Annotated in this window: 97 protein-coding genes and 3 tRNA genes (1 of these 100 running past the window's edge); 58 read left to right on the top strand and 42 right to left on the bottom strand. The window is 61.8% G+C overall.

Annotation, left to right across the window (positions count from 1 at the left end; all coding sequences use genetic code 11):
- A protein-coding gene (locus BW995_RS13975; RefSeq protein WP_076401038.1) for an intermembrane phospholipid transport protein YdbH family protein crosses the window boundary here: on the top strand, nucleotides 1–1382 show its 3' portion. Its footprint begins 937 nt before the window's first position; only the last 1382 of its 2319 coding nucleotides appear in the window; its start codon lies beyond the left edge, outside the window; the stop codon is at nucleotides 1380–1382.
- Here BW995_RS13975 and BW995_RS13970 read toward each other — a convergent pair.
- Nucleotides 1351–1746 carry a hypothetical protein gene (locus tag BW995_RS13970; RefSeq protein WP_139332924.1) on the bottom strand — a complete coding sequence of 132 codons (396 nt, stop codon included), beginning with the start codon at nucleotides 1744–1746 and terminating at the stop codon, nucleotides 1351–1353. The two genes, BW995_RS13975 and BW995_RS13970, sit on opposite strands and share 32 nt — an antisense overlap.
- A 328-nt stretch (nucleotides 1747–2074) precedes the next feature.
- Nucleotides 2075–2632 carry a Holliday junction resolvase RuvX gene (gene ruvX / locus BW995_RS13965; RefSeq protein WP_084194853.1) on the bottom strand — a complete coding sequence of 186 codons (558 nt, stop codon included), beginning with the start codon at nucleotides 2630–2632 and terminating at the stop codon, nucleotides 2075–2077.
- 122 nt (nucleotides 2633–2754) lie between these two features.
- On the opposite strand from ruvX, the gene gatC reads away from it, so the two are divergent.
- From gatC to gatB, 3 genes are read left to right on the top strand one after another with little or no spacing between them, the layout of a single operon-like run.
- Nucleotides 2755–3039 carry an Asp-tRNA(Asn)/Glu-tRNA(Gln) amidotransferase subunit GatC gene (gatC, locus tag BW995_RS13960; RefSeq protein WP_076401036.1) on the top strand — a complete coding sequence of 95 codons (285 nt, stop codon included), beginning with the start codon at nucleotides 2755–2757 and terminating at the stop codon, nucleotides 3037–3039.
- A gap of 6 nt (nucleotides 3040–3045) precedes the next feature.
- Nucleotides 3046–4515, top strand: a complete 1470-nt coding sequence (gene gatA / locus BW995_RS13955; protein WP_076401035.1) for an Asp-tRNA(Asn)/Glu-tRNA(Gln) amidotransferase subunit GatA — start codon at nucleotides 3046–3048, stop codon at nucleotides 4513–4515.
- Nucleotides 4516–4527: 12 nt separating this feature from the next.
- Nucleotides 4528–5982: an Asp-tRNA(Asn)/Glu-tRNA(Gln) amidotransferase subunit GatB gene (gatB, locus tag BW995_RS13950; protein WP_076401034.1), complete on the top strand. Its 1455-nt coding sequence runs from the start codon at nucleotides 4528–4530 to the stop codon at nucleotides 5980–5982.
- A gap of 165 nt (nucleotides 5983–6147) precedes the next feature.
- Here the strand turns inward: gatB and BW995_RS13945 are convergent, their stop codons facing one another.
- Nucleotides 6148–6744 carry a phenylacetic acid degradation protein PaaY gene (locus tag BW995_RS13945; RefSeq protein ID WP_076401033.1) on the bottom strand — a complete coding sequence of 199 codons (597 nt, stop codon included), beginning with the start codon at nucleotides 6742–6744 and terminating at the stop codon, nucleotides 6148–6150.
- Nucleotides 6745–7574: 830 nt separating this feature from the next.
- Complete coding sequence (locus BW995_RS13940; protein WP_076401032.1) at nucleotides 7575–9842, bottom strand: MASE3 domain-containing protein; 2268 nt, start codon at nucleotides 9840–9842, stop codon at nucleotides 7575–7577.
- Between the two features lie 197 nt (nucleotides 9843–10039).
- Here BW995_RS13940 and BW995_RS13935 point away from each other — a divergent pair, with 197 nt between their 5' ends.
- From BW995_RS13935 to BW995_RS13870, 14 genes are all read left to right on the top strand, one after another.
- Nucleotides 10040–10369, top strand: coding sequence for a DHCW motif cupin fold protein (locus BW995_RS13935; RefSeq protein ID WP_076401031.1), 330 nt, complete (start codon nucleotides 10040–10042; stop codon nucleotides 10367–10369).
- Nucleotides 10370–10374: 5 nt separating this feature from the next.
- Complete coding sequence (locus BW995_RS13930) at nucleotides 10375–11373, top strand: AEC family transporter (RefSeq protein WP_076401030.1); 999 nt, start codon at nucleotides 10375–10377, stop codon at nucleotides 11371–11373.
- Nucleotides 11374–11509: 136 nt separating this feature from the next.
- Nucleotides 11510–11905, top strand: coding sequence for a RidA family protein (locus BW995_RS13925; protein ID WP_076401029.1), 396 nt, complete (start codon nucleotides 11510–11512; stop codon nucleotides 11903–11905).
- Nucleotides 11906–12006: 101 nt separating this feature from the next.
- The gene (locus tag BW995_RS13920; RefSeq protein WP_076401028.1) at nucleotides 12007–12969 is read left to right on the top strand and encodes an aspartate carbamoyltransferase catalytic subunit; all 963 of its coding nucleotides are present in this window, start codon (nucleotides 12007–12009) and stop codon (nucleotides 12967–12969) included.
- Nucleotides 12969–14318: a dihydroorotase gene (pyrC, locus tag BW995_RS13915; RefSeq protein WP_076401027.1), complete on the top strand. Its 1350-nt coding sequence runs from the start codon at nucleotides 12969–12971 to the stop codon at nucleotides 14316–14318. Before BW995_RS13920 ends, pyrC begins: the two co-directional genes overlap by 1 nt.
- Nucleotides 14311–14967, top strand: a complete 657-nt coding sequence (plsY, locus tag BW995_RS13910) for a glycerol-3-phosphate 1-O-acyltransferase PlsY (protein WP_076401026.1) — start codon at nucleotides 14311–14313, stop codon at nucleotides 14965–14967. Before pyrC ends, plsY begins: the two co-directional genes overlap by 8 nt.
- Nucleotides 14968–15245: 278 nt before the next feature.
- Nucleotides 15246–15467 carry a hypothetical protein gene (locus tag BW995_RS13905; protein WP_076401025.1) on the top strand — a complete coding sequence of 74 codons (222 nt, stop codon included), beginning with the start codon at nucleotides 15246–15248 and terminating at the stop codon, nucleotides 15465–15467.
- Nucleotides 15468–15735: 268 nt separating this feature from the next.
- Nucleotides 15736–16881 (top strand): DNA-processing protein DprA, encoded by a 1146-nt coding sequence (gene dprA, locus BW995_RS13900; RefSeq protein ID WP_245821464.1) that lies wholly within the window; start codon nucleotides 15736–15738, stop codon nucleotides 16879–16881.
- 134 nt (nucleotides 16882–17015) lie between these two features.
- Nucleotides 17016–19787 carry a type I DNA topoisomerase gene (gene topA / locus BW995_RS13895; protein ID WP_076401301.1) on the top strand — a complete coding sequence of 924 codons (2772 nt, stop codon included), beginning with the start codon at nucleotides 17016–17018 and terminating at the stop codon, nucleotides 19785–19787.
- A 17-nt stretch (nucleotides 19788–19804) separates the two neighbouring features.
- A complete protein-coding gene (rnr, locus tag BW995_RS13890) occupies nucleotides 19805–22270 on the top strand; it encodes a ribonuclease R (RefSeq protein ID WP_076401024.1) in 2466 nt (821 codons plus the stop codon).
- A 215-nt stretch (nucleotides 22271–22485) separates the two neighbouring features.
- Complete coding sequence (locus BW995_RS13885) at nucleotides 22486–24069, top strand: asparaginase domain-containing protein (protein ID WP_076401023.1); 1584 nt, start codon at nucleotides 22486–22488, stop codon at nucleotides 24067–24069.
- A 20-nt stretch (nucleotides 24070–24089) separates the two neighbouring features.
- Entirely contained in the window at nucleotides 24090–24893 is an 804-nt protein-coding gene (locus BW995_RS13880) for a hypothetical protein (protein WP_076401022.1), read from the top strand.
- A 200-nt stretch (nucleotides 24894–25093) separates the two neighbouring features.
- Nucleotides 25094–25861 (top strand): NAD kinase, encoded by a 768-nt coding sequence (locus tag BW995_RS13875; RefSeq protein ID WP_076401021.1) that lies wholly within the window; start codon nucleotides 25094–25096, stop codon nucleotides 25859–25861.
- 12 nt (nucleotides 25862–25873) lie between these two features.
- Complete coding sequence (locus tag BW995_RS13870) at nucleotides 25874–26830, top strand: ROK family protein (protein ID WP_076401020.1); 957 nt, start codon at nucleotides 25874–25876, stop codon at nucleotides 26828–26830.
- 123 nt (nucleotides 26831–26953) lie between these two features.
- Here the strand turns inward: BW995_RS13870 and BW995_RS13865 are convergent, their stop codons facing one another.
- From BW995_RS13865 to BW995_RS13845, 5 genes are all read right to left on the bottom strand, one after another.
- Nucleotides 26954–28630 (bottom strand): flagellin, encoded by a 1677-nt coding sequence (locus tag BW995_RS13865; RefSeq protein WP_076401019.1) that lies wholly within the window; start codon nucleotides 28628–28630, stop codon nucleotides 26954–26956.
- A 20-nt stretch (nucleotides 28631–28650) separates the two neighbouring features.
- A complete protein-coding gene (gene flgK, locus BW995_RS13860; RefSeq protein ID WP_076401018.1) occupies nucleotides 28651–30870 on the bottom strand; it encodes a flagellar hook-associated protein FlgK in 2220 nt (739 codons plus the stop codon).
- 131 nt (nucleotides 30871–31001) lie between these two features.
- Nucleotides 31002–31715, bottom strand: a complete 714-nt coding sequence (locus BW995_RS13855; RefSeq protein ID WP_076401017.1) for a hypothetical protein — start codon at nucleotides 31713–31715, stop codon at nucleotides 31002–31004.
- Nucleotides 31708–32076, bottom strand: a complete 369-nt coding sequence (locus BW995_RS13850) for a rod-binding protein (protein ID WP_076401016.1) — start codon at nucleotides 32074–32076, stop codon at nucleotides 31708–31710. Before BW995_RS13850 ends, BW995_RS13855 begins: the two co-directional genes overlap by 8 nt.
- A complete protein-coding gene (locus BW995_RS13845; RefSeq protein ID WP_084194851.1) occupies nucleotides 32076–33230 on the bottom strand; it encodes a flagellar basal body P-ring protein FlgI in 1155 nt (384 codons plus the stop codon). Before BW995_RS13845 ends, BW995_RS13850 begins: the two co-directional genes overlap by 1 nt.
- A 459-nt stretch (nucleotides 33231–33689) precedes the next feature.
- Here BW995_RS13845 and BW995_RS13840 point away from each other — a divergent pair, with 459 nt between their 5' ends.
- Nucleotides 33690–34130 carry a flagellar assembly protein FliX gene (locus tag BW995_RS13840; RefSeq protein ID WP_076401015.1) on the top strand — a complete coding sequence of 147 codons (441 nt, stop codon included), beginning with the start codon at nucleotides 33690–33692 and terminating at the stop codon, nucleotides 34128–34130.
- A 520-nt stretch (nucleotides 34131–34650) separates the two neighbouring features.
- Here BW995_RS13840 and BW995_RS13835 read toward each other — a convergent pair.
- From BW995_RS13835 to BW995_RS13815, 5 genes are all read right to left on the bottom strand, one after another.
- A complete protein-coding gene (locus BW995_RS13835) occupies nucleotides 34651–36057 on the bottom strand; it encodes a D-serine ammonia-lyase (RefSeq protein WP_139332923.1) in 1407 nt (468 codons plus the stop codon).
- 218 nt (nucleotides 36058–36275) lie between these two features.
- Nucleotides 36276–37856, bottom strand: coding sequence for a peptide chain release factor 3 (locus BW995_RS13830; protein WP_076401013.1), 1581 nt, complete (start codon nucleotides 37854–37856; stop codon nucleotides 36276–36278).
- 186 nt (nucleotides 37857–38042) lie between these two features.
- The gene (locus BW995_RS13825; protein ID WP_076401012.1) at nucleotides 38043–40721 is read right to left on the bottom strand and encodes an ATP-binding protein; all 2679 of its coding nucleotides are present in this window, start codon (nucleotides 40719–40721) and stop codon (nucleotides 38043–38045) included.
- 185 nt (nucleotides 40722–40906) lie between these two features.
- On the bottom strand, nucleotides 40907–42511 hold the full coding sequence (locus BW995_RS13820; protein WP_076401011.1) for a DUF3369 domain-containing protein: 1605 nt from the start codon (nucleotides 42509–42511) through the stop codon (nucleotides 40907–40909).
- 55 nt (nucleotides 42512–42566) lie between these two features.
- Nucleotides 42567–45380, bottom strand: coding sequence for a PAS-domain containing protein (locus tag BW995_RS13815; protein WP_139332922.1), 2814 nt, complete (start codon nucleotides 45378–45380; stop codon nucleotides 42567–42569).
- Nucleotides 45381–45863: 483 nt separating this feature from the next.
- On the opposite strand from BW995_RS13815, the gene BW995_RS13810 reads away from it, so the two are divergent.
- From BW995_RS13810 to BW995_RS13800, 3 genes are all read left to right on the top strand, one after another.
- Nucleotides 45864–46466, top strand: a complete 603-nt coding sequence (locus tag BW995_RS13810; protein WP_245821461.1) for a gamma-glutamylcyclotransferase — start codon at nucleotides 45864–45866, stop codon at nucleotides 46464–46466.
- Nucleotides 46436–47086 (top strand): extensin-like domain-containing protein, encoded by a 651-nt coding sequence (locus tag BW995_RS13805; RefSeq protein ID WP_076401009.1) that lies wholly within the window; start codon nucleotides 46436–46438, stop codon nucleotides 47084–47086. Before BW995_RS13810 ends, BW995_RS13805 begins: the two co-directional genes overlap by 31 nt.
- Nucleotides 47087–47172: 86 nt before the next feature.
- On the top strand, nucleotides 47173–48483 hold the full coding sequence (locus BW995_RS13800) for a D-alanyl-D-alanine carboxypeptidase (protein ID WP_076401008.1): 1311 nt from the start codon (nucleotides 47173–47175) through the stop codon (nucleotides 48481–48483).
- Nucleotides 48484–48689: 206 nt separating this feature from the next.
- Here the strand turns inward: BW995_RS13800 and BW995_RS13795 are convergent, their stop codons facing one another.
- The 3 genes from BW995_RS13795 to BW995_RS13785 are packed head-to-tail and all read right to left on the bottom strand — an operon-like array spanning nucleotide 48690 to nucleotide 55283.
- Nucleotides 48690–49820 (bottom strand): response regulator, encoded by a 1131-nt coding sequence (locus BW995_RS13795; protein WP_076401007.1) that lies wholly within the window; start codon nucleotides 49818–49820, stop codon nucleotides 48690–48692.
- Nucleotides 49821–49844: 24 nt separating this feature from the next.
- Entirely contained in the window at nucleotides 49845–53921 is a 4077-nt protein-coding gene (locus BW995_RS13790; RefSeq protein WP_084194850.1) for a response regulator, read from the bottom strand.
- A 9-nt stretch (nucleotides 53922–53930) separates the two neighbouring features.
- Nucleotides 53931–55283, bottom strand: coding sequence for a hypothetical protein (locus BW995_RS13785; RefSeq protein ID WP_139332921.1), 1353 nt, complete (start codon nucleotides 55281–55283; stop codon nucleotides 53931–53933).
- Nucleotides 55284–55603: 320 nt separating this feature from the next.
- Here BW995_RS13785 and BW995_RS13780 point away from each other — a divergent pair.
- From BW995_RS13780 to BW995_RS13770, 3 genes are all read left to right on the top strand, one after another.
- Nucleotides 55604–55679, top strand: a tRNA-Phe gene (locus BW995_RS13780).
- A 366-nt stretch (nucleotides 55680–56045) separates the two neighbouring features.
- Nucleotides 56046–56546 carry a Panacea domain-containing protein gene (locus BW995_RS13775; RefSeq protein ID WP_076401004.1) on the top strand — a complete coding sequence of 167 codons (501 nt, stop codon included), beginning with the start codon at nucleotides 56046–56048 and terminating at the stop codon, nucleotides 56544–56546.
- 11 nt (nucleotides 56547–56557) lie between these two features.
- Nucleotides 56558–57280, top strand: a complete 723-nt coding sequence (locus tag BW995_RS13770; RefSeq protein ID WP_076401003.1) for a hypothetical protein — start codon at nucleotides 56558–56560, stop codon at nucleotides 57278–57280.
- 171 nt (nucleotides 57281–57451) lie between these two features.
- Here BW995_RS13770 and BW995_RS13765 read toward each other — a convergent pair whose 3' ends face one another.
- Genes BW995_RS13765 through BW995_RS13755 form a run of 3 tightly spaced genes read right to left on the bottom strand, consistent with a single transcriptional unit; the run spans nucleotide 57452 to nucleotide 60593 of the window.
- Nucleotides 57452–58570 (bottom strand): ABC transporter substrate-binding protein, encoded by a 1119-nt coding sequence (locus BW995_RS13765; protein ID WP_076401002.1) that lies wholly within the window; start codon nucleotides 58568–58570, stop codon nucleotides 57452–57454.
- Nucleotides 58567–59934: a sensor histidine kinase gene (locus BW995_RS13760; RefSeq protein WP_076401001.1), complete on the bottom strand. Its 1368-nt coding sequence runs from the start codon at nucleotides 59932–59934 to the stop codon at nucleotides 58567–58569. The genes BW995_RS13765 and BW995_RS13760 overlap by 4 nt, the downstream gene beginning before the upstream one ends.
- Nucleotides 59931–60593, bottom strand: coding sequence for a response regulator transcription factor (locus BW995_RS13755; protein ID WP_076401000.1), 663 nt, complete (start codon nucleotides 60591–60593; stop codon nucleotides 59931–59933). Before BW995_RS13755 ends, BW995_RS13760 begins: the two co-directional genes overlap by 4 nt.
- A gap of 132 nt (nucleotides 60594–60725) precedes the next feature.
- Between BW995_RS13755 and BW995_RS13750 the strand changes: the two genes are divergently transcribed.
- The 4 genes from BW995_RS13750 (at nucleotide 60726) to BW995_RS13735 (ending at nucleotide 64796) form a co-directional block, all read left to right on the top strand.
- A complete protein-coding gene (locus BW995_RS13750) occupies nucleotides 60726–61739 on the top strand; it encodes a Bug family tripartite tricarboxylate transporter substrate binding protein (RefSeq protein ID WP_084194849.1) in 1014 nt (337 codons plus the stop codon).
- 82 nt (nucleotides 61740–61821) lie between these two features.
- Nucleotides 61822–62253 (top strand): tripartite tricarboxylate transporter TctB family protein, encoded by a 432-nt coding sequence (locus BW995_RS13745; protein ID WP_076400999.1) that lies wholly within the window; start codon nucleotides 61822–61824, stop codon nucleotides 62251–62253.
- A gap of 12 nt (nucleotides 62254–62265) precedes the next feature.
- Nucleotides 62266–63780 carry a tripartite tricarboxylate transporter permease gene (locus tag BW995_RS13740; protein WP_076400998.1) on the top strand — a complete coding sequence of 505 codons (1515 nt, stop codon included), beginning with the start codon at nucleotides 62266–62268 and terminating at the stop codon, nucleotides 63778–63780.
- Nucleotides 63777–64796, top strand: coding sequence for an AbrB family transcriptional regulator (locus tag BW995_RS13735; protein ID WP_076400997.1), 1020 nt, complete (start codon nucleotides 63777–63779; stop codon nucleotides 64794–64796). Before BW995_RS13740 ends, BW995_RS13735 begins: the two co-directional genes overlap by 4 nt.
- On the opposite strand, the gene BW995_RS13730 is transcribed toward BW995_RS13735, so the two are convergent.
- Nucleotides 64767–65183 (bottom strand): GlcG/HbpS family heme-binding protein, encoded by a 417-nt coding sequence (locus BW995_RS13730; RefSeq protein WP_076400996.1) that lies wholly within the window; start codon nucleotides 65181–65183, stop codon nucleotides 64767–64769. The genes BW995_RS13735 and BW995_RS13730 overlap by 30 nt on opposite strands.
- Before the next feature lie 155 nt (nucleotides 65184–65338).
- On the opposite strand from BW995_RS13730, the gene hpaR (BW995_RS13725) reads away from it, so the two are divergent.
- Nucleotides 65339–65881, top strand: coding sequence for a homoprotocatechuate degradation operon regulator HpaR (gene hpaR, locus BW995_RS13725; RefSeq protein WP_076400995.1), 543 nt, complete (start codon nucleotides 65339–65341; stop codon nucleotides 65879–65881).
- Here hpaR (BW995_RS13725) and hpaR (BW995_RS13720) read toward each other — a convergent pair.
- On the bottom strand, nucleotides 65839–66297 hold the full coding sequence (hpaR, locus tag BW995_RS13720) for a homoprotocatechuate degradation operon regulator HpaR (protein ID WP_076400994.1): 459 nt from the start codon (nucleotides 66295–66297) through the stop codon (nucleotides 65839–65841). The genes hpaR (BW995_RS13725) and hpaR (BW995_RS13720) overlap by 43 nt on opposite strands.
- Nucleotides 66298–66591: 294 nt before the next feature.
- Between hpaR (BW995_RS13720) and BW995_RS13715 the strand changes: the two genes are divergently transcribed.
- The 11 genes from BW995_RS13715 (at nucleotide 66592) to BW995_RS13665 (ending at nucleotide 77051) form a co-directional block, all read left to right on the top strand.
- Nucleotides 66592–67656 (top strand): TRAP transporter substrate-binding protein, encoded by a 1065-nt coding sequence (locus BW995_RS13715; protein WP_084194847.1) that lies wholly within the window; start codon nucleotides 66592–66594, stop codon nucleotides 67654–67656.
- A gap of 153 nt (nucleotides 67657–67809) precedes the next feature.
- A complete protein-coding gene (locus BW995_RS13710; protein ID WP_076400993.1) occupies nucleotides 67810–68355 on the top strand; it encodes a TRAP transporter small permease in 546 nt (181 codons plus the stop codon).
- Nucleotides 68355–69683 (top strand): TRAP transporter large permease, encoded by a 1329-nt coding sequence (locus BW995_RS13705; RefSeq protein ID WP_076400992.1) that lies wholly within the window; start codon nucleotides 68355–68357, stop codon nucleotides 69681–69683. Before BW995_RS13710 ends, BW995_RS13705 begins: the two co-directional genes overlap by 1 nt.
- Before the next feature lie 52 nt (nucleotides 69684–69735).
- Nucleotides 69736–70506 (top strand): fumarylacetoacetate hydrolase family protein, encoded by a 771-nt coding sequence (locus BW995_RS13700; protein WP_076400991.1) that lies wholly within the window; start codon nucleotides 69736–69738, stop codon nucleotides 70504–70506.
- Nucleotides 70507–71268: a fumarylacetoacetate hydrolase family protein gene (locus BW995_RS13695; RefSeq protein ID WP_076400990.1), complete on the top strand. Its 762-nt coding sequence runs from the start codon at nucleotides 70507–70509 to the stop codon at nucleotides 71266–71268.
- Nucleotides 71269–71314: 46 nt separating this feature from the next.
- Nucleotides 71315–72772 carry a 5-carboxymethyl-2-hydroxymuconate semialdehyde dehydrogenase gene (gene hpaE, locus BW995_RS13690; RefSeq protein ID WP_076400989.1) on the top strand — a complete coding sequence of 486 codons (1458 nt, stop codon included), beginning with the start codon at nucleotides 71315–71317 and terminating at the stop codon, nucleotides 72770–72772.
- A gap of 89 nt (nucleotides 72773–72861) precedes the next feature.
- Nucleotides 72862–73722 (top strand): 3,4-dihydroxyphenylacetate 2,3-dioxygenase, encoded by an 861-nt coding sequence (gene hpaD, locus BW995_RS13685; RefSeq protein ID WP_076400988.1) that lies wholly within the window; start codon nucleotides 72862–72864, stop codon nucleotides 73720–73722.
- Between the two features lie 60 nt (nucleotides 73723–73782).
- Nucleotides 73783–74172: a 5-carboxymethyl-2-hydroxymuconate Delta-isomerase gene (locus BW995_RS13680; RefSeq protein ID WP_076400987.1), complete on the top strand. Its 390-nt coding sequence runs from the start codon at nucleotides 73783–73785 to the stop codon at nucleotides 74170–74172.
- Nucleotides 74173–74176: 4 nt separating this feature from the next.
- Entirely contained in the window at nucleotides 74177–74995 is an 819-nt protein-coding gene (hpaH, locus tag BW995_RS13675; protein ID WP_076400986.1) for a 2-oxo-hept-4-ene-1,7-dioate hydratase, read from the top strand.
- Nucleotides 74996–75026: 31 nt separating this feature from the next.
- Complete coding sequence (gene hpaI, locus BW995_RS13670) at nucleotides 75027–75830, top strand: 4-hydroxy-2-oxoheptanedioate aldolase (RefSeq protein ID WP_076400985.1); 804 nt, start codon at nucleotides 75027–75029, stop codon at nucleotides 75828–75830.
- Between the two features lie 3 nt (nucleotides 75831–75833).
- Nucleotides 75834–77051, top strand: a complete 1218-nt coding sequence (locus tag BW995_RS13665) for an MFS transporter (protein ID WP_076400984.1) — start codon at nucleotides 75834–75836, stop codon at nucleotides 77049–77051.
- Nucleotides 77052–77135: 84 nt separating this feature from the next.
- Here BW995_RS13665 and BW995_RS13660 read toward each other — a convergent pair.
- Nucleotides 77136–77210: transfer RNA gene (locus BW995_RS13660), tRNA-Thr, on the bottom strand.
- Nucleotides 77211–77368: 158 nt separating this feature from the next.
- Entirely contained in the window at nucleotides 77369–77623 is a 255-nt protein-coding gene (locus tag BW995_RS13655) for a hypothetical protein (protein ID WP_076400983.1), read from the bottom strand.
- A 486-nt stretch (nucleotides 77624–78109) separates the two neighbouring features.
- Here BW995_RS13655 and BW995_RS13650 point away from each other — a divergent pair, with 486 nt between their 5' ends.
- The gene (locus tag BW995_RS13650; protein ID WP_175617079.1) at nucleotides 78110–79195 is read left to right on the top strand and encodes an AbrB family transcriptional regulator; all 1086 of its coding nucleotides are present in this window, start codon (nucleotides 78110–78112) and stop codon (nucleotides 79193–79195) included.
- Between the two features lie 14 nt (nucleotides 79196–79209).
- Nucleotides 79210–79413: a DUF4169 family protein gene (locus BW995_RS13645; protein WP_076400982.1), complete on the top strand. Its 204-nt coding sequence runs from the start codon at nucleotides 79210–79212 to the stop codon at nucleotides 79411–79413.
- Nucleotides 79414–79633: 220 nt separating this feature from the next.
- Here the strand turns inward: BW995_RS13645 and BW995_RS13640 are convergent, their stop codons facing one another.
- On the bottom strand, nucleotides 79634–80524 hold the full coding sequence (locus BW995_RS13640) for a MurR/RpiR family transcriptional regulator (RefSeq protein ID WP_217696095.1): 891 nt from the start codon (nucleotides 80522–80524) through the stop codon (nucleotides 79634–79636).
- Nucleotides 80525–80668: 144 nt separating this feature from the next.
- Here BW995_RS13640 and BW995_RS13635 point away from each other — a divergent pair, with 144 nt between their 5' ends.
- A complete protein-coding gene (locus BW995_RS13635; RefSeq protein WP_076400980.1) occupies nucleotides 80669–81007 on the top strand; it encodes a tRNA-binding protein in 339 nt (112 codons plus the stop codon).
- Here the strand turns inward: BW995_RS13635 and BW995_RS13630 are convergent.
- The 4 genes from BW995_RS13630 to BW995_RS13615 form a co-directional block, all read right to left on the bottom strand.
- On the bottom strand, nucleotides 80999–81910 hold the full coding sequence (locus BW995_RS13630; RefSeq protein ID WP_217696094.1) for an ABC transporter substrate-binding protein: 912 nt from the start codon (nucleotides 81908–81910) through the stop codon (nucleotides 80999–81001). The two genes, BW995_RS13635 and BW995_RS13630, sit on opposite strands and share 9 nt — an antisense overlap.
- A 68-nt stretch (nucleotides 81911–81978) precedes the next feature.
- The gene (locus BW995_RS13625; protein WP_076400978.1) at nucleotides 81979–82986 is read right to left on the bottom strand and encodes a FecCD family ABC transporter permease; all 1008 of its coding nucleotides are present in this window, start codon (nucleotides 82984–82986) and stop codon (nucleotides 81979–81981) included.
- Nucleotides 82983–83987 (bottom strand): FecCD family ABC transporter permease, encoded by a 1005-nt coding sequence (locus tag BW995_RS13620; RefSeq protein WP_076400977.1) that lies wholly within the window; start codon nucleotides 83985–83987, stop codon nucleotides 82983–82985. The genes BW995_RS13625 and BW995_RS13620 overlap by 4 nt, the downstream gene beginning before the upstream one ends.
- Nucleotides 83984–84784, bottom strand: a complete 801-nt coding sequence (locus tag BW995_RS13615) for an ABC transporter ATP-binding protein (RefSeq protein ID WP_076400976.1) — start codon at nucleotides 84782–84784, stop codon at nucleotides 83984–83986. The genes BW995_RS13620 and BW995_RS13615 overlap by 4 nt, the downstream gene beginning before the upstream one ends.
- A 336-nt stretch (nucleotides 84785–85120) precedes the next feature.
- Between BW995_RS13615 and BW995_RS13610 the strand changes: the two genes are divergently transcribed.
- Nucleotides 85121–87304, top strand: a complete 2184-nt coding sequence (locus BW995_RS13610; protein WP_076400975.1) for a TonB-dependent siderophore receptor — start codon at nucleotides 85121–85123, stop codon at nucleotides 87302–87304.
- A gap of 69 nt (nucleotides 87305–87373) precedes the next feature.
- A tRNA-Met gene (locus BW995_RS13605) sits at nucleotides 87374–87450 on the top strand.
- A 55-nt stretch (nucleotides 87451–87505) separates the two neighbouring features.
- On the opposite strand, the gene BW995_RS13600 is transcribed toward BW995_RS13605, so the two are convergent.
- The 7 genes from BW995_RS13600 to BW995_RS13570 form a co-directional block, all read right to left on the bottom strand.
- On the bottom strand, nucleotides 87506–88261 hold the full coding sequence (locus BW995_RS13600; protein ID WP_076400974.1) for an SAM-dependent methyltransferase: 756 nt from the start codon (nucleotides 88259–88261) through the stop codon (nucleotides 87506–87508).
- Between the two features lie 52 nt (nucleotides 88262–88313).
- On the bottom strand, nucleotides 88314–89246 hold the full coding sequence (locus BW995_RS13595; RefSeq protein WP_076400973.1) for a LysR substrate-binding domain-containing protein: 933 nt from the start codon (nucleotides 89244–89246) through the stop codon (nucleotides 88314–88316).
- A gap of 235 nt (nucleotides 89247–89481) precedes the next feature.
- The gene (locus BW995_RS13590; protein WP_076400972.1) at nucleotides 89482–90342 is read right to left on the bottom strand and encodes an isocitrate lyase/PEP mutase family protein; all 861 of its coding nucleotides are present in this window, start codon (nucleotides 90340–90342) and stop codon (nucleotides 89482–89484) included.
- Nucleotides 90343–90358: 16 nt separating this feature from the next.
- Nucleotides 90359–91552 carry a 2-methylaconitate cis-trans isomerase PrpF gene (gene prpF / locus BW995_RS13585; protein WP_076400971.1) on the bottom strand — a complete coding sequence of 398 codons (1194 nt, stop codon included), beginning with the start codon at nucleotides 91550–91552 and terminating at the stop codon, nucleotides 90359–90361.
- On the bottom strand, nucleotides 91552–94188 hold the full coding sequence (acnD, locus tag BW995_RS13580) for a Fe/S-dependent 2-methylisocitrate dehydratase AcnD (RefSeq protein ID WP_076400970.1): 2637 nt from the start codon (nucleotides 94186–94188) through the stop codon (nucleotides 91552–91554). Before acnD ends, prpF begins: the two co-directional genes overlap by 1 nt.
- A gap of 14 nt (nucleotides 94189–94202) precedes the next feature.
- On the bottom strand, nucleotides 94203–95366 hold the full coding sequence (prpC, locus tag BW995_RS13575; RefSeq protein WP_076401295.1) for a bifunctional 2-methylcitrate synthase/citrate synthase: 1164 nt from the start codon (nucleotides 95364–95366) through the stop codon (nucleotides 94203–94205).
- A gap of 218 nt (nucleotides 95367–95584) precedes the next feature.
- Nucleotides 95585–96997 (bottom strand): short-chain fatty acyl-CoA regulator family protein, encoded by a 1413-nt coding sequence (locus BW995_RS13570; RefSeq protein WP_076400969.1) that lies wholly within the window; start codon nucleotides 96995–96997, stop codon nucleotides 95585–95587.
- Nucleotides 96998–97132: 135 nt separating this feature from the next.
- Here BW995_RS13570 and BW995_RS13565 point away from each other — a divergent pair, with 135 nt between their 5' ends.
- On the top strand, nucleotides 97133–97528 hold the full coding sequence (locus BW995_RS13565) for an acyl-CoA thioesterase (protein WP_076400968.1): 396 nt from the start codon (nucleotides 97133–97135) through the stop codon (nucleotides 97526–97528).
- A 155-nt stretch (nucleotides 97529–97683) separates the two neighbouring features.
- On the opposite strand, the gene dmpG is transcribed toward BW995_RS13565, so the two are convergent.
- The 5 genes from dmpG to BW995_RS13540 form a co-directional block, all read right to left on the bottom strand.
- Nucleotides 97684–98703: a 4-hydroxy-2-oxovalerate aldolase gene (gene dmpG, locus BW995_RS13560; RefSeq protein ID WP_076400967.1), complete on the bottom strand. Its 1020-nt coding sequence runs from the start codon at nucleotides 98701–98703 to the stop codon at nucleotides 97684–97686.
- The gene (locus tag BW995_RS13555) at nucleotides 98700–99629 is read right to left on the bottom strand and encodes an acetaldehyde dehydrogenase (acetylating) (protein ID WP_076400966.1); all 930 of its coding nucleotides are present in this window, start codon (nucleotides 99627–99629) and stop codon (nucleotides 98700–98702) included. Before BW995_RS13555 ends, dmpG begins: the two co-directional genes overlap by 4 nt.
- 1 nt (nucleotide 99630) lies before the next feature.
- Nucleotides 99631–100431 (bottom strand): 2-keto-4-pentenoate hydratase, encoded by an 801-nt coding sequence (locus BW995_RS13550; protein ID WP_175617078.1) that lies wholly within the window; start codon nucleotides 100429–100431, stop codon nucleotides 99631–99633.
- Nucleotides 100428–101333: an alpha/beta fold hydrolase gene (locus BW995_RS13545; protein WP_076400965.1), complete on the bottom strand. Its 906-nt coding sequence runs from the start codon at nucleotides 101331–101333 to the stop codon at nucleotides 100428–100430. Before BW995_RS13545 ends, BW995_RS13550 begins: the two co-directional genes overlap by 4 nt.
- 103 nt (nucleotides 101334–101436) lie before the next feature.
- The gene (locus BW995_RS13540) at nucleotides 101437–102330 is read right to left on the bottom strand and encodes a LysR substrate-binding domain-containing protein (protein WP_076400964.1); all 894 of its coding nucleotides are present in this window, start codon (nucleotides 102328–102330) and stop codon (nucleotides 101437–101439) included.
- Nucleotides 102331–102579: 249 nt separating this feature from the next.
- Between BW995_RS13540 and hcaE the strand changes: the two genes are divergently transcribed.
- From hcaE to BW995_RS13500, 8 genes are all read left to right on the top strand, one after another.
- Nucleotides 102580–103944 (top strand): 3-phenylpropionate/cinnamic acid dioxygenase subunit alpha, encoded by a 1365-nt coding sequence (hcaE, locus tag BW995_RS13535; RefSeq protein WP_076400963.1) that lies wholly within the window; start codon nucleotides 102580–102582, stop codon nucleotides 103942–103944.
- Nucleotides 103937–104503 (top strand): 3-phenylpropionate/cinnamic acid dioxygenase subunit beta, encoded by a 567-nt coding sequence (hcaF, locus tag BW995_RS13530; protein ID WP_217696093.1) that lies wholly within the window; start codon nucleotides 103937–103939, stop codon nucleotides 104501–104503. Before hcaE ends, hcaF begins: the two co-directional genes overlap by 8 nt.
- Before the next feature lie 2 nt (nucleotides 104504–104505).
- Nucleotides 104506–104829, top strand: coding sequence for a 3-phenylpropionate/cinnamic acid dioxygenase ferredoxin subunit (hcaC, locus tag BW995_RS13525; RefSeq protein WP_076400962.1), 324 nt, complete (start codon nucleotides 104506–104508; stop codon nucleotides 104827–104829).
- Entirely contained in the window at nucleotides 104826–105638 is an 813-nt protein-coding gene (gene hcaB / locus BW995_RS13520) for a 3-phenylpropionate-dihydrodiol/cinnamic acid-dihydrodiol dehydrogenase (RefSeq protein ID WP_076400961.1), read from the top strand. The genes hcaC and hcaB overlap by 4 nt, the downstream gene beginning before the upstream one ends.
- 115 nt (nucleotides 105639–105753) lie before the next feature.
- Nucleotides 105754–106716 carry a 3-carboxyethylcatechol 2,3-dioxygenase gene (locus tag BW995_RS13515; protein WP_076400960.1) on the top strand — a complete coding sequence of 321 codons (963 nt, stop codon included), beginning with the start codon at nucleotides 105754–105756 and terminating at the stop codon, nucleotides 106714–106716.
- Nucleotides 106713–107942: a 3-phenylpropionate/cinnamic acid dioxygenase ferredoxin--NAD(+) reductase subunit gene (hcaD, locus tag BW995_RS13510; RefSeq protein ID WP_076400959.1), complete on the top strand. Its 1230-nt coding sequence runs from the start codon at nucleotides 106713–106715 to the stop codon at nucleotides 107940–107942. Before BW995_RS13515 ends, hcaD begins: the two co-directional genes overlap by 4 nt.
- Nucleotides 107943–108036: 94 nt before the next feature.
- Nucleotides 108037–108441 (top strand): DUF485 domain-containing protein, encoded by a 405-nt coding sequence (locus BW995_RS13505; protein ID WP_322099127.1) that lies wholly within the window; start codon nucleotides 108037–108039, stop codon nucleotides 108439–108441.
- Between the two features lie 2 nt (nucleotides 108442–108443).
- Entirely contained in the window at nucleotides 108444–110123 is a 1680-nt protein-coding gene (locus BW995_RS13500; protein ID WP_217696106.1) for a cation acetate symporter, read from the top strand.
- Between the two features lie 321 nt (nucleotides 110124–110444).
- Here BW995_RS13500 and metE read toward each other — a convergent pair whose 3' ends face one another.
- Nucleotides 110445–112733, bottom strand: a complete 2289-nt coding sequence (gene metE, locus BW995_RS13495; protein ID WP_076400957.1) for a 5-methyltetrahydropteroyltriglutamate--homocysteine S-methyltransferase — start codon at nucleotides 112731–112733, stop codon at nucleotides 110445–110447.
- Nucleotides 112734–112841: 108 nt separating this feature from the next.
- On the opposite strand from metE, the gene BW995_RS13490 reads away from it, so the two are divergent.
- From BW995_RS13490 to folE, 3 genes are all read left to right on the top strand, one after another.
- Complete coding sequence (locus BW995_RS13490; RefSeq protein WP_076401291.1) at nucleotides 112842–113753, top strand: LysR family transcriptional regulator; 912 nt, start codon at nucleotides 112842–112844, stop codon at nucleotides 113751–113753.
- A gap of 182 nt (nucleotides 113754–113935) precedes the next feature.
- On the top strand, nucleotides 113936–114592 hold the full coding sequence (locus BW995_RS13485; RefSeq protein ID WP_076400956.1) for a DUF1826 domain-containing protein: 657 nt from the start codon (nucleotides 113936–113938) through the stop codon (nucleotides 114590–114592).
- Between the two features lie 23 nt (nucleotides 114593–114615).
- On the top strand, nucleotides 114616–115176 hold the full coding sequence (folE, locus tag BW995_RS13480) for a GTP cyclohydrolase I (protein WP_175617077.1): 561 nt from the start codon (nucleotides 114616–114618) through the stop codon (nucleotides 115174–115176).
- Nucleotides 115177–115343 lie beyond the last annotated feature (167 nt).

Below are 115343 nucleotides of genomic sequence, written 5' to 3'. Positions count from 1 at the left end.
CAGGCAATCATCTGAAAAGCAGTTATGACGGCATCACCATCGGCGGCAGCCTGTCCCTTGGTGCGGATGCCAGCCTGAGCGAAGTGGCCCTGACCGGATCGTTGCGCGACGGTACACTGTCGGTCGGTGGGCTGGTGGTCGATCAGCTACAAAGCGACCTGACCCGCCAGAATGGTCATCTGGAACTGGCTCTGGGGGCCAGCATCCTGACCCTGCCCGGCGAACCGCCACTATCGGCAGGAAGCGTGGCACAGGGCGTGCCGCAAAAACCGCTGCGCCTGAAGCTGACCGCCCATCAACAGAATGACGATCCGGCCACCGCAGACTCCCCCCTGCCGCCGATGGCCTTTACCATGCAGATCACCACCGCACAGGGACAGGAACTGCTGCATGCCGAAGGCAGCCATGACGTGCTGCTCGGCAAGGGAGACGCCACGGTCCGGTTGCCGCCGCTGACCTTTGCACAGGATGGCCTGCAGCCAGGCCACCTGCATCGCGCCCTGCTGGGAACGCTGACCAGCGTCAGCGGCCAGATCAGTGGGCGAGGGAACGTGCGCTGGGCAGCAGGCCATCTGACCCCGGCGATCACCATCACCCTGAAGGATGTCGGCGTCAGTCGTGGATTTCTGAATATGCGCGGGATCAACGGCTCACTGCGCCTGAACGCCTTCTGGCCGCCACTGACCCCGGACGGGCAACGGATCACCGTGGCCGCCATCGATGCCGGTCTGCCGCTGACCGATGGCGTGATTGATTTTCATCTGGATGGGCGCGGCAACATTGTCACCGAAAAGGCCTCGCTGACGCTGGCACGCGGGGCGCTGGAAACCAGCAACATCACCCTGCCGCTCGAACGGGCAGAAGGGCTGATTCCCTTGCGGGTCCACAACATGAGCCTGCGCACCCTCAGCCGCTATAGCCAGCTTGACGGGCTGGAACTGTCCGGCTCGGTCAGCGGGACGCTGCCCTTGATGCTGAACGACGCCGACATCCTGATTACCGATGGCTTGCTGGAAGCAGATCGCCCCGGCACCCTGCGCTATCGCCCGCCGGATGGCATCGCCGGCCTTGGCACGGACAACATGGGCATGGAACTGTTGCTGACGGCGCTGAATGACTTTCGCTACAAGGCCCTGCGCCTGAGCGTCAATGGCTCGGCGGCGGGAGAACTGGCGCTGGGTCTGCACATCGCCGGAGCCAACCCGACCCTGTACGATGGCTATCCGCTGGAATTCAACCTGTCGATCAGTGGTGGTTTAAGCAACCTGATCGCCAGCACGGTCGAAAACAGTACGGTTCCCGAGCGCCTGCGCAAACGCCTGGAGCAACAGATGGCCCCCGCCACCGCGCCTAAAAAGCCCGCCGCAAAGGCGCCAAGGTAGCCTGTGCCGAAAACACCAGCGCAGCAACCGCCAGACGGTCGAGACAGGCCGCCGCATCGCCAGCTGCCAACCGCAGACGGTCAAGGTGATCGGGATGCGGCAGGGCATGGTCATCCCCGGCCAGCAGCAGCAATCCCCAGACGGTGCCCTCATTGCCGACCACCGCCATCGATGCCACCGGCCGCAAGGCACTGGCCCGTTCGGCGGACGGGAATCCAATCCCGATCCGCCCGCCGAGGTAATCCATTCCCACCGACGAAAACAACAGTGATGCGGCTGGCTGCCCGCAATCCCGCGCCAGCCCGGCACACAGGGCGCTCAATTCAGTCATGGTCTGCTGAACCGGCAATGCTGACGTCACCATGATCGCCTCACTTTCCAAGGCATCGAACGACAATGCCACACCAGAAAACAGGCGATCACCGTACCGAGAGAACCCTGAACGGATGCTGACCACCTTCCAGAGGGATACAATGCAGCCAACAGACCATTAAGAACAATTCGCACAACAGATAATAGAAGAGAAAATTAGTCTATTTTTGGCGGCCAAAAGGATTCTTTTCTGGACGTACACGTTTGCCGCTGTCGATCAGCGTTGTCCGCCTGCGAAATCCCGTTCAGTCTGCATTGCATTTTGCAAAGCCAGTGCGTTGACCCCTGTCAACGCCCCCCCCCAAATGCGTTGACAGGGGTCAACGCACAAAGCCCATCGCGTCCATGAACCCTTGCAGGATATAGGCTGCCGCCGCTTTATCGACGATTTCAGCGCGCTTTTGCCGCGACATGTCCATTTCGCTGATCATCATCCGCTGCACGGCAGCAGTTGACAAACGTTCGTCCCACAGGGCAACCGGCAGCTCTGACAGCCGGTTGCCCAGCCCTTTCAGGTTGGCCATGAACTGGCGGGTGGACTGACAGCGTTTGCCTTCGGTCCCGTCCATCTCCACCGGCAGCCCCAATACCAGAGCACGAATCTCGTATTTTTCGACCACCGCCAGCAGCTCGACCACATCCTTGCTGAACTTGGTCCGGCGGATGGTCTGCAACGGGGTGGCACTCATCCACAGACCATCGGAGACGGCCAGCCCAATGGTCTTGCTGCCGAGGTCAATCCCCAACAGGCGGTCGCCGGTTCTGACCGCCGCCTTGACCGTCGCCGGGGTCCAGTCTGGCGTGTCTTCGCTGTTCTGATGCTCAATTTCGTTCCCACAAGGGGTGGGGTCGCAGGTGGTGGGGTTGCGGTCATCCATGCCCGGTGCTACCTTCCGCACGATTTTCTGTACACAGTGGCTTCCGCCGCCATCGGTGGCGGGAGCATCTTGCCGTTTTCAGCGGCCCTAAGACACTTACTCCCACCAGGAGAGCCTTTTCAATGCTCGACAAGCAGACTGTCAGGAACATCGCGTTCCTCGCCCGCATCGACGTTAAGGAAGACGACCTCGAGCCTTTGGCCAATCAACTGTCCGGCATCATCGGATGGGTCGAGCAACTGGGCGAAGTCAATACCGATGGCGTTGCCCCGATGACCAGCGTGACCAATCAGGTCCTGCGCTGGCGCGCCGACGAACTGACCGATGGCGGCCGTGCCGATCAGGTGGTGCTGAACGCCCCTGACAAGCTCGATGGCTGCTTTGCCGTGCCGAAGATGGTGGAGTAAGCCACGATGACCACACTGACCGACCTGACCCTCGCCCAGGCCCGCGACGGCCTGCGCAACAAGGACTTCACCGCCCGCGAGCTGACCGAGTCCTACATCGCGGCGATGGACAAGCACCGCGACCTGAACGCCTACATCACCGAAACGCCGGAGCTGGCGCTGGCCCAGGCTGCCGAAAGCGACGCCCGTCTGGCAAAGGGTGACGCCGGTGCGATGGAAGGCCTGCCGATCGGCATGAAGGACCTGTTCTGCACCGAAGGCGTGCTGACCACCGCAGGCAGCCACATCCTCGACGGCTTCAAGCCGCCCTACGAAAGCACCGTCTCCGCCCGTCTGAAGCAGGCCGGTGCGGTGTTGCTGGGCAAGACCAACCTCGACGAATTCGCCATGGGCTCGTCGAACGAGACCAGCTATTACGGCGCCAGCAAGAACCCGTGGAAGGCCACCGGCGACGACCGTGATCTGGTCCCCGGCGGCTCGTCGGGTGGGTCGGCGGCGGCTGTTGCCGCCCGCATCGCCATTGCCGCCACCGGCACCGACACCGGCGGCTCGATCCGCCAGCCCGCCGCCTATTGCGGCATCACCGGGATCAAGCCGACCTATGGCCGTTGCTCGCGCTGGGGCATCATCGCCTATGCCAGCTCGCTCGATCAGGCCGGGCCGATGACCCGCGACGTGCGCGACGCCGCCATCATGCTGGGCGCGATGTCGGGCTATGACCCGAAGGACTCCACCTCGGCCAACCTGCCGGTGCCGGACTTCGAAGCGGCCCTGACCGGCAACATCAAGGGCCTGCGCATCGGCCTGCCGAAGGAATACCGCCCCGAAGGCCTCAGCCCGGAAATCGCCGCCCTGTGGGATCGCGGTGCCCAGTGGCTGAAGGACGCCGGGGCCGAAGTGGTCGAGATCAGCCTGCCGCACACCAAATATGCGCTGGCAACCTATTACGTGATTGCTCCGGCGGAATGCTCGTCGAACCTCGCCCGCTATGACGGCGTGCGCTTTGGCCTGCGCGTTGAAGGCAGCAGCCTCGACGAAATGTACATGAAGACCCGCGCCGCCGGTTTCGGGACCGAAGTGCAGCGCCGGATCATGATGGGCACCTATGTGCTGTCCGCTGGCTATTACGACGCCTATTACCTGAAGGCGCAGAAGGTCCGCGCCCTGATCGCGCAGGATTTCCGCCAGGCCTTTGAACAGGTGGACGTGATCCTCGCCCCGACCGCCCCCACCCCGGCGTTCGGGATGGGCGAAAACATGGCCGACCCGATCACCATGTACCTCAACGACGTCTTCACCGTTCCGACCTCGCTGGCTGGCCTGCCGGGCCTGTCGGTGCCGGCCGGTCTGTCGGCCACCGGCCTGCCGCTGGGCCTGCAGCTGATCGGCAAGCCGTTTGACGAAGAAACCGTCCTGCGCGTGGGCGGGGTGATTGAAGACGCGGCTGGCTTCACCGCCAAGCCGACCTTGGCCTAAAGGGGCGCCAGAATGAGCTATATTATCAAAGGGAACACCGGCGACTGGGAAGTGGTGATCGGCCTTGAGGTCCATGCTCAGGTGATCTCGAACTCCAAGCTGTTCTCGGGCGCAGACACCACCTTTGGCGCCGAGCCGAACAGCCAGGTCAGCTTTGTCGACGCCGGTTTCCCCGGCATGCTGCCGGTGATCAACGCCAAGTGCGTCGAGCAGGCTGTGCGCACCGGTCTGGGCCTGAAAGCCAAAATCAACAACCGGTCGGTGTTTGCCCGCAAGAACTACTTCTACGCCGATCTGCCGCAGGGCTACCAGATCAGCCAGTACGAACTGCCGATCGTTGGCGAAGGCACCCTGATCCTCGACATGCCCGACGGCTCCACCCGTGCGGTGGGCATCGAGCGCCTGCATCTGGAACAGGATGCCGGCAAGTCGATGCATGACCAGCACCCGAACAAATCGCTGATCGACCTCAACCGGTCGGGCGTCGCGCTGATGGAAATCGTCTCCAAGCCCGACATGCGCACCCCGGAAGAAGCCGGTGCCTATCTGCGCAAGCTGCGCGCCATCCTGCGCTACCTCGGCAGCTGCGACGGCAACATGGAAGAAGGCTCGATGCGTTGCGACGTCAACGTCTCGGTCCGTCATCCGGGCGAAGAGTTCCGCACCCGCTGCGAAATCAAGAACGTCAACTCGGTGCGCTTTGTGATGCAGGCCATCGAGCACGAAGCCGCCCGCCACGTCGAAGTCTATGAAAGCGGCGGCGACATCCGGCAGGAAACCCGCCTGTTCGACCCGTCGCGCGGCGAAACCCGTTCGATGCGGTCCAAGGAACAGGCGCACGATTACCGTTACTTCCCCGACCCGGACCTGCTGCCGCTGGAATTCGACGATGCCTACGTCGAAGCCATCCGCGCCACCCTGCCCGAGCTGCCGGACGAAAAGAAGGAACGCTTCATCAGCGAATACGGCATCACCGCCTATGATGCCACCGTGCTGGTGATGGATCAGGAAAACTCGGCGTTCTTTGAAACCGTCGCCAAGGGCCGCGATGGCAAAACCGCCGTGGCGTGGGTGACCACCAACCTGTTCGGTTCGCTGAACAAGCGCGGCCTGTCGGTCAGCGACAGCCCGGTCAGCGCCACCCAGTTGGGTCAGCTGATTGATCTGGTGGCCGACAACACCCTGTCGACCCGTCTGGCCAAGGACGTGTTCGAGATCATGATGGACGAGGGCAAAGACCCGTCAGTGATCGTCGAAGAACGCGGCATGAAGCAGGTGACCGATACCAGCGCCATAGAGGCGGCCTGTGATCAGGTGATCGCGGCCAACGCCGAAAAGGCCGACGAAGTGCGCAACGGCAAGGAAAAGCTGGTGGCGTGGTTCGTCGGTCAGGTGATGAAGGCCACCCAGGGCAAGGCCAACCCGGCCATGCTGCAGGAAATCCTGAAGAAAAAGCTGCTGGGGTAATCCTGGATACAGGACACACCTGGCAGCAGAATACGAGAGAGCGGGATGAGAGCGTTTTCACACTGAGCGAAAACGCTCTCCCTTTTTAGGGCCGCATTTTCCGAGCCGTTGACCGGAGACGGTCAACTTGAAAATGCTCTAAACCCGCTCTCTTTTTTTACCCGGTCATTTCTTCAGATACAGCGGCTCGCTGGCGGTTGCAGGCAGGGCCGGACGGTCGGCCTCCATGGCACTCAGCGGCGTGCATTCCACCATTGATGCCAGTGAGCGGCGGGCCAGTTGCTGATAATCAGCCGTTCCCTGTTTCTTCCACGCATATTCATCATCGGTTACGGCCCGGATCACCTTGCCGGGAATTCCGGCCACCAGTGAGCGCGCCGGGACGATCATCCCGGCTTTGACAAAGGCCATCGCCGCCACCAGACTTTCGGCCCCGATATCGGCGCCATCCATCACCACCGCATTCATCCCGACCAGCGTGCCCCGGCGAATGATACAGCCGTGCAGGACGGCCCCATGGCCGATATGGCCTTCTTCTTCGATCAGGGTTTCGGTGCCGGGGAAGCCGTGCATCGAGCAATTATCCTGCACGTTGGCACCGCTTTCGATCCGCAAGCGCCCAAAGTCCCCCCGCAGGGACGCCGCAGGCCCGATGTAGACCTCGGGACCAATCAACACGTCTCCGATCAGGATGGCTGTCGGATGAACATAGGCTGACGGATGCACCACCGGGCGCACGCCATCAATCGAATAACAGGGCATGGGGCGTTTCCTTCCAGATGTTTTTTTCTGTGATCAGGAAACGGTAGAGCAAATCCCGAGCAGGTGGAACACCTGCGACGACGTATTTGCTGAATGAACAGACTCAAATCCCGAGCAGGTGGAACACCTGCGACGACGCATTTGCTGAATGAACAGACTCAAATCCCGAGCAGGTGGAACACCTGCGACGACGCATTTGCTGAATGCACAGACTCAAATCCCGAGCAGGTGGAACACCTGCGACGACGCATTTGCTGAATGAACAGACTCAAATCCCGAGCAGGTGGAACACCTGCGACGACGTATTTGCTGAATGAACAGACTCAAATCCCGAGCAGGTGGAACACCTGCGACGACGTATTTGCTGAATGAACAGACTCAAATCCCGAGCAGGTGGAACACCTGCGACGACGCATTTGCTGAATGAACAGACTCAAATCCCGAGCAGGTGGAACACCTGCGACGACGTATTTGCTGAATGAACAGACTCAAATCCCGAGCAGGTGGAACACCTGCGACGACGTATTTGCTGAATGAACAGACTCAAATCCCGAGCAGGTGGAACACCTGCGACGACGCATTTGCTGAATGCACAGACTCAAATCCCGAGCAGGTGGAACACCTGCGACGACGCATTTGCTGAATGAACAGACTCAAATCCCGAGCAGGTGGAACACCTGCGACGACGTATTTGCTGAATGAACAGACTCAAATCCCGAGCAGGTGGAACACCTGCGACGACGTATTTGCTGAATGAACAGACTCAAATCCCGAGCAGGTGGAACACCTGCGACGACGCATTTGCTGAAACACTCAACTCCCGCATCCAGTCATGCCGACAGGGCCGCAGGCAGGACCAGCCGGATAGCCACCATCTGCCCCCGTCCTTCGCCGATCAGTGTCAGCCCGCCCCCCACACGCTCCACGGCACGCTGGGCCATGGCCAGTGTCATCATGCGGACAGGATTCCCCGCATGCCCCACCACAGGCAGGGGATGGGCCGGACTCAACAGCGTTTCCCGCTGCTCGCGGGTCAGCGTCCCCTGTTCGGCACATAATTCCAACACCACCTGCTCGTCCCGCGTCCAGCCCTGCACGGTGATCTGCTGTGTCTGATCGGGCGAATACGCATTCTGCAGCGCCAGCAGCGATGCCAGCAACACGCCCTCCAGCATCGCCGGAGCCATTTCAACCACCGGCAGCGGTCCTTGCACCTTCAGCCATGGTGTCACCTGATGGCGAGGCTGCAACAGCGGTGAAACCGTTTGCAGGCTCTTTTCCAACGCCACCGCTTGCGACGGCAACACCTCTCCGTCGCTGGCACAGAACGCGGTCAGGCTTTCCAGTGACTGGAATGCCCGTTTGGCATTGGCCTGCGCCTGGATCAGCAATTCGCGGCAGTCGCCCTCCAGAGACGGCAAATGGCGATGGACGATCAACGCCAGGAACTGCGAGGCCGCTCGCAGCGGCTCCTGCACGGTCTCTCTGGCCAACGTCGCCAGATGTTCGGTGACGGTGCTCCCGGTCGAGGGCGCGTCCTCCGTCATCGCTGCACGCTGCTCGTACAGGCAATGGGTGCCAATCGCCCTCAGTGGCCGTCCCACTCCGTCCCGTTCAACAACCCGCCCCTGATCATGGATCCAGACCCAGTGCCCGTCCTTGTGCTGGATGCGGTGAACGTTGTCATAGAACGGGGTTCGCCCTTCCAGATGGGCCTGCAGATCGCTCATCACCGCGGCCCGGTCGTCGGGGTGAATCCGTTTTTCCCATGAGCGGACCGATCCACCCCATTCACCGACAGCGTAGCCGATCATCGTTTCCATTTCGGGAGAAAAACGAACCTCGCCGCTGGTGACCGTCCAGTCCCAGACGCCATAGCCACTGTTCCCGAGAACACAGTCCAGCTGAAAACGGGCTGTTTGCAGGTCGTCTTTCGCCTGCTCTCGCGCAGTGATATCCCGCAGGTACACCAGCATGACACCGTTGGCCTTGCCCGGATCTCCCGAGGTCAGGATACTCATCGACAGCAGGCAGGCCCGGTTGTGACTATCCGTCATCCGGTGCCCGGATAGTGGGGTAAAAGCCTTCAGGGAGCGGAACAGGACAACTTCGGCCTGCCCGGGCAGGGCTGGCACGGCAGAAGATGACGGGACCAGAATTTCCCGCAGGGATTTCCCGATCAGATCGCGCGCGGGACTGTCAAACCATGCCGCTGCCGCATCGTTGACCTGAACGATTGATCCGTCCTGACTGACCAGCAGAACCGGATCGGGAATCCCGTCAAAGGTCATGATCGTCCGGGCAATACTGCCAAAAGGCTGCAACAGCATCGGCCCGATCACGGCTTCGAAAATCAGCCAGAAGGCCAGAACCTTGGTCAAATGGCCGAGGATGTTCAGCGGGCCGGTCAGGGTCAGATAGGCAGTGAAAATGAACTCCGTCATGGTGGTCAGGGCGATGGCGGTCAGCATCAAACCCCACAGGTACGGCGGCAGAAAGGACCGTTGATACCACGTAAGATAACCCGCCAGCAGCAGCCCGCCGACCAGACCATATTCAAAGACAACCTTGAAATGGGTCAGGCCCGAGGCAGGCAGATAGGTCACCGGAAACAGGTCCAGCAGGATGGTCATCCCCAACGCCAGCGCCAGCCAGCCAAACCCGGCAAAGACAGCGGCCACCCGCACCGGAGCCCGATTACGGGCAATTGCCGGGGCGAGGATCATGGCAAGAGTTTCGATCAGCCGCCCGCACAACCACAATTGCGTCGCCCGGTTGGCATCGCTGAAGGCGGCAAAGCCCATGCCGTGATAGGCCAGTGTATGGCCCAGATCGAACAGGGCCGTCCAGAACGCTCCGCAGCCCAAAATCAGCAGGTAATTGTTACAGGTCAGCCGATATGTTCCCACCACCACCGCAAACGTCAGCAGGGAAATCAGGATGGTTGTCAGCTCGACCACCGTATGAAACAAAAGAAAGTGAACAAAGCCAAGAACCGCCAACCCCACCAGTATGGTCAAGGCGAACAGGGAGCGCGCCCAGGTTCCCGAGCCATGGTATCCCGGACGGGACGCAGCGGGAGGTGCAGTGAGGGACATAAAGATACTCTTGATTGTATAAAAATGAATAATTAGCCTTTATTCTACGATTACATTCAAAATCCCTAAAGAGATAATCACGACGAAAAAGTATATGTCCGGCTCCCCTTTTCTGGTGCATCCCCATCGACAGGGATTGCCCGCCCTGCGGCGGAGTGTTGTCCTGAACACAGACAAGCAAAAAAGGCGTCCTCCCCATGCACATGCCCCCTTTCCCGTTCACCATGACCGACTGGAGCCAGGTTCCCGCCACTGTCCACCCCGGCGAACAGGGGCAAGCCCTGTGGCGGACCCTGACCTTTGGCGACATCCGCGTGCGGGTGGTCGAGTACTCGGCGGGCTACAAGGCCGATCACTGGTGCTCCAAAGGCCACGTCCTGTACGTGCTGGAGGGCGAGTTGCACACCGAGCTGGCCGATGGCCGGACGGTGGTGATGACTGCGGGCTGTTCCTATCAGGTCGGAGACAATGCCGAGGCCCATCGCTCCACCACCAGCGGCGGTGCCCGCCTGCTGATTGTTGACTGACGCCGATGCTGACCGTTCTGCTGGCACTGGCTCCGATCTTTCTGCTGATCCTGCTCGGGCATGGCCTGAAACGCTGGCACTTTGTCGAGGACGGATTCTGGTCACAGGCCGACCGGCTGACCTATTACGTCACCTTCCCCGCCCTGCTGGTGTCCAATCTGGCTTCGGCCCGTCTGGGCAGTTTGCCATGGCCGCAGATTGTCGCCTGCATCGGCGGCACCACCCTGCTGCTGGCCGCCCTGATCCTGCTGGGTGGCCCGCTGCTGCGGCCAACGGCGGACCGTGCCGGGCGGGCAACGCTCAGTTCGGTGTTTCAGGGAGCCATCCGCCCGAATACCTACGTCGGTCTGGCCGGGGCGGCCGCCCTGTACGGCAACGATGGCATCACCGTCACCGCCCTGTGCATCGCCATCACCGTGCCGCTGGTCAACGTCCTGTCAGTGACGGCGTTAATGCTGCTGGTCCCCCCCGCAGGCAGCAGCCAGCACCGCATCGCCCGCCTGCGCTCGCTGGCGCTGGGACTGCTGCGCAACCCGCTGATCCTGTCCTGCATCGGCGGCATTGTCCTGAATGTCAGCGGGCTGGGGTTGCCGCCGGTGATCGAGCCGGTTCTGGGCATTCTGGCCAAGGCCTCGCTGCCGATGGGGTTGCTGTCGGTCGGGGCCGGGTTGCTGCTGACCCTGCCTGCCAACGACAGCACCAGCCGCTGGCGGGCGGTCATCGTTCCCTTTGTCGCCGCTTCGGTCGGCAAGCTGGTGCTGTTGCCGGTCCTTGTCACCCTGACCCTTGACCTGCTGCTGCCCTCCTCGCTGTCGCTGTCGGCAGCCACACTGGGGACCATGATCCTGTGGTCGGGCGTCCCCTGTTCGGCCTCGTCCTACATTCTGGCCCGCCAGATGGGCGGCGATGCCCCGATGATGGCCGCCCTGATCACCTGGCAGACCGTGCTGGCAATGATCAGCCTGCCCGCGCTGATCAGCCTGTTGCCGTGGCTGACCGGCTGACAGCAGCCCGGAACAGAAAAACCACCGTCCGACGCTTGCACCGTCCCGCCGGGAGGCATATAACCCGCCAACAGATTTCCCCGCCGCCCGGCGCGGCAGACGCCTGTTGGCGTTGTCCCTGAAAAAGGCACTCAGCATGAGCAAGCGCACCCTGATTTCCTCTGGCTCGCCCAACGAACCGGTGATCGGCTTCAGCCGCGCCGTCCGCGTTGGCAACACCATTGCCGTTGCCGGGACCGGCCCGATGGGGGCCGACGGCAAGCTGGTCGGCCCGGGCGACCTGTACGCCCAGACAAAACAGTGCCTGGAAACCATCAAGGCCGCCATCGAGCAGGCTGGCGGCTCGCTGGCCGACACCGTGCGCACCACCGTCATGCTGACCAGTGCCGACGACTGGCGCGAAGCCGCCCGTGCCCATGGCGAGTTCTTCAGCGAGATCCGCCCGGCCTGCACCTTTGTGGTGGTCACCGGCTTCGTCAACCCTGACTGGCTGGTGGAAATCGAAGCCGACGCGATCATCGCCGACGCCTGAGAGCAGCCAGAGATCAGACCAACAGCAAAGGCATCCGGGTCCACCGGGTGCCTTCCTTCTGATGCCGGACACCCTTCCCCCACGCAAGGACCGCGCCCGTTATGACCGCAGCCGATTACAAGCATCGCCACCTCCTCGGGATCGAGGGGCTGTATCCCCACGAAATCAATTCGCTGCTTGATCTCGCCGACAGCTATGTGGTGCAGGGCAACCAGTCTGCCCCCACCTTTGACGCGATGAACGGGCAGACGCAGGTCAACCTGTTCTTCGAAGCCTCGACCCGCACCCGCGCCAGCTTTGAACTGGCGGGCCTGCGGCTGGGGGCGACGGTGATCAACATGCAGTCAACCGGCTCGTCGGTCAGCAAGGGCGAGACCCTGATTGACACCGCCGTCACCCTGAACGCCATGCGGCTGGACGTGCTGGTGGTCCGCCATCAGGACTCCGGGGCGGTCAAGCTGCTGGCCGACAAGGTGAACTGCGCGGTGGTCAATGCCGGTGACGGTGCCCACGAACACCCGACGCAGGCGTTGCTCGATGCCCTGACCATCCGCCGCCGCAAGGGCCATCTGGACGGCCTCGAAGTCGCCATCTGCGGCGACGTGCTGCATTCGCGCGTGGCGCGGTCGAACATCCACCTGCTGAACACCATGGGGGCGCATGTCCGCTGCATCGCGCCGCGCACCCTGATGCCGTCGCGGATCGAGGAATTGGGGGTCTCCCCCTATTACGACATGCGCAAGGGGCTGAAGGACGTGGACATCGTGATGATGCTGCGCGTGCAGAACGAGCGTATGCAGGGCAGCTATATTCCGTCAGTACGCGAATATTTCGAGTTCTTTGGTCTGGACAAGGAAAAGCTGGCGCTGGCCAAGCCCGACGCCCTGATCATGCATCCCGGCCCGATGAACCGCGGGGTGGAAATCGACTCCGATGTTGCCGACGACGTTGAACGGTCGGTAATCCGCGAACAGGTGGAAATGGGCGTGGCCGTCCGGCAAGCCGTCCTGCACACCCTGTCGCACAACAATCAGGTCTACAAGCAGCAGCAGGAGGCCAAGTGATGTCCGCCCGTTCCACCGCCCCCCAGTCACAGCCGCAAGCGGTCGCTTACGTCAACGTGCAGCTGATCGACCCGGCCTCGGGCCTTGATGTGGTCTGCGATCACACCGGCGGCCTGCTGAGCGATGGCGAAACCATCTCGGCCTATGGTCCGGGCATTTTTGCCAGCGGCGTTCCTGCCGGAGCCGAAGTGATCGACGGCAAGGGCGCGATCCTGTGCCCCGGTCTGGTTGACATGCGGGTGCAGATGCGTGAACCGGGCGAAGCCCACAAGGAAAGCGTCAAGTCCGCGGGCAAGGCCGCCGTTGCCGGGGGCATCACCTCGATGGTCGCCCTGCCGAACACCGATCCGGTGCTGGACGAAGAAGCCGCCATCGAGTTCATCGCCCGCCGCGCCCGCCAGATCGGTCTGACCAAGGTCTATGCCTACGGTGCCGCCACCAAGGGGACACTGGGCAAGGAACTGTCGGAAATGGGCCTGCTCAATCGCGCCGGAGCGGTGGCGTTCACCGACGGCACCAAGGCGATTGCCAACGTGCAGACCATGCGCCGCGCCCTGCAGTACGCTGCCACCTTTGGCTTCCTGATCATCCAGCACCCCGAAGAGCCGGGCCTGAGTGGCGGGGTGATGAACGCCGGTGAGCAGGCCAGCCGTCTGGGCCTGTCGGGCATCCCGCGCGAAGCCGAAATCATCATGCTTGAGCGAGATATTCGCCTGGTCGAAATGACCGGGGGTCGCTATCACGCCGCCCATATCTCAACCTCGGACAGCGTCGAAATCATCCGCCGCGCCAAGGCCAAGGGTCTGGATGTCACCTGCGACACCGCGCCGCCGTACTTTGCCCTCAACGAACTGGCAGTCGGTGACTATCGCACCTTTGCCAAGCTGTCGCCGCCGCTGCGTGCCGAATCCGACCGTCTGGCGATCGTCGAAGGTCTGCAGGATGGCACCATTGATGCCATTGCCTCGGACCACTCGCCGCAGGATACCGATGCCAAGCGCCTGCCATTCGCGCAGGCCGCCTTTGGCGGCACCGGTCTGGAAACCCTGTTGCCGCTGACTCTCGAACTGGTCCATAACGGCCATCTCGACCTGCTCGGCGCCCTGCGCCTGCTGACCTCGGCCCCGGCGGACCTGCTGAATCTGACCGACAACCACGGCCACCGCGCCGGTCGCCTGACCGTGGGCGGAGCCGCTGATCTGGTGCTGATCACCCTCGACCGCCCGTGGAAGTTCGCCGCCCAGCAGTCACTGTCGAAGTCCAAGAACTCGCCGTTCGATGGCCGCCTGTTGCAGGGTCACGCCGTGCGGACAGTGGTTGATGGCCGGACGGTGTATGTCCATGGTTGAGAGCAGCGTCCTGACTGCACTGGGCAGTGGCCCGTTCACCATCGCCCTGCTGGTGGCGGTGATCGGCGGCTATCTGCTGGGGTCGGTTCCGTTCGGGCTGGTGCTGACCAAACCGTTTGGCTATGACCTGCGCAGCATTGGCTCCGGCAACATCGGGGCCACCAACGTTCTGCGCACCGGTCGCAAGGATCTGGCGCTGGCCACCCTGCTGCTGGATTCCGGCAAGGGAGCGATTGCGGCGGCGCTGGCATGGTGGGGCAGTGTCGCCCACACCGGCCAGCCGGACCAGATGCTGGTTCTGGCGGCGGGTTGCGCTGCCGTGCTGGGGCACAACTTCCCCGTCTGGCTGAAGTTCAAGGGCGGCAAGGGCGTTGCCACCACGCTGGGCGTGCTATTGATGACCGCCTGGCCGGTGGGTGTCGGGGCTTGTCTGACCTGGCTGGTGGTGGCGGCGGTGTTCCGCTATTCCTCGCTGGCCGCTCTGGTGGCGCTGTCGCTGGCGCCGGTCTATGGCCTGATCCTGATCGGGCCGATCCATGCCGCCGCCTATCTGGCACTGGCCATTCTGGCGATCCTGCGCCACCACGAAAACATCCGTCGCCTGATGCGGGGCGAGGAAAGCAGGATTGGCAAGAAAAAGAAGAGCTGAAATCGGGCATTTCGGGATATTGGCAACACGGCGGCATGGGGAGACCTGTGCCGCCGTTGTGCTGTCACGACCTGTTGACGCGCTGGCACAATGCCCATAAAACAACCACATCCTCCACTTGATCACTTTACATGCATTATATCCTTTTCCCGCGTGCGGTTTTGCGGTAATCAGAATAACAGGCTCGCGGCCCTGAGCCCGCCCGCGCGGGACGCTCCCCCTCTCAGGTCTGCGACGATATACACCAAGGCTCCATTTGCGAGAGGGAGAGCTCGATCATGGCTTCTGTAATGGTCAAAGTGGCTGGCGAAGGTCTGGTCAACAAGGCACACCGCAATTCCGACGCTGGCCCGACCAGCGGGTCGTCGGTGATCTATGAAGTGGTCAATGTCCCCGGCGGCGTGTCCGAAGAGGTGGTGGTTGACCTGATCAAAAAGACCGTCAAGTCTGTTCCGCACAACGATTCCTACGAAGTCGATTACGCCGCCATCGCGGGCTGATCGTCACAAAGAAAACAGGATCATGGAGCGCCGCTCCAAACCTCGCTGGGGCCTCGGGCCCCAGACCCCGTTGACTTGATAGTGAAAGAGAAAATGGGGGTTCAAGCGGTAGCCCGCTGTTGTTTCCCACCTGTCGTGTACTGTGGGGTCACAGTCAAGGCCCGCACCTCCAGGGAATGCGGGCGTCTGCCATCCACCGGCACGACGCCCGCTGTCCTTTTCGGCCCCTCCGGCCACAGCAGCATTGACCATCCTGACAGGAACCGGCATGGTCAATTCCATCATGACGATCTCCATCCGCCCCCTCAGCGCCGCCGAACGACTGGATTGGCTGCGCCTCATCCGCTGCGAAAACGTCGGCCCGATCACCTTTTTCCGCCTGCTCGACCGGTTCGGCACCGCGGCCAGGGCGCTGGAGGCCCTGCCCGAGCTTGCCCGCAGTGGTGGCCGCAGCAAACCGATCAAACTGTGCAGCCGCGCCGCTGCCGAACAGGAACTGCTGGCCGCGCAAGCGATCGGTGCCCGCCTGCTGTGTGCCTGCGAGCCTGAGTATCCGGCCCTGCTGCGCGAAGTCGATGATGCCCCGCCCTGCCTGTACGTGCTGGGGGATGTCGCCCTGCTGTCCCGTCCGTGCGTGGCGATTGTCGGCACCCGCAATGCCTCGGCGGGCGCCAAGCAGTTCAGCCGCAAGCTGGCGATGGATCTGGGGGCGCACGGCTTTGCCGTTGCCTCGGGGCTGGCGCGGGGAATCGACACCGCCGCCCACGAAGGCAGCCTGAATACCGGCACCATTGCGGTGATGGCGGGCGGGGTGAATGTGGTCTATCCGCCGGAAAACGCCCGCCTGCACGCCGCCATTGCCGCGCAAGGGGCGCTGATTTCCGAACTGCCACCCCATCTGGAACCACAGGCCCGCCATTTTCCCCGCCGCAACCGGCTGATTTCCGGTCTGGCCCGGGCGGTGGTGGTGGCCGAGGCCTCGTTGCGCTCCGGCTCGCTGATCACCGCCCGGCTGGCCGCCGATCAGGGCCGCGACGTGCTGGCCGTGCCCGGCAGCCCGCTCGATGGCCGCAGCGAAGGCCCGAACCAGTTGCTGCGCGACGGTGCCATCCTGTGCCGGGGGATCGATGACGTGCTGGAACAGGTCGCCAATCCGCGCCATCGCCCGCTGCGGGAACCGGCTGGCGGCGATTTTACCGCTGGTCCGGCATCGACTCCTTCCCCTGCGGCACTGGCCGCCGCACGAGAAAAAGTGCTGTCGAACCTGTCTGTGGCACCGGTGACGGTTGACGAAATCATCCGGCAATGCCAATTGTCTGCCTCGATAGTCTCCTTTGTCCTGCTGGAGCTTGACCTGGCGGGGCGGCTGGAACGGTTGCCCGGCCATCGGGTCTCGCTGTTGCCAGAGGCTTGACGAAGACGCCCCCGAGCTGTTTCTTGGGGGAAACGTCTCCTCTGTATGGTTCAAGCATCCTGTGCCGCTCGTGGTTTCGAGTGGTGCCGCCCATGACAGCCAAAGGCATCACAACCAAAGGCATCGCCCAGTCCATGAACGTTCTGATCGTCGAATCCCCGGCCAAGGCCAAAACCATCAACAAGTACCTCGGCAAGGACTTTACCGTCCTGGCGTCGTTTGGTCACATCCGCGACCTGCCGCCCAAGGATGGCTCGGTACGCCCGGATGAAGACTTTGCGATGGATTGGGCGACGGATGCCCGGTCGGAAAAGCATCTGAAGGAAATCGTGCAGGCGGTCAAAAAGGCCGACAAACTGTTCCTCGCAACTGACCCGGATCGCGAGGGAGAGGCCATTTCCTGGCATGTGCTGGAGGAACTGAAGCGGCGCAAGGCGCTGAACACCACCACCATCAAGCGGGTGACGTTCAACGCCATCACCAAGGCCGCCGTCACCGACGCGATCAACAATCCGCGCGATCTCGATCAGGAACTGATTGATGCCTATCTGGCGCGGCGGGCGCTGGACTATCTGGTCGGCTTTACCCTGTCGCCGGTGCTGTGGCGCAAGCTGCCCGGCTCGCGCTCGGCTGGCCGGGTGCAGTCGGTAGCGCTGCGCCTGATCTGTCAACGCGAAGCCGAAATCGAGGCCTTCCGCACGCAGGAATACTGGAGCGTGGCCGCCAACCTGCTGTCACCGCAGGGCAAGCCGTTCACCGCCCGCCTGACCCATCTGGATGGCCAGAAGCTCGACAAGCTGGACCTGCCCGACGCCACCGCCGCCGAGCGCGCCCGTCAGGCCATTGCCAGCGCCGCGCTGGCGGTCAAGTCGATCGAGCGCAAGAACGTCAAGCGCCACCCGGCGGCACCGTTCACCACCTCGACCCTGCAACAGGAAGCCGCCCGCAAGCTGTATTTCTCGGCCACCAAGACCATGACCCTCGCCCAGCGCCTGTACGAAGGCGTCACCGTCGGCGGCGAAACCATCGGTCTGATCACCTATATGCGTACCGACGGCGTGCAGATGGCCCCCGAGGCGATCCACGATACCCGCGTGCTGATCGGTCAGGTGTGGGGCGAGAAGCTGGTTCCGGCCAGCCCGCGCGTTTACAAGACCAAACAGAAAAACGCTCAGGAAGCCCACGAAGCCATCCGCCCGACCAACGTGTTCCTGAAGCCCGCCGACGTGCGCGACGCGCTGGATCACGACCAGTTCCGCCTGTACGAACTGATCTGGAAGCGCACCGTCGCCAGCCAGATGGAAAGCGCCCTGCTCGACCAGATGAGCGTTGACGTTGCCGACCCGACCGGGGCGGTGGTGCTGCGCGCCACCGGCTCGACGGTGGTGTTTGACGGCTTCCTCAAGCTGTACCGCGAAGACCTCGACGACGCGGGCGACGGCGACGACGAAAATGGCCGCATCCTGCCGCCGCTGGCCGAGGGCGATGCCACCGCCATTGCCGCCATCCTGCCGGAACAGCATTTCACCCAGCCGCCGCCGCGCTATTCCGAAGCCAGTCTGGTCAAGCGGATGGAAGAACTGGGCATCGGTCGCCCGTCCACCTACGCCTCGATCATGCAGGTGTTGCAGGACCGCGATTACGTCAAGCTGGACCAGCGCCGCTTTGTGCCCGAGGACCGGGGCCGGATCGTCACCGCCTTCCTCGAAAAGTTCTTTGAGAAATACGTCGGCTACACCTTCACCGCCGATCTGGAAAACCAGCTTGACGACATCTCGGGCGGTCAGCTCGACTACAAGACCGTCCTGCGCAATTTCTGGAAGGACTTCATGAGCTATGTGGAGGGCACCAAAAACCTCCGCATTTCCGAGGTCCTTGACGCCCTTGATGCCGATCTCGCCCCGCACCTGTTCCCGACCCGCGAAGACGGCCACGACCCGCGCAAGTGCCCGACCTGCGGCGAAGGCCGCCTGTCGCTGAAGCTGGGCAAGTTCGGCGCCTTCATCGGCTGTTCCCGCCATCCCGAGTGCCGCTATACCCGCCCGCTGGGCACCGGCGACGGTCAGGATGGCGGCGGCGACGAGGCCAGCGAGCGCGAACTGGGCACCGATCCGGCCAGCGGCCTGCTGGTGACCATGCGCAAGGGTCCCTACGGCGTCTATGTCCAGTTGGGCGAAGCCGAAGGCAAGAAAAAGCCCAAGCGCGCCAGCCTGCCCAAGGGCCAGTCTCCGGCGGAGATGGATCTGGAAAAGGCGCTGTCGCTGTTGTCGCTGCCGCGTGAGGTTGGTATTCACCCGGAAACCGGCGAAATGATCCTCGCCGGGCTTGGCCGCTTCGGGCCGTATCTCAAGCATGGCGACAAGTACGTCAACCTGCGCGAAGACAACGTGCTGGAAATCGGCATCAACCGCGCCGTTGACCTGCTGGCGGCCGCCAAAACGCGCGAAAAGGCTCCGGCGAAGGAAATCGGCCCGCATCCGGCCGACCAGAAACCGATTACCTTGCATGATGGCCGCTATGGCCCCTATGTTGAACACAACAAGGTGCGCGCCACCCTGCCCCGTGGCAGTGACAAGGACGCCCTGACCCTTGAACAGGCCGTCGCCCTGCTGGCGGCCAAGGTGGCCAAGGACGGCGGCCCGGCCAAGGCCAAGGCCGAGCCCAAAAAGGCCGCCCCGAAGAAAACCACCAGCCGCAAAAAGGCGGCAGCCAGCGATGCGGCAACAAACGATGCAGAGAACGATCTGCCTCCGTTTGACCTTGATGATGCTCCGGCGGCGGCCGCGCCCAAAACGGCCAGAAAGACGGTGACCAAAAAGGCTGCTGCCCCCAAGAGCGGCACAGCCAAGGCCGCCCCCAAAACCACTGCCAAAAAAACTGCCGCCAAAAAAACGGCGAGCGAATAACGTAAGGCTCAATTCCCTTGAAGAAACACACCCCGAAAATCATCCCCCTGCCGACCAAGGCTCAGGTTCTGGAATTCATTCTGGAAAGCCCCGGCAAGGTGGGAAAACGGGAAATCTCCCGCGCGTTCAACCTGAATGCCGAGCAGCGCCCGATGCTGCGCCAGATCATGAAGGATCTGGAGCAGGAAGGATCGATCCAGCGCGGGCACAAGCGTAAAGTCCACAAGCCCGGCCTGCTGCCCGAAGTGGCCGTGCTGGAAATCACCGGTGCCGATGCCGAAGGCGAGCTGCTGGCCCGCCCGCTTAACTGGCACCCGGAAGACCCGGAAGCCCGTGACATGCCGCCGCCGCGCATTTACGTGCTGCCGGTGCGTCAGGGCCTGAGTGCGGTTGGCATCGGCGACAAGATCCTCGCCCGCCTGCAGGCGACTGGCGATTACAGCTATGAAGCCCGCGTGCTGAAGGCGCTGGCCTCGGCCCCGGCGCGGGTGCTGGGGATGCTCGATACCGGCGTCAACGGCCTGCTGCTGCGTCCGACCGACAAGCGCGACAAGCAGGACTATCTGGTCGCCCGTGGCGATGCCGGAACCGCCGGTCCGGGCGATCTGGTCGAAGCCGAGCTGCTGCCCGGTCGCCGTTTCGGCCTGCGTCAGGCCAAAGTGACCGAAAACCTCGGTTCGATGGGCAATCCCAAGGCGGTCAGTCTGGTCGCCATCCATTCGCACGGCATCCCCTGCCAGTTCGCACAGGATGCGCTGGAACAGGCCGAGCAGGCCAAGGGCGTCACCGAGCTTGGCACCCGTGCCGACCTGCGCGATATCCCGCTGGTGACCATCGACGGCTCCGACGCCCGCGACTTTGACGATGCGGTGTGGGCAGAACCGTCGGAAGACGGTGGCTGGCATTGTCTGGTGGCCATTGCCGACGTTGCCCATTACGTGCAGACCGGCGACGCCCTTGATCAGACCGCCTATGAGCGTGGCAACTCGGTGTACTTCCCTGACCGGGTGGTGCCGATGCTGCCGGAAAAGCTGTCGAACGGCTGGTGCTCGCTGCGCCCGGACGAAGACCGTCCGTGCATGGCGGTCCATTTCTGGATTGATGCCGAAGGCCGCAAGATCCGCCATCAGTTCGTCCGCGGCCTGATGCGCTCGGTGGCCCGCCTGACCTATGAACAGGTGCAGGCCGCCATCGAAGGCGTGCCCGATCTGGCCGTTGCCCCGCTGATGGACTCGGTGATCGGCCCGCTGTATGGCGCCTACAAGGCCCTGCGCGCCTATCGCGACGAGCGCGGCGCGCTGAACATCGAAATTCCCGAACGCAAGGTGCTGATCGGCGAAAAAGGCGAAGTGCTGGGCATCGTCCCGCGCACCAGCCTCGACTCGCACAAGCTGATCGAAGAATTCATGGTCACCGCCAACGTCTGCGCCGCCGAGACGCTGGAACAGCACCATACTCCCTGCATGTACCGCGTGCACGACGAACCGACGCTGGAACGGGTGGATTCGCTGCGCGAATTCCTCAAGTCCCTCAACCTGACCATCGCCACCGGAGCTTTGCGGGCGCAGAACTTCAACAGCGTTCTCGCCAGGGTGAAGGACACCCCGAACGAGCATCTGGTCAATCAGGTGGTGCTGCGCACCCAGGCACAGGCGCTGTACGGGCCGGAAAACCGGGGCCACTTCGGCCTTGGCCTGCACCGCTATGCCCACTTCACGTCACCGATCCGCCGCTATGCCGACCTGCTGGTCCATCGGGCGCTGATCCGCGCCCTGAAGCTGGGGCCTGAAGGATTGCAGGACGAGCAGGGCAACGAGCTTGAGGCCATCGGCGAGCACATCTCGATGACCGAACGCCGTGCCGCTGCCGCCGAACGCGACGCCATCGAACGCTATACCACCCAGTTCCTCGCCGATCGCGTCGGGGCGACCTTTGCCGGTCGCATCAGCAGCGCCACCCGCTTTGGCCTGTTCGTCGAGCTGGACGAAACCGGCGCCAGCGGTCTGGTGCCGATTTCGACCCTGCCCGATGACTTCTATGTCCACGAGGAAGCCCGCCATGCGCTGGTCGGGCGCAAGGGCCGACGGGAATTTCAGGTCGGCCAGCGGGTGACGGTGATCATGCGTCAGGCCGATCCGGTCACCGGCGGCATGCTGTTTGAACTGGTGCCCAACGGCACCATGCGCCCGGCGGCCCGCCCGCCGAAAAGCAGCCCGTTCGACCGCAGCTATGGCGACGACGACGAGGGGGACGGCATCGAACGGCCCTCCAGCCTTGGCCGCAAGCCGCGTGGCGACCGGGTCGAAGAAGAAGAAGGCCCGCGCAAGCACTTCACCCCCCTGCGGGTGGGTGGGGTCAAGAACAAGGCCTTTAACAAGACCGGCGGCAAAAAGCTGGAACGGGCGGGCAAAAAGCGGGTTGTGCGCTTTGAGCCGGGGACCACGGGTCGCCGGAAAAAGGACGCCGGAACCACCGAATCCTGATCGTGCAGGCTGCCGGAGCACCTGTGTGACAGTCAGGCGGGAAGCGGGGTATCTCCTCGCTTCCCGCTTTTTTCATGGCCGAAAGAACCATTTATACGGGAATCATGTCATGCAGGAAAACTTTTAAAGGCACCCCATATACAACCCGAGAAAACAGACTGATCGTCAAAACACCCTATGCGGTAAAAAAAGCACTCCATCAAACAGGGATGATCATGCAGATTGCAGTTCTCAACACCGGCGGCACCATCAGTTGCGTCGGGACCCCGCTGGCTCCGATGTCAGCCGAACAGTTCAAGACCGCCTGCCAGACCTACCTTGATCCGGTCATTGCCCAAAGCTACCCCGATGTGACCTTGACCTATGTCACCGATCTGAGCTTTCCGGAATCCAGCTCGGGCACCCTCGACAGCACCAATCTGCAACCGACCGACTGGTGCCTGCTGGCCAGTTACCTTCTGGGCATCTACAGCACTTATGATGCCTTCATCGTGCTGCACGGCACCGACACCATGGACTTCACCGGCACCGCCCTGCCGTTCCTGCTGTCGGCCTTTGATGCCAACGGCATTGCCACGGCGGTGATCAGCAAGCCGATCATCCTGACCGGCTCGCAGTTGCCGATGTTCTATCAGGGGCCGGACCAGAACGCGCCGTCGGGGCTGTTGTACAACACCGACGCCTTCCAGAACGTCTGCGGTGCGGTTGCCGCTGCCCAGACCGGCACGCCGGAAGTCTGCGTCTATTTCCACGGCTCGCTGTTCCGTGGTAACCGGGCCGTCAAGACCAACGCCAACCAGTTTGCCGCCTTTTCCTCGCCCAACTATCCGGCGTTGGCGGAATGTGGCATCACCTTTGATCTGGTGCCGGACACCATCCTGCCCGGCCCGGTGATGCCTGCCGTCAGTCTGGACACCCCCGCCGTTGTCGCGCAGGTGCAGGCCCAACTGACCGCCATCACCGCCGCCATCAACAGCATGCCGGTGATGCAGTTCAACGCCGTGCCCGCGTGGTATCAGACATCCCCGGCGCAGGCGATGCTGGCCAAACTGATTACGGCCTGTGTTGGCGAAGGCATCAAGGGGCTGGTGCTGGAATCCTATGGCGAAGGCAATTTCCCCTCCGGCAACCCCAACCAGCCGTCACAGGGCGCCATCTATCAGGCGCTGGACAGCGCCAATGCTGCCGGAGTGGTGATTGTTGACTGCACGCAGGTTCTGCAGGGCACCGTCAACAACAGCGCCTATGCCGCCGGAGCCTGGCTGCCCGCCGTCGGAGCCCTCAGCCCGGCCGACATGACCCCGATGGCCGCCCTTGCCAAGCTGATGATCCTGCTGGCTGCCCAGCAGCATAACGGCTGGTCGCTGGCCACCGTCAAAATCCTGCTGCAAAGCAGCCTGCTGGGCGAAATGACCAGCGTCAACCGCCTGGACAGCCGGGTGAATGATGTTCTGCTGCCGGGGCAGTCGATCAGCGCCCTTGATGGCAGCGCCACCCTGATCAATGACGCGGTTCTGGGGCCGCGCCTGCTGTCGTCTACCGGCACCGTCCTGTGGAGCGCGCTGGGAGCCTCGACCCCGGCGGACCCGTTGCCCGGACGGCTGGTGATGCAGAACGATGGCAATCTGGTGCTGTACAGCCGCAACACTGTGCCGCTGTGGGCTACCAACACCGGCATTTACGGCGGGGCATCGTCGGTGCTGACCCTGTCAGGGTCGATGTCGAACAGCACCCTGACCCTGCAGGTGTACGACTATCAGCACCACAAGGTGACCGCCACCCTCTATTCACAGTCGTGATCCGACAGGAGCATCCCGCCATGACCGCACACGCCTTGCTGAAGTATTCCGGTATTGCGGCTCCGCATGACCTGCGCCACCAGCCACGCATCGCCCGGGCCATCGAGGGCCTGCTGGCAGTCGAAGCCGCTGCGGCTCCCGATGAACAGTGGATTACCCCGACCACGGTCACGGTGGACATCACCACCCCGCCCGATACCGGCACCATCACCCTGTACCAGTACGGGCCAACGGTGGTTGGTTCGGCAGCGGCGGGCTACGCTCCGGCCACCGACTGCGCCGGGGCGTTCATGTCCTACAAGAACCAGATCAACAACAACTGCTACGCCTATGGCTGCAATATCGCCACCAGCACCTTTCCCCAGCCGGGGCGGGCCAGTGGCTATCTGCTGACCAAGGACGACTTTACCGGCACCGTTGAGTCTGTCGGCCAGACCGTCAGTTCCTATGCCGAAAAAGACGGCCTGATTCTGGTCGGCAGCACCATCGCCGACCTGTTGGCCTACAAGGAAAAGGCTGGTGACACCCTGTCCGGTCACTTCGTTGCCCTGATGATTTCGCCGTCTGCCGATCACTGGTACGGTGACTACCACTGGGCCCGCTGCGACAATTCCTCTGGGGCCTGCGATGTCTGGTCGCAGAAAGACGGCGGCGATCAGGTGACCAACTTTGACTTTGCCGGGGTGCCGCTGGTTGATCCGGCCATCGCCAACTGGACAGTCAATCAGGGGCCGCCGGACAGCCTGACGAAAGAGGCGCTGGTGGTCAGCTATGGCTTTTACACCTTCATGTTCGTGCCCCATGGCGCAGTGACCATCGTGTAAGGCTGTCGTCAACGCAGCAGGCTTGCGCCGGGCGGGTGAGCGCCTATACTGGACCAGTGTGCGTTGGATATGACGCAGGCACGCTGCTCTAGCCTTTTGTCCTGTCGCATTGTTTCTGCGAAAACCGGTTCCCACTTTTCGCACAATGCTCTGACTTGTCGCTCACCCGCACCGCTGGTGCCCTGGATCAGGCTCCCCTGATGGACGTTGAGAATATCGCCTTTGTCGCCGCTGAGTCGCCCGTTGCTCAGGAAGCCCTGTTCCGTCTGAAACATCGCTATGGCCATTGCCCGCCCGAGCATGCCGACATGATCGTCGCTCTTGGCGGGGATGGCTTCATGCTGGAAAGCCTGCACCGCTTCATGCACCTGTCCAGGCCGATCTATGGCATGAATCGCGGGACAGTCGGCTTTCTGATGAACCTGTACCTTGAGGAAGACCTGCCCCGCCGCCTGCGGCGGGCGCAGCAGGTCGAGCTGTATCCGTTGCGGATGATTGCCGAAGACATCAACGGCACCAAGACCAACGCGCTGGCGATCAACGAAGTCTCGCTGCTGCGCCAGACCCGTCAGGCCGCCAAGCTGCGCATCCGCATTGACGGCAAGGTGCGTCTGCCCGAGTTGATCTGTGACGGGGCGCTGGTCTGCACGGCGGCAGGCTCCACCGCCTATAACCTGTCGGCCCATGGCCCGATCCTGCCGATGGGGTCGAATGTGATGGCCCTGACCCCGATCTCGGCCTTTCGCCCCCGGCGCTGGCGCGGGGCCATTCTGCCGCACACCGCCTGCGTTGAATACGAAGTGCTTGAGCACGAAAAGCGCCCGGTGTCAGCGGTGGCCGATTACACCGAAGTCCGCCGGGTGGCGAAGGTCGAAGTGCGCGAAGACCGTGATGTGAAGCTGAAGATCCTGTTCGATCCCGAGCATAATCTGGAAGAACGCATCCTGTCCGAACAGTTTTCGGGATAGGGCCGTCCCGCGATGGTTGCTCTGGAACAGGATCGAGCGCCCACCGTCCGCTACGGCGTAGACCTTGGGGGAACCAAGATCGAGGCCATCGCCCTGTCTGCCGATGATGGCCACGAACTGGGCCGTCAACGGATCGACAGCCCACGCGGCGATTACGCCGCCACCGTCCGCTGCCTGCGCGATCTGGTTCATGGCCTGCAAGGGCGCTTTGGTGCCGGGTCGGTCGGGATCGGTATTCCCGGAACACTGTCGCCACAGACCGGGCTGGTGAAAAATGCCAACTCGACATGGCTGATTGGGCATCCCTTTGGCGCGGACCTCGGTGATGCCTTGGGCCAGCCGGTGCGACTGGCCAATGATGCCGACTGTCTGGCCCTGTCCGAAGCCACCGATGGCGCCGCCGCAGGCAGCCCGATTGCCTTTGCGGTGATTTTAGGGACCGGTGTTGGCGGCGGTGTGGTCGCCCATGGTCGCGTGTTGACCGGTCCCAATGCCATCGGCGGCGAGTGGGGCCATAACGCCCTGCCCTGGCCGCAGGATGACGAGCGCCCCGGTCCGGCCTGCTATTGCGGACGGGCGGGATGCGTTGAAACCTTCCTGTCCGGGCCGGGGATGGCCGCCGATCATCAGCGCCACAGTGACAGCGAGGTGACCGCCGCCGCCATCGCCAGTGCGGCTGCCAGTGGCGACCCTGCCTGTCAGGCCACGCTGGCACGCTATGCCCACCGGCTGGCCCGGGGTCTTGCCAGCATTATCAACGTTCTGGACCCCCATACGATTGTGCTGGGCGGCGGGCTGTCGAACATTCCGATGCTGTATCAACAGGTGCCTGCGTTATGGGGGCAGTGGGTGTTCAGCGATCAGGTTCTGACCGAACTGAAGCAGGCGCACCACGGGGATTCCAGTGGGGTGCGCGGTGCGGCATGGCTGTGGGCGCAGGACAGCGAACAGCGGTTGCGGCTGGTTTAAAGCAGCGAGCGCAAAAAGAGCGGGCTGCCGACCAAACCTGCTCGGGGCCTGAGGCCCCGGCGAGGTGTGGAGCAGCGCTCCATGACCCTGTTTTCTGTTTGACGTTATCCCTGCGGTGCAGGTTTACAGGTAGTTCAGCAGGCTGAGTTTGGAAATCTTGGACATCGCGCTGTACGACACTTCCAGCGCCTGAGCGTCATCATTCATGCGGGTCACCGCATCCAGCATGTTGACGTTTTCCATATCGGTGACGCGGTTGTCAAGGAACGCCCGGAACGAGGCCGCTTCGTCGATGGAATTTTGCAGAACCTTTTGATTACTGCCCAGGCGATAGCCGAGCCCGACCAGATCACTCGGCTCCTCGCTCGACGAGGTCGAGTGCTGCAAGGCATCATTGACCAGATCCAGCGCCGTATCGACCCGACGACGCATTTCGGCCGCATCAACCTTGGTCGGGTCGGAACTGTCCATCTTTACGCCCTGCGCCATGATGCCCAACCCGCGGAAAGCCTTTTCAAACGCCGGATCAAGGGCGTTGATGCCAAGGGCAATGGTGCGGGTATCATCCACCCGGTGCGTCAGTTGCAGCGTATCACCCTGATAATAGGACGATGCACTAATGGTCACGTTGTTCTGGGTGGTCCCATAGCCGGTGCTGCTGGGGGCGAACGGCGGCGAGACGAACAGCTTTTTACCGTTAATCAGGTCAGTGGTCAGGTCATAGCCCGCTGTCGTCAGATCGGCATTGGTCGGCCAGTGAATTGTATAGTCTTCGTTCTGTCCAGCACTGTTCTTGACCGAAATACGCGCCCCTTCCGGCGCCGTCAGGCGGATTTCCGCTCCGGCGGTGCTGGGAATCTGGGCTGTCGTGCCACCGGTTCCGGCAGGCGGCGGAACGATGGTCATCGTCTTGCCGTCGCTGGAAATGTCGGTGATGGTATAGATGCCCGACTGGCGGTCAGTCACGGCAGTACCACCGGTGTTTTCCACCGCATTATCGTCATCAAGGAAAAACGTCATCCCGACCGACAGCCCGGAAAAGGCGTTCGGCTGATCCGACACAATGCTGCCCTTGGTGGAATCAGACGGAATGGTCGGATTGATCAGCAGCTTGCCAAAGGAATCGCTGGTCAGCGGGCTACCGGTGATAAAGGTGTCAGCCGCAACCCCGCTGGTGTCTTCGATCGTCCCATAGGATGTGCCACCAACGGTCTGGTTGGTCATATCGACCGTGCGGGCGGAAAAATCGACATCGGCCAGATTGGCGGCCCGCGTTTCCGGGAACACGGTGTTCGTCCCGTCATAGACGTCGGCAAACTCGTCAACATTGCCCCACGGCATTTCGACCGGTGGAACATCGGTCTTGCCGCCGCTGAACAGATAGCGACCATCAACCGAGGTGTTGAGGTAGTACTGCAAGTCCTTCATCGCCGTAAAAGACTGCGCACGGATGGAATCCAGCGCCTTGGTGTCTTCCTGTGACATGTCGTTATAGTCACGAGCAGCGAAATCGAGCAGCAGGGCCTTGTATTCCTGCAACGAAGCTTGCGATGAATTGACTGAATTCTGCATCGTATCAAGGCGGATTTTGGCCACACCATTGTTGGCGCTGTAGCGTTCGATACGGCTGCTCTGGTTCTCAAAGCTGATCAGGCGAAAGCTGTCGGTCGCAATACCGGCGTAATCCTGCGACTTCTTTTCGGTATTCACCTGGGTTTGCGAGTCATTGAGGCGGCTCTGAATATCCAGCATCTGCGAGATCTGGACCTGGCCACTGATATAGGTCGGAACGCGGGACATGGCACACTCTCCAGAATCGGTTACAGGATGCTATCCAGAATGTCGAACATTTGCTTGGTGGTCGAAATGACCTTGGCCGCCGCCCCATAGGACTGCTGGTAAACCATCAGCTGCGACAGTTCTTCATCCAGGTTCACCGCCGAAATAGAGGCATTTTTCTGCTCCAGCGACTGGGCCAGACTGCTTTGGTAGCCCAGCGTGCTTTCAACCGTCGTCGCCCGGCTGGAGGTGCCCGAGATGATCGAGGCCGCATAGTCCGAAAACGTCAGCGAGCCGGTGGTCATCCCGCCAGCGCTGTCATAGCTCTGCACCCCGCTGAACAGCTTGGACATATCGTTGGCATTGGCGTTGTCGCCCGCCGACAGATAGAACTGCCCGGTATCGGTGTTATACTGCGCGATGCCCCGGCTGACTTCGCTGGGGTTGAACTGCAGGCTGGAATTGACCTGCATCCAGCCTGCGGTCCCGGTGGCTGCGGGCTGAAGCCCCAGAGCGGCAAAATAGTTGTCATTGGCCGACTTGCCGGTGATCGACAGTTCGTTGCCGTTGACGTTGCGGATACGCAGGCGATAGCCCGTGCCTTCCTGCACCACCGACGCCCGGATTTCGGCCTTGCCTTGCAGGACGGTGTCGTTGTTGATGCGGTTGGCGATATCCTGCAGCGAGAAACCGTTGGCCAGGGTCAGCGAGTGATTGACCACCGCCCCGCTGTCGTCGGTGGTCATGAAGTTCATCACCGACGAGCCAACCTGAGTGTAATCCGCAGGCAGGATATCGCTCTGCATCATCCAGTTCGGCTGCTGGTTGGTGGTGTAAAAGTCGTTCAGGCCGAGGAAGTTGGCGAACCCGCTGTCACTCTGATAGGCCTGGAACGCACCACCGCTGTTGGTCGGATCAAACGAAATCGGCAGGTCCGAGGTCGCCGAGCCCGGCACGGAACTGGTCTGGTCACGGAACGCCAGCCCATAGCCCGATCCATTCAGCGACACCGTAAAGTGACCATTGGAATCCACCGACGCCGTTGCCCCGGCCAGATTGGCCCCGCTGGAGCTTTGCAGCCACGAGGTCAGATTGGTCGCCAACCGGTCAATGGTCACCGGTCCCCCGGTGGCCGCCCCGCCGTTGACCACATCCCCCATCACACTGCGCAGGGTGGTCGAGGCCTTTTGGCTGCCATCGGAATTAAAGACCACGATGGCGGTGTCCGCCGCCGAATTGTTGATCGAAATCCGCTGGGTGGACGAGTCAATGAAGGTGCGGGTGCCGGTATATTCCGACTGCATGCTGGGGAACGACGTCCCACGGTTATGGACCTGATTGACCTTGTCCATCATCGTCTGCGACAGCTCGTCAACCTGGGATTGCAGGTTGTTCAACTCGCCATCACGCACATCGACCAGCCCCTTGAGTTTGCCCGACCGCAGCTGGCTGGTGATGTCCTGCCCGGCCACGGTGATGCCGGAAAAGCCATCGGTAGCCGAATCCCACGGCTGCACCGAGCTGAGCGGAGTATGGCTGAGGTAATTCGGCTGATTGTCAACCAGCGTCACCCCCGAGGTGGTGAACACCGACACTGCGCCGCTCTCGCGCTCGTAATAGGTGATGTCCATCAACTGCGACAGTGCGTTCAGCTGCATGTCGCGCTTGTCGAGCAGATCGGCCGTCGAGGTGTTGTTGGTCGCCGTTGCCAGACTGATCTTGTCGTTCAGCGAGTCAATGCTGTCGAGGATGGAGTTGACCTGCCCCACCACCGAAGAAACCTGATTGTCGGCATCGGTGCGCAGGGCCTGGATCTGCTGGGTCATCAGGTTCAGCTTGTTGCTGACCTCCTGCCCGGCCCGGACCACTTCGTCGGCCTGATTGCCCTTGTCGGTTTCCAGCCCCAGCAGGTTGAATTGCTCGGACAGGTCGTTGACGACGTGCGACAGCGAATTGTTGTCCGAGGTGGTTCCGAAAATATCCTGGATGCGACTCATGAAGTCGTTGGTCGTCGACAGCTGGGAAAAGACCCCTTTGGCCTGTCGCATGTCATCCAGAATACCCTGCTCGACATGGCGGGTAATCTGCCCGGCCTGCACACCGGCACCCTTGCCCGCCAGGACAACGCTTTCCGGGTTATACGTCTTGCGGGTATAGCCTGCGGTATTGACGTTCGCAATGTTGCTGGAGACGCTGTTCATCGCCTCTTGCGAGGTCAACAGCCCAGTCAGGGCAGTGCTTAGTGCCAGATTCAGCGACATGGTTTTCTTCCTGTCGTCCGGGGAAACCGGGGTCAATCACAAGGTCCGCAGAGTCACCTGCCAGTATGCTCTACGCTGGTATCGCAGGGGTAAACGTTTCTCGTTTACCCCTTTCGTTTGCCATATTTCTTTTACAATTCCCGGTTCACGGCAACGGCCATCTTGCGGGATTCTGCCAGCGTGCCATCCATCGCACCCTGCCCGCCATAGACCACCGCTCCTTTGACCGTTTCTTCCTTCACCGCGTCGACCACCACCCCCATAAAGCGGTTGATGGTGTCGATCTTGGCTCTCAGCATCTGGCCGTTTTCCGCGATCATCGGCTCAAGCACCAGCATTGCTTCACGCATTTCCTGTCGGCGCTCGGCGGGCAATTGCTGCAACAGTACCGGGTTCTTATGGAACGCGATCATCTGTTCCATATAAGCGCGGGTCAGTTGCTGCTTTTTGGCAATGTTGTCGCGCACCGGGCCGATGTCGTGCTGTCGCAGGGCGGCATTTTCGGCTGCCAGCAGGGCCGTCAATTCGCGCACCGTCACCATCAGGTCGCGCGGCTTGTCGGCAGGCGCAGCACTGGCGGCAACGGCACTTTCCGGTGTTGCGGTGACGGCAGCCATCCGCGACGGACGGGCTGCAGCCGGGGTTGCCGCCGCCAAAGGAGCCGCAGACGAGGCAGGCGACGGCGTTCCGGTCGCGCCCCGCATGGGGCGACGGGCAGCCCGTTCGGCTCCGCCCGGCGTCGCCGCAGCGGGCGTTGCCACAGCGGACGTCCCGCGCGGGGTTGTCCCGGCGGCCCGCACCGGACGGTCACGGGTCGGACGTGGGGGCGATGTACGTTCACTCATTTCCCGCCTCCTGCGCTTTGATCATCACCTGCATCACCTGCTCGGCGATGCCAACACCGCCTTTTTTGGTAATTTCCTTGGCATAGGTGTCGACCATCATCGACTTCCACATGTCTTCACCTTCACCACCACCGAACATTTCATCGGTTTTGATGGTATCAAACATTGGTTTCAGCATCTGGTTCAGGAACATGGCCTCGAACCCCTGGGCCGCTTCCTTGATCTGCTCGGGGGTTTTGGCTTTTTTGGCCAGCAGGTTGCCGACGCTTGACGACTGCTGGCCCTGCCCGGCCTGCGTCTGGGCATTCTGCAACACAGACGAGACGTTCAGGCCCTTGTCCAGGGCGGAGGAAGAAGTCATCACATCACCTCGATTTCTGCTTGCAAGGCACCAGCAGCCTTGATTGCCTGCAGGATGGAAATCATGTCACGCGGACCAATCCCCAGAGCGTTCAGGCCATTGACCAGCTCTTGCAGGTTGACGCCACCATCAACGACGGCCAGCTTTTTATCAGCGCCTTCATCAACCTGGATCTGTGTCCGGTCAACGGTGGTGGTGGTGCCGGTCTGCGAGAACGGCGACGGCTGGCTGACCTGCGGCGTTTCGGTCACCTTGATGGTCAGATTCCCCTGCGCGATGGCAACCCGCGACACCCGCACGTTATCCCCGATGACAATCGTCCCGGTGTTTTCGTCAATGACAATCCGCGCCAACTGATCGGGTTCAACACGCAACTGTTCGATGGCGGTCATCAACTGGACCACATCCTTGTCGGACGGCACCGACAGTTGCACGGTCCCCGGATCAAGCGCCCGCGCCGAGGCCATCCCCAGATAGGCGTTCACCGCCGAGGCAATGCGCTGGGCGGTGGTGAAATCCGGATTGCGCAGCGAGATGTTGACGCTGCGCATCGAGGCCAGCGAGAACGGCACCTCGCGTTCGATGATCGCCCCGTTGGGGATGCGGCCAGAGGTCGGCACGCCCTTGGTCACCGAGGCGGCATTGCCCGAGGCCGTATAGCCACCGATCTGCACCTGGCCCTGACTGACGGCATAGACTTCGCCATCGGCACCGACCAGCGGCGTCACCAGCAAGGCCCCGCCCTGCAGGCTTTTTGCATCACCCAGCGCCGAAATGGTCACGTCAATCCGGCTGCCCTGACGACCGAATGGCGGCAGCGCGGCGGTCACCATCACGGCGGCAACGTTTTTCGGTTTCAGGGTGCCATCGCGGGTGTTGATCCCCAGACGTTCCAGCATCGCAATCAGCGATTCCTGGGTGAACGCCATGTTTTCGATCTTGTCACCGGTCCCGTTCAAGCCAACCACCAGCCCGTAACCGACCAACAGGTTGTCGCGGACGCCTTCGAAGGCAGCGATGTCCTTGATGCGCGACGCGGCCTGTGCGGCGGAGCTAAAGGCTGAAACGGCAAGCGCAGCGCTGATCCCGACCGCGCACACCACGGCCAGCAAGCGGCGGCTTGCCTGATGCCATGTGCGGGAGAGGTGGGTCATGGTGTGCCTCATCGTTGCCTCTGTCATGCCATTCCTGCACGTCGGTGCAGGGATATCCGGGGTGGACCACAACGAGTCCAGACCACAGCGTCGGCGATGATAACCGGAAAATCGTCTCGAAACAGTAAACTGCCGCATCAAAAAGCCTGCTTTTTCACAGGCCAGACTTTGGCAGAAAGTTACATGCAATATTTACACCAGGCAGGCTGTCCTGACCAGAAGTTCATAAAACCCTGCATTCCCCGCCCCTTACCCGGCCCGTCCTGTAACAGGGAACAAAGAATCGAGCCTTGCCAGAGGGTTATTCACGGCCACACCCGGCACTTTCCACCCTTTGGCTAGGCAAAAAATGCCGCTGACCCGGGACTCATTTTCCCTTTCACCGCGAGGAAACTCCCCGTAGACTCGGACTCGTTCCGGTCGAACCAGACAAACTCCAGTGATTGTGAATGAACCCCGATGAAGATTTCAGGCAGTGGTCGCTCTTCTGGTCCGTCATCGACGAACCGCACAACGAAATCCGCCGGCCCGTCGGCCAGCGGCTTCGTCGATCATTTGCAAGGTGCTGCCGCCGTTGAGGAAACCGCCAGCGTCCACGGTCTGGAAGCCCCGCAGGCACTCAGTGGCCTGGAAAGCCTGCTGGCCATTCAGGCGGTCGATGCCGATGGCAGCAACCGGGGCCGCCGCCGGATGATTGCCCGTGGCGAAGAGCTGCTCGACCGCCTGGAAGACATCCGTCGGGGCCTGTTGCTGGGCACCATCCCCATCGACCGCCTGTCGAAACTGTCCGAAATGGTCCGCAGCAAGCGGGACAGCGGTGCCGACCCCGAACTGGCCGCCCTGCTCGATGAAATCGAGCTGCGCGCCGAAGTCGAACTGGCCAAGCTGGGGATGCGGTAGCGCAAATCCCGAGCAGGGGCGAAAGCCCCTGCGACGACGCATTTGCTGAATGAACAGACTCAAATCCCGAGCAGGGGCAAAGCCCCTGCGACGACGCATTTGCTGAATGAACAGACTCAAATCCCGAGCAGGGGCGAAAGCCCCTGCGACGACGCATTTGCTGAATGAACAGACTCAAATCCCGAGCAGGGGCGAAAGCCCCTGCGACGACGCATTTGCTGAATGAACAGATTCAAATCCCGAGCAGGGGCAAAGCCCCTGCGACGACGCATTTGCTGAATGAACAGATTCAAATCCCGAGCAGAGGCGAAAGCCCACTCCGAGCGCAGGTACGATAAAAACCAAGAACCATGGAGCGCTGCTCCAAACCTCGCTGGGGCCTTCAGGCCCCAGACCCCATTGACTTGATTTTTAAAGAAAAATGGGAGCTTGGGGGCATCGCCACCAAACGGGTTCGGGCGGTAGCCCGCACTGATCCCACCAACTGTCGTGTCCTGTGATCTGACGCAGGCAGGCTGATCTAACCTTTTGATCTAACGAACGGGTTTGGCTGCTCCCCCTCAAAGCCCCAATACTCCAGCGGGCCGTACGCCTGACCAGCGGCCAGTGTCCGTTCCTGTTCGTCGACTGGAACCATCGAACCACCCGTTGACCACACCAGATGCGTGGCGCGTTGCAAATTCTGATCGGTCAGCCCGTGCGCCTGCCGCCATCCCGTAGCCTGCGGCGCGCTGACCCAGCCAACCCCCGGCACCCCGGCCACCGCAGACGGCTCGACCATCAGCCCTTCAGCCTGCTGCAAGGCCACCACCATTTGCAACAGATGTGCATCGCTGACGGTGAAAATCCCGCTCAGCAACGGCTCCATCACCCCACCGACAAAGCCCGACGCCCGGCCCACCGCCAGACCATCGGCACAGGTTTGACCGCTCAGGCCCAAATCCTGCACCGCCACCTGATGATGCCGCCCGCTGGCCATCCCCAGCAGCATGCACGGAGCCTCGACCGGCTCGGCAAACAGACAATGCACCGCGTCACCGAACTGCTGACGCAGGCCAAAGGCCACACCGCCCGGCCCACCGCCCACCCCGCACGGCAGATAGACAAACAGCGGGTGATCAGCATCAACCACAATCCCGTTTACCGCGAATTGCCCGGCCAACCGCCGCGCAGCCACCGCATAACCTGCGAACAAGTCCAGCGAGTTTTCATCATCCACAAAGTGGCACAGCGGATTGGCCTGCGCCTGCTGCCGCCCCTGCGCAACAGCGGCGCTGTAGTCCTCGGCGTACTCAACCACCTGCACGCCCTTTTCGCGCAGCAGAGCCTTTTTCCACCCCTTTGCATCCGCCGACATGTGGACAGTGGCTGAAAATCCCAGCCGGGCGGCCATGATCCCGATGCTCAGCCCCAGATTTCCAGTCGAGCCAACCGCGATTTCGTGGCGCTGGAATTCGGCCCGGCACTGCGGCGACAGCAGGCGGCGGGTATTTTCCTCCGGCCCGGCCCACAAGCCAGCCCGCAGAGCCACCGTTTCCGCGACCTTCAGCACCTCGTGAATGCCGCCGCGCGCCTTGATCGACCCCGACACCGGCAGGGCATGATCGGCCTTCAGCCACAGGTGCCCCGGCAACGGACGATTCCATCCCCGCTCAAGATGCTGATGCAAAGCAGGCACAGGCAGCAATGGAGACTCAAGAATGCCCCCCTGCCCGGCGGTCAGCGGAAACGCTGCCGCCATCAACGGCGCACAGCGGGCCAGACGAGCCTCGGCGCCATCAATCACGGTTGCGTCGACCGGCAGTGTGGCCTGAGCTTTGCCCAGCGGTTGCCATTGCGGATTGAACCAGCATGTCTCACGACGGGCCGCCGCAGCCGCCAGCGCCGGATGGGTCAGCAGGGCAGGATCAGCAATAACAGGTGTCATGGTGGCCATCCCTTTCATGGTATTCTGCCCTTACAGGCAACGGGGCCGCCCTCTCCTGCCGGAAAGAACAGCCCCGTTTATTACCCCGGCAACAGCGTTTGTTTTGTCGCAGTGATTACGCGCAAAACCGGTTCCCACTTTTGCACTCACTGCCTTTTATAGTGCCGCAGTGATTTTGCGCAAAACCGGTTCCCACTTTTGCGCTCACTGCTCTAGCCTTACCCTTTGGTCTTCAGGAAGCGGACCTTTGGATGATCGTCCACCGCCTTGTCCAGATGCCAGGCATTGCGCGCCAGGAACACCGGCGAGCCATCATGGTCGTCGGCAATGGCTCCGGCGTTGCCGTCCAGAAGCTTCTTCAGCGCCAGCGGATCGTCGCTTTCCAGCCAGCGGGCGGTGTACAGGCTGGTCGGTTCGAACACCACCGGCACGTCGTATTCCGTCCGGATGCGGTCGGCCATCACTTCGAACTGCAGGGCACCGACCACTCCGACGATCCAGTCGGCACCGATCCGCGGCTTGAACACCCGCGCGGCCCCCTCTTCGGCCAGCTGGGTCAAGGCGCGGCCCAGATGCTTGGCTTTCAGCGGGTCAGTCGGGCGCACCTTTTGCAGCAGTTCCGGCGCAAAGGACGGAATGCCGGTGAACACCAGATCTTCGCCTTCGGTCAAGGCGTCACCGATGCGCAGGTTGCCATGGTTCGGCACCCCGATGATGTCACCGGGGAAGGCCTCTTCCGCCACTTCGCGGTCCTGAGCGAGGAACATCACCGGGTTGTGCATGGTCAGTTGCTTGCCCGAGCGGATGTGCTTCAGCTTCATCCCGCGCTTGAAGTGCCCCGAGGCCAGACGCACAAAGGCGATGCGGTCACGGTGCTTGGGGTCCATGTTGGCCTGGATCTTGAACACCACGCCCGAAACGGTTTCTTCGCACGGATCGACCGCCCGCTGGGCAGTTGGCTGCGGACGCGGCGGCGGCGCCTGATCGGCCAACCCCTGCAACAGCTCACGCACACCAAAATTGTTGACCGCCGAACCGAAAAACACCGGGGTCATATGACCGGCCAGATAGCTTTCCGGGTCAAAGGCCGGGCACAGGGCGCGGGCCATTTCGACGCTTTCGCGCAGCTTTTCCACCGCATGGGCGGGCAACTGGGCGTCCAGCATCGGGTCATCAATCCCGCTGCACGGCTCACCCGCGTCAGGCAGGCCACCCTTGGTGCGCGACAACAGCACCAGACTGTCTTTCCACAGGTCATAACACCCGAGGAATTCACGGCCCATGCCAATCGGCCACGAGGCCGGAGTCACGTCCAGTGCCAGCGTCTGTTCGATTTCGTCCATCAGCTCGAACGGATCGCGGGTTTCACGGTCCATCTTGTTGATGAAGGTGATGATCGGCACATCGCGCAGACGACAGACTTCAAACAGCTTGCGGGTCTGCTCTTCGATCCCCTTGGCGGCGTCGATCACCATCACCGCGCTGTCAACGGCAGTCAGCACGCGATAGGTATCTTCGGAAAAGTCTTCGTGGCCCGGCGTGTCGAGCAGGTTGAACGTGCAGCCCGCGTAATCGAAGGTCATCACCGACGATGCCACCGAGATACCACGCTCGCGTTCGACCTTCATCCAGTCCGAGCGCGCGCGACGCTGTTCCCCGCGGGCCTTGACGGCACCGGCAAGCTGAATGGCACCTCCGAACAGCAGCAGCTTTTCGGTCAGAGTCGTTTTACCGGCGTCCGGGTGCGAAATAATCGCAAAAGTGCGCCGCCGCGAGACGGCTTGGGGAAGGGAACTCATGAGCAAGGGTCCCGATGGGAGAAAACAAACAGCAAAAGATCACCACAGACCCGGCCCGCTCTGCCCGCCGACATGTCTGTCCTTGGCCTTAAGGCACGCGCCGAAAGAAGGGCAAACCAGACGATCGTGTCCGTTCCGGATCCAACGCACGATGGTCTAACAGCCAATGGCGGGAACCGCAATCCTTCACATATCGGTCACGCGCATCGCTGCCGGATTTTCCGGGCCACTGGCCGGGCTGCCATCATCGTTGTGAACCGGCAGGGTGAACCAGAAACTGGAGCCGCTTCCCGGCTGGGACTGCACCCCGATCTGGCCGCCGTTGTGCTCGACAATCTTGCGACAAATCGCCAGCCCGACCCCGGTTCCTCCCGATGTGCCGCCGCCATGGAGGCGCTGGAAAATCTTGAAAATCTTTTCGTGATGCTCGGGGTCGATGCCAATGCCGTTGTCATCAACGCTGAAACGCCACATCGCCCCCTGTCGGCGGGCCTCGATGTGGATTTCCGGCGCCACATCGGGCTTGTGATACTTCAGCGCATTGCCCAGCAGATTGACGAACAGGCGGGTCAGTTCACCGGCATCAACCGCCACCTGCGGCAACCAGCCATCGCTGATTTTCGCCCCGGTGCGCTCGATCACCCCCGCCAATTCGGCGCGGGCTTCGTCAACCGCCCGCCGGCTGTCGATCACACCATTTTCGTCCACCACCCGCCCGACGCGGGCATAATCCAGCAAATCGCGGATCAGTTCCTGCATGTGGTGCGCCCCGTCGAGGGCAAAGTCCATGAACTCGCGCGCGTCAGGGGCCATATCGTCACCGTACCGCTTGCGCAGCAGGCCCAGGTAGCTGGACACCATCCGCAACGGCTCTTGCAGGTCATGCGAGGCAACATAGGCAAACTGTTCCAGTTCCTCGTTCGACCGCTGCAAGTCCTCCAGCGTCCGCTTCAGGCGCTGTTGCTGGTGGAAACTATCGGTCACGTTGTCATAAATGATGATCACATCGCCCGGCAGATCGTTGCGGCCATCGTGAGCGGAGGCCGGGCCGGTAATCGGGTAGGCAAAGGCATGCATCCACAGCGGATGCGCCCCCAGACCCGGCAGGGCATAACTGAACGGCGGGATTTCGACCATCTGCCCGGTCAGCGCGGTCCGCAGACAGTCGGCGACACCGTTTTCGATCAACTGCGGATCGTTCAGCAGGGTGCGTCCTCCGCGGATCACCGATGCTGACGATTGCTTCCACAGCCCTTCCCAGGCGTGGTTCACCCGGATGGTCTGGCCTTCGGCATTGATGATCTGGATCGCCAGCGGGCTTTTTTCGAACAGCACCCGGAAATGGGCTTCGGATGCGGTCAGTGCCCGTTCGGCCCGTCGCCGTTCACTGACATCGTGGATCACCGAATACAGCAGGGACCGGGTACCACGCCCATCGCCCAGATCAACCTCGATCGGGCCGGAATAGACTTCGACATCCCGCACCTCCCCCGAAGACAGGCGGTGGCGGAAATTGAATTCGCTGCGCAGTTCCTTTTGGGCCTTGTTCATTTCAGCCCGGACCTCTTCCGGGTTCAAGGCATTGATGTCACAAATGTTCATCATACACAGCTGGTCACGCCGCCAACCGTAAAAGCTCGCCGCCGCCTCGTTGGCGTCAACAATCGCCCCACTGGACGGATCGACCAGAAGTTCCACCGCCCGGTTATAGCGGAACAGGCGGCTGTAGCGGGCTTCGGAATGTTCCAGCGCGGTACTGATATCTGCCACTTCGGCCTCGGCCAGATCGCCACGCGACACCAGCAGCCAGGCAATCCCTCCGACCAGAAAGGCAATGACGATCCCGCCCAGACTGCGGATCATGTTGGCGGCGCGCTGCTCTTGCTGCCCATAGGCTTCGGGCAGGGCCACCGCCCGGATTTCCCACGTCCGCCCGGCAAAAAAGACCTGCGTGCTCTGGTCCGTGCCCGCCGATGTCAGGGGTGGGGCCTGCCAGTTAAAACCGTCATCGTTGCTCCACACCAGATCCCGTACCCGGTCCCTGGCACCGTTGCGGTCCCCAAAGCCCGCGCCCAGATCAAAGACGGCAACCGCCAGATGAGCATCGTCGGTGGTCGCCGCTTGCCGCGCCACCACCGCCATGTCCGACAGGCCGACCAGCACCCCGCGCAAGACTGGTGGCTGGTCTGCTTCCCGCCCCATGTCATCGCGGAAAACAGGGACGAGGTACAGGCTGTTGCGGGACACACCACTTTGCAGGGCCACCGGCAACCGACCCGTCATGCGGGACTGCTGCACCTTGATGGCCTCCTGCAATACCGACAGGTCGGGCAGAATCACTCCGGCAGCCAGCAAATCCGTCCCCAGAACCGATTGCAGCAACGGATCGTCGGCATCGTTGTGGGACAGCGGCGTATGACCGCCCAGCGAGGCCCCCAACACGGCAATCAGGTGATTGCCCCCCTGCGCCAAATTGCCTTGCAGGACAAACGCACCATCATGAAGAGCCCGTTGCTGTAGCACCAACTGAGGAAGCCGCTCGTCAGTCACCTGCTGAAAGAAATAGACACTCCGCAGGCCCCCCTGACTTTCCGCAGTCATCAGGTTCTGATGAAACAGGCGCCATTCCGTCGTGGACAGCATCGGCTGACTGACCACCAGACCTTGCGATGCCATCAGCGTCGCCCGTTGACTGCGCATGGCCCGACGGAAATTGGCCCCCAGCCGGCTGACTTCCTGCTCGACCCGGCTTTCCACCTGCCGGGCAATCTCGTGCTCACCCCGCCACCAGGCCCACAGGGCCAGGCAGCTGATCAGGACGGTCAGCAAAAAGGGGACGAGACGCATCAACCAGCGAGCAGACATCAGAGGAAACCGTGATCAGGACGTTTCAGGCACAAGTCAGCGAATAACGGAACGGCCCCCGAAATCCGGAGACCGTTCCCTGTTGCAGTGCATTTTATGCCCATTACAGGCAGAAAAGAAACCCTACTGCACCACAGGCAAAGGCGATGCCCGCCTTTTGTCCGCGGCCAGAACGGCAACACCTCCTAAACGCAGGTATTCCCGGCTCCAATTTCCCTCATAAAGGCCTCGACCACCAACGGATCGAACTGGCTTCCGGCGCCTTGCCGGATATAGGCGATGGCTTCCTCGAACGGCCATGGGGCCTTGTAAGGCCGGGCACTGATCAGCGCGTCATATACGTCGGCCACCGCCACAATCCGTGCCGACAGCGGAATATCCTCCCCCTTCAGGCCACGAGGATAACCGTTCCCGTCCCAGCGCTCATGGTGACACGAGGCGATTTCCGCCCCCAGAGACAGGTAACTGGCCCCCGAGACCATCCGCGCCGCCCGTTGCAGAATACCACCACCACTGCCAGCATGCTCTTTCATGATGGTGAATTCCTCTGCCGTCAGCCGCCCCGGCTTTTGCAGGATATGATCAGGGATGGACACCTTGCCAACGTCGTGCAGGATCGCGGCCATCCCGACCTGCTCTAAAAACACGTCGGTCAGCTCGCTTTCATAGGCCCCCATCTGCCGCAGGCTGCGCGCCGTCGAACTGGTGATCTGCTCCACCCGCAGGACATGCTCGCCGGTATCGTTGTCCTTGTACTCGGCCAGACCGGCCAGTGCGACCACCGTCGCTTCGTGCGCCCGCTTCAGTTGTTCGTACAGCCAGATATTGTCAAAGCCGACCGAAACCTTGCCGCAGAACACCTCGACCAGCTTTTCATCCAGCGGCCCCAGCGGACGATGAACATGCAGATAGGCCACCACTTCCCGCTGGTTGGGCGTCCGGATGTACAGCGCAATGTGGTCATCACTGTAACGATTCGCCTTGCTGATCAGCACCCCCCGGATGGTGGACAGGATCAGGGGATCAAGGTTTTGCCCGGACGTCTGTTCGGAGCAATGTTCATAGTTGCCCGCTCCGGCCAGAATGAACAGGTCGTCAGACGGGCCTGGCTCTTGCGATACTCCGCCCGACTGGGCACACAGAATGCCACTGACCGACACCCCCAGCAGCGCCGAAAGCTGGGTCAGCACCCCGGAGGAAAAGCTTTGCATCGAGCGGACCTGAAACAGGTTGGCCGACGCATCAATGATCTTTTGCAACCCGGCCCGGCTCATTTCCAGCGCCAGAATGTCATCATAGGACCGCAGGGCGGCGATCATGGAGGTGAACAGTTTTTGTGATGTCAGCTCGGTTTTGGCCTTGTAGTCGTTAATGTCATAATCAACGATCACATCCCGTTCCGGTGCCTGCCCGGGTTGGCCGGTCCGCAGGATGATCCGGCTGTTATGATTGCCAAGCTGTTGACGGATAAAGCGCACCAGCTGCAAACCGGCATCGTCGGTTTCCATCACCACATCAAGCAGGATGCAGGCCAGATCCGGCGTCTGGCTCAGGATATCGCGCGCCTGCCCGGCTGAATAGGCCGAGATCATCTCGATGCCACGCCCCTGATAGGTCACGTCGGCCAGCACCATGGCGGTCATGGCATGGACTTCGGGTTCATCATCGACAACCAGCACCTTCCAGCCCTGCCGCCGGAGGGTTGGCTGGTCGGTCTCGGACAGCATGAACAGCTCGTCCTGTTCATCGAACAAGGGGGCATCATCGTCAAACAGCAGGTCATTGCTCATTATTTTTATCCTCCCTATTCCGATCTGCCCATGACGATCCAGCGGTCTTTATCCGTTATTGCGGCACCCGTTGCGGAAACCGCAGGATGAAGCGGGCCCCACTGCCGGGGGGGCTTTCAACCCGGATGGACCCCTTCAGGGTTTGGGTGACGATGTTGTAGACAATGTTCAGCCCCAGACCAGAGCCGCCTTCCCCCCGTCGGGTGGTAAAGAAGGGATCAAAGACTTTTTTCAGGTTCTCCGCCGGAATACCCCGACCAGAATCCTGATAGCACACCTCGATCACCGCCCCGGAAGGCATGCCGACGTCAACACGCTCCACCACAATCGAGATAACCCCCGGTTGATCATCCTGCAAGCCGTGCAGCAGTGAATTCATCACGAAATTGGTCAGCACCTGACTGAGCGGACCGGGGTAGCTGTCCACCTCGATTTCCTCGGGGCATGCCACCTCGACCCGGTGCGGAGACCGGCGCAGGCGCGGCCCCAGACTCAGCAGGATTTCGTCGATATAGCTGCGCAGATCAAAGCGCCGCCGCTCCTCGCTCGCCTGATCCACCGCCACCTGTTTGAAACTCTGGATCAGATTGGCGGCACGGGTGGAATTGGACATCAGCAAGGCGCAGGCACTGTTGGCCACCGACAGGAATGCGGCAAAATCCTGCTTGCGAATGCTCCCGCTTTCAAACAGGCGACCGAGCTGGGTCACCTTTTCCTGCAAATGGCTGGCGGTGGTCAGGGTGATCCCCACCGGGGTATTGATTTCGTGCGCCACCCCGGCCACCAATCCCCCCAGCGAGGCCATTTTTTCCGCTTCGATCAGGCTTTGCTGGGTCGCCTGCAACTCGGCCAGCGCCTGCTCGGCCTTTAGCTTGGCGTCGGTCAGGTCCCGTTCCAGTGCCTTGCGTTCGTTAATCACCAGCGAAGCCACCAGAATGGCCCGCTGCCCGCGATAGACCATCCGGCGGGCACTCATCAGCACCCACACGTCGGCGCCGTCGGGGGTGCGCAGGCGGGTTTCAAAGTCATTGACCTCGCCATCCTGCTCCAGCGCCGCCACCAGCAGGTCCCGTTCCGCCGGATTGACATAGGCACTGTGAACCGCCCCCATGCCCAACTGAATGCGGTACGCCTGCTGGGCGCACTGGTTGGCATAAAGGACATGATGACTGTCCAGCGCCGTCACCACCAACGGCAGCGGCATCGCCTCGATCAGTTCGCGAACGGCGGCTTCGGCCTGCTTGCGGGCGGTGACATCGGTAAAGGTGCGGACAAAGCGGCCATCCCCCAGCGGCACGTTGCGGGCTTCGATCACCTGCCCTTCCATGCGGTGGATTTCATGGGTATTGACCGTCTGGCAGCACTCTTCCCCCAGAAAGGTCTCGTGCAGCCGTTCATAGGGCTGCGGAATGGCATCCCGGAGCCACAGGCGGCGCAAAATGTCGTCCAGCGCCATGCCGTTGACGATTTCGCCCGGATCGAACCCGAACATTTGGCCAAAACGGCTGTTGTGGGCCACCAGCCGCTGGGCGCTGTCGGCCATGAAGATCCCCTGATCCATGTTTTCCAGCGTTGCCTGCAGAATTTCCCGCTCGGCATTCAGCGCCCGCTGGCTTTCCTGCAGCGCGTCTTCGGCACGGCGCTGGTCGGTGATATCCCCCGACGAGCCAATCACCCGCACCACCCGGCCCCGGGCATCCCGCATGGCCACACCACGATGCCGAACCCAACGCCACTCGGGCGCATCCTCGCCGCCCCTCTCATCGGCAGACTGATCGCCCCACCGCAGGCGATAATCCATTTCGAGGCGGGGAACATCGCCTTTCAGCAATGCCCGCTGCGCCAGCAGAAAACGGGTCCGGTCATCGGGATGAACCCGGTCAACCCAGCCATCGGACGGAAACGAGGAACGAGCCATGCCGAACAGCATCTGCAACCGTTCGCTGACATGAACGACCCCATCGGCCAGCGACCATTCATAGACACCCTCATTCAGCGCCTGCATGGCCATCATGTGGCGTTCTTCGCTGGCCCTTAACGCCCGTGTTGCTTCGCGGTACTCGCTGACATCGGCCACCGAGCCGGTCAGCCGCACGGCCCGGCCTTCGGCATCCCGCACCGCAATGCCGTGCTGGCGCACCCACAGCAGGCGACCATCGCCGGTCTGCATGCGGTATTCGCAGGCAAAGCGGGCCGTCTGCCCCTTGAGGTGCGCCCGGTGGGCCGCCTTGTAGAGCGGCCGGTCATCGGGATAAATGCGGCTGGACCAGTCTTCCGGGCTGTGCTGCTGATCGTTCAGCCCGAACAACTCGCGCAGGCGCTCGGAAAAGAAAATGGTGTTGTGGCCGATGTCCCAGTCATAAAGCCCTTCGTTGGCCGACTGCAACGCCAGATCATAGCGTTCCTGCCTGCGGGCCATCGCCTCGGCGGCCTGACACTGCCGGGTAATGTCGCGGATGGTCCAGACGAACCCCGGACCACTGCGCCATGCCCCCCCCGCCGGAATGACGACAGGGCGCGAACTGACCTCCAGCACTACGCCTTCGGGCTGATGCAAACGGAATTCAAAGGAGTCTGTCAGGCTGCGCCGGGCCCGCTCCTCCACCTCATCCAGCCGGTGCGCCAATCCCCCCGGTTCGGCACCGGCGATGATCGCCGCATGCAGACGGCAGGCAGCCATGTCCCGCAGCGGCGTCCCCGCCCGCATCAAGCCGTCAGGCAAGCGAAGCAAGATACCGCAGGCAGGATTGGCAACAACCAGCCGGGCGTTCCCGTCAAAAACGGCAACCCCATCCGGTAAACCAGTCAACACTGACGACAATACGCTGTCCACCGCCGAGGTGGACAGGCATTCGACAACTCCTCCCATGATGCCCCCGTTTTTTTGGGCCACTTTTTATCGTTACGGTCATTCTTTTTGCTTATCCGACACATAACAAGGATTACTATACGGCTGCCGTTTGGGAAAGATACAAGACTTTTTATCAATCTCCGGCCCTATACCTAGGTATAAGGCCATGATTTTACATGCATAATTCCCTTGTGACGGTGACTTCACCCACAGAATGCAGATCATGCAGCACTACAGTCAGAAAGTTTATGCGTTTATAAGGTAATTCTGCTATTTGCTTTTTGCCGTGCCTGCTCCCGGCGCAGTGGGCAAAATGGACTGCAGCTTTGCATCTGGCCTCCCTCTCACGGTATAAAACAACGAGATGTCCTGGCGTGCCGGGAGCTGTTTCAAGACCTCGGAAAAAATGCTGAAAACAAGGACCGCGCTGTGATTTCCCGTGAAGAGATCCGAGATGGTGCGCTGATGCGGATGGTTGCCGCATGCAAGGGCCTGATTCCCGTGACCAGCGCGGAGGAAATGGCCGAATCCCTCGACCAGACCCTTGCCAGTGCCCCGGCCAGCGTTCAGGCTGGCGGAGATGCGTGGATTTTTGGCTATGGCTCCCTGATGTGGAACCCGGCCCTGCATGTGGTCGAGCACCAGCGGGCCACCCTGCACGGCTATCACCGTCGCTTTTGCCTGTGGACGCCTGCCGGTCGGGGCACCCCCCAGCACCCCGGTCTGGTGCTGGGACTGGATCGCGGAGGGTCCTGCCGAGGGGTCGCCTTTCGCATCGCCGGGCCGCAGGTGCGCGAAGAACTGGCGATCCTGTGGCGACGGGAAATGGTCTCGGACGGCTATCTGCCGCGCTGGCTGCCGGTGCGCACCCCCGACCAGTCAATCCCGGCGCTGGCCTTTGTGATGAACCAGCTCTGCCCGCGCTATGCCGGAAAACTGTCGGTGGCCGAAACGGCAAAAATTATTGCCAAAGCAACCGGTGATCTTGGCAGCAATACAGAGTATCTTTGCTCAACCCTCGCCCATCTGGACGCGCTGGGGATTACAGATCGTTCCCTGCACGCCGTGAGACAATGCCTGCCAGATTCCTCCTCCGCCCGTTAATACCGATCGTCCTGCTGGCCCTGCTCAGTGCCTGCGCCGGCTCTCCGCCCCCGGCACAGCGCAGCACACAGGTTCCCGCGTCAACCTATCTGACCGGCCCGGCATGCATCATCGACCTGTCCTATCGCGGCGTGGCCTTTAACCGCCTGCCGGATACGGCGCAGAGCGGGGCCTGTGGCGTCAGCACCGCCATTTCCCTGACCGAAGTCCCCTTTGCACTCGACAAGCCAGTGACGGTTGACTGCTCGCTGGCCCGTCAGGTGTCGCTGTGGGAGGAAAACGTCGTTCGTCCGGCAGTCCAGCAGCATTTTCAGCAGGATCTGAAAAAGATTTTTCATTACGGTGGCTACAATTGCCGCGGCCGCACCTCCAACCGGTCGCGCCTGTCCGAGCACGCCTTTGGCAAGGCAATTGACATCGCTGGTTTCGAACTGGCCAACGGCACCCGGATCAGCGTGGAAAAAGACTGGTCGGCAGGCGGCAGCAAGGGCGCATTCCTGCGTGACGTCGCCCGCGGAGCCTGTGGCCTGTTCAGTGTCGTGCTGACACCGAACTCGGACAAAGATCACGAAAACCATCTGCATCTGGATATTGGACCGTGGAAACTGTGCAGCCTGTAACGCCCGCCCGCCCCAAGTCTGCCCGCCGTCAGAGCCCCCCTTCACTGCGAGACACCCTTCTGGCCGTCGGCCTGCTGGGATGTGCCATGGCCCCGCTTGCCAGCGCCCAGGCCGAGACCCGCACCGGCTATGCGGTCATCGAGGTCGATAGCGGCAAGGTCCTGCTCGCCCGCGATGTGCGCGCCCCCTATATCCCGGCCTCGGTGGCCAAACTGCCTGCGGCTCTGGTGATCCTTGACCGCCTGCCTGCCGAAACCCGCTTTACCACCCGCCTGCTGTCATCCGGCAGCATTGACAAAAAGGGCGTTCTGCAGGGCGACCTGCTGCTGGTCGGTGGCGGTGATCCGTCGCTGGTTCACGAAGACCTGCAACAGATGGCCAAAGCGCTGGCGCAGGCCGGAGTCAAAAAGATCAGTGGCCGGTTCCTTTATGACGGCTCTGCGGTTCCGTCACTGCCCGCCATCGAGCCTCGCCAGCCCGATGATGCCTCCTATAACCCGCCGTTGGGCGGGCTGGCGGTGGACTCGTCGCGCTTTCTGGTCCGCTGGCCCAAGGGCAAGGATGGCGTGAGCAAAGCCGCCACCGGCGGCGAAATTCCGCTGGCTCCCGCCGGGCTGGTCGATCTGCCAGCCTCATTCACCAGCGGTGACAAGTGGCTGCCGGTCAAGGACCCCGGCCTGTTCGCCGCATCGGTGTTTGCGGTCTATGCCCGGCAGGAGAAAATCACCCTCCCCACTCCACAGGCCGCCCCGCAAACCGCCCCAGCAGGCAGCAGCGCCACCACCACCACTCTGGCCAGCCATACCAGCGAGCCGTTGCCTACCCTGCTGCGCGATGGCCTGTATTATTCAAACAACATGATGCTGGAAACGCTGGCCCTGCAAGCCACCGCCAGCGCCACCCCGGCAGAGGCGGGCGGCAAGATCAATGCCGCCGTTCAGCAGATGCTGCCGAATGTCGCCTGGAGCAAGACCTCGTTTGTCCTGCACAACGCCTCGGGCCTGACCGATCAGTCGCAGATGACCCCCGGCCAGTGCGCCGCCCTGACCGCCCACGCCGCCACCGCAGCGTTCCATGGCGTGGCGGTCAAACCCTTGCTGCGGGGCCGCAAGCTCGATCCGTTCATGGCCGACGATCCGGGCGCATCCCCGCTGTTGCGGACCAAGACCGGCACCATGTTCTATGCCCGTGCCCTGTCCGGCATTCTGACCACCGCCACCGGCAAGGACCTGGCCTTTTGCATCATGAGTGACGATGCCGAGCAGCGCCGCCTGTACGATGCCCTGCCCTTTGACAGCCGCGACGACGCCCGCTACCGCGACCCGGCCAAGGCCTGGCTGAAGGCCGCCCGCGAGCAGGAAGAGGCGCTGGTCAAGGAGTGGTACGGGAAGTTTTAGAGCATTGTGCGAAAAGTGGGAACCGGTTTTCGCATAAACAATGCGACAGAACAAAAGCTTGGAGCAGCGTGCCCGCGTCCGATTTAACGCACGCTGCTCTAGGGACGTGGAGCGCTGCTCCACACCTCGCCGGGGCATTGAGGCCCCGGACCCCATTTCTTTGAAGTAAAAGAGAAAACAGGGTTTACAGCTCTGATGCCTGCAGATCAGCCCGCTGGCGCAAAGGTTTCCAGATGGGCGTTCTTTGCCTCCAGCTCTTCATCACTGTCGGCATAGTGCAAGGCGATGGCGTGGAATTGTCCGGCGATTTCAAGGAAGGCATCGACCATGTCGGGGTCAAAGTGGCTTCCCCGCCCCTTGGCGATGATCTCCGTCGCCTGCTCGTGTGACATCCCCGGCTTGTAAACCCGGCGGGAAATCAGTGCATCATAGACGTCAGCCACCGCCATCAGACGGCCTGAAACCGGGATATCGTCCCCTTTGAGGGCTTCGGGATAGCCCGAGCCATCCCATTTTTCCTGATGGGTATAGGCAATTTCCTTGGCAAAGCGCAGGAAATCGACATCCAGCCCCAGATGGCGCTCTGCTGCCGTGATGGCGTCCCGACCCAGTGTGGTATGGCGCTTCATGATTTCGAACTCGTCGGGGGTAAATCGGCCCGGCTTCAGCAGGATGCGATCAGGGATGCCAACCTTGCCAATATCATGCAGCGGAGCCGACTTGACGATCATCGCAATCGTTTCCGGCGTCAGGAAAGCGGCAAAGCGCGGGTGCGTGCTCAGCTTTTGCGCCAGAACCTCAACGTACCGCTGGGTGCGCAGAATGTGGTTGCCGGTGTCGCTGTCACGCGTTTCGGCCAGACTGGCCAGCGCCATGATCGTCACGTCCTGAATCGCTGACAGCTCGCGGTTGCGGCGCTGAACTTCGGCTTCCAGATAGGCATTCTGGTCACGCAGGAAGTCGCCACTGGCCTTCAGGCGCAGATGTGTATCCACCCGCGCCAGCAGGGTCGGCGGGCTGATCGGCTTGGTGATATAATCGACCGCTCCCAGATCAAAGCCCTGTTGCTCGTCGGCGGCTTCGCTTTTTGCGGTCAGGAAAATGACCGGGATATCGCGCGTCCCGGCATCGGCCTTCAATCGGCGGCAAACATCAAAACCGTCGATTTCCGGCATCATCACGTCCAGCAGAATCAGGTCTGGCTGTGGATGCGTCGCGGCAATTTCCAGCCCGCGCAGCCCGTCACGCGCCACCTTGACCCGATAGCGGTCCTTGAGCAGGGCCCCCATCAGGCGCAGGTTGTCAGGTGTATCATCCACCACCAGAATGGTGTACATGCGGAACGCTCCTTTGGGCACCAATCAGGATACAGGGGACAACGGGCTGTTTTTCGCCGCCATCACCCGTTGCAAGGCCTGCAATGCAGCCGGGAAATCGTAATCTTCAACACCTCGCCGGATTTGATCATAAACATCCAGACCAAGACAACGGGTTAATTCTGCCCGGTGGTCGACCAGGAAATCGACCGTTTCAGCATCATCCCCCTGCAACAAGTCGGCAAGCTGCTGGAAAATGCCCATACAATCAACTGGTCCATCGACCGCGGCAACGTCGTCCAGATCCCCTGCCACCAGAACCGCCTGCAAGGCCAATACCAGAGCCTCCATGGCTTTTTCCAGCTCGGACAACAACGACGTGTCGCTCCAGCCATCTTGCTTTCCATCGGCCAAATCCCTGATCCTGGCCTCCAGCTGGCCTGCCAGCGCGTTGATGCTCTCGGCTCCGATGTTGCCACTGACCCCTTTCAGGGTGTGGGCCTGCAACTTGGCCCCGGCCCAGTCACTGCTCCGAACGGCCTGCCGTAACGAGGCCATCAGGTCATCCTGTGTTTTCAGGAACGAGCGCAGCAGCGTCAGGTACAACCCGTGTTGTCCCATCACCCGCCGCAAGCCATCCACACTGTTCAGCCCGTGAATACCCTGTAAACGGGCCCACAAAACCTGTTCCGGGGTCTGCGCGACAGCCGCCACCGGTGCAGCCGGAGCGGTTTCTGCAAGCGGGCGCTCAGGCAACCAGCGCGCCAGCACCTCGACCATCTGGTTTGGCTCGATCGGCTTGGCCAGATGATCGTTCATCCCGGCGGCCAGACACTGGTCACGATCAGACGCCATCGCATTGGCGGTCATGGCGATGATCGGCAGTGTATCAAAACGGCGATTGCGGCGGATTTCCCGTGTGGCGGTCAAACCGTCCATCACCGGCATCTGCATATCCATCAATACCAGATCGTATGACTGGGCAGCCAGCTTTTCCAACCCTTGCAGACCGTCATCGGCCACATCGACCTCGACCCCAAAGGTTGCCAGCACACCACAGGCGACCTGCTGGTTGAGATCGTTGTCTTCGACCAGCAGAATCCTCGCCCCCTGCAGGCGTTCCTGCGCCGACCGCTCGACGGCCATCGGGCCATAGCCCCGTGACACCAGTGCAGTGTCCTGATCATGCCCATGGGGTACCAACAGTCGGCTGACTGTATCAAACAGCAAGGACGCATTGACCGGCTTGAGGATGATATGGCGGATTCCCAGTGTTTCAGCCTGCCGCATCACATCTTCGCGCCCGTGGGCGGTCACCAGAATGATGTGCGGCGGCTGGCGCAAGGTCTCGGCTTTCAGGCGGCGCGCCACCTCGATGCCATCCATGATCGGCATCTGCCAGTCGAGGAACAGAACCTCGTAAGGCTCGCCCCCCTGGTCGGCGGCAATAACCTTGCGCAATGCCTCTGCCCCGTCACAGGCCACCGACGTCGAAAAGGTCATGCCCGACAGCAGGTTTTCCATGATCGTCCGGGCGCTGTCGTTGTCATCGACCACCAGCACCTTGCGATGACGCAGGTCTTCGGCCGGTATCAGGCTGGCCCGCCGCCCCTTGCCAATCCCCAGACGGGCAGTGAACCAGAACAGGCTGCCATCCCCGACCCTGCTTTCCACCCCGACATCCCCGCCCATCAAGCGGGCAAGGTTTTTGCTGATCGCCAACCCCAGACCGGTGCCGCCATACTTGCGGGTGGTCGAGCTGTCGGCCTGCTGGAACGACTGGAACAGGCGGGACATTTGCTCGTCATCCAGTCCGATACCGGTATCACGCACCCCGAAATGCAGCAACACCGATTGATCCGTGCGTTCAACCACCCGCACCAAGATGGTGATTTCGCCCTTTTCGGTGAACTTGACGGCGTTGTTGCCATAATTGATCAGGATTTGCCCCAACCGCAGCGGATCGCCAATCAGGCTGGTCGGGACATCGGGGGCTACGTCAAAGCACAGCTCCAACCCCTTGGTGACCGCCTTTTCACTGATCAGGTTGGCAACATTTTCCAGAATGCCATCAAGCTCGAAGTCCACCGCCTCGATTTCCAGCTTGCCAGCCTCGATTTTGGACACGTCGAGAATGTCGTTGATGATCCCCAGCAGGTGCTTGCCCGACCGCAGGATTTTTTCGACATAATCCCGCTGGCGGGCCGACAGGTCGGTGTTCATGGTCAGGTGCGACATGCCGATGATGGCATTCATCGGCGTGCGGATTTCGTGACTCATGTTGGCAAGGAAGTCGCTCTTGACCTTTACCGCCTGCTCGGCTTCGTCCCGGGCCTGCGCCAAGGCCCGTTGTGCTTCCATCTGCTGGCTGATGTCATAGACCGACGCACAGACTGCGCGATGACGGCCCCCCACCACCGGCAGGCGCGACAGCCCGACCTGTACCGGAAACTCGCTGCCATCCTTGCGCAGGCCGTGCAGTTCGCCGGTGTCGCTGCCCATCTGGCGCGGGCGACCGTCTTCGGCGTACCGCTGGCGCAGGCCATCATGGCCGGAGCGGGCGGTCATAGGAACCAGAACCTCGATCTTTTGCCCGATCAGTTCGCCCGCCTGATAGCCGAACATGGTATCCACCTGCTCATTACTGAGGCAAATTCCCCCGTCGCCATCAATCACCAGCATCCCGACCGGGGCCGATTCAATGATTGCCCGGAACCAGGTTTCGGTATCGAGCAGCTCTTGCTGCTGGACCTGCAGGGCGGTGGCCTGCTCTTCAAGGCGTGCCGCCTGCTGCTGTGATTCTTCCAGCAGGCGTTGCTGGTGCATGGTCCGTTCGAGGATTTCCATGTTCATCGCCACCAGCGGCGCCAGCGCATCCAGCAACGCCTGTGCCGGGGCGGTCATCGGCGAAAAGGTCGCCAACTCGATCACCCCCAGGATTTGCTCCAGATGCATCACCGGGATGGCGATGACACAGCGCGGAACCCCGCTGCCCACACCGGAACTGATCCGCACGTAATCATCGGGCAATTCGAACAGGGTGATCGGCTGACCTTCCAGCGCGACCTGCCCGGCCAGCCCGTCGCCAAAGCGGATGGTCTGATTGAGGGTCTTGCGTTCCCGCATGGCATAGCTGGCCAGCAACGTCAACGTGCGGCTCTGCGGGTCCGCCCGATAGAATACACCGTACCCGACCCCCATCAACGGCGCGATTTCAGACAGCAAGCGCGCTCCAAGCTGGGTCAGGCTGGTCGATTGCTGCAGGTGTGTGGCGATGGTCGCCAGATGCGCGGTCACCCACCGCTGGATTTCCATGTCGCGGTACACATCACGCAAGCCCGCCAGAGAGCGGCTGATGTCGCCGATTTCATCAACCCGGTCGAGACAGGGAAGCTCGGTTTCCAGACCTTCCTCGGCGATCTGGGTGATCCCGTCCTGCAACTCCTGCAAGGGACGACGGATCGACAGGGTAAACAGCAACGACAGGGTGGACAGGATGATCACCCCACCGACGGCTGCCGACGTCAGGGTTGATCTCTGCTGTTCTTCCAGCTCGCGCAACGCAACGAAATGCTGGTCAAAGCGTTGCCGGGCGTCGCGCTTGATTTCCTCCAGCCGGGCCAGCAAGGCGGCATGGGGATTGTTCAGGGCTTCCTCGCCCATGTGCTGCGCTGCGTCGGCAAACCGGCCCGCGCGGATCAGGTCCAGCGCCACCGACCGATAGGCCACCAGCTCGCGGTGCAGCCCTTCGGCTTCGACCAGCCATTCCCGTGGCCCGCTGTAATAGCTGCGCAAGGTGGCCATGCTGGCGGTAAAGGCTCGGTCTCCTTCGTTCAGCCCCTGTGTCACATGCCCCTGCCGCAGGTCCTGCGCACTGGCAACCGCACTGAACACAATTCCCTGGCTTTCCTGCAACGATTTCATCGCATCGCGCACGGACATCACCGCCGCCTGATCCTGCTTGTACAGGGTCTCGGTGGCGACCGACAGGCGGCTGGCATACCATTGCTGCAAAAAGATCATTGCCAGCAGACCGACAACCAGCAAGCCACTGAAGACAAACACCCGCTGAACGATCGTCAGTTTGCGGACCAGAGGCATATGGGGGAGCTGTCGTGTCATTCCGGTCTCTTACTGTCGTATCATCTGTGCGGAGCCTGTCACTGGCCCTGCATCCGGGGGAACGCCCTGTCGTATCTCGTTCAGGGGCGGCGACAATCCGGCCTGTGCCCCAGCCTGCGCAACCGACAGACGTTCCAGCAAGGGCAACAAGGACAGGGCTCCATCGCGCACCAGCGTTTTCTGCAGCCCGGTCAACGGTTGCAAGACCGCCACCTCGATCACCGCCAGGTCTTTGCGGCCCCGTTTCAAGGGAAACAGGTACAGCCCGCGCGGCACACAGTCGCCGGTCCCGGAGGTAATCTGCATGTATCCGTCCGGCAGGTTTTCCAGATACAGGTCCTGCCCGTCTTGCAGGCACTGGCGGACCAGCGGGCTTTCCTGCAGGGCAATGGTCTCCAGCGCCTTGCCAAAGGCTCCGGCGGGCTGGAAACGCTTTGTCTTTTCGGCCTGCAGGTGAATCACCACCACGCCACAGTCCAGCGTCCGCCCCAACCCGCTGGCCAGCCGCTCGGCAAAGACCGGTATCGTCTGTGCTTCCTGACAGCGGGCCAGAAGCGACGCCTTGCCATCGGCCAGCCAGCGCAGGTCTTTGACCTCCTGCGCCGCCGTGTGATAGCGCTGCACCGCCCGGACCACATCGCCAATTTCATTCGACAGGTGGCGGTTGCGAAACAGCGCGGTCGGAGAATGTTCGGTCGCCGCGATATCTTCCAGCAGTTCGGTCATTGGCCGGATGACCTGCTGGCGATAGAAAAACAGCGTTGCCAGCAACAGCAAGGCCATATTGATGGCGCCGAGTGCCAGCGCCCCCAGCAGCCCGTAATCTGCCGCATTCCGTGCCTGACGTTCGCGCAGGGCAAGGCGTTCGGAAATCATGGTGTTGAACTGTTCAAGCGCATCCTGCGCCTCGGTGATCGATCGCTCGTACTCTTCATCGTACAGGAGCGTCATCGCCGTTTGCTGGGCACGATCACGCACCATCCCGATCGCCTGCCGTTCCAGCAGCATGACGCGGGAGGCCAGTTGATGTTCCCGCAACAGAAGTTCTTCTTCCGCCGGGACCAGCCCCATGGCCCGCAGATCCTCCAGCGCCTGATCGCGCAGGTTCGTCTGTTTCAGTTCGGCCTGATAGGCCCCCCGGTACCATTCGTTGCCGGTCACGGCATAGGCCCGGGCATCGCTGCGCAGGGCGATCAGCCCGTGCAACAGGCTGTCACTCAGCGCCCGTGCGCGATAGCCATCGGCAACCGCCTGCTCTTCGGCCGTGCGGAAATGCTCCGCCACCCCCAACGATGCCAGAGCGGCAAGGGAGCACACGGTCAGGGCAATGGTCAGCCGATGGTTGATCAGGCGAATGAGCATGCAGGCCACAAGGTAAGGGTGGTCAATGAAGGAACAGACAAGACGGGAAGGCCCCCGAGGTATATACGATTGTATGCAATTACGCATACCTGTTTTATAAGCGAAACCTGTCCTTAAAAATAAGCTGAAAAACACTGTTACGCCTAAGGATATAACGGAGACCATCAGATATGGGGATCAGGGCGTTCATCGACGACCGTCTTGCAAAAAAGTTTTCCCTCCTGCAAAAAACCTCTTGCCAGAACAGCCGAATACCTTTTATAAGCTGGCCTCCCGACGATGACGATGCAGCGAAAAACGCAGCACAGTCAGTCGCAAGGGCCCTGGTAGCTCAGTTGGTAGAGCATGCGACTGAAAATCGCAGTGTCGGTGGTTCGAATCCGCCCCGGGGCACCACTATGAACCCTCGAAACCGAAAGGTTTCGGGGGTTTTCCACTTGGGCTGGATGCACTAGGGCAACCGAGAACAGACTCATGGAGCACTACTTCACACCTCCCCGAAGCTAAAAGACCCATGTTGACTTTGTAGCTCCGGCCCTCATTAATTTGATACTCAAAGCCGACACATTTACTGCCTTCTGGTCAAGACTGAGAAGCTGGGCATCAAGAGCCTTGATCGTGTGCTCAAGCATCAACTCGCCACGCCCTTCCCTCGATACCGAAAGCTTCGGAAGCTTCCATTCATTAAGAGGCGCTCATCACCACCACGATTGACTGTAGAGAAAGCCTGTTTTAGAACTATTAGGAAGCGTGGGGTAAGCAATGAATTTCGACGGCAGAGCTGTTGCCAATATGATTTTGGATATATGCGAGGATCAGGATCGACAGATCACGAACCTCTCACTCCAGAAAATCATATATTTCTGCCATGTGTGGTCTCTCATCGAGATAGGAAAGCCATTAATCAAGCATAGCTTTGAGGCATGGCAATACGGTCCAGTACTTCAATACCTCTACCGAGAATTCAAGGATTTTGACCGCAGACCGATATCCTCGAGGGCGACGAAAATAGACCCCATGAGCGGTAAGCGTGAGAAAGTTGATTATCAGTTTGATCCTGTAACACAGGAGCTAATCGAACGGGTCGTCAATTTTTACAGCCGCCTTCCAGCAGGCGAACTGGTAGAGCTGAGTCATGCAGAAGGTGGGCCGTGGCATCGGGTCTGGAACCATGGTGGCATGGTAAATGCAGGAATGAAAATCGATAATGAGCAGATTCGAGAGTTCTATGCGCATGTAGTGCCACCATATTCTCTTCACTGAGGAAATATTATATGTCAAAACTGAAAGTACCGTCCCTCCAACATCTTGCGCGTAACTGGCGAGACACCCCAATCAAAGTCAGCAATGAACTGATTAAACTGGTAGAGAACCCGCCAACATTTAATTACAATCCTCTGCACTCTGCCATCCGCGATATGTTGATACTCAAAGTTCAACATAAGCAGATTGAAGAGGGCGTTATTCGCGCCGTCAAGAGGGAAGTAGTTAGAAATAACTACTTAGAAATACTTTCACTCTGTCGAGACTATTTTGAAGGTGTTTTACCACATTTCATCCAGAGCGTTGAGCGACGTTTTTATCCGGTTGGGCGAGGCCTACTGGTTCCATTTGAACCTCCCCTGATCTACGGCGTCAACGGTCAACTCCATTTTCCGTGGTTCAGTTTTTGGCGCAAAAACCCACTTGCTGATCGCCACCTTCAACTATTCGCCTCCATCGTATATGAAGTCCTTCTGCAAGACCCGGACCTAGAAGAGGCACGATTTGTCATTCTCGACTTTAGCGCGGCAAAGCAAAATCACCCAAGAGAACTCAATGTGATTGATGCCCGCGATATACCCCGTCTTTCCAAGAGTGAGATCGACGATATGTTAGCCGTTTTCGCCGAAGGTTTCACACTCGCAGAACAAAAAATAAAACAAGATGAGAAACAAAAAAATAAACAATCACAAGAGATAAATAAAAAAGAGAATCAGATATCATTCAACTTCTAATTCAACACATAGAATTTAGATATAAATTTTCAATAATCATCATTCTTCAGAAAAATAAATTTATGCATTTAATTCATATCATGAAAAATAGAATAATTTGACAGGATCATGGAACTATATCCCATGATCCTGTCATTTACACGGAAATTACAAATCAAAACCCCACCCTCCTCACCACCCCTCCCCCGGCCCCTCACTGGCAATCTCGTGCAGCGCCGCCAGCCATTCCTTCAGCAGATGGCGGCGCTTTTGCTGGTCCTGCCCCAGCAGCAGGGCGGGGGAAATCTCGATCGGGCGCAAGCGCAGCGGCGCATCGGGGGGCAGACCGTACAGCACCCGCAAGGCAGGCTCGCCGTCGATCGGGTTCAGCAGGGTGGTTTCCTCGCGCGAGATGCGGCGGCCCTCGTCGGACAGGGCAAAGTCGATGAAGGCCGCCGCCGCCGAGGGATTACTGGCGAATTTGTAGACAAAGGCGGTGCGGGTGAACACCAGCGTGTAGTCTTCGGGGAAGATGATCCCGATCTCACTGCCGCCCTTGCGCTGGCGGTCGAGGGCATAGGCCCCGAGGATGTTGTAGCCCAGACTGAGCGAGCCATCCTGTAATCCGTCCAGCACCTGCGCACTGCAACAGACCAGCCGGGCCTGCGAACGGGCGAGGCTTTCCATCATCCGGCCAAAGGTGCTGGCCTGCGTGGCGTCCAGGGTCATGAACAGATAGCCCGCCCCCGACGACCGGATGTCGTAGGTCCCGACCCGGCCATAATACAGAGCGGGGTCATGGCGCATCAGGTCCAGCATCTCGAACCGGCTGCGCGGCGGATTGCCCGCCGGGAAAGCGCTTTTGCGGTAGGCGATCACCACCGGCTCATAGGTCAGGCCATATAGTTCATCGCGCCATCTGGCCCACTCGGGCAGCGCCGCCCGCAGGCTCTGCCGCTGGGCACAGCCGCCGTTCACCAGCTTGACCTGCAAATCAATCGCCGAATTGATGATCAGGTCGGCCAGCGGCATATGCTGACGACAGGCGGCTTGCACATCGCGGTTCAGGTCCTGCGACTGGTCATATTCGACATACTCAACGGTAATGTCGGGATAACGGTGCCGGAACCCCTGCAACAGCGGCGCGATCATCTCGGCATCGGTGGCCGACAGGATGCGTAAATGCCCACTGACCGACGACCGTTCCAGCGATGGCAGGGCCAGCGGCAGCACCGGCTGCTCGGCCCGCAGCAGCGATGGTGCGAGCAGCGCGGCCAGAACCCCGCAGACCAGAGACAGGCGGGCGATCATGCCAGAGGCTCCTCGTGCAACAGCGGGATGCTCATGCCGATCTCAAAGCCTCCGTCTTCCCCTCGCTGGATCAGCAGGCTGCCCTGATGGGCCTCGGCCACCGCCTTGACGATTGCCAGCCCCAGTCCGGCACTTTCGGCGCCGCCCTGCCCGATGCGGTTGAACCGCTCGCCTGCCTGCTCCCAGTGCTCGGGCGGGATGCCCTGCCCGTGGTCGCGTACCGCCAGACAGGCGCGGTCGGCCTGATCATCCTGCCACACCCGCACCGCAAGCGGCGGCTGCCCATAGCGCTGCGCATTGCTGATCAGGTTGTTGAGGGCTTCTTCCAGACTCACCGGGTCGCCCGCCACCAGCACTTCGTCCTTTGGCAGCGGCGCATGGTCAAGATCATCGGCGTTCAGCGCCAGCGCCCGCAGATCAAGCGGAATCAGCGGCACCGCATCGGCCCGGTGGATGACCATCGCCCGGTTGAGAATCTGCGACGACAACCGCCCCAGCCCGACCGAGCGTTTGTGAATGCGTGCCGCCAGCATCCGCAGGCGGTCGGGGTCGTCTTCCTCGGCGGCCAGTTCGGCCTGCGCCCGGATGGCGGTAATGGCGGTGCGCAACTGGTGGCTGACATCGGCGATAAAGCTCTGGGTGCTGTTGACCTGGGTGCGCAGGCGATCAAGAAACTGGTTGATGGCCGAGACGGTGTGGGTCAGCTCGGCCGGAGCCTCGATCACCAGCGGCGACAGGTCGCGCGGGTTTTTCGCCAGCAACGCCTGATCAATCGAGGCCAACGGACGCAACGCCACCCGCACCGCCAGCGCACTCAGCAGCAGGATCAGCAGGCAGACCAGACCAATCGCCACCAATGACCCACGCCACAGGGTTTCGGCCAGATCATCGCGGGCCTGCATCGTCTGCGCCACCAGCACCAGTACCGAGCCGGACAACGACCGCTCGGCCATCTCCCGCCGCAGCGCCGCCACCCTCACCGGACTGCCCAGCACCGACGAATTATAGAACAGTGGCTTGCCTGGGGTCAGATGGCGCACCGGTTCGGGCAGCACATCATCTCCGGTCACCGTCCGCCCATCCGGCGACAGGACGCGGTAAAACACCCGGTCTTCGCGGGCCAGCGCCAGCAACTCGAACGCCGACCCCGGCAGATCAACCACCACCTCGCCATCATCGACCTGCACCCGCTCGCCAATCTGCAACACCGCCCCGGCCAGCAACAGGTCATAGACGGAATCCACCGCTTTCCGGCTGTAGGGCGCGGCGGCAACTGCCAACGCAAAGGTTCCGGCCAGCAGAATCGCCAGCAAAGGGATCAGCAACCGGGCCTTGATCGACGAATAGGGGTACGGCGTGGTCATTCCATCTCCAGCCGAAAACCGAATCCCCGCATGGTCTGCACCGTCACGCCACTGCCCTGTAACCGTTTGCGCAGACGGGCGACATAGACATCAACGGTGTTCAGGGCGGCACTGTCATCAAAGGCGAACAGCTTGTCGAGGATCCGTTGCTTGTCAATCGCCTTGCCCCGGGCGGCGAGCAGGATTTCCAGCAGGCGGAATTCGCGCCGGGTCAGCCCCAGATCCCGCCCGTGATGGGCCACCGTTCCGTTGGCACTGTCAATCATCAGCGCCCCATAGGACTGCACCGAGCTGGCGGCATCCTGCCGACGGCGCAACAGCACGCGGGCGCGGGCTTCCAGCTCGCGCAGGTCAAACGGCTTGACCAGATAATCATCGGCCCCGGCATCCAGCGCCGCCACCCGTTCTTCGATGGCATCGCGGGCGGTCAGAATCAGCACCGGCGTTGCCTGCCGCCTGCGCACCCGTTGCAACAGGTCGAGGCCGCTGCCGTCGGGCAAGTTCAGGTCGAGAATCAGCAAATCGAAATCCTGCACCGCCAGCGCGTCTTCGGCCTGAGCCAGATCGGCGGCCACATCCAGCGCGTGGCCGCCACGGCGAAAGCTGTGCGCCACGGCGTCGGCCACATCTTCGGCGTCTTCGATCAACAGGATGCGCATGGTGAGCAAGGCCTCTTTTTCCGCTGTCTGTCAGACTGTCAGAATTTTGTCAGAACCCGCAGAGCATTCTGACGCCAAGCCGTGCCGCTTTTATGAGCACCGGCACGCAAGCAAAATACCCAGGAGGAAACAATGCGGTCTTACGCCAGAATTCTGTCTACATTCGCCCTGTCCACCCTTGGGGCGCTGTCTATTGTCTTGCCGACCACCAGCATGCTGTCAACGTCCGTGTGGGCCGGTCAGCCGGAAAAGCCCGAGTGCGTGGCTCCGGCAAAGCCCGGTGGCGGCTTTGACCTGACCTGCCGCATTGCCCTGACCACCTTTGATGTCACCAAGACCCTCACCAATCCGATGCGGGTGACCTACCTGCCCGGTGGCGTCGGCGCGGTGGCCTATAACCAGTTCAACAGCGTGCGCACCAGTGACGGCAACGCCATCGTTGCCTTTTCCACCGGCTCGATCCTGAACATCGCCGAAGGCAAATGGGGCGAGTGGACCGAAAAGGACGCCCGCTGGGTGGCCACTGCCGGTACCGATTACGGTGCCATCGTCGTGCGCGGCGACTCTCCCTACAAGACCTTTCAGGACTTGATGGACGCGTGGAAAAAGAACCCGTCCAGCATCGTGGTCGGGGCTGGTGGTTCGGTCGGCGGGCAAGACTGGATGAAGGTCGCCCTGCTGTTCCGCAAGGCCGGTCTTGATCCGCGCAAGATGCGCTATGTCGCCTTTGAAGGCGGCGGCGATGCGATGGCCAACCTGCTGGGCGGCAGCATTCAGGTGATGCCCGGCGATGTCGGTGAAATGCGCTCGCACCTTGAAACCGGCGAAATGCGGGTGCTGGCCGTTCTGTCTCCCGAACGCCTGCCGGCGCCGTTTGGCTCAATCCCGACCGCCAAAGAGCAGGGATACGACGTGGAATGGGGTATTGTTCGCGGGTTCTACATGGGCAAGCACGTCTCGGACGAGGCCTATAACACCTATGTCGAGGCCTTCCGCAAAATCTTTGCCACGCCGGAATTCCGGCGCATTCAGGAAGAACAGGGCCTGTTCCCGCTGGAAAAGTCCGGCGACGAGCTGACCGCCTATATTCATGACCAGACCGCCCAGATGCGGGCTCTGGCCAAGGATGCTGGCCTGATCCAGTAAACCGTTCCGGGAATCGGGGCAAAGGTGTCGTCTGCGATCGCCCTTGCCCCGTCCCGCCACCGCTCCATCATCGAGGATCGCCATGATCGACCGCATCTTTGCTGCGGCCCTGTTCCTGCTTGCGCTGGGCTATGGCTGCGTGGCGCTGACCCTGCATGCGCCGTTTCAATATGACCCGCTGGGACCGGAAACCTGGCCGCGCCTGTTGGCACTGGCACTGGCTGTCGCCTCGGTGGCCATGGCCCGCCGCCCGGACAGTGACCCGGACTGGCATGGCGCCACCGCCATCCGCAGCCTGCTGACCATCGGGTCGGCCCTGCTGGCCTATGCCATCCTGTTCGAGCCGCTCGGCTTCATCCTGTCCACCGCCCTGTTCTGCACCCTGACCGCCCGCTACCTCGGTGCCGACTGGCTGCGCAGTGCCCTGTTCGGGGTCGGGATGGGCGTCGGTGGCTATGCCCTGTGCGCCTGGATTCTGGCCCTGAACGTCCCTGCTGGCCTGCTGCCCCTGTAAGGAAGCCCTGCAATGCTGGAAACATTACATATGCTGGCTGACGGTTTTTCCGTCGCCATGACCCCCATGAACCTGGGGCTGGTGCTATTCGGGTGCTTTGCCGGTACCCTGATCGGGGCCTTGCCGGGCATTGGCCCGATCAACGGGGTGGCGATCCTGCTGCCCATCGCCTACAGCCTGCGCTTTCCGCCGGAATCGGCCCTGATCCTGCTGGCCGGGATTTACTATGGTGCCGAGTATGGCGGACGTATTTCCTCCATCCTGCTCAATGTTCCCGGCGACGCCGGGGCGGTGATGACCACCATGGACGGCAACCCGCTGGCCAAGCAGGGTCAGGCCGGACGTGCCCTGTCACTGTCGGCGGTTGCCTCGTTCTTTGGCGGGACGCTGGCGGTGGTGTTGATGACCCTGTTCGGCCCGCTGCTGGCCCGCTTTGCGATCAGTTTTGGCCCCGCCGAATACGTCGCCCTGATGGTGTTTGCCTTTGCCACCCTGTCATCACTGGTCGGGCGGAATTCGACCAAGACCATCATTGGCGCCCTGCTCGGCCTGATGATTGCCTCGGTCGGGGTTGATGCCAACACCGGCGTCAACCGCTTTACCTTCGGGATTCCCGACCTGTTTTCCGGCATTGATTTTCTGGTGGTGGTGATCGGCCTGTTCGGCATCGCCGAGCTGCTGGCGCTGGTCGAAGGCATGGCGACCGATACGCTGGTGGTGCGCGCCATCGACAAGACCTTTGTGTCATGGAAAGATTTGATTGCCGTGCGCTGGACCCTGGTCCGGTCATCGCTGATCGGCTTCATTGTCGGCGTCCTGCCCGGCACCGGCGCGTCGGTGGCCTCGGCGGTGTCCTATGGCACCGAAAAGCGTCTGGCCGGAGCCAGCGGAACCTTTGGTCAAGGTGACATTCGCGGGCTGGCCGCCCCGGAAAGCGCCAACAACGCCTCGGCAGGCGGGGCGATGGTGCCGATGCTGACGCTGGGCATTCCCGGCTCGGGAACCACCGCCATCCTGCTCGGTGCCCTGCTGATGTTCAACGTCCAGCCCGGCCCGATGCTGTTCAGCCAGCACCCGGAAATTGCCTGGGGCCTGATTGCCTCGATGTATATCGGCAATATCGCCCTGCTGGTGATCAACCTGCCGCTGGTGGGCCTGTTTGCCCGCATGCTGACCATTCCGCACAAGTACCTGATCCCGGTGATTGCGGTGCTGACCTTCATCGGCACCTATTCGGTGGTTGGCAACTCGTTCGACCTGTTCATGATGCTGGGTCTGGGCGTGTTCGGCTGGTTCCTGCGCAAGCTGGACTTCTCGCTGGCGCCGGTGATCCTCGGGGTGGTGCTGGGCGGCCTGTTTGAAGACAACCTGCGGCGCGCCCTGTCGATGTCTGGCGGCGACTGGACCATCCTGTTTGAATCGGTCAGCAGTCTGGCCCTGTATGCCATCGCCATTGCCGTCCTGTTCCTGCCGCTGTTGATGAGCCGCCGCCAAAAGCGGCAGGCCTCGGATCTGGGGGAAGAATGACACTGAAGGCCACAGGGCATCTGGTGTGCGCTTTGCTGGTCGGGGCGAGTGGCGGGGGCCTTGCCTCCGCCATCGGCCTGCCAGCGCCGTGGCTGATGGGGCCAACCCTGCTGGTCGCGGCCGCCAGCCTGAGCGGTCTGCGGGCCGAGGTTCCGCGCTGGCTGCGCGACGGGGCTTTCGCCTGCATCGGCCTGTCGATCGGTTCGGGCATTGACGGCCAGACGCTGGATCATGCCCGCCAGTGGGGGCCCAGCCTGCTGGCGGTGCCGCTGTGTACAGTGGCGGTGATGCTGCTGTCATCGGTCTTTTTGCAGCGGGTGTGCGGCATCGACCGCGACAGCGCCCGCATGGCCTCCTCGCCCGGCTCGATGAGCTATACGCTGGCGCTGGTGCTGGAAGGACGCGGCCATCTGCCCAGCGTGCTGACCATCCAGAGCACCCGCCTGTTTGCCATGACCGCCGTCCTGCCGCCGCTGCTGGCCCTTGGGGCACCGCTGGCCTCTGGCGGGCGGGTGGAGTTGCCGCTCCCTGCCTTCGCCAGTCTGCTGGCACTGGCCATTCCCTGTGGTCTGCTGCTGTCGCGCTGGAACGTTCCGGTCGCCTCGCTGATGGCCGGGATGGTGATCAGCGCCATCGGTCATGCCGCCGACTGGGTCCATGGTGTACCGCCGCAACTGGTCAGCCTGCCGGTCTATGTGGTGACCGGCACGGTGGTTGGTTCGCGGTTTACCAAAATCACCCTTGCCGACCTGCGCCGCCTGTTTCCCGCTGCACTGTCGGCGGTGGTGATTGCCCTGCTGGTGGCGGCTGCGTTTGCCTGGGGTCTGGTGCAGGTCAGTGACCTGAACCTCGGTCAGGCCTGGGTGGCCCTTGCCCCCGGCGGCGTCGAAGCGATGGTGGCGGTGGCACTGGCCTTGGGCTTTGACCCGACCTTTGTCGCCGCCCATCACTTCCTGCGCATCATTCTGCTGAGTGTGCTGATGCCGCTATGGCTGGGCCGCCGGACGCAGGCCTGAAACCGCAAAAGCCTCCGCCCCCGCCTGCGCAATCTGGCAGTCCTGCTGCTCCTTGGCCCCGGAAACTCCGATGGCGGCGACCAGTCTCCCGTCCTGATACAGCGGCAGACCGCCACCAATCGGGATCATCCCCGCGCGCCCGTTCAGACCGGTCAACAGATGCGGCTGATCAGAAATCCGCTCTTTCCATGCCGCCGTCGCAAAGCCGAACCCGGCGGCGGTGGCGGCCTTGTCCTGCGCCAGCGTCGCGGTATGGAACGGTGCTCCGTCCATCCGCCACAAGGCCAGCAGATGACCCCCGGGGTCAGTGATCGCCACACTGACGGTCACCTGCAAACGGCTGGCTTCGGCGAGGGCGGCGGTCAGGATGGCAGTACGGTCAATCATGGGCATCCCCTGCAACAGCGGTGGAAGAGAGGGGTGTGCCCTGTCAGCCACACTGGACGGTAATTAACAGGTTAATTACTAACATGTTCCTTACATACCCCCTTAACCTGTGTCAAGGTCACCGCATCCCTACAACCAGAGCAGGAGCCCCCGCAATGACCACGAAACGGGACGATTCCCCTGCCCCTGCCCCTGCCCCTGCCCCTCAAGGTGCCTTGCGAGCCTTTTCCCGTTCCCTGCCAATGGCGCTGCTGAAGGCGCGCGAAGACGTGATGGCCGGATTCCGCCCCAACCTGCGCAACCATCAGATCACCGAACAACAATGGCGGGCGTTAAAGGCGCTGGCCAGCCACGGCGAGATGCGCGCCGGTCAACTGGCGCAGATCAGCCTGATCAGCATGCCCAGCCTGACCCGCATCCTGCGCGATCTGGGCCAGCGCGACCTGATTCAGCGGCGCAGTGAACCCGGCGACCAGCGTACGGCGCTGGTTTCGCTGACCCCCGCCGGGCAGGCGCTGGCCTGCTTGGTCGGGCAAGGTGCCGAGTGCCATTATGACCGCATCGCCGATTCGTTTGGCCCCGAGCGGCTGGAACAACTGCATCATCTGCTCGCTGCCCTGTCGGCCTGCCTTGGCTGTGGTCAGGCGGAAGACGATCAGGATGGCAAGGCCACCGACGGAATCGCCTCCCAGTCATAGGCCCCCAGCCGGTCGAGTACGGCGCACAGCTCGCCCAGAGTCTCGCGCCCGATATGCTGTTCGATCAGCAGGTATTGCGCCCGGATCAGCGGCATGACCGTGTCCACCAGCGCCCGCCCCTTGTCGGTCACCGACACATTGACCCGCCGCAGGTCGCTTTCCATCCGTTCCTTGTGGATCAGGTCGTCGGCCTCCATCCGCGCCAGCACCCCGGCCAGACTGGGGCTGAGAAACAGGCAGGTTTCGCAGATTTCCTTGGGCTCCATCGACACCCGAAAGCGCAGCACGCGCAAAATCCGCCACTGCTGTTCGGTCACCCCGAAATGGTTGAGGATCGGGCGAAAGCGGTTGATCACCTCTTCGCGCGTCTGCAACAGCATCAGCGGCAGGTTGGGGTGTAACGGTGTCTCACTCATGGCGGAACCTTCCCTTTCGGTAACAAACGCGCCTCCGGCGAGGGGCAGGAATGCCCGGAAACCGCAGGCAGGTCAACCGCTAGCGATGGCCTCCGCAATATCCTTATTTTTGGCGTGAGGAACGCGCTTGACTTGCTAACATGTTAGTGAGATGGTGATACCTAACATGTTAACTATCTCGCAGATGCAATGTCTGTCAGCGCAGTTGCGAGACACAAAAATGCCGGACCAAAAACAAACCGGCGCACGGATGCCTGACCAAAAACCAACAGCGTCCCGAACACGGAGGAAACAATGCGTTTTAACGCTCTCGCCCTGTGCCGAGCCACAGCGATGACCGCTGTCCTGTCCCTGGCTGGCATGGCGTCAACCGCCCATGCCGATGATCAGGTGGTGCTGAAAATTGCCCACTTCCTGCCTGCCGTCGCCCCGGCGCAGACAAAGGTGATCGGCCCGTGGTGTGATGCCCTGGCCCAGAAATCCCAAAACCGTCTGGTGTGCCAGATTTACCCGTCGATGCAGCTGGGCGGCACGCCGTCGCAACTGGTCGATCAGGTGCGCAACGGCATTGCCGACGTGGTGTGGACCGCTCCGGGCTATTCGGCGGGCCGCTTCCCGGCCATCGAAGCGATGGAATTGCCGTTCATGGTCGCCAATGCCCTCGACGGCAGCCGGATGACCTGGGACTATTACAACCAGTTCGCCAAGGACGAATTCAGCGCCTATCACGTTCTGGCCGTTCATATTGACGGTGGCGCGGTGTTCCACACCGCCAACAAGGACATCGTCAATCCGCTGGATATCGCCGGGCTCAAGCTGCGCACCTCGACCCGCCTGTCAGCCAAGACCTTGCAGGCGCTGGGCGGTGTGCCGGTATCGATGCCGCCCGCGCAGGTGACCGAAGCCATTTCCAAAGGGGTGGTTGACGGTGGCGTGATGCCGTGGGAACTGATGCGTCCGACCAAGATCGACGAAGTGACCCGCTATCACGTCTCGCCGCCCGCCGGTCAGCCGCTGGTGGTTGGTACCGTGCTGACCATGCTGATGAATCAAAAGAAGTATGACTCCCTGCCCGCCGACCTGAAGGCCATTGTTGACGAAACATCCGGCCTGCCGCTGGTTGAAACCTTTGGCCGGGTGTGGGATGAGGTCACCGCCGCCAACATGACCTATGCCGCCGGCCTGCCCGGTACGGTGGTCCATCCGCTGTCCGCCGAAACCTATGAAAAGATGCGGTCGGTGACCGTCTCGATTGATCAGGAATGGGCTGGCGAAGTGACCAAGCGCGGCCTGAACGGACAGGCAATGCTGGACGGTGCCCGCGCCCTGTCAGCGAAATACTTCCCCGTTCAGAACTGACCGGCCCGCTTCGGGTCATATCTCCCTGATCGGCTTCCCCCACGGACGCCCCGGCGTCCGTGACGGGATCCCTGCATCCTGCTGATGCCTGCTTCACGGCCACTGGCCGGGGATCCCCTTCCTGCGCCCTCACTTCAGGCTAGGACTGTATTCATGACCGAATTGCTCTATCCACCAGAGGAGCGGTCTGTCCACGACCGTATCGAACGATGGCTGACCCTTGCCGCCGAGGCTTTGGCGTGGGCTGGGGGCCTGATCCTGCTGGCCCTGATCGGTATGTCACTGGTGTCGATCATTGCGCGCAAGCTGGGGTTCCATCCCGTCAATGGTGACGTGGAACTGATGCAGATGGGGTGCGCGGTGGCGTCGGCGGCGTTCCTGCCGCTGTGCACCCTGCGCGGCGACCATTTGCGGGTCGAATTCTTTACCGAAGGCTGCCGCCCGGCCCTGCGCCAGCGCATGGATGCGGTGACGGACATCCTGCTGGCCGCCGTCTTTGCCCTGCTGGCCTGGCGGACCGGTCTGCAAATGCTCGACAGCCGCGACAGTGGCGAGATTGCCGCCCTGACCGCCCTGCCGCTGTGGATCCCCGTTCTGCTGATGATCCCGTCGCTGGCCCTGACGGTGCTATGTGCGCTGTACCGTGCGGTGCGTGCCTTTTTCCTGTGTGACGACCTGTGCAACGAGGAGGCCTCGTGATGAGTGGCGTTACTCTTGGCCTCTGTGGCTTTGGCGTTCTGTTGCTGTTGCTGGCCCTGCGGGTGCATATCGGGGTGGCCATGTTCGGCGTTGCCTCGGCGATTTACCTGATCCTGAACAGCGGCGACACCAACGCCTGGCTGTATACCCTCAACACGCTGGCCTATGCCCGCCTGTCGAACTATGACCTGGCCGTCATTCCGCTGTTCATCCTGATGGGCCAGTTCGCCACCCATGGCGGCCTGTCGCTGGCGCTGTTCCGCGCTGCGGGCTCGCTGATCGGCCATTTCCGGGGTGGCCTGGCCTATGCCGCCACCGCCGCCTGTGCCGCCTTTGGGGCCATTTGCGGCTCGTCGCTGGCCACCGCCGCCACCATGGGGCAAGTCGCCCTGCCGGAATTGCAACGGCACAATTACTCGGGCCGTCTGGCAACCGGCACGCTGGCGGCGGGCGGAACGCTCGGCATCCTGATCCCGCCGTCGGTGCCGCTGGTGATCTATGCCGTGCTGACCCAGGAATCAATCGGCAAGCTGTTTGTTGCCGCCGTCATCCCCGGCCTGCTGGCTGCCCTTGGCTACATGGTGGTGATCCGCCTGATTGTCACCCGTAACCCCGAAGCCGGTCCGGCCAGCGAGCGGGTGCCGGTGATGCAGATGCTGCGCTCGCAGTTGAGCGTTCTGCCGGTGTTGCTGGTGTTTCTGGTGGTGATTGTCGGGATTTACGGTGGCTGGGCCAACCCGACCGAAGCCGCCTCGATCGGGGCCGCCGCCTGCGGATTGATTGCACTGGTCTCCGGCAAGCTGTCGCTGAAGGGCCTGCGCGAGAGCATCTTTGGCACCGCCATTGCCACCGCGATGATCTTCATGGTGCTGATCGGGGCCGACTTGCTGAACTCGGCGCTGGCCCTGACCCAGATGCCGGCCGAGCTGGCCCTGTGGGTGAAGAACAGCGGCATGCCGCCGCTGGCGGTGCTGTTCCTGATCATCGCCGTCTATGTCCTGCTGGGCTGCGTGATGGACTCGCTGGCGATGATTCTGCTGACCATCCCGATCTTTTACCCGGTGGTGATGGGGCTGGATTTCTACGGCATGGCTCTGGCCGACAAATCGGTGTGGTTCGGAATTGTTGCCCTGATGGTGGTGGAAATCGGTCTGGTCCATCCGCCGGTCGGCATGAACCTGTACGTGATCAACAAGCTGGCGAAAAACGTTCCGATGATCGAAACCGCCAAGGGCGTGATGCCGTTCCTCGCCTCGGATCTGGTCCGCATCGTGGCGCTGGTGTTTTTCCCGCCGATCTGCCTGTGGCTGGTCCATATCACGGGTTAGTCCACCTTTAGCTCTTCTTTTTCCCCGCCTTATCCCAACAGGAGCGTTCTCCATGCGCACTGCCCGCATCAGCCTGCCCGGCCAGACCGCCCCGCTTTGTGCGGCGGTCAGTGCCGACGGCCTGTCCCTTGACCTGGGCGGTCAGCAGATCCCCTTGACCGATGGCAGCTTTGCCCCTGCGGTCACCGGCTGGATCTATGGCCCCCTGCTGAACGAAACCGCCACCGTCGAACGGTTCGGCCCGGCGCTGACCCAGCCGCCCTATGCTGCCCCGCCGACCGTGCCGGTGATGTACTTCAAGCCGAAAAACACCCATCGCGGCCACGGCAGCGTGATCACTCTGCCGCCCTACGCCGACAGCGTTGAACTGGGGGCGTCCATCGGGGCGGTGATGGGGCATCAGGTGGCGCGCGCCTCGGCCAACACCGCCATGAGTGCCGTTGCCGGGTACACCATCGTGCTCGACCTCAGCCAGCCGAACCCCAGCGTCTACCGTCCGCCGGTGCAGGAAAAGTGCTTTGACGGCGCCTGCCCGGTCGGCCCGTGGGTGGTGTCCGCCGACCAGATTGCCGACCCGCATACGCTGGAAATCCGCACCTTCGTCAATGACGTCCTGATGGCCAGCCGCACCCTGTCCGATCTGGTGCGTCCGCTGCCGACCCTGATCGCTGACGTCACCGACTTCATGGCGCTGTCCGGCGGCGATGTGCTGACGCTGGGCTATCCGGTCGGAGCCGTTCCCACCGCCCGCCGGGGCGACCGGATCAGGATCGAAGTGGACGGGCTGGGAGCCCTGGAATGTTCTCTGGCGGAGGCCGAATAAATGAAGCGCGCACGTGTCGCCTATAACGGGGCCATTCATGACGCCGAAGTCCGCGAAGACCGGGTGATTCTGGCCGATGGCCGCTGCCTGCGCGAAGAGCAGGTGGTGTGGTTGCCGCCAGTCGAGCCGCAGACCACCTTTGCGCTGGCGATCAACTACGCCGATCATGCCAAGGAACTGGCCTTCAAGGCCCCGGAAAAGCCGCTGGCCTTCCTGAAAGGCCCGGGAACCTTCGTCGGCCATCGTGCCGTCACCCGTCGCCCGGCCGATGCCGCCTTCATGCACTATGAGTGCGAACTGGCGGTGGTGATCGGGCGCACCGGTCGCAACGTGTCGGCGGCCGATGCCTATGACTATGTGGCGGGCTATACGGTGGCCAACGACTATGCCATCCGCAACTACCTGCAAAACTACTATCGCCCCAACCTGCGCACCAAAAACCGCGACGGCTGCACTGTTCTGGGGCCGTGGATCGTTGATGCCGCCGATGTGCCGGACCCGATGGCGCTGGACATCCGCACCTATGTCAACGGCGAGCAGGTGCAGGCTGGCAACACCCGCGACATGGTGTTCGGCGTTCCGGCGCTGATCGAATACCTGTCGTCGTTCATGACCCTGTCGCCCGGCGACGTGATCCTGACCGGCACCCCCGACGGGATCGTCGATGTCAAACCGGGCGACGTGGTGGAAACCGAAGTCGCTGGCGTTGGCCGCCTGCGCAACACAGTGGTCGATGACACCACCTATTTCGGCGCGGCCTGATCCCCTCTCTCCCTTTTTACCGATGCGATGCAAACGGAGTGTTCCGATGATCAAACACCTGATCAATGGTCAGCAGGTGGCGAGCGAAACCACCATCCCCAACCTGAACCCGACCACCAATGAGGTGATCTGCGAGATCGCCGCCGGTGGAGCCGCCGAAGTCGCCGCCGCCGTTGCCGCCGCCAAGGATGCCTTCCCCAAGTGGGCCGGTCTGCCCGCCGCCACCCGCGCCCGCCTGCTGCGCAACGTTGGCGACCTGATCAACCAGCACGTTGACGAAATCGCCAGGCTGGAAAGCAGCGACACCGGCCAGTCGTACTGGCGGACCAAAAAGATGCTGGTGCCGCGCGCGGCGGACAATTTCTATTTCTTCGCCGATGCCTGCCAGCATGTGGATGGTGAAACCTATCCGACCAGTGATCACCTGAACTACACCATCTTCCAGCCGGTCGGGGTGTGCGGCCTGATTTCCCCGTGGAACGTGCCGTTCATGACCGCCACCTGGAAGACCGCCCCCTGTCTGGCCTTTGGCAACACCGCCGTCCTGAAGATGAGCGAGCTGTCGCCGCTGTCTGCCGACCGTCTGGGCCAGTTGATCCTCGAAGCCGGTATTCCGCCGGGGGTGTTCAACATCGTTCACGGCTATGGCGCCACCGTCGGCGAAGCGCTGGTGTGTCACCCGGATGTGCGTTCGGTGTCGTTCACCGGCTCGACCGCCACCGGCCAGCACATTGCCAGCGTTGGCGGCCTGAAGCGCTATTCGATGGAGCTGGGCGGCAAGTCACCGAACATCATCTTTGAAGATGCCGATCTGGAACGGGCGCTGGATGGCGCGATCATGTCGGTCTATGGCAACAACGGTGAAAGCTGCACCAACGGCACCCGCATTCTGGTGCAGGAAAGCATCTATGAAACCTTTGTCCAGCGTCTGGCCGAACGGACCCGCAAGGTGGTGGTTGGCGACCCGCTGAACGAAGAAACCAACGTCGGTCCGATGATCACCCGCGAACACCAGCAAAAGGTGATGCGCTACATCCAGCTCGGCATTGATGCCGGGGCGCGGGTGGTGGCCGGGGGCATGGGTCTGCCGGAAGGTCTGCCCGATCACCTGAAGAACGGCAACTTCGTCCGTCCGACCGTGCTGGCCGATGTCGATAACAGCTGGCAGGTGGCACAGGAAGAAATCTTTGGCCCGGTCGCCTGCGTGATCCCGTTCAAGGACGAAGCCCACGCACTGGCGATTGCCAACGACACCAGCTATGGCCTGGCCTCGTACGTCTGGACCGAAAACGGCTCCCGTGCCCTGCGCATGGCGCGCGGCATCGAAGCCGGGCTGGTGTTCGTCAATTCGCAGAACGTCCGCGACCTGCGCCAGCCGTTCGGCGGCATCAAGGGCTCGGGTGTTGGCCGCGAAGGTGGGCACTTCTCCTACGAAGCCTTCCTTGAGGTCAAGAACGTCTGCATGTCGCTGGGCAGCCACCACATCCCGCGCTGGGGCGTGTAAGGCATCCCCTCTTTCTCTTGTTCTCATCATAAAACAGAGCCCCCCGCCATTCATAACCGGCGGGGGGACCAAAACCGGGAGACGTCACCATGGGTAAGCTCGCTTTTGCCGCCAAGATTGCGCATGTTCCGACCATGTACCTGTCCGAACAGGAAGGCCCGTTCAAGGGATGCCGCCAGCAGGCCTGCGATGGCCACCGCGCCATCAGCCAGCGGATGCGCGATCTGGGGGTGGATACGGTGATCGTGCTGGACTCACACTGGCTGATCAACAACGCCTATCACATCAACGGTAACTCGCATTTCAAGGGGGTGTTCACCTCCAACGAGTTCCCGCACCTGCTGAGCAACATGGCCTATGAATATCAGGGCAACCCGGAAGTCGCCGATCTGATCGCCAAAATCGCCACCGAAGAAAAGGGTGTCACCGTCCGCTCCCATCATGTTGACAGCCTGAAACTGGAATACGGCACGCTGGTGCCGATGTGGCTGATGAACGGGGATCAGGCGTTCAAGATCGTCTCGGTGGCTTGCCTGTGCACCGTCCACGACCATCAGGAATCCGCCAGGGTTGGCGAAGCCATCCGCGAAGCCATCGAACGGTCGGAAGGCACCTTTGCCATTCTGGCGTCGGGGTCGCTGTCGCACGCCATCCACCCGAACACCACCCTGAAGACGATGGAGCATTTCTTCACCATCTCCAACGAGTTCTACAAGCAGGTTGACCTGCGGGTGGTCGATTTGTGGAAAGAAGGCCGCTTTGCCGAATTCACCCGCATGCTGCCGCTGTACGCCAAGACCTGCCACGGCGAAGGCCTGATGCACGATACCGCCATGCTGCTGGGCGCTCTGGGTGGCGAAAACTACGCCGAAAAGGTCGAAATCGTCACCGACTACTTTGAAGCCGCAGGCACCGGTCAGGTGAACGCGGTGTTCCCGATCGCTGCCTGATGGTCTGACCTGCCGGGGGGAGGCGTGCTCCTCCCCCTTTCTCCCGACGGAGCCTGTCCCATGCCGCACTTCATTGCCGAGTACACCGACAACATCAAGGGCCGCACCGACATGCGCGCGATGCTGCGCAAGGTCAACCAGATCCTGATCGCCCAGAACGGCGTGTTCCCCATCGGCGGCATCCGCGCCCGCGCCATCGAGCTGAACGATTACGTGATGGCCGACGACGAGGAAGACTATGCCTTTGTCCACGCCACCCTGAAAATCGGCGCCGGACGGGATGAACAGGTCAAACGACAGACCTGTGATGCGCTGTTCGAGATGATGAAAGAGCACTTCGCCCCCCTGTTCGCCAGCGGCTATTTCGCCCTGTCGATGGAGCTGTACGAATTCGAGGAAGGCGGCACCTACAAGCACAACAACGTCCACGCCCGTTTCAAAAAGGCCTGATGCGATGAGCACCTCCCTCACCCTCACCCCCGCCGAAATCACTGCTGCCGCCCAGCGCCTGGACGCCGCCGAAAAAAGCCGCTCGGCCTGTGGCCAGCTGTCCCTCGATCACCCGGCGATGGGGATCGACGACGCCTATGCGGTGCAAAAAGCCTGGGTGGCGATGAAAATTGCCGAAGGTCGCCGGGTGATCGGCCACAAGATCGGCCTGACCTCGCGCGCCATGCAGCAATCATCGCAGATTGACGAGCCGGATTTCGGCACCCTGCTGGACGACATGGCCTTTCCCGAAGGATCGGACATCCCCTGCTCGCGCTTCATCACCCCGATGCTGGAAGTCGAGTTGGCGTTCATCCTGAAGCATCCGTTGCAGGGCGAGCATGTCAGCGTCACCGATGTGCTGTCGGCCACCGATTACGTCATCCCGGCGCTGGAAATCATTGATGCCCGTTGCCACCGGATCGACCCGGCCAGCAAGCGCCCGCGCAAGGTGTTTGACACCATTTCCGATAACGCCGCCAACGCCGGTATCGTGCTGGGGGGGCGTCCGGTCAAGCCGATGGATGTCGATTTGCGCTGGGTGTCGGCGATCCTGTACCGCAACGGGGTGATCGAAGAAACCGGCGTCGCCGCCGGGGTGCTGAACCACCCGGCCAACGGCATTTGCTGGCTGAGCAAGCGGTTTGCCCCGCACAACATCGCGCTGGAGCCGGGCCAGATTGTGCTGGCCGGGTCGTTCACCCGTCCGGTCCCGGCCCGTCCCGGTGACGTGTTCCACGTCGATTACGGCCCGCTAGGGGCCATTGCCTGCCGGTTCGTGTAACCTTTTAACGGCACATCAACGGAGCCTTTCGATGGATCTGCCCCGCAATACCTTCAAACAGGCCCTGAGCGCAGGGCAGCCGCAGATTGGCCTGTGGATCGGCCTGACCAGCCCGATCAGCGCCGAACTGTGCGCCGGAGCCGGGTTCGACTGGTTGTTGCTGGACGGCGAGCACGCCCCCAACGACGTGCCGGTGCTGCTGTCCCAGTTACAGGCGGTTGCCCCCTACCCCAGTCATCCGGTGGTGCGCCCGGTCAACAACGACCGCGCCCTGATCAAGCAACTGCTGGACATCGGTGCCCAGACCCTGCTGGTGCCGATGATCGAAACGGCGGACCAGGCGGCGGAAACGGTGGCCTCGCTGCACTACCCGCCGCACGGAATGCGCGGTGTCGGGGCGGCGCTGGCGCGGGCCTCGCGCTGGGGACGGGTGGGCGATTACCTGAAAACCGCCTCGGACGAACTGTGCCTGCTGTTGCAGATTGAAAGCCGTCAGGGGCTGGACAATCTGGAAGCCATCGCCACCACCCCCGGCGTTGATGGCATCTTCATCGGCCCGGCCGATCTGGCAGCCTCGCTGGGGCATCTGGGGGCACCGTCGCACCCCGAAGTCCAGCAAGCCATTGCCGAAGCCCTAGCCACCCTCAAGCGGCTGGGGGTGCCCAGCGGCATTCTGGCGGTCGATGAAACCCTCGCCCGCCAGTACCTCGCCGCCGGAGCCTCGTTTGTCGCCGTCGGTATTGATACCTCCCTGCTGATGCGGGCCACCTCGGCACTGGCGGCCAGTTTCCGCGATGTGCAGGCCCCAGCCAGCAGCGATCCGGCCGGATACTGACCGATGCGCCTGCCCGGCCTGCTGCATGCCCTGCACGCTCCGCGCTATCGCCGCTATTTCGCCGGTCAGGCGGTGTCGATCCTCGGCACATGGCTGCAAACCGTCGCCATGAGCTGGCTGGTCTATCGCCTGACCGGCTCGGCCACCCTGCTGGGGACCACCGCCTTTCTGGCCCAGAGTCCCCAGTTGCTGGTCTCGCCGCTGGCCGGGCCGCTGATCGACCGCTGGGACAAACGGCGGATGTTCCTGATCGTACAAAGCGGGATGGTCACTCAGGCGGTCATCCTCGCCGGGCTGACCGCCAGCGGCCTGCTGGTGCCGTGGCATCTGATCCTGTTGGCCGGGGTCTTCGGCCTGTTCAATGCCGTTGATGTGCCGTTGCGCCAGTCGATGCTGGCCGGGCTGGTCGATGATCGCGCCATGCTGCGCAATGCCATCGCCCTGAATGCCTCGCTGTTCAACGGTGCCCGCTTTGTCGGCCCGCCGCTGGCCGGGGCCATTCTGGCCGCCACCTCCGAAGCCGTCTGTTTTGGTCTGAATGCCCTGTCGTTTCTGGCGGTGGCGCTGGCCGTCGCCAGCCTGCCCGCCCAACCGGCCAGCGGACCGTCGTCCGGCTTGCTGACCGCCCTGCGCGATGGCTTGCGCTTTGCCATCACCTCGCTGCCCATCCGCCGCCTGCTGCTGGGGGTGGCAGCCCTCAACGCCACCGGCTCGGCGTTCATGGTGCTGATGCCGGTTGTGGCAAAGGACGTGTTCAGCGGCACCGTCGAAACCCTCGGCTGGCTGCTCGGGGCCTCGGGGGCCGGGGCGCTGGTCGGTACCCTGCTGGTGGCCTCGCGCAAAAACACCTGCCAACTGGTTCGCCTGATCGTGCTTGGCTGGTGCCTTGCTGCCGGGAACCTCGCCCTGCTGGCCGGGACAGGCTGGCTCAGCCTTGCCATGCTGGCCTCGCTGGGGATCGGGATGGGCATCACCGCCGTCAACGTCTCCACCAACGCCCTGCTGCAATCACTGGCCCCCGATAGCCTGCGCGGCCGGGTGATGTCCTCGTTCACCGCCCTGCGCTTTGGTATGGATGCGGTTGGTGGCCTGATGGCTGGCTGGCTGACCCACCAGTTCGGCGTCAGTCCCGTTCTGGCCGCCGAAGCGGCACTGGTCACCGCTGGCACCCTGTGGATGTGGTCACGCAGTGCCTCGATCCGGCAGGGGGCTAAACCATAATGGCCTTCCCAAACACCGTACAGCAAACCAAACACCGGACAGCAAAAACCCCGCCGTCGCAGTGACAGGCGGGGTTCTTGAAACTGGTGCTGCTGGAGAGATTCGAACTCTCGACCTCTCCCTTACCAAGGGAGTGCTCTACCCCTGAGCCACAGCAGCATAAGTCGATGCTTTATCGAGGTATTTTCTCGTCGGCATCACCGTCGAGGCGCGCTTTATAAAACGGGAAAGGGGGCCTTGCAAGCCCCCTTTTTACATTTTTGCATTTTTTTTCGCTGCCCTCGGAAAAGACATTCCGCAGGCAGCAGATCACACGATCACACCAGTTCGGCCAACTGGGCCTGCGCCCGCGCCAAAGCGGCATCGACATCGTCGGCATTGATGGCATCACGGGCCATCACCAATTGCACCAGCGGATCGCGCAGCATGTCCATCACCGACGGTTCCACCCCTGCCACAGCCCACTTATGAGACGGACGGAGAGTCTTTCCGGTCTCGGTTTTCACTGCGGCACCCGGGGTGCGGACAGTTTGGGTGGCTGTTTCGCGCTTTAAAGCCGTGACATGACTCATCGATGCCTCCTTACACCAGGGTGTCTGCGGGCTTTACAAAATCCGGTCCTCCTGCACGGAGGCCAGGGCGGGGGCTAAGGGTTGCGGGGACGAGTGGGGTTCAGGGGCGCCACTCAGGCCGGATCATGCCGATCCGTTGACCCCTATATGGGTCATATCCCGAGAACGTCAACTCCTGACATCTCCGAGCCTAAGGGATATCTCGGGCGGTGGTCAACCGGAAAACCGGGAAAAGACCCTACATTTCAAATAAGACACAGACTTGCCTCCAATTCCCATAAAATTGCTCCCTTTTGCGGCAAGAAACACCGTGCAGTGCAGAAAATGCCGTCCTGTTCCCTTTGCTGAAAACATCCCCCTAACAGCACAGGATGTGACAGTTTTTACCCCGCCGGATGTCAAAAATGGTATACAGCTGCGCACCAGAAATTGCTGCTGTGCGCCAAAGTCTTGCGCGTTCCATGTCCAGTCTTTAAGGAGACTCGCGTGACCTCCGCCGCCTCGCCATCCCTGTGGACCCGCACCCTGCGCCCGCTGTTGATCACCCTGCTGGGGGGAAGTCTGGGTGGGGCAGCCTTTCACGCCACCGGCCTGCCGCTGGCCTGGATGCTGGGGTCTATGGCCGCCGTCACCCTGCTGGCCGTCTGCAAGGCACAGCCCCACATCCCGACCCCGCTGCGTACGATCATGCTGAGTGTGCTGGGGGTGATGCTGGGCAGCACCTTTCGCCCCGGCTTTCTGGATCACCTGACCGACTGGTGGCCCAGTCTGCTGGGGCTGCTGGTCCTGACCGTCCTGACGCCCCTGCTTCTGTCACCCCTGTTCCGACGCACCGGGCATTCGGTGGTGACCTCGTATTTTGCCGCCGCGCCGGGGGGCATCAACGAAATGGTGATGATTGGCGGCGGTCTGGGCGGTGACGAGCGCACCATTGCCCTCGTTCATTCCCTGCGCATCCTGTTTGTGGTCTTTTGCGTGCCGATCTGTTTCCACCTGCTGGGCGGCACCTATCCCGATACCAGCCAGCACCAGAGCAGCAACGAATGGCTGGCCTTTGCCAACAACTGGCCGGAAACCGCCGTCCTGCTGGCCTGCATGGCACTGGGGAAACCGCTCGGCGGCCTGCTGCGCCTGCCCGCCCCGCCATTGATTGGCCCGATGGTGTTGTCGGCGATTGTGCATCTGCTGGGCTGGACCACTCTGCATCCCCCCGCCGTGCTGATCGCCATCGCTCAGGTGGTGGTTGGCAGCGCGCTGGGCGCACGCTTTCGCGGCATTGCCGCCTCGGCTCTGCTACGCCTCAGTGGGGTGGCGATGGTGTCCAGCCTGCTGATGATCCTGCTGGCGATGCTGGGGGCCTGGATCGTTGGACAGGCAACCGGGCTGCCCTTTATCCTGTTGCTGCTGTCGTTTGTCCCCGGCGGAGTGGCGGAAATGTCGCTGGTGTCGCTGGCGCTGGGCATGGACGTGGCCTTTGTCGCCAGCCATCACATGGTCCGCATTGCGCTGGTGATTGCCCTTGCCCCGCCGCTGTTCCGCTGGTGGTATAATCGTCACTCCCACCATGCTTGAAAGGCCCCCCCCCGATGGCTGACATCATCAATCTGCGGCAAGCACGCAAGCAAAAGCAGCGCAGCGACAAGGACGCCCAGGCCGCCGAGAACCGCGCCCGCTTTGGTCAGAAAAAAGCCGACAAGCAGCAACGCACGCAGGAACAAAGCCGCAGTGAACGCGACCTGGACGGCAAGCTGCGGGTCATCCCCGTTCAGAAAGACGATGTCGAACCCTAACGCATTGGGTGAAAAGCGGGACGCAGTACACAACAGAAAACAGGATCATGGAGCGCTGCTCCAAACCTTGCCGGGGCCAGTCGGCCCCGGACCCCATTGATTTAATATTGAAAGAAAAAAGGGGGGCTTGGGGGCATCGCACCCAAACGGATATGGGCGGTAGCCCATTCTTCTACACAGACTGTGGTGTCAGGTTTAACGCACGCTGGTCGAGACCCGCTTATTTTGGCGGTCGGATAATTTCCCGCAACTCGACCAGCCTCTCCAGCGTTTCGACGGTCTTTTCACTGTCAATGCTGGCCAGCCCCAGCATCATCGCCTCGATACAGCACAGCATTGGCGCATGCAGGGCGACATGCTCGCTTTTTGACCGTGGCATGGTGATCACCGCCGCTGCCTGCCTACCCAACGGGGACTCGTCCTGGGTCAGGATCATCACCAGCGGCACCGACAGCCGTTCCGCCTCGGCCAGCACCGCCGCCGCTTCACGGTGCTTGCGGCCATGGGCCATCATCAGCACCACATCGCCTTCGGCCATTTGCAGCAGTTGTTCGGCCAACGCGATCCCGGTCAGGTTCAGCGCATAGGACGGATAGCCGCTGCGCGAAAACAGCCGGGCGGCATAGCTGGCAATAATCCCCGACGCCCCGATCCCGAACACGCCAATCCGCCGCGCACTCGCCAGCACTTCGATACCCCGCGCCATCGCCGCCCGGTTCTCTGCCGAGCCCAGCGCCGCCATCGCGTTGGCCAGATCGGCGGCCACGAAATCAATCGCCGCATCGCTGCCAGTGACATAGTGCGCCGTCGTCGCCGCCATTTTGTGCGACGGCGAGGCGGTGATCCCCAGATAGTCCTGAAAGGTTTCCTTCAGGTCCACCAGCCCGCCAAAGCCCAGCGCCTGCACCGCCCGGATCACCGTTGCATCCGATGTCCCCAGCTCCATGCCGATATCCAGAGCCGACTTGCCCAGTACCGCATGGCGGTTGCCGTCGAGATACTCGGCGACCTTCAGAAGACTGGGCGACAGGGTGTGGCGACGCTTGCGCAGCCGGTCGGCAAAGCGGTCAACAGGGGCACGATGACCGGGCAGCAGGGGTTTGCGAGACACGGCGGGAACCATCCTCTGACACAACAGGGATGTCAGTGTAGCTGACTTCCATCGTCTGATGACAATGGAAAACCCGAAACATGTGATAGCCTTGCTCCCCGGACCAGCCAATGTTTTCCTTCAACAACAGGAGCCGCCGAAACCATGAGTACCATTTCCTGGGATGAGTTCGCCAAAGTCGAACTGCGCGTTGGCCGCATCATCAAGGCCGAGCCGTTCCCCGAGGCCCGCAAGCCCGCCTACAAGCTGGTGGTGGACTTCGGGCCAGAGATCGGACAGCGCAAATCCAGTGCCCAGATCACCAGCCATTACACCCTCGACGAACTGGTCGGAAAACAGGTGGTGGCGGTGATCAACTTTCCGCCCAAGCAGATTGGCCCGCTGATGTCCGAATGTCTGGTCACCGGCTTCCCCGACGAAAACGGCGCCGTGGTGTTGTGCGTACCGGACAAGGACGTTCCGTTGGGCGGCAAGCTATTTTAACGTTACCCGTGGGCGCTCGGCCATCTGGGCCTGCACCATGCTGACCATCAGGAACAGGGCGCTATAGGAATTGGAAATCGCCTCCTCACGCGACACCATCACATAGCGCCCCTGTCGGCAGGCCTGCAGGAAAGCGCAGAAATTCGGCACCAATGCCTCCATGTCGGCGATATCCGCCCGCGGCCCCTCGCCCCGGTCGGCCCGGTAGGGGTCAAAGATCACATCGGCATCAATCTCCGGCAGCCTCTCGGCCCCGATTTCCATCCGCCCGCCCACCGGAATGGCGTCAATCAGCGGCGGAAAGCGGAACCCGGCATCGCGCAGAACCCGCCCCAGCGCCCGATAGGTATGATAAACGCTGATCTTGCCGTTCAACGGCTGGATCACGCTGACGGTGTACCGTTCGGGGTGAACGGTGTCCTTCAGCGCCTGCAAAGCCGCCTGATAACGGGTTTCCAGCGTTTGCAGGCGGACTTGCTGTCCGGTCAGATCGGCCAGACGGCTGTACACATGGCTGGCCCCCAGCCCGGCGGCATCCAGCACCACCGTTGGCGCCAGATCCTGTAGCGTTTCCAGCGCCGCCAGCCGCCCCTTTTCGGCAATGATCAAATCAGGACGCTCGTTGGCAACCGCTTCAAGGTCCACCTCGGTGGCACCAATGAACCGGATCGGAGCCGTGTCAAAATCCACCCCGGTCAACAACGCCCCGGAGCGCAAATAGGGTGCCCCGGCTCCATTCACTCCCACCCGGCCATGGCTGGCCACCGGCATCACCCCCAGTTCCAGCAACGGAATGGTGATATCGGTATCCGACAACGACACAATCCGCAACGGACGGTCCGGCACCTCGACCGTGCGCCCCAGATCATCGGTAAAAGAGCGCGCCCAGGCCGGCCCAGCCATCACACACCACACTCCAAGAGCGATTGCCAGCATTACTTGCCATCTGTACATTTTCGTTCCCCCCTGCTCTAAAACCGGTCCCGTCGACACCACAGCAACCCCAGCAGCACCGGCACCCCGATCACCGCCAGCACAATCCCGGCCGGAATCTGGATCGGTGCGAAGGCCACCCGCCCGACGGTATCGGCCACCATTACCAGCACGGCTCCCCACAGCGCACTGGCCGACAACAGCGCCCCCTGTCCGCCACCGACCGACAGGCGCGCCAGATGCGGCGCAATCAGTCCGACAAATCCCAGCCGCCCGCAAAATGATACACAGCCTGCCGTCAACAGGACAGCCGCCGCAACACGCACAACAGCCAGACGGGTCATCGACACCCCCAGACTGCGCCCCAGATGGTCGCCCAGATCGGCCACATCCCCGGCACGGGCGGTGCCGAACAGCAGGACTCCGCCGATCAGCAGACACAGGGCAGCCATGCGAACACTGCTCCACGCCGCCCCGCTCAAACTTCCCGCCAGCCAGACCATCGCCGTCTGCATCATGGTTACATCCGCCGCCACCAGCATCAAGGCGATCAGCCCGGACAAGAACCACGAAACACCAATCCCGATCAGGATAAAGCGCATCCGTTCGATCCCGCCGCGTGCCAGCAGCACCGTCACCGCCACCACGGAAACCCCGCCGACCAGCCCCACCAGCGGCCGCAGTTCCGGCGCGGCGGTGGGCAGGAAGAACAGCAACACCAGTATCGCCAGACTGGCCCCTTCGCGCACCCCCAGCAAGCCGGGATCAGCCAGGCCGTTGCGGGTCAACGATTGCAGGGTGGCCCCCGCCAACCCCAGCATCGCCCCACACACCAGCGCCAACAACAGGCGCGGCAGGCGCAAATCCCACAAGACTTTTCCCTGCCCACCAGCCCATGGCGCAGACCAGCCTGTGGTCCCGCCCGCCCCCAGCGCCAGCACAGCGGCCATCAGCAGAACCAGCGCGAGAAACAGGCACAGCATGGCACGCCGTTTGTGCAAACGGAGCATCAGCGGGCCACAGTGGACGACACGATAGCCGCTCATTCCTTCATTCTCCGCGCCACAATCAACACAAACACCGGTGCCCCCACCAGAGCGGTCATCACCCCGGTCGCCAGTTCTCGCGGGGCCAGCAGCCAGCGGGCCACCGCATCGGCCACAATCAGCATGATCCCGCCCAGCACCGCCGCGCGGGGCAACAGCGCCCGATGATCCAGCGACGACAGCCGCCGGGCCATCGCAGGCACCATCAGGCCAATAAAGCCCACCGGCCCCACCATCGACACCGCCCCACCGCACAGCACCGCCACCACCACCAGTCCCAGCAGGCGGGTTTTCAGCAGGGAAACCCCCAGCGAGGTCGCCAACGCATCCCCCAGCGCCAGCACATTCAGCCGTGCTGCCAGCGCCCACCCTGCCAGCAGGGCCAGCAGCAGCAGCGGGGCCGCCGCCCGCACGGTTGTCCAGGTTCCGGCCGCCGCATCCCCCAGCAACCACAGGCGGACGGTGGCCAGTGTTTCCTCATCCAGCAACAGCACCCCCGAGGTCAGGGTTGAGGCCAGCGCCGACACTGCAATGCCGCAGAAGGTCACCTTGGTCATGGTCAGCCCCAGCCGTCCGGCGGATGACAGCAGCAGCACCAGCAGAAACGCCAGTCCGCCCCCCGTCGCCGCGACCACCGGCCGCAGCAGCGGCGCACTGAACACCCCCAGCGGAAAGGCCAGACAGACCACCACCGCCAGACTGGCTCCGGCATTCAGGCCCAGAATGTGCGGCTCGCCCAATGGATTGCGCAGCAGGCTTTGCAGCAGAACGCCCGCCATCCCCAGCGCCGCCCCGGCCAGAAAGGCCGCCAGCAACCGGGGTAACCGCAGGGCCATCACCGTCTGATGGTCAAAGTTCATCGGATCAAAGGCCCACACCGCCTGCCATAGCCCGGACCAGCCAATCGGGCGTGGCCCGGTCGCCTGATGGAACGCCACCGCCGCCCCCAACAGCAGCAGCAGAGCTGCAACGGCCAGCAGGCCACGCACGGGGGGCCTCACCGGCTCCCCCCGGAGACCGGCAGAAAGACCGGCAGCCCCGACTGGGGATGTGTGGCCCGGACCACCGGCGTTTCAAAGACCTCTTCGATCTGGGCCGCACTGCACGCCGTGACCTGTTCCAGCACTGAGTGAATGCGTCCCTGTTTCAGGAACACCAGCCGGTCCGCATACTGCATGGCAAAGTTCAGGTCATGCAGAACGGTGATCACCGTCCGGCCATGGTCGCGCGGCAGGCTGGCAATCAGCTCCATCACCTCGACCTGATAGCGCAAATCCAGATAGCTGGTCGGCTCGTCAAACAGCAGGATCGGCGTTTCCTGCGCCAGTGCCAAAGCGATAAAGCAGCGTTGCCGTTGCCCGCCCGACAGTTGATCCAGCGTGCGATCAGCAAAGGCGCTGGTTCCGGTCACCGCCAGCGCCTGCGCAACGGCGGCATCATCCGCCGCGCTCCAGCGTTTCAGCAGCCCCTGATGCGGATAGCGGCCACGGGCCACCACCTCGGCCACCGTCATCCCGTCCGGGGACAGCGGCGTTTGCGGCAACAGGCCAATCTGTCGCGCCACCGCCCGTGTCGGCTGCTGGTGAATGTCCTGTCCGTGCAGCAGAACAGCCCCCTGCGACGGCTTTGCCAGCCGGGCCAGCAACGACAGCAAGGTCGATTTGCCTGAGCCATTCGGCCCCAGCAAGACCGTCAGGCGGCCATCCGGCACCAGCAAGGACACATCCCGCAAAACAGGCGTCGCACCATGGCTGAACTGGAGGGCCTGTGCGGACAAGGGAGAGGCAGAGAGGGGCATGAAAAATACGGCTCTTGTCAAAGGGGGCGGATCGGTGCCACGAAATTGCTCGTCACGACCCGCCCAATGCTATTAAAGAGACGCATTCGCAATTGTAGTAGTCAACCATCCAGCGGCAGATTTTTTTCCATGTCCCCGGCAAATCCCCATCCCGGCAGGCTTTTCGCCGCCTTTTTCCCCAACGATGGCGCGCATGGCGGCCAGCGGGGCGGCCCGGTGTAGGGGGGCGGCATTTGACTACTACATTTTTGCAAATGATAAGCACTCTCGATTGGGCCGCCAAAACAACAACGCTCAGGCCCCGTCGCTCATCCGATCATCGAGGGATATCTCATCATGGCTCCATCGCCTTTACAGACCTTGCTCCGCTCGCTGTCCCTGTCGGCCCTGCTGGTGGCTGCCAGTTGCCTGACGCCTGCCAACGCCCAGCAGCAGGACCCCGCCGCCAAGCAGCAAGACAAAAGCGATGAAGCCGCCAAGACCGATGTTACCCTGCAACCGGTCAGCGTGACCGCCGACGACGCCAGCACCGCCCCGACCGACGGCTATCGGGCGGTCTCGACCTCGACCGCCACCCGCAGCGCGACCCCGCTGCTCGACATTCCGCAGGCGGTCAATGTGGTGTCGCAAACGGTCCTGCGCGATCAGGCCGCCACCAGCCTGGATGATGCGCTGGCCAACGTCAGCGGCATCACCCAGACCAACACGCTGGGCGGCACGCAGGATGCCATCATTCGGCGGGGATTTGGCGAAAACCGCGATGGATCAATCCTGATCAATGGCCAGAAAACATCCCTGCCGCGCAGCTTTAATGTCATGACCGAGCGGGTGGAGGTGCTGAAAGGCCCGGCCTCGACCCTGTATGGCATTCTTGATCCCGGCGGGATGATCAATGTGGTGACCAAAAAGCCCGAGCATGAGACCTCGGGCGAAGTGTACACCAGACTGTCGAGCTTTGGCGGCGGCTCGACCGGCTTTGGCGTGACAGCGCCCGTTGCAGACACGGCCTTTGCCGTGCGGCTGGATGGCGAATACGAAAACAGCACCTACTGGCGCAGCTATGGCGAAATCGATCGCCAGCAGATTGCGCCGTCCATCCGCTGGACCGGCAGCAGCACCGACGTTACCCTCAGCTATTTCCATGAAAAATACAGTGTACCCTTTGATCGCGGGACGGTCATTGACCTCAATACCGGCAAGGCGATTGCAGGCCGCTCAACCCGTCTGGACGAGCCATACAACATCACCAAAGGCACCAGCGACATGGTGCAGCTTGAGGCCAAACAAGCCCTGAGTTCAGCGTGGGATCTGGGCTTTAATTACAGCTATAGCGTCAACGAGTATTCCGACAATCAGGCCCGTGTCACCGCCTATAACCCGGTCACCGGACGCCTGACCCGCCGCGCCGACGCAACGCAGGACGCCACCACCATCACCCATTCCGCCCGCACCGATCTGACCGGCAAGGCGGATATCGGCGGGTTGCGCAATGACCTGCTGTTCGGCGTGTCCTATGATGACAGTGACACCCTGCGCACCAACATGCTGCGCTGTGCGACCTCGTCGGTCAGCGCAGCCGCCCTCAGGACCGGTGCGCTAGCCTCCTGTAACACCGTCTCCAACAGCGATAGCGACCAGACTGAAAAACTGTCTACGGTATCGGCCTATACGCAGGATTCCCTGCATCTGGATGAGCAATGGATCCTCGTCGGCGGGCTGCGCTATCAATACTATGATGCCATGGCGGGCAAGGGCCGTCCGTTCGTCACCAACAGCGACAGTGCTGGCAATGCCATCATCCCCAACGGCGGCATCGTCTACAAGTTGACCCCCGAAGTGTCGCTGTACACCAACGTTGCCCGCACCTTCCGCCCACAGGTGTCGGTTGGCAGCTATATCGGCGATTTGCAGCCGGAAAAGGGCCTGTCCTACGAAATTGGCAGCAAGGTAGACCTCGGCCAGCGTTTCAGCGGTACCGTGGCCCTGTACAACGCCAGCAAAAAGAACGTTGCCTATACCGAAACCGTCAACGGTGAAACGGTCGCCAAAGCCGCTGGCCGGGTCCGGTCGCGCGGGATCGAGGTCGATGTGAGCGGCGCCCTGACCGATCACCTGAACCTGATCGCCAGCTATGGCCTGACCGATACCCGGGTGATGAAGGATGTTGCCTATGCCGGCAACCGCCTGCCCAACGTCGCGCGCCACACCGGTTCCCTGTACCTCAGTTATGATCTGGATGACGCTCTGCCCGGCTCGTCCGACGTCAAGGTCGGGGGCGGCGTTCGTGCCGCCAGCCAGCGCGCCGGGGCAGCCAACAACTCGTTCTTTTTGCCCGCCTATGCGGTCACCGACCTGTTCGCCAGCTATACCCTCGACCTGAAAACACCGCTGACCCTGCAACTGAACCTCAACAACATCTTTGACACCACCTATTACACCTCGTCGATCGGCAGCAACAATCTGTCCACTGCCGTTGGCGAGCCGTTCAATGCCGTCCTCAGCGTGCGGGCCGAGTTCTGATTGTGTCGGGAAAAAAGGCGTTGACAGGGGATCGCAGAGCCGATATATCCCCTCTCCTCAACGCCTTATGGCGGAGTAGCTCAGCTGGTTAGAGCAGCGGAATCATAATCCGCGTGTCGGGGGTTCGAGTCCCTCCTCCGCTACCAAATCGCAAAAGCCCCGATCACCAGATCGGGGCTTTTGTCGTAACGGCGGACTGTTTTACATCCGGCGCAGGACGTAAAACACATAGCCGTAATGGTCGTGATGCTGACGGAACATGGCAATTTCCGCCTTGACCCCGGCCATCACCGCCTTCAGATGCGGGATATCCGCCGCACGCTCGGCCAGGGTGGCAATACGCTGTTCCAGCGGACGATAGTACTCGTCTTCCCATGCCTCGCCCGGCAGGACTTCTGCATGGATGAAGCCATAGCCCAACCCTTCGGCAAGGCTGATGTTGCCGCCGACGGTCTGCATCTCCGGGTAGGCATCATTCCAGAACGCCGCCACCGGCTTCGCCGGGTTGGCCGTCAGCCACGAACATTCCGACACCACCAGCAAGGCACCGGGTTTCAGCAGGTGATACCAGACCGACAGGGCCTGTTCAAAGCCCACCGCAAAAGCAGCGCCTTCCGACCACAGCAGGTCGAGCGACTGCTTTTTCAGGCCGCTGTCCAGCATGTCGGTATTACGGGCAATCAGCTTGTCACTCAGCCCGCGCCGCTCGGCCTGTGCCATCAGCGCCGTCAGATAGGGCTGGTGCAGGTCAACCGCCGTCACCGGCCCCCCGCAGACCTCGGCAATCACCATCGCCGAACGGCCATTGCCGCAGCCCATGTCGGCAGCATCGATCTTTTCGGGCAGCCACGGGCGAATGCGGCGCAGCAAGGCACGGGTGCAAGGATCAGAGCCCGGTCCCTGCCGGGGGAGGTCGTCAAAAACCAGAGAAAAGGCTTCGCTTTGCGGCTGTGTCATGAACCAGAAACCAACACCAGAAACGGGAAGCGCGGACCATGCGCCGATCAGGTCAAACCTGCAAGGGGCGGATTTCACAAATCACATGATCCGGTAGGCGGGCGGCAATAAAAGCGGCAAATTCGCGGAACTCCTGTTTCCTTGCAGACTGCACCCGCCACAACAACACCACCCGCCGCCGCACGCTCGCACAGTCTTCGTGGAAGGGAATCGCCCGGATTTGTTCGTCCTGCGCCGCCTCGGCGGCCACATACAACGCCGGTAAAATGGTCGGGCCAATCCGGCTGGCCACCATCTGGCGCAAGGTGTCCAGACTGGTGGCCTGAAAGCCGGTGTGCTCGTGCGCCCCGGCCCGCTGGCAGATGGTGAGAACCTCCTGCCGCAGGCAGTGCCCTTCCTCCAGCAGCAGCAGGTCTTCGCCGATCAGGTCGGTCAGGCTGACACTGGCGGCATCCTCCAGCCTGTGCCCGCGCGGCACCGCCAGCCACAACGGTTCCTGAAACAGTTCAAGGCCATCAAGGCCTTCCAGATCAACCGGCATGTCAACCAGAATGACATCCAGCTCACCTTCCCGCAATCGCCCGACCAGACGGCGGGCCGGGTCTTCACGGACGTACAGCCGCAAATCCGGGTGTGCCTCGCGGAAGGCGGACAACACATAGGGCAGCAGGTATGGCCCCAACGTCGCAATCACCCCCAGCCGCAACGGCCCCGCCAACGGCATGCTGGCCGCCCGCGCCACGTCCATGATGTCCTGACTGGCCCGCAGAACCCCGCGCGCCCGCTCGGCAATTTCCCGGCCAATGGGGGTCAGGGTAACCCGGCGGCGGGTCCGCTCAAACAACTGGACCCCCAGATGGTCCTCCAGATCACGGATTTGCACACTCAGGGTCGGCTGTGCCACCAGACACACCTCTGCCGCCCGCCGAAAGCTGAGCGTGTCGCACAGCGCCACCAGATAGCGCAATTGCCGGAGGGTAAACATGAAGGCTCACCTGTTCTGCCTGTCAAAGACACAAAGCGTTTTTTACGGTGTTTCACGCAATGACGCCATGCTTGCATGCAGCAATGGTGCCGGGATGCCCCGCCAAAAAGCGCAAGTCCACACCGTGCCGGGGGCGTTCCCTCCCCCCGACATGATATGGACAGGTCATTCACTCTCCGTTTTTAGTGCCGCATTTTCCGGGCCGTTGACCAGAGATGGTCAACTTGAAAATGCTCTAACTGTAGATCTTTTCAAGGGCGTCCCATTCGGCTTTGCCCACCAGACGCTGACGTTCAGCGAAGGGGGTAACGAGACCACTTGATTCCGTGACCTCCTTTTCGTCGCGCAGGACGGTCAGTGCCTTTTGCATGCCAGCCACCGCGCCTTGCAGGGCGGCATTGGCGTACAGCACGATGCCATAGCCCAGACTGGCCAGTTCGGTGGCGTTGAAGATGGGGGTCTTGCCGCCGATCACCATGTTCATCAATTGCGGCGTGGACAGGCGTTGAGGCAGGGCGCGGATTTCGTCGGCGGTGGTGACGGCTTCGACGAACAGGATGTCGGCACCGGCTTCGGCGAACCGGGCGGCGCGTTCCACGGCGGCCTCGAACCCATGGACGGCGGCGGCATCGGTGCGGGCCATGATCAGCAGGTCGGGGTCTCGGCGGGCATCCACCGCGGCCTTGATTTTGCTAACCGCTTCTTCGGTGGAAATGACATCCTTGCCCGCAAAGTGACCGCAACGCTTGGGCGCAATCTGGTCCTCCAGCTGGATGCAATCGGCTCCTGCCCGCTCCAGCGTGCGCACGGTGTGGTAGACGTTGAGCGCGTTGCCAAAGCCGGTGTCGGCATCAACGATCAGCGGCACGTCGACGGCATCGCGGATGCGGGCGGTGTGGTCGGCAATGTCGGCCAGCCCCATAAAGCCCTGATCGGGCATACCAAACCACATGTTGGTGACACCGGCACCGGTGATGTAGATGGCTTCAAAGCCGAGGTCGGCGACCACTTTGGCCGACAGCGCGTTAAAGGCACCGGGCACAATGGTACCGCGACGGGATTCGGCGATTTCCTTGAGTTTCTTGCGGGTGGACACTGGTGTTTCTCCTGATTCAGAACGAATCGCCGGGCACACGGACCCAGCCTTCCATCAACACGCGGGCGGTGCGGCTCATGATTGCCCTGGTGACGTTCCATTGGCCGTTTTCCTGCACGACCTCGGCCCCAACGCGGAGCGTACCGGACGGGTGTCCAAAGCGGACTGACTGGCGGGTGACTCCCCCGGCTGCCTGATTGACCAGAGTGCCGGGAATGGCCGCCGCGGTGGCGATGGCGACTGCCGCCGTCCCCATCATGGCATGGTGTAGTTTTCCCATCGACAGGGCGCGGACCAGCAGATCAACGTCTTGGGCCCTGATCATTTTACCACTGGAGACCGTATGCTCGACGGGGTGGGCAACAAAAGCGATCTTGGGAGTATGCTGGCGCTTGAGGGCCTCTGCCGGGTCACTGATCAGGCCCATGCGCATGGCACCGATTGTCCGCAAGGCTTCAAAGCGGGCCAGCGCGTGCGGGTCGCTGTTGATCGCGCCCTGTAATTCGGTGCCATTATAGCCAATCTCGGCAGCATTGACGAAAATGATCGGGATACCGGAATTGATCAGGGTGGCTTTTAGCTTGCCGCCGGGAACCAGCGAGGCCGGGACCTCCAGTTCATCGACCAGATTGCCGGTGGGGAACAGGGCACCACTCTCTTCGCCGTCATCTGCCGGATCGACGAATTCCAGGACGATCTCCGCCGCTGGAAAGGTCACGCCATCCAGCTCGAAATCACCGGTTTCCTGCACTTTCCCATCGGTCACCGGCACATGGGCGATGATGGTCTTGCCGATGTTGGCCTGCCAGATGCGGACGGTGCAGATGCCGTTTCGGATCACCGGATCAACCAGCCCGGCGTGAATGGCGAAGGCCCCGGCGGCGGTGGATAAATTGCCGCAATTGCCCGACCAGTCAACAAAGGCGCTGTCGATGGCAACCTGACCATACAGGTAATCGACGTCATGGTCGGGGCGTGTGCTTTTCGACAGGATCACGCATTTGCTGGTGCTGGAGGTGGCTCCGCCCATGCCATCGGTGTGTTTGCCATAAGGATCGGGACTGCCGATAACCCGCTGAAACAGCCGGTCGCGGGCTTCCCCCGGTATTTGACACCGCTGGGGCAGGTCGTCAAGGCGGAAGAACACCCCTTTGCTGGTGCCGCCGCGCATGTAGGTAGCCGGGATGCGGACTTGTGCTGTGAATGCCATCACGCGGTTTCCTTCACCGTACTGTTCGACGCCAGAAAGTCCTGGGCAAAGCGCTGGAGCACACCTCCGGCTTCGTAGATGGAGACATCTTCGGCAGTATCAAGGCGGCAGATCACCGGTACCCTCAGGCTGTCACTCATGCCGCGGTGGATGATCAAGGTCAACTCGGCGCCTGGGGTGCGCTCTCCCACCACGTCATAGGTTTCCCGTCCCGTCAGCCCCAGCACCTGCCGTGAGGTTCCCGGCCTGAATTCCAGCGGCAGGACGCCCATACCGATCAGGTTGGTGCGGTGAATCCGCTCGAATCCTTCGGCGACGATGGCTTCGACACCGGCCAGCCGCACCCCTTTGGCTGCCCAGTCACGGCTGGACCCCTGGCCGTAGTCGGCCCCGGCAATGATGATCAGCGGCTGCTTGCGCTCAAGGTAAGTTTCGATGGCTTCCCACATGCGCACGACTGTGCCGTCCGGCTCCAGCCGGGTCAGCGAGCCTTTCTGTATACGCCCCTCCACGACGGCCATTTCGTTGACCAGTTGCGGATTGGCAAAGGTGGCGCGCATGGCGGTCAGATGGTCGCCGCGATGGGTGGCGTAAGAGTTGAAGTCTTCCTCTGGCACGCCCATGCGGGTCAGGTATTCACCAGCGGCCGACGTGGCCAGAATGGCGTTGGAGGGCGACAGGTGGTCGGTGGTGATGTTGTCGGGCAGGATCGCCAGCGGTCGCATGCCACGGAGGCTGCGCGGCGTGGCAGCCAGTGCGCCGATGCCCTGGGTGTCCCAATAGGGCGGGCGGCGGATATAGGTCGACCGGGGCCGCCAGTCATAGAGTGGGCTGACGGTTTCCCGCTGTTCCTTGCGTGGGGCGAACATCGGGTCATAAACCGCATGGAACTGTTCGGGATGGACGCAGCGGGCGACGATGGCGTCGATCTCCTCGTCAGACGGCCACAGGTCCTTCAGCGTGACCGGATTGCCCGCTGCGTCGGTGCCCAGCCGATCGTTTTCGATGTCGAAGCGAATGGTGCCGGCGATGGCATAGGCCACCACCAGTGGTGGCGAGGCCAGAAATGCCTGCCGGGCATAGGGGTGGATACGGCCATCGAAATTGCGATTGCCTGACAGAACGGCGGTCGTATACAGGTCGCGGTCGATGATTTCCTGCTGAATGGCCGGATCAAGGGCACCGGACATGCCGTTGCAGGTGGTGCAGGCGTAGGCGACAATCCCAAAGCCCAGCGTTTCCAGTTCTGTCAGCAATCCCGCTGCTTCCAGATACAGTCTGGCGACCCTGGAGCCCGGTGCGAATGAGGTCTTGACCCATGGTTTGCGCACCAACCCAAGCGCGTTGGCCTTTTTTGCCAGCAGGCCGGCGGCAACCACGTTGCGGGGATTGGATGTATTGGTACAGCTGGTGATGGCTGCAATGATCACTGCGCCATCGGGCAACAACCCGTTGCGCTCCTCGGCTTGGGCCTGCGCCAGATTGACCGCGATGCCGCGTTCGGCCAGCGCCGAAGTCGGCAAACGTCGATGTGGGTTGGATGGCCCTGCCATGGTGCGCACCACGGAGCCGAGGTCGAAGTCCAGCACGCGCTCGTATTCGGCAGTTTCCAGCGCATCGGCCCACAGGCCGAGAGTTTTCGCATAAGTCTCAACCAGCGCCACCTGATCGGGCTCTCGGCCAGTCAGCGTCAGATACTCAATGGTTTGGTCATCAATGTAGAACAGGGCGGCGGTGGCCCCATATTCCGGGCACATGTTGGAAATGGTCGCCCGGTCGCCAATGGACAGGCTGGCGGCACCGTCACCAAAGAACTCGAGCCAGCTGCCGACCACCCGTTCCGTGCGCAGGAACCCGGTCAGCGCCAGAACGATGTCGGTGGCGCTAATGCCCGGGTTGCGCGTGCCGGTCAGACGGACGCCAACACTATCCGGCAAACGCATCATCGACGCGCGGCCCAGCATCACCGTTTCTGCCTCCAGTCCCCCGACACCGATGGCGATGACGCCCAACGCATCGACATGCGGCGTGTGGCTGTCGGTGCCGACACAGGTGTCGGGAAAGGCCACGCCGTCACGGACCTGGATCACCGGCGACATCTTTTCCAGATTGATCTGGTGCATGATGCCATTCCCGGCGGGGATCACGTCGACGTTCTCGAAGGCGCGTCTGGTCCAGTCGATGAAGTGAAAGCGATCCTCGTTCCGGCGGTCTTCGATGGTGCGGTTTTTGGTGAAGGCGTCGGGGTCGGAGCCGCTGACTTCGACCGCCAGCGAGTGGTCGACAATCAACTGGGTCGGCACCACGGGGTTGATTCTGGACGGATCACCGCCTTGCCCGGCGATGGCGTCACGCAGACCGGCCAGATCGACCAGCGCGGTCTGGCCCAGAATGTCATGGCAGACCACGCGGGCTGGATACCAGGGGAAATCCAGATCGCGTCGGCGTTCGACCAGCTGCCGCAGGGCATCATTCAAGTGATCCGGGGCACACCGACGAACCAGTTGTTCCGCCAGGACACGCGACACATAGGGCAACCCGGCCCAACTGCCGGGATGGATGGCATCCACGGCGGCCGGAGCGTCGTAATAGTCCAGTGCCGTGCCGGGCAGGGGCTTGCGATGGGAGGTGTTCATGTCGTTTCCGCCGCTCAGTGACGTTGGTCGATGGCGGTGAAGGCGCGATCATCGGGCCCGACGTAATGGGCGCTGGGACGGATGATCTTGTTGTCGAGGCGCTGTTCGATGATGTGCGCCGCCCAACCCGAGGTGCGGGCGATGACGAACAGCGGCGTGAACATGGCGGTGGGAACGCCCATCATGTGGTAACTGACGGCACTGAACCAGTCGAGGTTGGGAAACATCTGCTTGACCTCCCACATCACCGCTTCCAGCCGGGCGGCAATGTCGAACATTCTGGTTGAACCGGCATCGACCGACAGCTTGTGGGCAACACCCTTGATGACCTCGTTCCGCGGGTCGGAGATGGTGTAGACCGGGTGGCCGAAGCCGATCACCACCTCCTTGTTGGCGACGCGGCGGCGGATATCGGCCTCCGCCTCATCCGGAGTGTCGTAGCGCTTCTGGATTTCGAAGGCGACTTCGTTGGCGCCACCGTGTTTGGGGCCGCGCAGCGCACCGATGGCACCGGTCATGGCCGAATAGACATCCGAACCGGTTCCGGCGATGACCCGCCCGGTGAAGGTCGAGGCGTTGAATTCGTGCTCGGCATAGAGGATCAGCGAGGTATGCATGGCCCGCTCCCACAGCTCTGACGGCTTTTTGCCGTGCAGCAGATGGAGGAAATGGCCACCGATGGAGTCATCATCGGTTTCAACATCGATGCGTTTGCCGTTGGTGGACCAGTGGTACCAGTACAGCAGCATCGAACCGAGCGAGGCCAGCAGTCGGTCGGCGATGTCGCGGGCTCCGGGAAGATTGTGGTCGTCCTTTTCCGGCAAGGCACAGCCAAGGGCCGAGACGCCGGTGCGCATGACATCCATGGGATGGGCAGAGGCCGGCAGGCATTCCAGCGCTTCCTTGACGCTGGTCGGCAGGCCGCGCAGGGCTTTCAGCCGCGCCTTGTAGGCACGAAGCTCGGCAATGGTCGGCAACTTGCCGTGGACCAGCAGATGGGCGACTTCCTCAAAGTCACACCGTTCGGCAATGTCGAGGATGTCATAGCCACGGTAACGCAGATCGTTTCCGGTTTTGCCGACGCTACACAATGCCGTGTTGCCTGCCGTAACGCCGGACAGCGCGACGGATTTTTTGGGCTTGAAGGTGACCGGGGGGGAGACCTCGGGGGCATTCATGGGCGTTTCCTCCGAATGGATGCTGTGTTGCTGATGGAGGCGTGAACGGTCTGCCTGCACCAGCGATGACAGCATCATCGGAGATCGGCCATCGTTTGGTGAATGGCTGAAAAGGCGGAGATATGCCGGGATGATCTTGCAAATTTGCAAAGATTGCGAAGGATTGGAACATTGTGCGAAAAGTGGGAGCCGGTTTTCGCAAAAACAATGCGCAAGAGTCAGGTTGCGGCGTAGGGTTCGAACCGGCTGCGCTGCTCGTCTACCAGCAAGGCCCGGCCCAGCGGTGGGAAGGCCCGCTGAGGGCAGGAGGGGCGTTCACACACCTTGCAGCCAGCTCCGATGGGGGTTGCTGCTGTCGGGTCGCCAAGATCAAGGCCGCGGGCGTAGATCAGTCGGGCGGCGTGCCGCAGGTCACAGCCCAGGCCGATGGCAAAGGTTTTTCCCGGTGCATTGTATCCACCATGGTTGTGCGTCACGGTGCGAGCCACCCATAAATAGGTCCGCCCATCCGGCATTTGTGCCATTTGGGTCAGGATGCGGCCGGGGCTGGTAAACGCTTCGTAGACATTCCACAGGGGGCATGTTCCGCCAACGCGCGAAAAATGAAAATCCGTGGCGGATTGTCTCTTTGATATATTGCCGGCCCGGTCAACACGAACGAAGAAGAACGGCACTCCGCGTGTCCCCGAGCGTTGCAGGGTAGACAGGCGGTGGCAAATGGTCTCGAAGCCGACACCGAAGCGGGTTCCGAGCAAATCAATGTCGTAGTGTAGTTCCTCGGCCGCAGCCAGAAAAGCACTATAGGGCAACAGCAGCGCGCCAGCATAGTAGTTGGCGAGGCCGATCCGCCCCAGCGCCTGCGATTGCGGGCTGGTCAGCAAGGGAGACTGTACCAGCCGGTCGAGCATGGGCTGGTGCTCCAGAAAAGCCAGTTGCGTTGCCATCTGAAAGGCACGCTGGCCGGATGTCAGCGAGTGTGACAATCGCAGCACGCGGCTGGCAGCGTCAAAGTGGCGCTGACCGCCAATCCCTGCTTCGTTTTCCAGCCGGATGCGAATGTTGTGGCGATCCTGCAGCAGGCGTTCGAGACCATTTTCCACCGCTCCCGCTTCCAGTCTGGCCTGAAGGAACAGTTGTTCGGCTGCTTCATCCAGCTCGCTGACATGATTGTGGCGGGCGTAAAAGAAATCCCGGACCTCTTCATAAGGCATCAGTGCGGGGGCGGGGGGCAGGCTGGCCAGTGGGGTGCCCAGCGTTGCTGCCAATGCCTCCAGCCGCTCGTCTCCGGCCCGCGCCCGGCGATGGAGTGCAACCAGAGCACGGCCAATCACGGGCATATCGGCTGTCAAGGCCTTGATTTCCGACAGGGAGACGCTGGTCCCGGACTCACTGAATGCGTCCCGCAGGTCGGCGATAAGGCGGGCTTCCTCGTCCTCGGAAAACATTTGGACATCGACGCCAAAGACGGCGTTGATCTTCAGAAGAACCTGCACGGTCAACGGGCGCTGATTGCGTTCGATCTGGTTGAGATAGCTGGGGGAAAGCTCCAGCATCCGGGCCAGGGTTGCCTGGGTCAATCCGCGCTCTTCGCGCAGGCGCAGCAGACGCGCACCCATGAAAGCCTTTCGCATGAAGCCTCCTTCGCAATATTTGCAAAATCCTGACCATTTGCTCGCAAATCGTCGCTTTTTCAGTGATTTCACAAAGAAAAAGCTGGCGTAGATTTGCAAATAATGGTTCGGCATGCAAGCGAAAGGCGGAAAGCCATGTCAGGATTGGTTGAAAGCAGGCTGGTAGAATTGGTGTTTCCCGATCAGGCCAATCATCATGGGACGTTGTTTGCGGGAAATGCTTTGGGGATCATGGGGAAGGTTGCGGTGGTGGCTGCCAGTCGCCGGGCCCGGAATCCGGTGGTGATGGCCGCATCCGAACGGGTGGATTTCCTGGCCCCGGTCAGGGTGGGCGAGATGCTGGATTGTCTGGCAGAGGTCGAAAGCGTTGGACGAAGTTCGGTAACCGTGCGCGTGGAAGCCTTCGCCGAGAGCCTGACCAGTGGTCAACGGCGTCTGGCCATTCGGGGGCGCTTTGTCATGGTGGCGATAGATGATGACGGGCGGCCGGTAGCAATAGCGAGGGCCGGGAACCTTGAGTGTGAAACCTGAGGCAATCCCGCCGGGATATCAGGCTGTCCGGCGGAGGCCGGATCAAGGGAATGGGGTCCGGGGCCTGATGGCCCCGGCGAGGTGTGGAGCAGCGCTCCACATCCTTGTTCCCGTACTGTGGTGTCCTGCAGGTTCCCGTTTTTGCGCTCACGGCTTTAGAGTGCAGCACTCTTTTGTCTGGCAAGGTCGAGGGCGACGTCGATGATCATGTCTTCTTGTCCGCCCACCATCTTGCGCTTGCCGAGTTCCATCAGGATGGCGCGTGCTTCGATGCCATAGGTCCTGGCGGCTGTTTCAGCATGGCGGAGAAAGCTGGAGTAAACACCGGCGTAGCCCAGAGACAGGCTTTCCCGGTCCACCTGAACCGGGCGGTCCTGCAATGGACGAACCAGATCTTCGGCGGCATCCATCAGCTTGAACAGATCACAGCCATGCCGATAACCCAGACGATCCGCCGCAGCAATGAAGACTTCAAGCGGTGCGTTGCCAGCTCCCGCCCCCATTCCCGCCAGCGAGGCATCAATGCGTGTTGCCCCGGCCTCGACAGCAGCACACGAATTGGCAACGCCAAACGACAGGTTATGGTGCGCGTGAATGCCAATGGCCGTTTCGGGCAACAGGACGTCGCGCACAGCCTGGACCCGTGCGGTAATGTCTTTTGGCGTCATGGAACCGGCTGAATCCGTCACATAGACGGTTTGTGCCCCATAGCTTTCCATCAGTTTGGCTTGTTGGGCCAGCAAAGCCGGTTCGGCCATGTGGCTCATCATCAGAAAGCCAACCGTATCCATCCCCAGCTCTCGGGCACAGGCGATATGCTGGCGGGAGATGTCGGCTTCGGTGCAGTGGGTGGCCACGCGGACACTGCTGATGCCCGCTGAATGGGCCGCCTTGAGGTCGTGAAGGGTGCCGATACCGGGAATCAGCAGTGTGGCCAGCCGGGCTTTTCTGGCCGTATCGGCGGCAGCCTCGATCCACTCCAGATCGGTTTCGGCGCCAAAGCCATAGTTGAAGCTTGATCCGGACAAGCCATCCCCATGGGCAATTTCAATGGCATCAACCCCGGCAGAGTCCAGCGCCCCGACAATGGCACGAACAGTGTCCAGACTGTACTGATGGCGGCAGGGGTGCATGCCATCGCGCAAGGTGACGTCCTGGATATAAAGCGTGCTCATGCCATCACCATTCGTTCAGCCATGTGCTCGGCGGTCCGCATGGCCGCCGACGTCATGATGTCAAGATTACCGGCATAGGCCGGCAGATAGTGGGCAGCGCCTTCGACTTCCAGCAAGACCGAGGTCTTCAGGCCGGAGAACGTGCCATATCCGGGGATTTTCAGCGGGCTGTTGCCGCCGATACGCTCGAATTGCACATCCTGTTTCAGGCGATAGCCGGGCACATATCCCTGGACGGTTTCGACCATCTGCTGAATGGATTCTCGGACGGCTGCGGGATCGGCGTCTTCACTGAGGGTAAAGACGGTATCGCGCATGATCAGCGGAGGCTCTGCCGGGTTCAGAATAATGATCGCCTTGCCGCGTCCGGCCTTGCCGACCACTTCGATGGCGCGGGAAGTGGTTTCGGTGAATTCGTCAATGTTGGCGCGGGTGCCCGGACCGGCGGAACGCGACGAAATCGAGGCAATGATTTCCCCGTAATGGACCTTTGCCACCTGCGACACGGCGGCGACAATGGGGACCGTTGCCTGACCACCGCAGGTCACCATGTTGACGTTGGTGGCGTCCAGATGCTGTCCCAGATTCACCGCGGGCACCACATAGGGACCAAGGGCGGCGGGGGTCAGGTCAATGACCCGTTTGCCGTGGGCTTGCAGGACGGCATTATGGTGAGCGTGTGCACCGGCCGATGTGGCATCAAAGACAAAGCGGATGTCCTTGAAATTCGGCAGGGCCACCAGCCCTTCAATGCCGTGATGAGTGGTGGCGACGCCCATGCGGGCCGCACGGGCAAGGCCGTCAGAATTCGGGTCAATCCCAACCATCGCCCCCATTTGGAGGGTTTTGGACAGGCGCATGACCTTGATCATCAGATCGGTGCCGATATTGCCCGATCCGATGATCGCAACCTGGTGTTTTGTCATTTCAGGACTCCTTGGCGAAGGCTGCCCGGACCGAGCCAAGCCCGGTTATGCTGGCTTCGAGAACGTCACCGGGGGTGGCGCTGACCATTGGGCCCAACGCCCCGGACAGGACGGTATCACCGGCTTGCAGTGGACGACCGACGCGCACCATCATTTGTGCCAGCCACCACAGTGCATTGAGGGGATTGCCCAGGCACGCGGCCCCGACACCGGTGGAAACGGGCTGGCCCTGTCTGGTCATCACCATTGCGCAGTCGCGCAGATTCAGGTCGGAGAGACGGCGCGGATGGCCGCCCAGCACATACAAGCCGCTGGAGGCATTGTCGGCAACCGTATCGACGATCGAGATTTTCCAGTTGGCGATGCGGGAATCAACCACCTCGATCGCTGGTAAGGCATACTCGACGGCACCGATGATGTCGGCCAGAGTGATGTGCTCGCTGCCGAGGTCACGACCGAGCACAAAGGCAATTTCAGCCTCGGCTTTCGGCTGCAACAGGCGACCGCTGGCGATTTCCCAGCCATCGGGCACTGCCATGTCATCGAACAGCATCCCGTAATCGGGCTGATCGACGCCAAGCTGGGCCTGAACGGCTTTTGACGTCAGGCCGATTTTGCGTCCAACCAGTGCATGGCCCGCAGTCAGGCGGCGCTGGGTGTTGATATTCTGCACCTGATAGGCAAGATCCACGTCCTGCGCAGGCAAAATGTCACTCAGTGGTGCGCAGGGGGTGCGGCTGCTTTCGGCTGATGACAGCCGGTTGGCGGCGAGTGTCAGGACATCGGTTTGCTGGGAGATCATGCGTCTTGCCCCAGCAAAAAGGCGATGTGCAGGCGGTTGAAGGTGTCGGGGTCTTCGTATTGGGGCCAGTGGCCGCAATTGTCCATCACCACAAACCGGCTTGCGGGGACCAGATCGGCCAGTCTCTGTCCGACTTCGACGCTGGCCGTCGGGTCGTGGGTGGTCCACAGCACCAGGGTTTCGGCCTGAATCCGGCCCAGCTCGTCGGGGGTGAGCATGTTCCGCTGGCGGACATCCATGTCCTGCAGACACATGATGCGTTCCATGGCCGTCACCATACCGGGCTGGCGGAAGCAGGCAAAGCGTGATTCCACCAGGTCTTCGGTGACAATGGACGGGTCAAGCATCAGGAATTCCAGCCGCTTGCGGGTTGCCTCGCGGTCAGGCGAGCGGACGGCATTCAGGCTGAGGGTGCGCAGGCGCTCCATCACCCTGGGGTCGGCGATCATGCCACCAGCGGTGTTCAGGACCAGCCGGTCAATGCGGTCAGGGTACAGGGCGGCAAAGCGGGCCGCCACCCAGCCGCCAAGGGATTCACCGGACAGGTGAATCTTGTCCACCCCCAAGGCGTCGATCACATCACGCAGGTGGTTCACATAGTCGATAATCTCGTAATCCCGATCCGGCTTGTCGGTAAAACCATGTCCGAGCATGTCGATGGCCAGCACGCGAAAATGTTTGGCGTGGGACAGGATGTTGCGGTGGTAGGCCTCCAGATGTCCCGAGATTCCATGCAGAAAAATCAGTGTCGGGCCGCTACCGGCCTCCAGCACACGGGTGCGGACGCCGTTTGCGTCGATGTGTCGCAAGGACACTTCGCCACCGGCAATCGCCGACCACAGCGAGCGGAACTCGGGCTGGGGACTGTGGGGGGGGGCTTGCTCCGGGGTATGGGTCGTCATTGGGGTTATCCTCCCGTTTGCTTTTTCCAGAGAGCAAAAGAATGGAAACCCGCAGACGGGGACGCCAATACATATTCAGATTAACAAAAGTATGTTTTACGTCTTAATCTGTCGCCATCGTCAGCGATTGGCGGACCAGATCCAGAAAGGTCATCAGTTCGGGAGACTGGTCGGTCGTGCGCCAGACCATCGCCAGACCAACCGTCGGGCTCTGCTCCCGCAGGGGGCGGCCAACAACGTTGCGAAACAGCAGGCGGTGGGCATAGTCCGGCAGAAAGGAAAATCCCTCGTTCATGCTGATCAGGGTCAGCAGGGTCAGAACGTTTTCGACCTCTTGTTGGGGACGCAGTGAAATGTTGTGCTCGGCCAGAAAGGACTCGATCACTCCGTGCAGGCTTCCCGCATGCAGGGGGGCAATATGCAGGAATGGCACATCGGTCAGTTGATGAACCGAGATGGTGTCCTGGGCGGCCAACGGGTGCGTTGCAGGCAGGGCGATTTCAATTTTTTCCTGCAGGACGACTTCAAGGGACAGGCGGACATCATCGGCTGGAAGCCGCATGAATGCGACATCAATGGAATGATCCAGCAGTGCGGTCCGTTGTTCTGCGGTGGTCAGGCTGCGCAGGACCAGTTGCAGGTTGGGGAAGCGTGCCCGCATGGCGGTCAGCATGTTCGGAAAGATCTTGACCTCGGCAGCGGGAACAAAGCCGATGGTCAGGGTGCCGCCTTCGGTCTGGGCCGTGCGGCGGGCGAGGCTGATGGCCCGCTGGCTTTGCGCCAGGACCAGCCGGGCCTCGTCCAGAAAGACCGCACCGGCTGCGGTCAGCTCGACCCGCCGCTTGGTGCGTACAAACAAAGGGGTTCCAACCTCGTCTTCCAGATCGCGGATTTGTTGACTGAGGGATGGTTGAGCGGTGCGCAGACGCTCGGCAGCGCGGGTGAAGTTGAGTTCCTCAGCCACCGCCACAAAATAGCGCAAATGTCGGAGTTCCATTTTTTGACTTAGACATAAAAACGATAGTTTCACAAGAAAATAAATATTTCCCCTTCGGTGCGCCCGGCGACAGTCTGGGGCGGCAGTCCTCTATCTGTATCGACGTCACCAGTGATGCCCCGGGCTCATCCCCGCACCGGGGCTGCCACCGGCACAGCTTTGCCGCATCGGTCAGGCTCTGCGGTTCACAGCAAAAAACAATGGTTCTGACGGGGCATACGCTCCGTCGGTGGGAGGAAACCTTTTATCATGAATGATCCTTTAAACATTCGCAGCCTTGTGAATTCCCGGCAAGGCACCGTCAAGCCAGCCATTTACACCGATCAGGCCATCTATGATCTGGAACTGGAGCGCATCTTTGCGCGGAGCTGGCTGTTTCTGACCCATGAAAGCCTGATTCCCAAGGCAGGCGACTTCTTCACCACCTTCATGGGCGAAGACCCGGTGGTGGTGGTGCGTGAAAAAGACGGGTCTATTGCCGCCTTTCTCAATCAGTGCCGCCATCGGGGCATGAAGCTGTGCCATGCCGATAGCGGGAACACCAAAATGTTCACCTGCGCCTATCACGGCTGGGCATTCGGGCTGGATGGTGGCCTGTCTTCGGTCCCGCTTGAAGAACAGGCCTATCGCAACAAGCTCGACAAAAGCAAATGGGGCCTGATCAAGGTGCCGCGCCTCAGCGTTTACAAGGGGCTGGTGTTCGGCAACTGGGATCGCAACGCGCCGTCTCTGGAAGACTATCTGGGGGACATGGCCTGGTATCTCGACGGTTTTCTGGATCGTCGCGAAGGCGGTGTCGAAGTGGTCGGCGGCATCCATAAATGGGTGATCGACTGCAACTGGAAATTTGCCGCCGAGCAGTTCTGCAGCGACCAGTACCATGCGCCCTATACCCACGCTTCGGCGGTGCAGGTGTTGCAGGTGGCGACGGAAAACAAGGCCGATGGTGCGCCGCTGGGGGATGGCCAAACGGCCCGCCCGGTATGGGCCAATGCACAGGGGGGCGTGCAGTTTTCCGGTCAGGGTCACGGCAGCGCCTTTTTCTTCACCGAAAAAGCCGACGCCAATGTGTGGGTGGCCGGGGCGGTATCCAACTATTTCCGCGACACCTATGCCGAAGCCGAGCAGCGTCTTGGCCGTGTCCGTGCTTTGCGTCTGGCCGGTCACAATACCATGTTCCCGTCGCTGTCATGGCTGAACGGGACGCAGACCCTGCGCATTTGGCACCCCAAGGGGCCGAACCAGATCGAGGTGTGGGCCTTCTGCATTGCCGACAAGCAGGCTCCCGACGAGGTGAAAGAGGCGCTGAAGCTCAGTCACGCCCGCGCCTTTGGTCCGGCAGGCTTCCTTGAACAGGACGATTCCGAAAACTGGGTCGAAGTGCAAAAGGTGCTGAAGGGCCGCATTGCCCAGCAGTCCGATTTCTGCATCCAGATGGGCATGGGCTTTGAAGAACGCCGTCAGGACGGCATTCCGGGGGTGACCAACTACACCTTTGCGGAAACGGCGGCGCGCGGGTTTTACCAGCGGTGGGCCGACATGATGACCGCGGAAAGCTGGGATGAAATCGAGGCTCTGTCTGCCTCCTACGAAAAGGAAGTCGTCAATGGCTGAGACAATGACGCTGATCCGTCCGCCGGTCGAGGCCGCAGTATCGGCGGCAGCCGTAACGCCGGAACTGCAATTCCGCATCGAGCAGTTCCTGTATCTCGAAGCAGCCCTGCTGGATGAACGCCAGTTCCGCCAATGGCTCGATCTGGTGGCCGACGACATTTCCTATGTCCTGATGACCAACACGCTGGCGCAAACCCGCGACCGCCGCAAGGGCCAGCAGCCGCCGACCACCTATATCTTCAACGAAAGCAAGTACCAGCTTGAACGGCGCATTGCCCGGCTGGAAACCGGTATGGCCTGGTCCGAAGAACCGGCGTCCCGCACCCGCCATTTCGTCAGCAACGTGCGCGTGCTGGAGCTGGTGGGCGATGAGGTGGTGGTGTCGTGCAACTATCTGGTTCACCGCGCTGCCAAGCATCGTGATCATCACGATTTCATCGGTACCCGCCGTGACCGTCTGCGGCGGGTTGAAACCCCGGCCGGGTGGGAACTGGTCCGCCGGGATCTGGAGCTGGATCAGTTTGTGCTGACCGCGCCGAACATCAGCATCATTTTGTAATCATGGAAAAGATCTTTGTGTGTCTGACCGCAGACCTTCCACCCGGCGAAGCTCGTCGGGTGGATTGTGACCCGGCTGTTGCGGTGTTCAACCTTGATGGCACCATCTACGCGCTGGCCGACCGTTGTACTCATGGTGAAGCCTCGATGTCTGACGGCTATCTGGAAGACGACTGTACGGTCGAATGTCCGGTGCATACGGCGCGTTTCTGCCTGCGCACCGGCCGTGCGCTGACCCAACCGGCAACGGTGGACCTGAAGACCTTCGAGGTGCTCGAAGACGGCGACAGCCTGTATGTTCTGGTCCCGACAGGAGAAAGCCAATGAGCTGGTTGCAGGGACAGACTGCCCTGATCACTGGCGGTGGGTCGGGGTTGGGGCGGGCGCTGGTCGAACGGTTCCTCACCGAAGGAGCCCGGGTGGCGGTGCTGGAGAAAAGCGCGGAAAAAGTGGCGCAACTGGCAACCGACTTTGCCGGAGAGGTGCTGGGCGTTGTTGGGGATGTGCGTTCGCTGGCGGACAATCAGCGGGCGGTTGTCGCAACGGTTGAGCGCTTTGGGGCGCTTGACTGCTTCATTGGCAACGCGGCGGTGTGGGATCACGGGGCAAGCCTGCTGTCGATCCCCGATAGCCGGATCGAGGCTGCCTTTGACGAGCTTTTTGCCATCAACGTGCGCGGCTATCTGCTGGGGGCCAAGGCCGCAGCAGCGGCTTTGCTGGCGTCGCAGGGCAGCATCATCTTTACCCTGTCCAATTCGGCCTTTTATTCCGGTGGTGGCGGGCCGTTGTACACCGCCTCGAAGCATGCCGGAGTTGGACTGGTCCGTCAGCTTGCCTACGAACTGGCCCCGAAAGTGCGCGTGAACGCCGTCGCTCCCAGCGGCATGGCCAGCGACCTGCGCGGGCCTGGCGCTTTGGGGCAGCAGGACATGGCGATCATGGACTCCCGCTCGCCCGAGGCCATTCGCGCCATCCTGCCGTTGCAGGACTTCCCGTCGCCAGCGGATTTTACCGGCTCGTATGTCCTGCTGGCGTCGCGACAGAACAACCGGACGCTGACCGGCGTGATGATCAATGCCGATTGTGGACTGGGCATTCGCGGCATTCGCCATGTTGCTGGCGGGCTTGACCTGTAACACCGCCCCCCACTTTTGCGCACAAGGACTGCTCTGATCTTTTGTATTGCCGCATTGTTTTTGCGAAAGCCGGGCCCCGCTTTTCGCACAATGCTCCAGCGGGAGAAACCAACCCATGCCCGTCAAACTTGTTTGCGCATCCCATACCCCGATGATGGAGTTCATCCATCCACCGGCGGATGTTGAAGCCAAAGCCCGGCAGGCTTTCAAGGATCTTGCTGCCGACGTTGCGGCCTATGATCCCGAAGTCATTGTCCTGTTTGCCCCCGATCACTTCAACGGCTTTTTCTATGACCTGATGCCGCCATTCTGCATCGGGTTGCGGGCGGCCTGTGCCGGAGACTGGGACATTGGGCACGGCCCGCTGAATGTCCCCGAAGCCCTCGCGCTGGATCTGGTTCAAGCCTTGCAGGCCGAAGACCTGGACGTACCCTATTCTTACCGGATGCAGGCGGACCATGGATTTACCCAGCCACTGGAATTGCTGGCGGGGTCGGTCGGGCGTTATCCGGTAATTCCGATCTTTATCAATGGCGCTGCCCGTCCCTTGCCACCCTGCCGGCGGGCGGTGCAGTTGGGGCAGGCGGTCGGACGGTTCCTGAGCCAGCGCCCCGAGCGCGTTCTGGTGATCGGTTCAGGTGGCTTGTCGCATGATCCCCCGACGCCACAATTTGGCTCGGTCCCGCCCGAGATCGAGGAATTCCTCATTGCAGGGCGCAACCCCACCCCCGAAGCGCGCAATACCCGTCAGCAGCGCGTTTTAAACACCGGTCGTTTGCTGGCCGAGGGCAAAGGCGAAAGCCTGCGCCTGAATGCGGAATGGGACATGGGGCTGATTGACAGCTTTTCTCAGGCCGACATGGACCGCTTCATGGCGATGACCAACGAGGAAATTCTGGAGCACGGTGGTCGCGGTGGTCAGGAAATCCGGGCCTGGATCGCCGCCTTTGCCTGTATGCAGGCTGTTGGCGAGTACCGGACCACCACGCACTATTACCACCCGATTGACGAGTGGATTGCCGGTATGGCGATGGTCAGTGCCGACAGTGTCGCTGCCCGCAAGGAGGCACAGGCATGAGAGAGCAGACCTGGGTCATCATTGGCGGCGGGCAAGCCGCAGCAGTGGCGGCAGCATCGTTGCGCAGCGCCGGGTTTCAGGGGCGGCTGGTGCTGATTGGTGACGAACAGCATCTCCCCTATGAACGGCCTCCACTGTCCAAGGAAGTTCTGGTGAAGCCGGAAAAGGCGTCGCTGACCATCCATCCCGAATCCTTTTATGCCGAAAACGCCATTGAATGTCGTCTCGGGGTGGCTGCGGTCGGGCTGGATGCCGAACAGCAGGTGGTCACTCTGGCGGATGGGAGCGTGATCAGCTTTGACCGTCTGCTGCTGGCCACCGGAGCCCGCGCCCGCGCCTATCCGTTGCTGGATCATCTGGGCAGCGGTGTCCATACGGTGCGGTCGCTCGACGATGCCGAGCAGTTGCGCGGTCACATCTGGCCGGGGCGGCGGGTGCTGGTGGTTGGCGGCGGGGTGATCGGGCTGGAAATCGCCGCCAGCGCCATCACCATGGGGGCCGAGGTGACGGTGATCGAACGCAACAGCCGCCTGATGGCGCGCGGTGCTCCGCAGGCCTTGGCGGATATCCTGTTGCAGCTTCACCGGGACAACGGCGTCCGTTTTGTCTTTGGGGCCGAGATCACCGAAGCCGGCAAGGCCGGAAACGGGGAGATCAACCTGCTCCTTGCGTCAGGGGAAACCCTGAGCGGGGATCTGGTGGTCTACGGGATTGGTGTCGAACTGAATGTCGAACTGGCTGTCTCGGCTGGCCTGCACGTCGAAGACGGGATCATCACCAATATCCACGGGCAAACCAGCCATCCGCATATCTACGCTGCCGGTGATGTGGCGCGGCAGTGGAACCCTGACCTGCAAGCCTGCGTCCGCCATGAAACATGGGGGAATGCCCAGGCGCAAGGGGCCGCGGTGGCGCGGGCGATGGTCACCGGCGAGCCGTGCCCGCAGGAGGTGCCATGGTACTGGACAGACCAGTACGGGCAGAACTTCCAGATCGCTGGCCGACACACCGCTGATGAATGGCTGGTCCGGGGTGATCGGGCAACAGGCAAGTACACCCTGCTTGGCCTGACAGATGGCATCGTCACCGGAGCGATGACGGTCAACAATGGCCGCGAGATGCGTCCGGCCAAAGCTTTGATTGCGGCCAGGGGTCGCATTCCCCACGGGGTGGAGATCTGCAATCCCGGACAGGATCTGCGCAAGCTGGTCGCCCTGTGCGCCTAGACCAGTGTGCGTTGCAGGCACGCTGGTCTAGCCTTTTGATCTGTCGCAGTGATTTTGCGCAAAACCGGAACCACTTTTGCGCTCACTGCTCTGGATGGTGTGGGCGAAACAGCATGAGCCGCGCTGTCTGATCCAGCCCGGTACAAAAATCACAACAAAAACAATCTTTATGGGAGAACTGTCACAAATGGACAGGACGTTGAGACGAAAAATACAACAGAGCGGGAAGTTCAAACAGCTGACTTCGGAACGGAGCCGTTTTGGACGAGGGCTGTCGCTGGTGATGGTGGCAGTCTATTACAGCTTCATCTTTGCCGTTGCCCTGTTTCCGCAGGTGGTTGGCGCGCCGCTATGGGATGGTGCAGCCGTCACGGTCGGGTTTCCGTTGGGCGTGGGGGTGATCCTGATCGCCTTTGCGCTGACCGGCATTTATGTCCAGCGTGCCAATGGTCATTACGACCGCCTGACGCGCGACATCATCGAGGAAGCAAAGCCATGAAGATGATGCGGTATCTCTCGTTTGTCATGCCGTTGCTGGGAACAGTGGTGGCATCAGTTCCCGCCGGTGCTGCTGGCAGTCTGGAAGGGGCTGTGTCCAGACAGCAAACCAACACCACCGCCATCATGATGTTCTTTGTGTTTGTGGCCGCCACTTTGGGATTGACCTGGTGGGCCGCCCGACGCACACGCTCGGCACAGGATTTTTATACCGCAGGCGGCGGGATCACCGGCTTTCAGAACGGTCTGGCCATTGCCGGGGATTACATGTCGGCGGCGTCGTTTCTGGGGATTGTGGCCCTGGTTTACAGCAGTGGCTTTGATGGCCTGATCTATTCCGTTGGCGTGCTGGTGGGCTGGCCGATCATCCTGTTCCTGATCGCCGAGCCGTTGCGCAATCTGGGGAAATATTCCTTTGTGGATGTTCTGTCCTGCCGTCTGCGCGAAGGCCCCATTCGTACCTTTGCCGCCTGCAGCTCGCTGACGGTGGTTGCCTTTTACCTGATCGCCCAGATGGTTGGCGCCGGGCAATTGATCCAGTTGCTGTTCGGGCTGGATTATATCGTTGCCGTGCTGCTGGTTGGCGTCCTGATGATCCTGTACGTGACCTTTGGCGGGATGCTGGCCACCACCTGGGTTCAGATCATCAAGGCGATTTTGTTGTTGCTGGGGGCGAGCTTCATGGCCTTTAGCGTGTTGGCGCAATTCGGATTCAACTTCAACCAGTTGTTTGCAAAAGCGATCGAAATCAAGGGCAGCGCCAGAATCATGATGCCGGGCAATCTGGTGAAAGACCCTGTGCAAACGGTGTCGCTGGGGGTGGCCCTGATGTTTGGCACGGCTGGCCTGCCGCACATCCTGATGCGCTTTTTCACCGTTGCCGATCAAAAGGAAGCCCGCAAGTCGGTCTTTATTGCCACTGGCTTCATTGGCTACTTCTACATCCTGACGTTTGTGATCGGCTTTGGCGCCATCATCCTGATTACCGGCAATGACCTGTACATCGTACGCGATGCGGCGGGACAAATTACCGGCCTGCGCGGGGGCGGAAACATGGCTGCACTGCATCTGGCCCATGCCGTTGGCGGTGACCTGTTCCTTGGTTTTATCTCGGCGGTTGCCTTTGCCACCATTCTGGCGGTTGTGTCGGGGTTGACCCTGTCCGGGGCAACCACCGTGTCCCATGACATTTACGCCCGCCTGATCCGCAAGGGAGCCACTGATGATGTGCGCGAAATGCGCGTTTCCAGAATGGCGACCATTGGTCTTGGCGTGGTGGCGGTGATTCTTGGGATCGCCTTTGAAACGCAGAACATCGCCTTCATGGTTGGTCTGGCCTTTGCCATTGCCGCATCGGCAAATTTCCCGGTTCTGATCCTGTCGATGTTCTGGCGGGGATTGACCACCCGGGGGGCGGTGATCGGTGGGGCCATCGGTCTGGCAACGGCGGTGATCCTGACCATCATCGGTCCGGGTATCTGGGTGAAGGTGTTCGGTTTTCCCCAGCCGTTGTTCAAGTGGGATGCCCCGGCACTGTTTTCGATGCCGGTTGCCTTTGTCGCCATCTGGCTGGTGTCAAAGCTTGATGCAAAGTCCAGCGAAGGCGAAGCGGCAGAAGTCTTTGAAGACCAGTTCGTTCGGGCTCAGGTTGGCATCGGAGCATCGGATGCAGTGTCGCATTAGACCAGCGTGCGTTAAGTCTGACACCACAGTACACGACAGTTAGGGAACAAGGACGTGGAGCACTGCTCCACACCTCGCTGGGGCCCGGGGGCATCGCCCCCAAGTGAACGGTCGGGGCCTCAGGCCTCGGATGGGTTTGGGCGATAGCCCATTCTTTTCCACCAATTGTCGTGTACTGTGACCTGACACGGACACGCTGGTCTAACCTTTTGTTTTGTCGCATTTTTTTTGCGAGAACCGGTTCCCACTTTTCGCACAATACTCTAAACGGTAAAGAGGGAAGCCCGCGCGGGATGGATTGAGCGTCCCGCGCAGGTCTGGTCAGGAAACGGTGGCGCGCAGGCTCTGCGCGGCGCGGACCATGTTGGTCAGGGCCGGGATGACCTCGCTCCACTGCCGGGTCTTGAGGCCGCAATCCGGGTTGACCCACAGACGGTCGGCAGGAATGCGTTCAGCCGCCTTCTGCATCAGCGCGACAATCTGGGCTTCGGTCGGGATGTTGGGCGAATGGATGTCGTAAACGCCGGGGCCGATCTGGTTCGGGTATTTGAAATCATCGAAGGCATCCAGCAACTCCATGTCCGACCGGGAAGTCTCGATGGTGATGACGTCGGCGTCCATGTCGGCAATCGAGGCGATAATATCGTTGAACTCCGAATAGCACATATGAGTGTGGATCTGCGTCTCGTCCTTCACCCCATTGGCGGTGATGCGGAACGATTCCACTGCCCAGTCCAGATACTCCTGCCACTGGGACTTGCGCAGCGGCAGACCTTCACGAAGGGCAGCCTCGTCAATCTGGATCACCTGCACGCCAGCCCGTTCCAGATCCAGCACCTCGTCACGGATGGCCAGCGCCAATTGGCGGCACGACACGGCGCGCGGCTGGTCGTCGCGCACGAAAGACCAGTTGAGGATGGTCACCGGTCCGGTGAGCATACCCTTCATCGGCTTGGCCGTCAGCGTGGCGGCATAGGTGATCCAGTCCACGGTCATCGCCTTGGGACGGCTGATGTCGCCGAACAGGATCGGCGGCTTCACGCAGCGCGAGCCATAGGACTGCACCCAGCCGGACTGGCTGAAGGCATAGCCATCGAGTTGTTCACCGAAATACTCGACCATATCGTTGCGTTCGGCCTCGCCATGCACCAGCACATCGAGCCCCAGCCCTTCCTGTTCGACGACACTGCGGGCGATCTCGCGCCGCATCGCCTCGGTATAGGCCGCGGCGTCGATCGTACCGGCCTTGAACTGGCTGCGCACCTGACGGATTTCGCTCGTCTGCGGAAAAGACCCGATGGTGGTGGTCGGGAACCGGGGCAGGTTCAGCAGCGCCGCCTGTTTGACCGCACGCTGGGCAAACGGGCTCTGACGGCAGCCCAGTTCAGGCACTATGGCCGCAACGGCGGCTTTGACCGCCGGGTTATTGACCCGCTGAGACGTCCGGCGGGAGGCAATGGCGGCACGATTGGCGGCGAGTTCAGCCTCCACCGCGCCGCGACCTTGCGCCAGCGCGGTTGCCAGCACCCTGACTTCCTCCAGCTTCTGCACCGCAAAGGCCAGCCATGAGAGGATTTCCCCGTCCAGCTTGCGCTCGTTGGCGAGATCGACAGGGACGTGCAGCAGCGAGCAGGAGGGCGCAACCCACAACCGCTCGCCCAACACCTTGCCCACCGGCTCCAGCCAGTCCAGCACGGCACCGAGGTCCGTCTTCCAGATGTTGCGGCCATTGACCACGCCCAGCGACACCACGCGATCGGGCGGCAGAATGCTGATCAGCTGATCCACCTCATTGCGGGCGTTGATGGCGTCGAGGTGAATACCCTGCACCGGCAGTGCACAGGCCAGCGACAGATTTTCCTGCAACGGCCCGAAATAGGTGGTCAGCAACAGCTTGACCGCACCGCTATCGAGGGCCCGGTAAGCCACGGAAAATGCGTCCTGCCATTCCGGCTCCAGTTCGGTGACCAGGATCGGCTCGTCGATCTGCACCCACTCGGTGCCCTGCCCGGCCAACACCGCCAGCAGCTCGACATAGACCGGCAGCAGTCGGGGCAACAGCGCCAACCTGTCCGAGCCGTCCTTGGCCTTCCCCGACGCGAGGTACGTCAGCGGGCCGATGATCACCGGCTTGGCCTTGACGCCCTGGGCCCTGGCCTCGGCGAGTTGCCCCAGCAAACGGGACGCGTCGAGTTTGAACTGCGTGGCGGCATCGAATTCAGGGACGATGTAGTGGTAATTGGTATCGAACCACTTGGTCATCTCGCCAGCGGCGACACCGTCACAGCCTCCGGCGTCCGCGCTCTGCGCCGAACGGCCGCGCGCCACGCGGAAGTAATTATCCAGCGGGTCGCCATGGAAGCCGCGCACACGCTCCGGCAGGTTGCCGAGCGTAAAGCTCATGTCGAGCACCTGATCATAGAACGAGAAATCGCCGACGGGAACAAGGTCGAGCGCCGCCTGATCGCGCCAATGGCGCTGGCGCAGCTCTGCACCGGCGCGGACCAGATCCTCGCGGGAGGATTGCCCTTTCCAATAGGACTCCTGTGCGAATTTCAGCTCTCTCCTGGCTCCGATGCGAGGGTAACCGAGGGTGTGGGTCATAACCATGGGACTTGCCTTGAACAGTGAAGATGGTCAAAACATAGAGGGTGTGACACATGAAAAAAAATGATATTAATTCATTATTCGATAAAAATTCTGCATGCACTGGCTGACATGGCGATTCTGGAACGCATCCACCTGACGATCATCCGCGCAGTCGACCAGCACGGTTCCCTGACGGCAGCGGCGGATCATCTCAACTTGACCCAACCGGCGCTGAGCCACTGCATCCGCAAGCTGGAGGATCAGTTGGGCGTTTCGGTCTGGCATCGCGAAGGCCGCAACCTGCGGCTGACCCAGGCCGGGGAATGGCTTCTGGCGGTTGCCAATCGCCTGCTGCCGCAATTCACCCATGCCGAAGAACGCCTTCAGCAATTCGCCCAAGGCGAACGGGGACACTTGCGTATCGGCATGGAATGCCATCCCTGCTACCAGTGGCTGCTGAAAATCGTCGCACCCTATTTCGACGCCTGGCCGAAGGTAGACGTGGATGTGCGGCAGAAATTTCAGTTCGGTGGCATCGGTGCCCTGTTCGGTCACGAGATCGACATGCTGGTGACGCCAGACCCGCTGTTCAAGACCGGGCTGTGCTTTGAACCGGTCTTCGATTACGAGCAGGTGCTGGTGGTCGGTCCGCAGCATCGGCTGCGCTGCGCCGAATTTGTCGAACCACAGCAGATCGCCGATGAAACCCTGATCACCTATCCCGTACCGACGGACCGGCTCGACATCTATTCCCAATTTCTCATACCGGCGGGGATCAGCCCCAGACACCACAAACCCATCGAGACGACCGACATCATGTTGCAGATGGTCGCCCATGGCAGAGGTGTTGCAGCCCTGCCGCGCTGGATGGTCGAGGAATATGGCGCCAAATTCGGGGTGAGTCCGGTGCGGCTGGGCCGCGACGGGATTGCGAAACAGATTTTCCTCGGATACCGCGAAGCGGATGCCGACATCGATTACCTGCGGGCCTTCGTCGATCTGGCACGGGCATACCGGGTCAGCGAGGGGCAGGCTCGCTGATCGGAAAGCCCCGCCCCCCATCAAGGACGACAGGGAAAAGACACCAGTCCTCAGCGCGATGGCCAGGCAGAACGGCAAGGATGAGGCGGAAAAATGGGGGATGGACACGGCGCCCTTGACGTGATTGTTATGTTATAACATAACGCATACAGGTCCCGTGCAACTCCTCGCGACAGGTTCCCATGACCATCGACGTTTCCACCGTTTCGCCCAATCTCGCCAATCAGGCATGGGCAGACAGCCTCAATGGGCTGACCATCATCCGTGACTGTGGCACCACCATGGCCATCCACCCCCGTGTGCCGGATACAGCCATTACCACTTTTCTGAACCATAAGGCGGTGGCCGATTTCTGCTGCCTGCGTTGCGAGGTGGGCAATATCGGGGCCGAGGCCCAGATCGAAAAGGCATTGGACACGGCGGGTCTGCCCGCCAGCTTCGGCCGCCGGGCACTTGGTGCCGACATCGCCCGTTTGGTCGCCATCGTCGCGCGGCTGTCCGGGGCCAATGCTGTCAAAGTGCGGTTGGATCGGATCACCAACAATGCCTGCCGATTGTTCCATCCCGACAATGTGTCGCTACGGCTGGTCTGCACCTATCGCGGCCCTGCCACCCAATGGCTGCCCGAGGAGGCCTGCGACCGCAGTGGCATCGGGTCGGGCAACAACGATGCCATCGTGCGCGACTGGTCGCGGGTGCAGTCGCTGCGGCCATTCTGGGTAGGTGTGATGAAAGGCGAACGCTGGCCCGGCCATCAAGGCGGCGGCCTGTTGCACCGCTCGCCACCGCTGGAGACCGGTGATTGGCGCATGTTCCTGGCATTGGACCCGGTGGAGTAACGACGATGAATGCAGAAGATTCGATGAGTATCCGTTCCCGAGCCATGGCCGCCCTGATCCGTGCTACCGGCGACGACCCTGCCCGCCTCGGGCTGACCGGAACACCAGAGCGGGCCGCTCGGGCTCATGCCGAGCTGTTCGACGGCTATGACATCAATCCACAAGCCCTGTTGGCCAAGGCCATGGAACCGGCGGACGGCTATGCCGGTCTGGTGCTGGTGCGCGGCATCCGGCTCTATTCCCACTGCGAGCACCACATGCTCCCCATGGAAGGCCTGGTGCACGTTGGCTACCTGCCCGACAGCCACCTGCTGGGGCTGTCCAAGGTCGCCCGTGCGATTGAGGTGCTGACCCGGCAATTGCAGGGCCAGGAACGCCTGACCAGAGAAATCGCCGACATCATCGAAAAGGTTGCCCACCCTAAAGGTGTGGCTGTGGCGGTGGTCGCCCGCCACCATTGCATCACCGAACGCGGTGTGCGTCAGACCGACAGCGACACCGTGACCGTGGTCACCCGCGGCACGCTCGACAGTAATCCGGGGCTGCGCCGGGATTTTCTGGGATTATGCGGGCTGGCCGGATGATGAGCGGGCTCTGCCCGCGCCCGCAAAGGGCCGGAGGGCCCTTTGATCCCGGGAGTTGGGTGTGGGAATGCGAAAAGCCCCCTGGCGTGAGCCGGGGGGCTTTTTGGTATTTTGGTTGCGGGGGCCAGATGTTGCTTCGCTTACGCTTCGCTGCCCTTGGCGTCCGG

Origin of the sequence: Insolitispirillum peregrinum (assembly GCF_900156605.1) — a bacterium.
Taxonomy (GTDB): Bacteria; Pseudomonadota; Alphaproteobacteria; order Rhodospirillales; family Rhodospirillaceae; genus Insolitispirillum; species Insolitispirillum peregrinum.
This window is presented reverse-complemented; position numbering and strand designations above follow the sequence as displayed.

Coding starts and splice junctions, on each gene's coding strand:
- BW995_RS13625 (WP_076400978.1), bottom strand. CDS start 82,986: ATGAGCGGCTATCGTGTCGTCCACTGTGGCCCGCTGATGCTCCGTTTG.
- BW995_RS13550 (WP_175617078.1), bottom strand. CDS start 100,431: ATGATCTCCCAGCAAACCGATGTCCTGACACTCGCCGCCAACCGGCTG.
- BW995_RS13515 (WP_076400960.1), top strand. CDS start 105,754: ATGCCCGTCAAACTTGTTTGCGCATCCCATACCCCGATGATGGAGTTC.
- BW995_RS13765 (WP_076401002.1), bottom strand. CDS start 58,570: ATGATCGCCCGCCTGTCTCTGGTCTGCGGGGTTCTGGCCGCGCTGCTC.
- BW995_RS13705 (WP_076400992.1), top strand. CDS start 68,355: ATGAGTGGCGTTACTCTTGGCCTCTGTGGCTTTGGCGTTCTGTTGCTG.
- hpaD (WP_076400988.1), top strand. CDS start 72,862: ATGGGTAAGCTCGCTTTTGCCGCCAAGATTGCGCATGTTCCGACCATG.
- BW995_RS13700 (WP_076400991.1), top strand. CDS start 69,736: ATGCGCACTGCCCGCATCAGCCTGCCCGGCCAGACCGCCCCGCTTTGT.
- BW995_RS13785 (WP_139332921.1), bottom strand. CDS start 55,283: ATGCTCATTCGCCTGATCAACCATCGGCTGACCATTGCCCTGACCGTG.
- hcaC (WP_076400962.1), top strand. CDS start 104,506: ATGGAAAAGATCTTTGTGTGTCTGACCGCAGACCTTCCACCCGGCGAA.
- BW995_RS13615 (WP_076400976.1), bottom strand. CDS start 84,784: ATGCCCCTCTCTGCCTCTCCCTTGTCCGCACAGGCCCTCCAGTTCAGC.
- BW995_RS13570 (WP_076400969.1), bottom strand. CDS start 96,997: ATGCGAAAGGCTTTCATGGGTGCGCGTCTGCTGCGCCTGCGCGAAGAG.
- BW995_RS13925 (WP_076401029.1), top strand. CDS start 11,510: ATGAGCAAGCGCACCCTGATTTCCTCTGGCTCGCCCAACGAACCGGTG.
- dmpG (WP_076400967.1), bottom strand. CDS start 98,703: ATGAGCACGCTTTATATCCAGGACGTCACCTTGCGCGATGGCATGCAC.
- BW995_RS13545 (WP_076400965.1), bottom strand. CDS start 101,333: ATGACGACCCATACCCCGGAGCAAGCCCCCCCCCACAGTCCCCAGCCC.
- BW995_RS13835 (WP_139332923.1), bottom strand. CDS start 36,057: ATGACACCTGTTATTGCTGATCCTGCCCTGCTGACCCATCCGGCGCTG.
- BW995_RS13795 (WP_076401007.1), bottom strand. CDS start 49,820: ATGTACACCATTCTGGTGGTGGATGATACACCTGACAACCTGCGCCTG.
- hpaE (WP_076400989.1), top strand. CDS start 71,315: ATGATCAAACACCTGATCAATGGTCAGCAGGTGGCGAGCGAAACCACC.
- BW995_RS13870 (WP_076401020.1), top strand. CDS start 25,874: ATGGTTGCTCTGGAACAGGATCGAGCGCCCACCGTCCGCTACGGCGTA.
- BW995_RS13935 (WP_076401031.1), top strand. CDS start 10,040: ATGCACATGCCCCCTTTCCCGTTCACCATGACCGACTGGAGCCAGGTT.
- BW995_RS13830 (WP_076401013.1), bottom strand. CDS start 37,856: ATGAGTTCCCTTCCCCAAGCCGTCTCGCGGCGGCGCACTTTTGCGATT.
- dprA (WP_245821464.1), top strand. CDS start 15,736: ATGGTCAATTCCATCATGACGATCTCCATCCGCCCCCTCAGCGCCGCC.
- BW995_RS13970 (WP_139332924.1), bottom strand. CDS start 1,746: ATGGTGACGTCAGCATTGCCGGTTCAGCAGACCATGACTGAATTGAGC.
- BW995_RS13905 (WP_076401025.1), top strand. CDS start 15,246: ATGGCTTCTGTAATGGTCAAAGTGGCTGGCGAAGGTCTGGTCAACAAG.
- BW995_RS13875 (WP_076401021.1), top strand. CDS start 25,094: ATGGACGTTGAGAATATCGCCTTTGTCGCCGCTGAGTCGCCCGTTGCT.
- BW995_RS13610 (WP_076400975.1), top strand. CDS start 85,121: ATGGCTCCATCGCCTTTACAGACCTTGCTCCGCTCGCTGTCCCTGTCG.
- BW995_RS13820 (WP_076401011.1), bottom strand. CDS start 42,511: ATGAGCAATGACCTGCTGTTTGACGATGATGCCCCCTTGTTCGATGAA.
- BW995_RS13680 (WP_076400987.1), top strand. CDS start 73,783: ATGCCGCACTTCATTGCCGAGTACACCGACAACATCAAGGGCCGCACC.
- BW995_RS13505 (WP_322099127.1), top strand. CDS start 108,037: ATGGTGTGGGCGAAACAGCATGAGCCGCGCTGTCTGATCCAGCCCGGT.
- BW995_RS13815 (WP_139332922.1), bottom strand. CDS start 45,380: ATGGGAGGAGTTGTCGAATGCCTGTCCACCTCGGCGGTGGACAGCGTA.
- hcaF (WP_217696093.1), top strand. CDS start 103,937: ATGGCTGAGACAATGACGCTGATCCGTCCGCCGGTCGAGGCCGCAGTA.
- BW995_RS13760 (WP_076401001.1), bottom strand. CDS start 59,934: ATGACCACGCCGTACCCCTATTCGTCGATCAAGGCCCGGTTGCTGATC.
- BW995_RS13750 (WP_084194849.1), top strand. CDS start 60,726: ATGCGGTCTTACGCCAGAATTCTGTCTACATTCGCCCTGTCCACCCTT.
- BW995_RS13920 (WP_076401028.1), top strand. CDS start 12,007: ATGACCGCAGCCGATTACAAGCATCGCCACCTCCTCGGGATCGAGGGG.
- BW995_RS13800 (WP_076401008.1), top strand. CDS start 47,173: ATGGCCCCGCTTGCCAGCGCCCAGGCCGAGACCCGCACCGGCTATGCG.
- hcaD (WP_076400959.1), top strand. CDS start 106,713: ATGAGAGAGCAGACCTGGGTCATCATTGGCGGCGGGCAAGCCGCAGCA.
- BW995_RS13645 (WP_076400982.1), top strand. CDS start 79,210: ATGGCTGACATCATCAATCTGCGGCAAGCACGCAAGCAAAAGCAGCGC.
- BW995_RS13730 (WP_076400996.1), bottom strand. CDS start 65,183: ATGATTGACCGTACTGCCATCCTGACCGCCGCCCTCGCCGAAGCCAGC.
- gatC (WP_076401036.1), top strand. CDS start 2,755: ATGCTCGACAAGCAGACTGTCAGGAACATCGCGTTCCTCGCCCGCATC.
- BW995_RS13945 (WP_076401033.1), bottom strand. CDS start 6,744: ATGCCCTGTTATTCGATTGATGGCGTGCGCCCGGTGGTGCATCCGTCA.
- BW995_RS13865 (WP_076401019.1), bottom strand. CDS start 28,630: ATGTCCCGCGTTCCGACCTATATCAGTGGCCAGGTCCAGATCTCGCAG.
- BW995_RS13855 (WP_076401017.1), bottom strand. CDS start 31,715: ATGAGTGAACGTACATCGCCCCCACGTCCGACCCGTGACCGTCCGGTG.
- topA (WP_076401301.1), top strand. CDS start 17,016: ATGAACGTTCTGATCGTCGAATCCCCGGCCAAGGCCAAAACCATCAAC.
- hpaR (WP_076400995.1), top strand. CDS start 65,339: ATGACCACGAAACGGGACGATTCCCCTGCCCCTGCCCCTGCCCCTGCC.
- prpF (WP_076400971.1), bottom strand. CDS start 91,552: ATGGCATTCACAGCACAAGTCCGCATCCCGGCTACCTACATGCGCGGC.
- BW995_RS13555 (WP_076400966.1), bottom strand. CDS start 99,629: ATGACAAAACACCAGGTTGCGATCATCGGATCGGGCAATATCGGCACC.
- gatB (WP_076401034.1), top strand. CDS start 4,528: ATGAGCTATATTATCAAAGGGAACACCGGCGACTGGGAAGTGGTGATC.
- BW995_RS13600 (WP_076400974.1), bottom strand. CDS start 88,261: ATGACACAGCCGCAAAGCGAAGCCTTTTCTCTGGTTTTTGACGACCTC.
- BW995_RS13740 (WP_076400998.1), top strand. CDS start 62,266: ATGCTGGAAACATTACATATGCTGGCTGACGGTTTTTCCGTCGCCATG.
- hpaI (WP_076400985.1), top strand. CDS start 75,027: ATGGATCTGCCCCGCAATACCTTCAAACAGGCCCTGAGCGCAGGGCAG.
- gatA (WP_076401035.1), top strand. CDS start 3,046: ATGACCACACTGACCGACCTGACCCTCGCCCAGGCCCGCGACGGCCTG.
- BW995_RS13845 (WP_084194851.1), bottom strand. CDS start 33,230: ATGACCCACCTCTCCCGCACATGGCATCAGGCAAGCCGCCGCTTGCTG.
- BW995_RS13735 (WP_076400997.1), top strand. CDS start 63,777: ATGACACTGAAGGCCACAGGGCATCTGGTGTGCGCTTTGCTGGTCGGG.
- pyrC (WP_076401027.1), top strand. CDS start 12,969: ATGTCCGCCCGTTCCACCGCCCCCCAGTCACAGCCGCAAGCGGTCGCT.
- metE (WP_076400957.1), bottom strand. CDS start 112,733: ATGGTTATGACCCACACCCTCGGTTACCCTCGCATCGGAGCCAGGAGA.
- BW995_RS13755 (WP_076401000.1), bottom strand. CDS start 60,593: ATGCGCATCCTGTTGATCGAAGACGCCGAAGATGTGGCCGACGCCGTG.
- BW995_RS13805 (WP_076401009.1), top strand. CDS start 46,436: ATGCCTGCCAGATTCCTCCTCCGCCCGTTAATACCGATCGTCCTGCTG.
- acnD (WP_076400970.1), bottom strand. CDS start 94,188: ATGAACACCTCCCATCGCAAGCCCCTGCCCGGCACGGCACTGGACTAT.
- hpaH (WP_076400986.1), top strand. CDS start 74,177: ATGAGCACCTCCCTCACCCTCACCCCCGCCGAAATCACTGCTGCCGCC.
- BW995_RS13630 (WP_217696094.1), bottom strand. CDS start 81,910: ATGGCTGGGCCGGCCTGGGCGCGCTCTTTTACCGATGATCTGGGGCGC.
- BW995_RS13695 (WP_076400990.1), top strand. CDS start 70,507: ATGAAGCGCGCACGTGTCGCCTATAACGGGGCCATTCATGACGCCGAA.
- BW995_RS13850 (WP_076401016.1), bottom strand. CDS start 32,076: ATGACTTCTTCCTCCGCCCTGGACAAGGGCCTGAACGTCTCGTCTGTG.
- BW995_RS13565 (WP_076400968.1), top strand. CDS start 97,133: ATGTCAGGATTGGTTGAAAGCAGGCTGGTAGAATTGGTGTTTCCCGAT.
- BW995_RS13840 (WP_076401015.1), top strand. CDS start 33,690: ATGAAGATTTCAGGCAGTGGTCGCTCTTCTGGTCCGTCATCGACGAAC.
- BW995_RS13485 (WP_076400956.1), top strand. CDS start 113,936: ATGACCATCGACGTTTCCACCGTTTCGCCCAATCTCGCCAATCAGGCA.
- BW995_RS13745 (WP_076400999.1), top strand. CDS start 61,822: ATGATCGACCGCATCTTTGCTGCGGCCCTGTTCCTGCTTGCGCTGGGC.
- BW995_RS13770 (WP_076401003.1), top strand. CDS start 56,558: ATGTCAAAACTGAAAGTACCGTCCCTCCAACATCTTGCGCGTAACTGG.
- folE (WP_175617077.1), top strand. CDS start 114,616: ATGAGTATCCGTTCCCGAGCCATGGCCGCCCTGATCCGTGCTACCGGC.
- BW995_RS13885 (WP_076401023.1), top strand. CDS start 22,486: ATGCAGATTGCAGTTCTCAACACCGGCGGCACCATCAGTTGCGTCGGG.
- BW995_RS13710 (WP_076400993.1), top strand. CDS start 67,810: ATGACCGAATTGCTCTATCCACCAGAGGAGCGGTCTGTCCACGACCGT.
- prpC (WP_076401295.1), bottom strand. CDS start 95,366: ATGAATGCCCCCGAGGTCTCCCCCCCGGTCACCTTCAAGCCCAAAAAA.
- BW995_RS13940 (WP_076401032.1), bottom strand. CDS start 9,842: ATGTCCCTCACTGCACCTCCCGCTGCGTCCCGTCCGGGATACCATGGC.
- BW995_RS13635 (WP_076400980.1), top strand. CDS start 80,669: ATGAGTACCATTTCCTGGGATGAGTTCGCCAAAGTCGAACTGCGCGTT.
- hcaE (WP_076400963.1), top strand. CDS start 102,580: ATGAATGATCCTTTAAACATTCGCAGCCTTGTGAATTCCCGGCAAGGC.
- plsY (WP_076401026.1), top strand. CDS start 14,311: ATGGTTGAGAGCAGCGTCCTGACTGCACTGGGCAGTGGCCCGTTCACC.
- hpaR (WP_076400994.1), bottom strand. CDS start 66,297: ATGAGTGAGACACCGTTACACCCCAACCTGCCGCTGATGCTGTTGCAG.
- flgK (WP_076401018.1), bottom strand. CDS start 30,870: ATGTCGCTGAATCTGGCACTAAGCACTGCCCTGACTGGGCTGTTGACC.
- BW995_RS13595 (WP_076400973.1), bottom strand. CDS start 89,246: ATGTTTACCCTCCGGCAATTGCGCTATCTGGTGGCGCTGTGCGACACG.
- BW995_RS13490 (WP_076401291.1), top strand. CDS start 112,842: ATGGCGATTCTGGAACGCATCCACCTGACGATCATCCGCGCAGTCGAC.
- BW995_RS13880 (WP_076401022.1), top strand. CDS start 24,090: ATGACCGCACACGCCTTGCTGAAGTATTCCGGTATTGCGGCTCCGCAT.
- BW995_RS13665 (WP_076400984.1), top strand. CDS start 75,834: ATGCGCCTGCCCGGCCTGCTGCATGCCCTGCACGCTCCGCGCTATCGC.
- BW995_RS13790 (WP_084194850.1), bottom strand. CDS start 53,921: ATGACACGACAGCTCCCCCATATGCCTCTGGTCCGCAAACTGACGATC.
- BW995_RS13930 (WP_076401030.1), top strand. CDS start 10,375: ATGCTGACCGTTCTGCTGGCACTGGCTCCGATCTTTCTGCTGATCCTG.
- BW995_RS13825 (WP_076401012.1), bottom strand. CDS start 40,721: ATGTCTGCTCGCTGGTTGATGCGTCTCGTCCCCTTTTTGCTGACCGTC.
- BW995_RS13500 (WP_217696106.1), top strand. CDS start 108,444: ATGATGCGGTATCTCTCGTTTGTCATGCCGTTGCTGGGAACAGTGGTG.
- BW995_RS13540 (WP_076400964.1), bottom strand. CDS start 102,330: ATGGAACTCCGACATTTGCGCTATTTTGTGGCGGTGGCTGAGGAACTC.
- BW995_RS13655 (WP_076400983.1), bottom strand. CDS start 77,623: ATGAGTCATGTCACGGCTTTAAAGCGCGAAACAGCCACCCAAACTGTC.
- BW995_RS13775 (WP_076401004.1), top strand. CDS start 56,046: ATGAATTTCGACGGCAGAGCTGTTGCCAATATGATTTTGGATATATGC.
- BW995_RS13715 (WP_084194847.1), top strand. CDS start 66,592: ATGCGTTTTAACGCTCTCGCCCTGTGCCGAGCCACAGCGATGACCGCT.
- hcaB (WP_076400961.1), top strand. CDS start 104,826: ATGAGCTGGTTGCAGGGACAGACTGCCCTGATCACTGGCGGTGGGTCG.
- ruvX (WP_084194853.1), bottom strand. CDS start 2,632: ATGGATGACCGCAACCCCACCACCTGCGACCCCACCCCTTGTGGGAAC.